Origin of the sequence: Burkholderia cepacia, from assembly GCF_001039005.1 — a bacterium.
Lineage (GTDB): Bacteria > Pseudomonadota > Gammaproteobacteria > Burkholderiales > Burkholderiaceae > Burkholderia > Burkholderia theae.
On the sequence record NZ_LDWR01000002.1, the window covers coordinates 1 to 100,417 of the forward strand.

The following is a 100,417-nucleotide window of genomic DNA, read 5'->3' on the forward strand; positions in this document are numbered from 1 at the left end:
CGTACTTGCTCATCTGCACGAGCGCAAGCGCGTCGGCCACGCGCTCCTTGATCTCGTTCTTCGGCGTGCCTTCCTGCTTCAGGCCGAACGCGACGTTCGATTCGACCGTCATGTGCGGGAACAGCGCGTACGACTGGAACATCATGTTCACGGGGCGGCGGTACGGCGGCAGCGATGCGAGGTCCTCGCCGTCGACGAAGATCTTGCCGGAGGTGGCCGTCTCCAGCCCGGCGAGCATGCGCAGCAGCGTGGACTTGCCGCAGCCCGAGCTGCCGAGCAGCGCGAACAGCTCGTTTTTCGCGATCGTCAGGTTCACGCAGTCGACGGCCGTGCTGTCGCCGAATTTCTTCACGACGTTCTCGATGCGCACGAAGGCGTCGTGGCGTGCGCCGGCCGCGGCCGGCGCGGCGGGGAGCGTATGGATCATCGTCGTCGCCCTCAACCGCCCGACTTCAGTTGCAGCCACAGACGGTTCTGCATCCGCGCGATATCGGCGCTTCTCGGCATCGCGAGCGACGTCTTCGCAATCGTGCTGTCGGACAGGTAGACGCTCGGGTCCTGCACGATCGCCGGCGTCACGAATGCGCGCGCGGCCTTGTTGGCGGTCGGATAGAAGATCTCGTTCGTGATCGCCGCGTTGGTCTTCGGCTCCTCGATGTAGTTGATCCACTTCAGCGCGGCTTCCGGATGCGGCGCATCCTTCGGAATCGCCATCACGTCGAACCACAGCAGGCCGCCTTCCTTCGGATTCACGTAGCGGATCTCGTACGACCGCTTCGCGTCCAGCGTGCGCCGCCGCGCGATGCTGACGTCGCCCGACCAGCCGAGCACGACGCAGACGTCGTTGTTCGCGAGATCGTCCGCATAACCGGCCGAGCTGAACTGCGTCACGTACGGGCGGATCTTCTTCAGCACGTCGTAGGCCGCCTGGTAGTCGGCCGGGTTCTTGCTCTCGGGATCCTTGCCCATGTACTGCAGCGCCGCCGCGAACGCGGCGTCCGGCGCATCGAGCAGCGAGATCCCGCAGCCCTTCAGCTTCGCCGCGTTCGCCGGGTCGAACAGCAATGCCCAGCTGTCGGTCGGCGCGTTGTCGCCGAGCCGCTTCCTGACCGCCTCGACGTTGTAGCCGATACCCGTCGTGCCCCACGCCCACGGCACGCCGTACTGGTTGCCCGGGTCGGCCTTCGCGATCATCTTCATCAGCACCGGGTCGAGGTTCGCGAGATTCGGCAGCTTCGACTTGTCGAGCTTCTGGTACACGCCGGCCTGGATCTGCTGCGCGAGATAGTTCGACGTCGGCACGACGATGTCGTAGCCCGAGCTGCCGGCGAGCAGCTTGGTCTGCAGCGTATCGTCGCTGTCGTAACTGTCGTAGCGGACCTTGATGCCCGACTGCTTCTCGAAGTTCGGCACCGTGTCCTTGGCGACGTACTCCGACCAGTTGTACACGTTCAGGTTGGTGTCGCCCGCCCGCGCGGACAAGCTGGCCGCGAGGGCGAGCCCGGCCGACGTGACGAGCGCGGCACGCAAGGCCGGATGACGACGGATACGGATACGCATGGGGAGTCTCCTTGTGATGGGGATCGGCCGTTGCGCCCGGTCCGGGTCCGGACTCGCGTCAACGCCGTCGAGCGGTGTTCAGCACAAGGGTCAATGTAGAGATCGCGGCGCGCACCGTCAGTCCCGAAAACCGGGACAAACGGCAACGCCGATCGGGGCCGGTTGGGTAGATTCCCGCGTAGGCAGTCGAAAATATTCGTGATACCTGTAGCGCCACCTGAAATCTTCGAAACACGACGCCATGAGCGCTGCGCTTCCCGCCCCCGATCTCCCGCTGAGCCACGTCGCATTCGTGACCGAAACGCTGGGCGACATCGCGCAAACCGTCGGGACGCCGCAGTTCATGCGCACCGTCTACGACACCCTCGTGCGCTACGTCGACTTCGACGCGGTGCATCTCGACTACGACCGCGGCCCGTCGTCGGGCCGGCGCAGCGTCGGCTGGATCGGCAGCTTCGGCCGCGAGCCCGAGCTGGTCGCGCAAGTGATGCGCCACTACTACCGCAGCTACGCGAGCGACGACGCGACGTACGCGGCGATCGAAACCGAAAGCGACGTGCAACTGCTGCAGGTATCCGCGCAGCGCGTCGCGAGCGAGCTCCGGCATCTGTTCTTCGACGCCGGCGACATTCACGACGAATGCGTGATCGCCGGCGTGACGGGCGGCACGCGCTACTCGATCTCGATCGCGCGCTCGCGGCGGCTGCCGCCGTTTTCGCTGAAGGAACTGAGCCTGCTGAAGCAGCTGTCGCAGGTCGTGCTGCCGATGGCGTCCGCGCACAAGCGCCTGCTCGGCGCGATCTGCGCGGACGACGTGCCGCGCGACGAGCTCGATCTCGATCTCGTCGCGCAATGGCTGCCGGAATGGCAGGAACGGCTGACCGCGCGCGAAATGCACGTATGCGCGTCGTTCATCCAGGGCATGACGTCGGCCGCGATCGCGCAAGCGATGGGGCTCAAGACGTCCACCATCGACACGTACGCGAAGCGCGCATTCGCGAAGCTCGGCGTCGATTCGCGCCGGCAACTGATGACGCTCGTGCTGAAAAATGCGTCGCGGCGGCACGACGCGTAGATTCCTCGCGCAGCGGGCTACCGACCGCCTGCTCGTTGCGTGCGCATCCATCTCCGCGCCGCCTCATAACGATCCGACAATTTATTGGTTCCCTCGACGATGCGCTGTCCGTATCGTTCACCGACTCGTCAGACCTATCGACCAACGGGGGAATCCAACAATGAAACGAATCCGGTCATTCGCACTGCTCGCGCTGCCGGCCGCGCTCTACGCCACCGGCGCGCACGCGCAAAGCAGCGTCACGCTGTATGGCATCGCCGACGCGGGCATCGCGTACGTGCACAACGCGCAGAACGCGAGCGGCGGCAACGCGTCGAGCCTCGTCAAGTTCAGCAGCGGCAACCTGTCGGGCAGCCGCTGGGGGCTGCGCGGCATCGAGGATCTCGGCAGCGGCCTGTCCGCGCTGTTCCAGCTCGAGAACGGCTTCAACATCGGCACCGGCGCGCTCGGCCAGGGCCAGCGCGAATTCGGCCGCAAGGCGGTCGTCGGCCTCGCGAGCAGCACATACGGCACCGTGACGCTCGGCCGCCAGTACGACCCGGTCGTCGATCTCGTGCAGGGTCTCACGCAGGACAACTACTTCGGCGGCGTGTTCGCGACGCCCGGCGATCTCGACAACTACGACAACAGCCTGCGCGTCAGCAACTCGGTGAAATACACGAGCCCGCTGATCTCGGGCTTCCAGTTCGCCGCACTGTACGGCTTCGGCGGCGTCGCGGGCGCCACCGGCAACGGCCGCACGTACAGCGTCGGCGCGAGCTATGCGAACGGCCCGCTGTCGCTCGGCGCCGGCTTCTTCTACGCGAACGGCGGCTCGACGGTCGCCAATGGCGTGCGCACGTGGTCGAGCAGCTCGGACACACTGTTCAACACCGTGATCAACCAGGGCTTCTCGAGCGCGAAGTCGATCCAGATCGTGCGCGTCGCCGGCCAGTACGTGGCCGGGCCGGCGACCTTCGGCCTCGCGTATTCGAACACGCAGTACGGCGCGGACACGCTGTCGGCGTTCAGCCAGAACGCGAAGTTCAACAACGGCTCGGCGTTCTTCAACTGGCAGTTCTCGCCGGCGCTGCGCGCGGGCGTCGGCTACAACTACACGTCGCTGACGGGCCCGGCTTCCGCGCACTACAACCAGGTCAACCTCGGCGCGGACTACGCGCTGTCGAAGCGCACCGACCTGTACGCGCTGTTCGGCTATCAGAAGGCGAGCGGCAACACGCTCAACGCAAGCGGCGCGACCGTCAAGGCCGCCGCGTCGGTCGGCTCGTACGGCGTGAACGCCGGCACCGATACGCAGGAACTCGCGATCGTCGGGATTCGCCACAAGTTCTGATCGCGTCGTTGTACAACTCAAGCCCGGCAGGCGCGCACCGCGGTGCGCGCCTGCGGCGTTTACACTGTCCGCATTCCCGTTCCACCCGACGCAAGGAGGCCGGCATGCTGACCGTATGGGGGCGCCGCAATTCGTTCAACGTCCAGAAGGTGATGTGGCTCGTCGACGAGCTCGCGCTCGAGCATCGTCACGTGCCGGCCGGCGGGCAGTTCGGCGAGCTCGACACGCCCGCCTTTCTCGCGATGAACCCGCACGGGCGGGTGCCCGTGATCGACGACAACGGCACGGTCGTCTGGGAATCGCACAGCATCCTGCGCTACCTCGCCGCGCGTTACGGACGTCCCGGCTTCTGGCGCGACGATCCCGCCGAACAGTCGCGCGCCGACCGCTGGATGGACTGGTCGCAAACCACGCTGCAGCCGGCGTTCCTGACCGGCGTGTTCTGGGGCTTCTACCGGACGCCGCCCGAGCGGCGCGACCCGGCGCGCGTCGAGCAGAGCATCGCGCAGTGCGCGCGGCATTTCCAGACGCTCGATGCGGTGCTGGCCGGGCAGCCGTTTCTCGCGGGAGACACGATCACGCTCGCCGACATCGCGGCCGGCACGCATCTGTATCGCTACTTCGAACTCGATATCGCGCGGCCGCACGTGCCGCATGTGGAAGCGTGGTACGAACGACTGAAGGCGCGGCCCGCGTTCCGCACGCACGTGATGATTCCGTTCGACGACCTGCGCGGCCGGCTCGATTACTAGGCGCGTGCCGGCGGCGAAACCGCTTGTTGGAAGGTTGTAAGAACAACGGCGTATTTTTCCGACCGGTACGCCCGCCGGATGCACACGCATCGCCGCGACGCTGCTCGTCGCGGTACGGGCCATCGCTGACCAACCACGCAGGCTATGTGATGAGCGCTCAAGACGTTCCGGCCGACCTCGCGTTCGAGCCGGACAACGCGGTTGCCGTGCATCGAAACGCCGGGCTGGACGCATTGCGGGCCTGCCTGACGCTGCTGGTGGTCTTTCACCACTGCGCGATCACGTACGGCGCGCTCGGCGGATGGTACTACCACGAGGTGCCGGCGAGCCCGGCCGTGGAATCCGCGCTGCTGACGCTCTTCTGTGCGATCAACCAGGCGTTCTTCATGGGCCTGTTCTTTTTCATGGCGGGCTACTACACGTCAGGTTCCATCGATCGCAAGGGCGCCGTCCGTTTCATGGCGGACCGGTTGCTCAGGCTCGGCCTGCCTTTGCTGGTGTACGGTTTTCTGATCGGCCCCGCGACGATCGCACTGTCCCGGTCGGGCACGGGCCACCCGTTTGCCGATACGTTGCTTCACCTGTGGCGGAACGGCAGGTTCGAGAACGGTCCGATGTGGTTCGCCGAAGCGTTGCTGATTTTCAGCGCGGCGGCCGCGCTCTGGCGCATCGCATTCGCGCGCATCGCAAAGCGCGACACGGACCGAACCGTCCGGCAACCCTTCCCGTCCGACAGAACGCTGGCTGTCGCGGCGTTGCTGACGGGGTGCGCGGCACTCGCGTTGCGGTCCCGATGGCCGATAGGTGTCAACGTATGGGGGCTGCAACTCGGGTACTTCGCCAGCTATGTCGTGCTGTACGCCGCCGGTATCCGGACAGCCCGCGTGCAATGGATCGAGCATCTGCCGGCACGACAGGTCGGCCGGTGGTGGCGCGTCGCGCTGCTGGCGCTACCTGTGTTGCCGGTTGCCTACCTGCTCGCGAATCACGTTCCCGAACTACGCGGCCGTCCGCAGGCGGTGGTCTACGCGTTTTGGGAACCGCTGGTCGCGTGGGGAACGATACTGTTTCTCGCACGATTTTTTCAGCGACGCTTCGATCGACTGACGGGCGTATGGCAGCCACTGTCACGACGCGCGTACACCATCTACATCATCCATCCGCCCGTGCTCGTGGCAACCGCCCTCGCGTGGAGAAACGTGCCCGCGGCCCCGTTCCTGAAGTTCGCGGGGACCGGCTGCGTCGCTTGCGTCGCGTGTTATCTGATCGCCGGCCTCCTGCTTCGATCGACAAGGCTCGCGTCGATCCTGTAAAGGCACGCATTCCCGACGCCTGCGCAGGAGGACGCGCGAACCCACCGGAAACGCCAGCCTCAATGCCGTCGCATTCCGCCGGCCCCGCTCATTCCACCGAACGGATGCGTTCCGCCGAACCCGTGACTCGCGCCAACCGGGAACGGACCATGATGAAAACCTGCGCCCACCGGCATGCCGAAGCGGCGATGCCCCATCGAATTGAAGTGATCGACGTGATCGAAGTGGTGGAAATGACGGAAACGATCGACGAACACGAAGCTCACGCCCGCGCCAATGAAAAGCGGCGGCCCCCAATACCACGGGTCGGCATACGGATAGGCAGCAGCCGGGTACCACAGCACGCTGCCGTCATCGCTTTGCACGATCTGCCACGTGCCATCGCTTTGCAGGCATGCACGCCCCACGATTTGCTGCTCCGTGCCGTCGATGTTCGCTTGCGCGACCACCGCACGGCAGGTGGTGCCGTAGTCCGGCTGATCGTCATACATTTGCGCAAGGACGGACGCGGAAAAACCGAGACAGACGATCCCTATCCCGGCTCGAAACACGTTGCACATGATCGGCTCCTGCATGGTTGCCCCCGACCACTTGCTCCATGGCGTCGCTCGCGGCGCCCGGCGCATCGAATTGCTTGCGCAAGATTCATCGCGCGGCGCGAACGGCTCGCCGCTTCGTATCGGGTCTCCTGATGCTTAGACGATGCAGCACCCCCGGATATTCCAGGGGTCGGGGTGAGAATGGCAACGGCTGGAACCCTCGGCAATCGCGGCCGAATCAGGCGTCCGATTCAGCGTCTGACAACGCGGTAGATGCCCGCCGCCGTGATCCCGAAAACCAGATGAGCCACCAGCGTGATCGCGCCGCGAACCGGCACGAACCAGGGGAAAATCGCGGTGAAGGCATACAGGTTGACGCCGTACAGGACGAGCCCGAACACACCGCCCGCGAGCAGCGCGGGCCCGAGCGACAGGCTGCGGATCACCTTCGCCAGCACGGCCGCACAGACCAGCGACAGCGCGGCATGCACGATTGACGCGACACCCATCACCAGCGGGTCGAAACCGGTGGACGCGCCGAGCATGCGCCGCCCCATTACGATGGCTGCCGTGAGGCGCGCGTCGCGAAACAGGTTCCGAATCGCGTCATCGCCGACGATCGACCAGAGCAGCAATTCGATGAGGGTCGATCCGACCGCCGCGCCAAACGCTGCCCACAGAATCGGGACCGGACTGTTTTGTTTCAATTGTCGTCCACCCTGGCGAGCAGCGGATGCATCGAAGCCGAGTACGTGCGCGACCGAGCGTTACGACGCCCGTTCGCAGTCCGTCCAATACGCGAAAGGATCGCGATGGTTGGGATAGTGCTCGTCGAGCCATTTCAGCAACGTCGCGCGCGCATTGTCCATGTCGGCTTTCAACGACGACGTCGTCAGTTCGTGCACTTCGATCGATTTTTCGCGATCGATCACGAAGCAGTTCCAGTCGGGGCCGTCCAGATCCGGATCGTCGGATGCCTTCGACGACTTGCCCCAGCCGAACCCCTTGCGTGCGTCGATGTAGTAGCGCGGATGCACTTTCAGGTACGACATCTCGCCGCCCTGCAGGCTGCTCTCCGCGCGCAGCACATCGTGTCCGTCGACGATCTGCGTGACTTCCGGAAGCCGGCGCGAGCGCCATCCGACAGGCAGCGTCGCCACGGCTCGAACGCTGTCGTACGTCCCCCACTCCAGACCCCACGCTTCGGCCATGCGTTTCATGAACGCGTCCGCACCCGGATAGCCGCGCAGCTGGATTCTCGTCGACAGCGTGCATTCAACGCGGCCGCGACCGCCGGGACCAACGGACCCCTCGTCTTCCGACACTTCGAACGGATTGCCCGGACGCGATGCGCTCTTCGCGTCCGCGGGCGCAATGCCCGAAAACAGTTGATCCAGCGCCGCACGCGCTTTCGACGACTTGTTGTCTGGTCTGTTCATCGTTGACCTACCTTGCATCCGAACGGCTGCAAAAATTCTCGATTCTCGTTCATCTCTCCAACCTCACCGATTTCGGCGGCCGCATTGTCAGCGACCTTATAAAGACGTACACAAACTCCAGACGGCCCTTCGTGACAGGTCGCCACGACCGCGCCATCTAGCCCTCTTCCCGTAATGCCGCTCGCATGCGCTCCATCAACGCGAGCACCTCCGGCCGATTCTCCCCCTTCGCATGCACGAAGTGATACCGGAGCAACGAATCGACCTCATGACGGCTCACCCGGACGAGCGCGCTGCGCTTCAAGTACGCATCCGCGAGCGGCGTCCGCGCCAGCGCCACGCCGAGCCCTGCTTCGGCTGCCGCCAGCACCAGGTTGTAATCCTCGAACCGGCGATCCTGCGCACGCGACTTGAACGGAATGCCCAGCGCCTCGAACCAGGTGCGCCATCCGGTCACGTCGGAATCGTGCAGGAGCGGTATATCGAGCAGCGCGGCATCGCCGTGCCGCCGCCGCTCCCTGGCCAGTTGCGCGGCGAGCCGCGGATGCGCGACCGGATAAAGCCGCTCCGGCATGAACGCGCTGGTTTCGAGCTGACGCCAGTTGCCGCGCCCGTACCGAACCGACAGATCCGCTTCGCCGCCGGCGATATCCACGTTGCGCAGATCGATATGGAGATCGATGCGCAACGCGGGCGCTTCGCTCTCGAGCGCGCCCTGCCGCTCGAACAGCCAGAGCTGCGCGAATGCCGGCACCACGCTCATCCGGACCAGTCGCGGCGTACGCGGCGAGCGCCACTGATCGGCCGCACTGTCGATGATCGCGAACGCCTGCTCGATCCGGCCGACGAAGCGCTGCCCGTCCGGCGTCAGGCGCACGCCGCGTGCATGACGTTCGAACAGCGCCATGCCCAGCCAGTTTTCAACGGCGGCCACCCGCCGGCTGATTGCGCCGTGCGTCACGCCGGAAACATCGGCGGCCGCCAGAAACGACCCCTGACGCGCCACCGTGCAGACCGTCTCCAGGCTCGCGAGCGGCGGCCGCGGGCCCGACGTCGGCAAACCGTCGGGCAGCGCCTCCGCCACCCGACGCTCAAGCACCGGACCGTCAGCCCGCTGCGGAAACGAGCTGTGAGCCATATTCATATCCGGGTGTTGATCTGTGCGCTAGCTTAGCATCTTGCCACGTCGCACCATTGCCGCATGAATACTCTTTCCTCGGCTTCGTCGCGCGGCGTGCGTCAACCGCTGGTCGCGGCAGGCGCGGTGGCTTTCACGATCGTCTCGTGGGCTTCCGCATTCCCGTTCATCCGGATCGGCCTGCATGGGCTGGCCCCGCTGCAACTCGCGGCGGCGCGCTTCGCGACCGCGGCCGTGCTCGTGATCGCATGGCTCGCGTGGCGGCGGCCTCCCCTGCCGGCGAAGCGCGACGCGTTGCGCTTCGTCGCGTGCGGCTTTCTCGGCATCGCACTCTACAACGCGCTGCTCAATACCGGTGAGCAAACCGTGTCGCCCGGCGCGGCGAGTTTCATCGTCAACACGTTGCCGATCTTCACGGCGCTGCTGGCCGCCGTGTTTCTGCGCGAGCGCTTCAACCGGTGGGGATGGTTCGGTTCGCTGGTCAGCCTTGCCGGCATCGCTGTGATCGCGCACGGGCAGCCGGGCGGCCTGGTGCTCGGCTCCGGGAGCACGCTGATACTCTGCGCGGCCCTGTGTTCGGCCAGCTATTTCGTGTTGCAGCGGCGGCTGATTCCCGTGTACGGCGCGCTGCCCTGCGCCGCCTACACGCTGCTGGCCGGCGCGCTGCTGCTCACGCCGTGGCTGCCCGGCGCACTCGTGTCGCTCGGCGGCGCGTCGCGCGACACGACGCTGGCGGTCCTGGTGCTCGGCGTGTTTCCCGCCGCGCTAGGTTACGCAACCTGGACCTTCGCACTCGGCTACTTCGGGGCGGCGCGCGCCGCCAACTTCCTCTATCTGACGCCGGCGGTCGCGACGCTCTTGTCGATGGTGCTGACGGGCGAGCGCCCGGGCATCGAGACGGCGTGCGGCGGCCTGCTGGCGATTGCAGGCGTGATATTCGTCGCATTGCGCGGGCGTTCTTAGGATCGCGGTTGTTTCGGGCGGCCATGCCGGCCCGATGATCCGGAAGCGGATTGGTCCATAAGCGCCCCGATCTCTGCGAAACCGAACGAATTATGCGGGCTTTCGATCCACGCCAATTCGCAGGCGCTGCCGGACTTGACCGTTAGTTGCATCTAAGGGAGATCGCGCTCGATGAAGCTTTTCGATGAATCCGAGTGCGCAACCGCGAACGTCCAAACTGTGCAGACAAATCGACCGAACAGTTCCCGATTGACCGCACGTCAGTGTGCATGGCTTCGCCCCGGCGACCGGCCGAATAATGGATGCGGACGTAAGGCCATCGACAGCGAACTGCAGCCTTCGACTCGCTGCGGCGCACGATTTCGGGCCTCGGGAATCGTCGAAATTCGGGCGCTGACCCGCACCGCGCCGGCCCCACTACGCAATTCGCCGCAGCGCGCAAAATCAGCTTCGGATATATTCATACGAATTGCGTGGCGTCAGGCGTGGGTCCACCCACCCGCTCGCGCGGGCGGCCTGTCACACCGCCGGATGCCATGCAAGCGAAGCCCATGATGGGTATGGAGACTCGTCCGATCGCCCCGACCTCGCCGTCGGCCGGTCGAGACGTCAATAGAAAGATCATTCAATTCGGAGATGGCAGATGGAACGAAGCACTGTCGGCATGCGCTGCAAACCCCTGATCACCGTCGCACTGGCTGCCGCCGCGTTTGCGGCCGCATCGACCGCGATGGCCGACCAGGTCGTGAAGATCGGCAGCGTCGAACCGACGACGGGCGGCATCTCGCACCTCGGCAAGGACAACGAGAACGGCGCGCGCCTCGCGGTCGAGGAAATCAATGCGAAGGGGCTCACGATCGGCGGCAAGAAGATCACGCTGCAACTCGACGCGCAGGATGACGCGGCCGACCCGCGCCAGGCCACGCAGGTCGCGCAGAAACTCGTCGACGACAAGGTCGTCGCCGTCATCGGCCACCTGAACTCGGGCACGTCGATCCCGGCGTCGAAGATCTACAGCGATGCGGGCATCGTGCAGATTTCGCCGTCGGCCACGAACCCGACCTACACGCAGCAAGGCTTCAAGACGACCTACCGCGTGGTGGCAACCGACGCGCAGCAAGGCCCGGCGCTCGCGAGTTATGCGCAGGCGAAGGGCGTGAAGAGCGTGGCGGTGGTCGACGATTCGACCGCCTACGGCCAGGGCCTCGCGAACGAGTTCGAGAAGAAGGCGAAAGCACTCGGCCTGAAGGTGCTGTCGCACGACGCGACCAACGACAAGGCGGTCGACTTCCGCGCGATTCTCACGAAGATCAAGGGCGAGAACCCCGACGCGATCATGTACGGCGGCATGGACGCCACCGGCGGCCCGCTCGCGAAGCAGGCGAAGCAGCTCGGCCTGCGCGCGAAGATCCTGTCCGGCGACGGCGTGTGCACCGACTCGCTGGCCGAACTGGCCGGCCCGGCGGCCGACAACGTGCTGTGCTCGCAAGCCGGCGCGGCGCTCGAGAAGATGCCGGGCGGCGCGGCGTTCGTCGCGAAGTACGAGAAGCGCTTCAACCAGGGCATCAAGTTCGACGCGCCGTTCGCGTACGACGCGGTCTACATCGCGGTCGATGCGATGAAACGCGCGAACTCGACCGATCCGGCCAAGATCCTCGCGGCGATGCCGGGCACGAAGTACGACGGCGTGATCGGCACGACGACCTTCGATTCGAAGGGCGACCTGACGCACGGGATCATCTCGATCTACGGCTACAAGAGCGGCAAGAAGACCTTCCTCGACCAGGTCAAGATGTAACCCGCCCTGGCGCCGGCACGACGGGAACGCCACCCGTCGGCGCCGGCGCCGCGCGGGCCGATTTCTGAATCACGGAGACGAAGCAACATGTGTGCAATGGCGTATACCGAATTTCAGCAGGAGTTGAGAAAGGCGCAGCTGACCGCACGAGAGTTCGCCCGACTGATCCGGATGAACGAAAGCTCCATCACGAACTATTCCAGCAAGGGCACCGTCCCTTCCCACCTCGCGGTCATCGCGAAACTGATCGGCACGCTGGCCGCGCACGAGATCGACTTCCGGCGCGTGATCAAGCAGATGCGGATCGAGCCGAAACGGCCGCGCGGCGTCGGCGTGTTTCCCGCGGCCGACAAGCCGCGTGCAAGGAAAACCGCGAAAGCCGACGCGTGAGCCGCGGCATGCGTCGAGTGCGGCACGGCTTGCCGCTCGACATTCGATGTCACCTCACGGGCAACGCGACGCGCGCCGCCCGATCGTCACCCCGCCGCCCGCACGTGGTCGAGCAGCGCCTGCAACGGATGGCGCAACTGCCGAGCGGACATGCGCTTCACCTGGCTGCGACATGAATACCCGGTCGCCAGCGCCTCGCCTTCCGCGTCCGGCGCAGCGACGTGCGCGGCCCACGACTGCGCATAGATCGTCTTCGACGTGTCCAGGTTGCGCGCCTCGTGCCCATAGGTGCCGGACATCCCGCAGCATCCGGTCGCCTGAACCTGCAAACGCAACCCACGACGCGCGAACACCTGCGCCCATTGCTTGCCGCTGTCCGGCGCATTGGTCTTCTCGGTACAGTGCGGCAGCAACCGGTATGCACCGGACGTGCCGTCCGCGACCGCTTCCGGCAGCGCCTGCAGCAACCATTCCTGCGGCAGCGCAACCGTCGGCACATCGCTGAGCCCCGTCACCTTCAGGTATTCCTGCCGGTACGTGAGCGTCATCGCCGGATCGAGGCCGACCAGCGCGACGCCCGACCGCGCCAGCGCGGCCAGTTGCGTCGCGTTGCGGATCGCCGCCTTCTCGAACGCCCGCAGAAAGCCTTGCACATGCAGCGCCTTGCCGTTCGGCGCGAGCGGCGCGAGCCACACCTGGAAGCCCATGCGCGCCGCCAGCTCGATCAGCGTCGCCAGTTGCTCGGTCTCGAAATAGCGCGTGAACGTGTCCTGCACGATGACGACGCTGCGCGCGCGCTGCGCATCGTTCAGCTCGGCGAGCGCGTGCGGGTCGGCCGGCTTCACGCGCCATTGGCGCATCACGGCCGCGAGATCGAAGCGGCTCAGCAGCGGGCTGTCGACCATGCCGACCTGCCGCTCCAGCAGCGTGCGCACCCATCCCGCGCGCATCAGCCCGTTGTACAGCGCGGGCACCCGCGCCATCCACGGCATCGTGAATTCGAGCGAGCCGATCAGGTAGTCGCGCAGCGGCCGCAGGTAGCGCTGGTGATACAGCTCGAGAAAACGCGACCGGAACTCGGGCACGTTGACCTTGACCGGGCACTGCCCGGCGCACGACTTGCACGCGAGGCACCCGGCCATTGCGTCGTACACCTCGTGCGAGAAATCGGCGTCACCGTTGCGCGCGGCGCGGCTGTTGCGCCAGCGGGCGGCAAGGCCGCTCAGGAATGGCTGCCGCGCGCGCGCCGCCGCAACGACGTCGACGCCGGCCTGCCCTTGCAGGCGCAACCATTCGCGCATCAGCGACGCACGCCCCTTCGGCGAGTGCACGCGTTCGCGCGTCGCCTTCCACGACGGGCACATCGCGTCGTCCGGATCGAAGTTGTAGCACGCGCCGTTGCCGTTGCAATGCATCGCGGTGCCGTAGCTCTGCCACACGCGCTCGTCGATCTGCCGGTCGTGATCGCCGCGCGTCGGCACTTCGTCGATCTTCAGCAGCCGCATCGTGTGATCCGGCGGCGTCGCGATCTTGCCCGGGTTGAACTGGTTGTGCGGATCGAACGCGGCCTTCAGTTGCTGCAGCGACGGATACAGCTCGCCGAAAAACGCCGGCGCATATTCGGAGCGCACGCCCTTGCCGTGCTCGCCCCACAGCAAGCCGCCGTGACGCTGCGTGAGTTCGGCCACCGCATCCGACACGGGCCGCACCAGCGCGGCCTGCCGCGGGTCCTTCATGTCGAGTGCCGGGCGCACATGCAGCACGCCCGCGTCGACGTGGCCGAACATCCCGTACTGCAGCCCGTGTCCGTCGAGCAGCGCGCGAAATTCCGCGATGTACGCGGCGAGATTCTCGGGCGGCACCGCGGTGTCCTCGACGAACGGCTGCGGACGCGCCTCGCCCTGCACGTTGCCGAGCAGGCCGACCGCGCGCTTGCGCATCGCATACACGCGCTTCACCGCGTCGTCGCCGGCCGCGAGCGTATGGCCCAGGCGCTCCACGCTGGTATCGGTGCGCAGGTGGTCGACGAACGCATGCACGCGCGCATCGACTTCTTCCGCATCGTCGCCGCTGAATTCGATCAGGTTGATGCCGAGCGTCGGCCGCCGGTCGTCCTGCGGAAAATACTCGGCCACGCTGCTCCACACGAAGTCCTTCATCGCCAGCATCAGCACCTTCGAGTCGACCGTCTCGATCGACAGCGGCTTGTGCTCGATCAGCGCGCGCGCATCGCGCAGCGCGTCCATGAAGCCGGCGTAGCGCACGTTGACCAGCACCGAAACCTTCGGGATCGGCAGCACGTTGAGCTTCGCCTCGACGACGAAGCCGAGCGAGCCTTCGGCGCCGCACAGCACGCTGTTCAGGTTGAAGCGGCCGTCGGGTTCGCGCAGGTGCGCGAGGTCATAACCGGTCAGGCAGCGGTTGAGCTTCGGAAACTTCGCTTCGATCAGCGCCGCCTTGTCGTCGCTGATGCGCCGCGCGGTACGGTAGACCTTGCCGATGCGGTTCTGCCGCGCACACCGGCGCTCCAGTTCGTCGTTCGCGAGCGCGTCGCTGTGCAGTTGCTCGCCGCCCATCAGCACGAAATCCAGCTCGAGCACGTGGTCGCGCGTCTTGCCGTACGTGCAGCTGCCCTGCCCGCTCGCGTCGGTATTGATCATCCCGCCGACGGTCGCGCGGTTCGACGTCGACAGCTCCGGCGCGAAAAACAGCCCGTACGGCTTCAGCGCGGCATTGAGCTGATCCTTGACGACGCCCGCCTGCACGCGCACCCAGCGCCGCTCGACGTCGATTTCAAGGATCCGGTTCATGTTGCGCGACAGGTCGACCACCACGCCGTCGGTCAGCGACTGCCCGTTGGTGCCCGTGCCGCCGCCGCGCGCGGCTACCTTGACGTCGCGATGCGCGGGCTCGGCGAGCAACGTGGCCAGCAGCCGGACGTCGTCCGCATGCGCGGGACAGATCACCGCTTGCGGCAAGCGCTGGTAGATCGAGTTGTCGGTGGACTGGACCGTCCGGTTCGCATGGTCCGCATGGATTTCCCCGGCGAATCCGGCGGCCTGCAGCGCGGCGAGAAAGTCACGGTACGCGTTCGCGGGCGGGCTGGCGGGACGGGGCAACGGGGCGATCGACATGGGGCAAAAGCGGGGCTAAGTCGCAACGTGGGTGGAACCGGTGTGCTTGCCTGCGCCAAAACATGAGTTTTGAGCAAGTTTCCACGCGACCGGGAATTCCAGTATCTTTGGAATCTCCACGAGAAACAAACGAATTCTCACCCGGCGAATATTGCATAAAACTCATGAATTACCGTCGCCTCACCCCGTCCATGTCGCTGCTGCTCGTGTTCGAGGCAGCCGCGCGGCACGAAAGCTACACACGCGCGGCCGAGGAGCTGTCGCTGAGCCAGAGCGCGATCAGCCGGCAGGTCCAGACGCTGGAGGATCAGCTCGGCGTGCCGCTGTTCCGGCGCGAAGGACGCTCCGTGAAGCTGACGGAAGTCGGGCGCCGCTATTTCGCCGAGCTGAGCGGCGCGCTCGGGCGCATCCGCGGCGCGACCTTGCAGGCGATGTCCCATCAGGCGGGCGCCGGCACGCTGCGGCTCGCGACGTTGCCGACGTTCGGCTCGAAATGGCTGCTGCCGCACCTGCACGACTTCTACGCCGCGCATCCGGGCGTGACCGTGCACCTTCATTCACGAATCGGCGGCATCGATTTCCTCAACGACGACCTCGACGCGGCCATTACCGTCGGCGCGGGCGACTGGCCCGGCCTGCATGCGCATCGGCTGTACAACGAGTTCCTGATCGCGATCGCGAGCCCCGATGCGGGCAGCCGCAAGGCCGGCGCACGCACGCCGGCCTGGGCCGCGAAGCAGACGCTGCTCGGCGTGACGAGCAACCAGCAGGCGTGGGCCGAATGGTTCTCGCACTATCGGCTCGACCATCGCCAGATGCGCATCGGCCCGAGCTTCGAGCTGACGTCGCACCTGATTCAGGCTGTGCGCGCCGGAATGGGCATCGGGCTGGTGCCGAAGGTACTGGTGGAGGACGAACTGAGCCGCCACGAGCTCGTGTCGATCGGCGACGCGATTACCAGCCAGCGCAGCTATTACCTCGTCTACCCGCCGGGGAACGAAACGCTGCCGTCGCTCGTCGCGTTCCGCGAATGGCTGCTGAAGTCGTGCTGAAGTACGGCCGGCAGCGTGCCGGTCAGGTCCGCCATTCGCCGAGAATCTGCTCGGCGAGGTAGTCGCACGGCGGCCGCGCGGACTGCGCGCTGCGCGCGAGCACGACCTCGAGTTCGCCCAGCGACGGCAGCCCGTGGCTCTCCGAAAGCTGGACGAGGTGTTCCGGAACGCAGCAGCGCGCCAGCGGCGCGACCGCGAGCCCGGCCTCGACCATGCTGAGCAGCCCGAGGTAGCTCGGGCTTTCGTACGACATCCGGAACGGAATGTTCTGCCGGTTCAGCGCCTTGATCGCGTGATCGCGCGCCATGCTGCCGCCGTGCGTGAAAAACGCCACCGGCAGCGGCCGCTCCTCCCACACGTTCCGTTTCGGCGACCCGGTCCAGACGATCGGCTCCATCCGGATCAGCTCGCCGGTCACGCCCTTGATCCGCGTGAGACACGCGAGGTCGACCGTGTTGTCCTTCAGCATCGGCACCAGCGCGCTGCTCGGCTGGCCGATCACGCGCACTTCCACGCGCGGATGCATCGCGGCGAATTTGCCGAGCACCTGCGGCAGCAGCGACGAAATGTAGTCGTCGGGCACGCCGATCGTCACGCGGCCGCGGATCTCCGGGCGCACGACCGATGCCCACGCCTCGTCGCGCATCGCCAGCATCCGGCGGCCGTATTCGGCGAGCATCCGGCCGTCGTCGGTCGCCGTCACGTTGCGCGTATCGCGGATGAAGAGCGGCTTGCCGAGCGCGTCTTCCAGCGCCTTGATCTGCATGCTCACCGCCGACGGCGACCGGTGCACGGCCTGCGCGCCCTGCGCGAACGATCCGGACTCCGCCACGGCCACCACCATCGCCAGCACATCGAGGTCGAGCTTTTTCATCGTATTCAGAAAATCTGATCAATCGATTCAGTTTATCCCGTTTTACTGTTCCCCTCCACGGTCGGACAATCAATCCCGTCAGCACTCGTTGCAGGAAGCGGAAACATGCATACGTCCGGATCGATCTACGGATTTCTCGTCATTGGCGGCATGCTCGCGGTCACGCCGGGGCCGAACATGGTCTACGTGATGTCGCGCTCGATCGCGCAAGGACGCACGGCCGGGCTGATCTCGCTGGCCGGCGTGATGCTCGGTTACCTGTTCTACATGTTCGGCGCGGCGTTCGGCATCACGACGCTGTTCATGAGCGTGCCCTATGCGGGCAGCGTGCTGGGCGCGGTAGGTGCGGTTTATCTGCTGTATCTGGCGTGGCAGGCGGTCAGGCCCGGCGGCCGCTCGCCGTTCGAGGTGCAGGCACTGCCGAACGAACAGCCGCTGCGCCTGCTCGCGATGGGTGCGACGACCAGCGTGCTGAACCCGAAGCTCGCGATGCTGTTCGTGTCGCTGCTGCCGCAGTTCATCGACTACCGGAGCGGCAGCGTGTTCGGCCAGTCGCTGTTTCTCGGTTCGCTGCTGATCGCCGCGTTCATGTCGGCAAACGGGCTGGTGGCGATCTGCTCGAGCAGCATCGCGAAGTTCCTGCACGGGCGCCCGACGCTGCTGCTCGCGCAGCGCTGGGCGATGGGCCTCATCCTCGGCAGTCTCGGCGTGCAGATGGTGGTCGATGCATCGAAACTGGCGGGCGTGGCGTAAGTATCGCGCGGGCGCGGCACGGGCCGACGCAATCGCGCGCCGCGCGTCGGCCCGCATCCATCACGCCGCCACCGCCTGCCGCTGCGCCTCGAGTTCGCGCACGAGCGGCAGCACGCGCTGGCCGAAGTACTCGACTTCCTCGATGAAATGCAGGAACCCCGCGAGCACGAGATCGACGCCGATCGCCTTCAGCGCGACGATCCGTTCGGCAATCTGCTGCGGCGTGCCGATCAGGTTCGTGCGGAAGCCGTCGTTGTATTGCACGAGATCCTCGAACGTCGATTTCGCCCAGTTGCCCTCGCGCTCCGGCGACGCGCTGCCGGCCTGCTTCACCGCATCGCCGAACGCATGCACGGCCTCGACGTGCGCGTGCCGGATGATGTCGTCGAGCACGGCGCGCGCCTCTTCCTCGGTGTCGCGTGCAATCACGAACGCGTTGACGCCGATCCGCACGCGGTGGTTGTTCGCGGCGGCCTTCGCGCGGATGTCGTCGATCTGCGCCTTCAGGTTCTCCGGCGTATTGCCGTTCGTGAAATACCAGTCCGACACGCTCGCCGCGTTGTCGCGCGCCGCGCGCGAGCTGCCGCCCTGGAAGATCTCCGGATGCGGTTTCTGCACCGGCTTCGGGCTCAGCGTGTAGTCGTTGAAGCGGTAGAAGTCGCCCTTGAACGTGAAGTTGTCCTGCGTCCAGATGCCCTTCAGCGCCTGGATGAATTCCTTCGAGCGCCGATAGCGTTCGTCGTGCTCGAGCCACGGCTCGCCGATCGCGGTGAACTCGCCCTTGAACCAGCCGCTCACGACGTTGATCGCGATGCGCCCGTTCGAAATATGGTCGATCGTCGCGAGCTGCTTCGCGACCACGGCCGGATGCCACGGCCCCGGCAGGATCGCGGCCAACACCTTGAGCTTCGTCGTCGCGTGCAGCAGCGCCTGGCTGAACGACACCGACTCGTGCTGGTATTCGGCGCCGTAGCCGGCCGTGAAGCGGATCTGGCTCAACGCGTAGTCGAAGCCGGCCGCCTCGGCCGTGCGCGCGAGCTGCTGGTTGTATTCGAGGCTCCAGTCGGTGCGCTGCTCGATCGTGCTGACGACGAGGCCGCCGCTGACGTTCGGTACCCAGTAGGCGAATTTGACGCCGTCGGCGGAAGAGTCGGTAAGGCTCATGAAGATGTCCTGATCGGGTGGGGAAACGGAAGCGACCTACGCGGCCGCGGCGGAAAGCGCATGCGGGCGCAGTTGCGGCACCGCGCGCTCGACGGCAAGCGCGATGCGCGCGCGCAGCGCCGGGTTCGTGATGTCATATCGATCGAAATCGCTTTCGGACGCATACACGCCGATCGGCAGCGTGCGTGCCTGGAAGAAGCTGAACAGCGGTCGCAGCTGATGGTCGATCACGAGCGCATGACGCTCGCTGCCGCCGGTGGCGGCGAGCAGCACGGGCACGTCGACGAGCGCGTCGTGACGCACGAGATCGAACAGGTGCTTGAACAGGCCCGTGTACGACGCGCGATACACGGGGCTCGCAACGACGAGCGCATCGGCCGTCTCGATCGCGTGGATCAGCGCTTCGAGATCGGCCGGGACCTGCGCGCGCGTCAGCGCGCCGGCCAGCCGGCCGCCGATCTCGCCGAGTTCGATCAGCCGTGTATCGATCGGCAACGCGGCGCCGAGCGCCGCGACGATCGCGCCGATCAGCGCCAGCGTGCGTGACGGCCGTTGCAGGCCGCCCGATATCGCGACCACGTTGAGGGTGTGGCTCATCCGATGCGTTTCCGTTGTCGAGCCGCGTATCGATGCGGCGATACCGCTTCGGGTGAGCAAGGAGCGTGCCATTCACATGCGAGTGTGTCGGGACGATCATCTGCATCACGAAATTTCACGCGATCGCCCAACCGACAACGCATTCGCTCACATGCGCGATCGTGGTTAGCATTCCGACGCAGGTGTCACATCGATATTTCATGGCGTGATGAACCAGGAGAAGCAGTCTCGCTTGCGCGCTGCTGCTCAGGCAGCAGGGTGTCGTGCGCCATCGCGTCGAATACGCTGCATTGACAGCATGCCCCCCTCGCTCTCCCGCACCGTTTCACGCTGCGCGCCAATCGCGCTTTGGTTATCAGAAATCGATACTTTCAGCGCGCAGCGAAACGGTGAACACTCTGCTGACCACGCAGCAGCCGGACCACGGCACCCATCGACACGGGATCGCTTCCCTCGGCCATCCAACGGTTCACCGCCATGACATCCCATTCCGCATCGCCGCGCCCGCTCAACCTTCGCGTCGTCACCGCGCCCCGTGGCGCACCCGTGTTGACGTTGCCCGCGCGTCAGGCACCGATCCGCGCCCGTGCGCAGGTATTCGTCGATCCGCGTTCGGTCGCGCTGCTCGAACGGATTCGCCTCGTCGCGCCGAGCGACGCGAACGTGCTGATCGTCGGCGAGACGGGCACCGGCAAGGAACTGATCGCGCGCCACGCGCACAGCCTCAGCCACCGCAACAGCGGGCCGTTCGTCGCCGTGAACTGCGGCGCGTTCTCCGAAACGCTGGTCGAGAGCGAGCTGTTCGGCCACGAGAAAGGCGCGTTTACGGGCGCGTTCAGCGCGAAGCCGGGCTGGTTCGAAGCCGCCAACGGCGGCACGCTGTTTCTCGACGAGATCGGCGACCTGCCGCTGTCGATGCAGGTCAAGTTGCTGCGCGTGCTGCAGGAGCGCGAGGTCGTACGGCTCGGTTCGCGCACGGGCATACCGATCGACGTGCGCGTGGTCGCCGCAACCAACGTCGACCTGCAGCAGGCGGTCGCGACCGGGCATTTTCGCGGCGACCTGTTCTACCGGCTCAACGTCGTGCAGCTCGCGGTGCCGACGCTGCGCGAGCGGCCGGGCGACATCCTGCCGCTCGCGCGCCACTTCTTCGACGACTACCGCAGCCGCCTCGGCTACGGGCCGCGCAACATCGATCCGCGCGCCGAGCGACGGCTCGAGGCGCACAGCTGGCCCGGCAATATCCGCGAGCTGGAGAACGTGATTCATCATGCGCTGCTCGTGAGCCGCCACGAGTCGCTGCAAGACACCGACCTGCACATTTCATCGCCGTGCGTGCCGGCCGCCGGCCCACGTGCGCCGGATTCGTCCGCCGGTGCGCAGGACGCGCTCGAACGCGCGCTGCACGACCTGTTCGACGACGGGCACGGCAACCTGTTCGAACGCATCGAGGACACCGTGATGCGCGTCGCGTTCGAGTTCAGCCACCGCAACCAGATCCAGGCGGCACGGCTGCTCGGCATCAGCCGCAATGTGCTGCGCGCGCGGCTGATCCGCGCGAAGGAGATCGCGGCGGCGAAGTAGCCGCATCCGGCGCGGGCCGCCGCGCCGGCACCGCACGATCGCGCCCGCGATCCGTGCAACGACGACCCGACCTGATGTATCGTGGCGCGAAGTGCAGGCCCGACCGCGCCCCGTTCACCCGTCAGGAACCGTCGCCATGAAAAAGCTTGTGAACCGTCCGTCCGATGTCGTGCGAGAAATGCTGGAAGGCATCGCGCGGCAATCGCCGCATCTTGCGATCCTCGGCGACGAGCACGTGCTCGTCCGCCAGCCGCTGCCCGAGCCCGCGCAGCGGCCCGTCGCGATCCTCTCCGGCGGCGGCAGCGGCCACGAGCCCGCGCACGGCGGTTACGTCGGCGAAGGGATGCTGAGCGCGGCCGTCTGCGGCGAAGTATTCACGTCGCCGTCCACCGACGCCGTGCTCGCCGCGATCCGCGCGAGCGCCGGCCCGAACGGCGCGCTGCTGATCGTGAAGAACTACACGGGCGACCGGCTCAATTTCGGGCTCGCCGCCGAACTCGCGCGGGCCGAAGGCATTCCGGTCGAGACCGTGATCGTCGCCGACGACGTATCGCTGCGCGGCCGCGTCGAGCGCGGCCAGCGACGCGGGATCGCCGGTACCGTGCTGATCCACAAGCTCGCCGGCGCGGCCGCCGCGCGCGGGTTGCCGCTCTCCCGCGTCGCGGGAATCGCACGCGACGCGGCGGCCGAGCTCGGCACGATGGGCGTCGCGCTCGATGGCTGCACGATCCCGGGCGCCGACAAATCAGGCTTCACCCTCGCCGACGACGAGATCGAGCTCGGCCTCGGCATCCACGGCGAAAAAGGCGTCGAACGCCGCGCGCCGATGCCGGCCGACGCGCTGGTCGACACGCTGCTGTCGAGCATCGCCGCCGATCTCGTGCTCGACAGCGGCGAACGCGTCGCGCTGTTCGTCAACGGTCTCGGCGCGACGCCGGACATGGAGCTCGCGATCGTGCTGCGTACCGCGTACGACAACCTGAGCCGGCGCGGCATCGTCGTCGCGCGCGCGTGGGCCGGCACGTTCCTGTCGGCGCTGAACATGCCCGGCTGCTCGATTTCGGTGCTGCGGCTGAACGACGAACGTGCAGCGCTGCTCGACGCGCCGACGCAGGCGCGCGCATGGCCGGGCGGCGGCGCCGTGAATACGCGGATCCGCGTGGCCGCGGCCGATTCGCACGACGCGCCGCTGCCGCCGCTCGATGCAGCCGGCCGCGCCTGGGCCGCGCGACTGCAGCCTGCGCTGCACGCGGTCGCGCAGACCTTGATCGACCACGAACAGACGCTGACCGACCTCGATGCGGCGGCCGGCGACGGCGACCTCGGCGCGAGCATGCTGCGCGCCGCGCAGGCGATCCTCGAATTGCCAGAAACCGCGTACGGCACGCCGGCCGGTGCGCTCGCGGCACTCGGCGCCGCGTTGCGCCGTGCGATTGCAGGCAGTTCGGGGCCGTTCTATGCGACCGCGCTGCTGCGCGCGTCGCGCCGGCTGGCCGATATCGCGGAGCCGTCGGCGCGCGACTGGGCCGCGGCGTTCCGCGGCGCGGTGGATTCGATCAGCGAACTGGGTGGTGCGCATGCCGGCGACCGGACGATGCTCGATGCGCTGGTGCCGGCCGCCGATGCGTTCGACCGTGCGCTCGACCACGATCGCGATCCCGCAAGCGCATGGGCGGCGGCCGTGGAAGCCGCCGAACTGGGCGCACAGGAAACCGCGCACATGACGCCGCGCGCGGGGCGTGCGAGTTATCTCGGCGAGCGCGCGATCGGCACGCCGGATGGTGGTGCCGTGGCGGTGTCGTACTGGTTGCGCGCGTTGCAGCCGCACGTGCGGTAAACCGCGGCGCGTGCGATGCGGGCCGGCCACGCCGCCCGCATCACTCAGCCTGCCGTGCGCGTCGTCGTCCGCCCCGGCAACAGCGCGGCGGCAACCGCGGCCGCACCGAAACTCGCAAGCCAGCACCAGTAGCCGATCGCATCGAGATGCACGGGTTCGACGTCCCCGGCTTCGTTGACGAGGATCTGATGCTGCGTCAGGAAGCTCATCCCGAACAGCAGCGCCAGCACGGCGAGCACGACCGCCTGCGTGCGATACCGCTTCACCGTCAGCAACCAGGCCGCAAGCACGAGCGGATTCGCGAGCCACGCGTAGATACCGGCGAGCACGCCCATCCAGCCCGTCAGCAGCACCTGCCAGCCGTCGGCCCACGGATGCGGTTGCGGCGCGCCCGTGCGGAACGGCGCCGTGAACATCGCGACGAGATAGAGCAGCAGGCTGATCGCCAGCAACGTCGTGGCGGCGCGGCCCATCGGCGGGCGGACCGATTCAGGAGACGACGTCGTCGCGTTCATGACGCGTCACGCGTTGCGTTCAAACGCCCTCGACCAGCACCGCGCGATAGCGTGAGCCCTTGAAGCGGTGCTGGACGACGGCCTGGTATTCGGGGCCGTGGTACCACGCGTGCGCGGCTTCCTTCGACGGAAACTCGACGATCACGACACCCTCCGGCCCTTCGCCTTCCAGCGTTTCCTGCGGGCCATAAGCGGCGAGCACCTTGATCGGATGACCGGCCAGTGTCGCGCCGACCTTGCTCTGGTAGAGATCGAGTTCGTGCTGGTCCTGCGTGCTTTCCCGCGTAAAGACGATGTAGGTTGCCAAGATACGTACCCCTTCCTTGTGCGATGGGTGGGAGATCGGATGCACGCTGCCGTTCCGCCGGCTGCATGTGCCGTCCCGGGCATGGCGGTGTGCCGCGCGCCGGTCGTGAGAATTATAGGTGCCCGCCGGCGATTGCGCCGGCCGCCTATCCGCGCAGGATGCGCTGCGCCTTCAGGATCACCGGCGCGTCGACCATCTTCCCGTCGAGCGCGACCGCCGCGCCGCCGCTTGCGTCGACGGCTTCGAGCACGCGCCGCGCCCACGCCCGCTCCGCATCGGTCCATGCATACGCGCGATGCACCGCGTCGAGCTGCTTCGGATGAATGCACAGCTTGCCGCCGAAGCCGAAGCGCCGCGCGTAGCGCGCATGCCGTTCGATCGCATCGGCATCGTCGATGATCGTCGACACGCCGTCGACCGGCGGTGCGATGCCGGCGAGCCGCGAAGCCAGCACGATCCGCGAGCGAAACGCGTTCAACTCCTCCCCGTCGCCGTCGATCCCGAGGTCGACCTGAAAATCGAGCGTGCCGAAGGCCACACGCACGACGCGCGGCGACGTACAGACTTCATCGAGCCCGGCCATGCCGGTCGCCGTCTCGACGATCGGCAGCAGTTCGAGCGCGCGATGCGCGTGCGCGAGCACCGCATCGATCTGCGCGCGCGCGTCGCATTTCGGCAGCATCACGCCGGCCGTGCCCGGATGCGCGGCGATCGCCGCGATGTCGTCGGCAAACCATGCGGTGTCTGCCGCATTCACGCGCACCCACACGGGCCGCGCGGCATCGAGATGCGCGACGACCGCATCGCGCGCCGCCGCCTTGCCGTCCGGCGGCACCGCATCCTCGAGATCGACGATCACCGCGTCGGCGCCGGCCGCACGCGCCTTCTCGAAGCGCTCCGCGCGATTGCCGGGAACGAACAGCCACGAACGGGCGGATGCGGCCGTCATGCCGAACCCTCCGGAAACAGCGTGCCGAGCGCGTCGCGCGACGCGACCTGCCACGCGTCGGCCACGAGCCGCTCGACCTCGCCGGCCGATGCGGCGCCCGAGAACGCGGCGAGCGTGCGCACCTTCTGCGCGATCTCGTCGCGCGACAGCGTATTGCCGGGATCGCCCTTCGGCTCGTCGACACGGCCCGCGAACGTGCGGCCGTCGCGCGTCGTCACCGTCACCTTGCCGATCCAGCGCACCGGATACGCGCGATCGACCTCATCGTCGAACGCCATCGACACGCGGTCGCGGAACGCGGCGATATGCGCGGCAGCGTACTCGCGCTCGAATTCGTCGACACCGGCGTGCCCATGCCACGCGGCCAGCGCGAGCACGGTGCCCATGTTGAACTTCGCCTGATGCACGGTGCTCGGCACCGTGACCGCGCCGAGCACGTCGATCGCCCCCTGGTGCACGTGCGTGACGACCGCTTCGATGTCCGTCGCGGCAAGCCGCTCGCGCGCCATCACCGCGAGCAGCGCATCGGCGGCCGGATGCGTGTGGCGGCACGACGCGTGATACTTGAACGACGTTTCCGCCGTCGCCCAGCGTTCGCCGAGCCGGTCGGTCAGCCGCGCGGGTTCTGCATCGGTCGACATCCCGGCCGCCATCCCCTGTGCGCCTTCGAGAATCCGCGTCGCGCCGCGAAAGCCGTCGTGCGCGAGTTCGGCCGCCATCAGCCCGTTCGCGGCGGCCATCGCCGTATGCAGCTGCTTCGAATCGGCCGCGTCGCGCAGGAATTCCCACAGCCCGCTCGCCTGCGTGCCGGCCGATCCGAACGCATCAAGCATCCGTTCCGGCGACAACCCGAGCAGCCGCCCGGCCGTCGCGGCTGCCGCCACCGTGCCCGCGGTGCCGGTCGTATGGAACACCTTGTAGTGCGAACGCCCGAGAAACTCGCCGACGCGGATGCCGACTTCATACCCCACGACCACCGCCTCGATGAATGCGCGCCCGCTCGCGCCGCGTGCCTGCGCAAGCGCGAGCGCCACCGGAAACACGACGGTCGCCGGATGGAACACCGAACCGTTGTGCACGTCGTCCTGCTCGGCGAAATGCGACGCCGCGCCGTTCATCATCGCCGCGAAATACGGTGTCGCACGCGTGCGGTCGATCAGCACGTCGGCCGTGCCGGGCCCGCCGGGCGAGCCGCCCGCGCGGCGCGCGAACGCGGCGATCGTCTCGACCGGGCGCGCGCCCTTGCCGGCCAGCGCGGAGCCGAGCCAGTCGACATAAAGATTGACGGTGCGCGCGACGACGTCGGCAGGAATCGCGTCGAAGCGCAGTTGCGACGCGAAGGTCGCGAGCGTGAGGCCGGGAGCGGGAAGCATGCTCATCATCGTGGGTCGTGGAAGCAGAATCAGATCGTGCCGTTCGCGCGCAGCGCATCGATATGCGCGCGGTCGTAGCCGAGTTCGGCGAGGATCGCGTCGGTGTGCTGGCCGAGCGCCGGCACCGCGTCCATCCGCGGCTCGATGCCGTCGGGCAGCCCGGGCGGCAGCAGCGCGGGCATCGGGCCGGCCGCCGTGTCGACGCTGCGCCAGCGTTCGCGCGCCTTCAGTTGCGGGTGCCGCCACACGTCGTCGAGCGTGTTCATCTGCGCGTTCGCGATACCGGCCGCGTCGAGCCGCTGCATCACGTCCGCGGCCGTCAGCGTCGAGAATGCGTCGACGATCAGCGCATGCACCGCATCGCGCGCCGCATGGCGTTTCGAATTCGCGTTGAAGCGCGGATCGTCGGCGAGCGCGGGCTGGCGCAGCACCTGTGCGCAGAACAGCTTCCATTCGCGTTCGTTCTGCAGCCCGAGCATCACGGTCTTGCCGTCGCCGGCCGGGAACGGGCCGTACGGGCAGATCGTCGCGTGCGACGCGCCCGACGGCGCGGGCGGGCTCTGTCCGTCGATCGCGTAGTAGAGCGGGTAGCCCATCCACTCGACCATGCTCTCCAGCATCGACACGTCGATCCGGCATCCTTCACCGGTGCGGCCGCGCATCAGCAGCGCGCTCAGGATGTTCGTGTACGCATACATGCCGGCCGCGATGTCCGCGATCGAGCAGCCGGCCTTCGCCGGTTGCCCGGGCGCGCCGGTGATCGACAGGAACCCGGCTTCGCTCTGGATCAGCAGGTCGTAGGCCTTGCGGTCGCGATACGGACCGTCGTCGCCGTAGCCCGAGATGTCGCACACGATCAGGCGCGGATGCGCGTCCTTCAGCACGTCGTAGCCGAGGCCGAGGCGCTCGGCCGCGCCGGGCGCGAGATTCTGCACGAGCACGTCGGCATCCGCGAGCAGCGCGTTCAGCACGGCGGCCGCGTCGGGCTGCTTGACGTCGAGCGTCAGGCTCTCCTTCGAGCGGTTCACCCAGACGAAGTGCGACGACAATCCGTGCGCGCGTTCGTCGTAGCCGCGCGCGAAGTCGCCGCTGCCGGGCCGTTCGATCTTGATCACGCGCGCGCCGAGATCGGCGAGCTGGCGCGTGCAGAACGGTGCCGCGATCGCATGTTCGAGCGTGATCACCTTGATGCCGTCGAGGGGTCTCATCGTCGGCCTCCGTCAGAACGAGCGCGGCAGGTCGAGGATATGCTCCGCGACGTAAGCCAGGATCAGGTTGGTCGAGATCGGCGCGACCTGGTACAGCCGCGTCTCGCGGAACTTGCGCTCGACGTCGTATTCGCACGCGAAGCCGAAGCCGCCGTGAAACTGCAGGCACGCATTCGCGGCTTCCCACGACGCATCGGCCGCGAGCAGCTTCGCCATGTTCGCCTGCGCGCCGCACGGTTCGTGCGCATCGAATCGGCGCGCGGCGTCGAAGCGCATCAGGCTCGCGGCCTCGACGTTCACGAACGCGCGCGCGATCGGAAACTGCACGCCCTGGTTCTGCCCGATCGGGCGCCCGAACACGACACGCTCCTTCACGTACTGCGACACCTTGTCGATGAACCAGTAACCGTCGCCGACGCATTCGGCCGCGATCAGCGTGCGCTCCGCGTTCAGCCCGTCGAGGATGTACCGGAAGCCCTGCCCTTCCTCGCCGATCAGGTTCTCGGCGGGAATCTCGAGGTTGTCGAAGAACAGCTCGTTGGTCTCGTGGTTGACCATGTTCGGAATCGGCTGCACCGTCAGCCCGCGGCCGATGGCCTCGCGCAAATCGACGACGAAGATCGACATCCCTTCCGATTTCTTCTTCACGTCGGCGAGCGGCGTCGTGCGCGCGAGCAGGATCATCAGGTCCGAATGCTGCACGCGCGAGATCCACACCTTCTGCCCGTTGATCACGTAACGGTCGCCGCGTTTCTCGGCGGTCGTCTTGATCTTCGTCGTGTCGGTGCCGGTGGTCGGCTCGGTCACGCCCATCGACTGCAGGCGCAGTTCGCCGCTCGCGATCTTCGGCAGGTACGCGCGCTTCTGTTCAGCCGAGCCGTGGCGCAGCAGCGTGCCCATGTTGTACATCTGTCCGTGGCACGCGCCGGAGTTGCCGCCCGAGCGGTTGATCTCCTCCATGATGATCGATGCCTCGGTGAGCCCAAGGCCCGAGCCGCCGTATTCCTGCGGAATCAGCGCGGCGAGCCAGCCGGCCTTCGTCAATGCATCGACGAACGCGTCCGGATAATCGCGCGCTTCGTCGATCTTGCGGAAATACTCGCCGGGAAACTGGCTGCACAGGTCGCGCACCGCTTCGCGGATGTCCTGGTACTGATCTTGTTGCGTCGTCTGCATGGTCCGTTGTCGAAGAATGGAAGGGAACGCGGGGTGTGCGTTATGCGAGAGTCGCGGTGGCCTGCATCGTCAGCCAGTCGTCGCGATCCTTCGCCCACAGCTCGATCGTGCCGCCGTCGTCCGACGGCTTGCCGCACAGCGTGAACGGCTGCCCGTCGAAGGTCGGGCGCACCGCGCGGAACGCGAAGCTCGCGAGCGTCGCGTCGGGCCGTTCGCGATGCACGAGATCGACCAGCAGCGTCGCGATCAGCGGGCCGTGCACGACGAGCCCCGGATAACCCTCCTCCTGCGTCACGTAGCTGCGGTCGTAGTGGATACGGTGACCGTTGAAGGTCAGCGCCGAATAGCGGAACAGCATCACCGCGTCGGCGGTGACGGTGCGCGTCCACGTCTCGCCCGTGGGCGCCGCGACCGGCTTCGGCATCGGTGCTCCCGGCTGCGGGGCATCGCGATAGACGATGTCGTGCTCTTCCTCGACGCACAGCGCACCGTCGCACTCGATCCGGTGCTGCACCGTCACGAACACGAGCCGGCCGCTGCGGCCCGTCTTGTCCTCGATATTCGCGATCGTCGATTCGCGCGTCGCGCGCCGCCCCGCGCGCAGCGGCACATGGAACGTCAGCCGGCCGCCGGCCCACATGCGGCGCGGCAGCGGCACGGGCGGCAGGAAGCCGCCGCGCTTCGGGTGGCCGTCGGGGCCGACTTCGGCCAGCGGCGCGACGGGCAGGAAATAGAGCCAGTGCCACATCGGCGGCACGACATCGCCGGGCGACGCGCGGTCGAGCGTGGCGGCCAGCGCGTTCAGCGGGAACGCGGTGATGTCGTCGCCGAGCGTTTCGGTCTTGCCGAGCCACGCGTCGAGCGACGCGGCGGCGGTGGGTTGCGAGGATGAGGTCGACACGTGCGGAGTCTCCGGTGCGCTTGCAATGTCCCCAATATGCACGCCGCGCGCCGTTTCGCGAAGTCGGCTTTCCCGAACCGGGGCTTCGAATTTGCTTAACTGGCACGCGCTGCCCGGCCGGACGGATCTCGTCTGACCATTCAATATAGTCGCCGCGCCGGCCGCGCGCGGTTCGCGCACGCCAACCTTACAGTTTGACCATCCCCGGCACGCCGCCTAAATTGCTTCAGACGGGCCGGCCGCGCCGCGTGCGACGTGTCATCCGGGTGACAAAAACCGATAGTTTGCTATCGAATTGTTTTGCCCCTATCATCTCGCCCATGACCAATCTGCACGACCTCCGCCTCGCCGTCAGCAGCCTGCTCGTGCTGTCCGCGCGCAAGTGGCGCCGCACCAGTGACGGCGTGCTGAACGCGTACAACGTGTCCGAAGCCTGCGCGACGCCGCTCCTGATCGCCGGCCGCCTCGGCGAAGGCGTGCGGCAGGGCGCGCTCGCCGAACACGTCGGCATCGAAGGACCGTCGCTCGTGCGCCTGCTCGACCAGCTGTGCGCGGCCGGCCTGGCGCGCCGCGACGAGGATCCGCACGACCGCCGCGCGAAAACGATCTCGCTGACGGCCGCCGGCCGCGCGGTCACCGCGAAGATGGAGGAAGACCTGCGCACGCTGCGCGCGCAGGTGCTCAAGGGTGTCACGCGCGCCGATCTCGAAGCGACGCTGCGCGTGCTCGACGCGTTCAACGCATCCGAATCGCATGCGCCCGCGGCGGGCACGCCCCACTCCGGTCACACCGCGCCATGACCTATCCGAGCCTTCGCGACTGGCTGTTTTCGGGCAAGACGTTCGCCGCGTCGATGCTGGCGCTGTACCTCGGCCTGTATTTCCAGCTGCCGCGCCCGTACTGGGCGATGGCGAGCGTCTACATCGTGTCGAACCCGTTCGTCGGCGCGACGCGCTCGAAGGCGCTGTATCGCGCGCTCGGCACCGCGCTCGGCGCGGCCGCCGCGATCTTGTTCGTGCCGCCGTTCGTCGAGACGCCGCTGCTGTTCGCGATCATCGTCGCGACCTGGTGCGGCACGCTGCTCTACCTCGCGATCTCCGACCGCACCGCACGCAGCTACGTGTTCATGCTCGCCGGCTATACGATGCCGCTGGTCGCGCTGCCGACCGTGACCGATCCGTCCACGATCTTCGACGTCGCGATCGCGCGCACCGAGGAAATCGTGCTCGGCATCGTGTGCGCGAGCGTGGTCGGCAGCGCCATCTTCCCGAACCGGCTCGCGCCGATGCTGATCGAACGCACCGACGCGTGGTTCAAGGACGCCGCGTTCTACGGTCGCGAAACGCTGTCCGGGCAGATCGCCGGCAAGGCGCTGTCCGCGTGCCGGCAGCGCCTCGCGGCGACCATCACCGGCCTCGAATTCCTGCTGAGCCAGCTGGGTTACGACCATGCGCATCCGCGCATCCTCGCGCGTGCGCAGGCGCTCGCGGGCCGCATGCAGCTGTTCCTGCCGCTGATGTCGTCGCTCGCCGATCCGCTTATCGCGCTGATGCGCGACCTGCACGTGCGCCCGCCCGCGCTCGACGCGCTGCTGGCCGACGCCGCGAAGTGGTTCGACGCGCCGCTGCCGGCCGTGAAATCCGGCACCGAAGGCGACATGGCTCACGATCCGGTCGCGGACAACCTGCGCGAACGCATTGCCGCGCTGCAGCCGCCCGACAGCGCGCTGGCGAGCTGGGACGGCGCGCTGCTGTCGAATGCGCTGTGGCGGCTGCGCCAGGTGATCGACATCTGGCAGGACTGCCGCTCGCTGCGCGCGCTGATCGCGAACGAGGCCGGCGTCTGGCAGCCGCGCTACCGGCACTGGCGGCTCGGCGGCACCGAGCGCTTCTTCGATCGCGGGATGATGCTGTTCTCGACGCTGACCGTCATGCTCGCGATCGTGTTCGCGTGCTGGCTGTGGATCTCGTCCGGCTGGCACGACGGTGCGGCCGCCGTCACGCTCGTGGCCGTATCGTGCAGCTTCTTCGCCGCGCTCGACGAACCGGCGCCGCTGGTGTTCAAGTTCTTCCTCGCGACGACCGCGAGCGTCGTGTTCGCGGGCCTGTACCTGTTCGTCGTGCTGCCGCACGTGCACGATTTCGCGATGCTCGTGCTGATGTTCGCGGGCCCGTTCATCCTGATCGGCACGCTGCTGCCGCGCCCGCAGTTCAACATGGTGACGATGCTCGTCGCGGTAAACACGGCCACCTTCATCAGCATCCAGAGCGCGTACGAGGCCGACTTCTTCGTGTTCCTGAACAGCAACCTCGCGGGCGTCGCCGGGCTGCTGTTCGCCTATGTGTGGACGCGCGCGACGCGGCCGTTCGGCGCGGAACTCGCAGTGCGGCGCCTGTTGCGCTCGGGCTGGGAGGATGTCGCGCGCTCCGCGTCGACGCAGCCGCTCGACGATCAGCGCAACCATGCATCGCGGATGCTCGATCGCGTCACGCAGCTGCTGCCGCGCCTCGGTGCGTCCGACGACCACCGCCACCCGTCGATCGAAAGCTTCCGCGACCTGCGTATCGCGCTGAACGCGCTCGACCTGCGCCGCTCGCGCCGCCGGTTGTCGGGCGACGTGCCCGACGCGATCGACCGCGTGCTGGCCGGCGTGACCGACCACTACGCGCGCTGCGCGGCCGCGAACGCGCGCCAGCCCGCGCCGCCGGCGCTGCTCGCGACGATCGACGACGCGCTGCGCCGCGTGGCCGGCCGCACCCTGCCGCGCGCGGCGCCGGCCGACGACGGCACGACGCCCGCGGCACCAGCCACGCCCGCGACCCACCGCCGGCTGCGCGACACGCTGCACGCGCTCGTCGGCCTGCGCCTGTCGCTGTATCCGGCCTCGGCCGGGCAAGCGCCGCAGGCGCCGGACGGAGCACGCGCATGACCCGGCTTCCCAACCTGTCTTTCCGACCGCGACCATGATCGGCGAAATCGACATCTTCGGCGTGTTCGTGCCGGCTCCGCTCGTGCTGATGCTGATCGCGTACCTGATCAACATCGTCGTGCGCGCGGTGCTCGAACGCGTCGGCTTCTACCGCCTCGTCTGGCACCGTTCGATCTTCGACCTCGGCATCTATGTGTTCGTGCTTGCCGCCGTCGTGATCGTTTCCCACCATCTCGTGGCTACCTAACGTGAAAAAAACCTGGCTCTCGGCAGGGCAAATCCTGCTCACCCTGATCGTCGTCGTCGTGGCCGGCCTCGTGCTGTGGCGGATCATCAACTACTACATGTTCTCGCCGTGGACGCGCGACGGGCACGTGCGCGCCGACGTGATCCAGGTCGCGCCGGACGTGTCGGGCCTCATCACGTCGGTACAGGTCGACGACAACCAGGAGGTCAAGCGCGGCCAGGTGCTGTTCGTGATCGACCAGGCCCGCTACACGCTCGCGGAACGGCTCGCCGAAGCGACACTCGCGCAGCGCCGTGCGACGCTCGCACAGGCGAAGCGCGAATACGCGCGCAACCTGCAGCTCGGCAACCTGGTCGCGAGCGAACAGGTCGAGGAAAGCCGCACGCGCGTCGAACAGGGCGAGGCCGCCGTCGCCGATGCGCAGGTGTCGCTCGACACCGCGAAGCTGAACCTGCAGCGCACGACGATCGTGAGTCCCGTAGACGGCTACCTGAACGACCGCGCGCCGCGCGTCGGCGAATACGTGCCGGCCGGCCGCGCGGTGCTGTCGGTCGTCGACCGCAACTCGTTCCGCGTCGACGGCTACTTCGAGGAAACCAAGCTGCGCGGCATCCATATCGGCCAGCCCGTCGACATCATCGTGATGGGCGAGCCGCATACGCTGCGCGGCCATGTGCAGAGCATCGTCGCCGCGATCGAGGATCGCGACCGCACGCAGGGCGCGAACCTGCTGCCGAACGTGAACCCGGCGTTCAGCTGGGTGCGGCTCGCGCAGCGCGTGCCGGTGCGCGTCGTGCTCGACGAAGTACCCGACGATTTCCGGATGATCGCGGGCCGCACCGCGACCGTCTCGATGCGCGCATCCGACACGCGCCGCAACGACAACGCGAAGCCGGCTGCCGGCGCCAGCGCACCGTCGGCGGCCACGCCGGTCGCGACGGCTTCCGGGATGGCCGCCAGCGCGGCGGGAGCGTCGCAATGAAACAGCACGGTCTGCGCCTCGCGGCGGCGCTCGCGCCGCTTGCGCTCGCACTCGGCGCGTGCAAGTCCGTCGGCCCCGATTACGCGCTGCCGCAGCAGGCGTACGTCAATGCGCCGCTCGCGAACCATGCGCTCGACGACGCGAACGGCACGCTCGTCTCGCGCGACGCCGTGCCCGGCAACTGGTGGCAACTGTACGACGATCCCGTGCTCGACGAACTCGTGCGCGCCGCGCTGAAGTCGAACACCGACCTGCGCGTCGCTGCGGCCAACCTCGCGCGCTCGCGCGCGGCGCTGGAAGTCGCGAACCAGCAGGGCGGGTTCTCGGGCGGCGCGGATGCGGCCGTGCAGCGCGCGCAGGAATCGGCCGAGCAATACCTGCTCGAAAACAAGCTGCCGGTCGTCAACGAAGGCGCGGTCGGCATCAACGTGTCGTACGAGATCGACCTGTTCGGCAAGCTGCGGCGCGGCGTCGAAGCCGCGCGCGCGGACAGCGAGGCCGTCCAGGCGGCCGGCGACCTGGCGCGTATCACGGTCGTCGCCGACGTCGTGCGCGCGTACGTCGAATCGTGCTCGGCCGGCGACGAGCTGGCGGTCGCGAAACAGTCGCTCGCGCTGCAGAAGCAGCGCGTCGCGCTGTCGCAGCGGCTGCGCGATGCCGGGCGCGGCAACCAGACCGACGTGACGCGCGGCGTGACGCAGGTGCGCACGCTCGCCGCCGACATCCCGCGCTTCGAAGGTCGCCGCAAGGTCGCGCAATACCAGCTCGCCGCGCTGCTCGCGCGCTCGCCGGCCGACCTGCCGAAGGCCGTCGCCGAATGCGAACGCCTGCCGAAGCTGCGCCAGCCGATTCCGATCGGCGACGGCGCCGCGCTGCTGCGCCGCCGCCCCGACGTGCGCGAAGCCGAGCGGCAGCTCGCCGCCGCGACCGCACGGATCGGCGTCGCCACCGCCGCGCTGTACCCGTCGATCAGCATCGGTGCGTCGGCCGGCTCGGTCGGCGTCGCCGCCGACCTGTTCTCGTCGACCACGAATCGTTGGTCGTTCGGACCGCTGATCAGCTGGTCGTTCCCCGTCAACGGCCAGCGCGCACGCGTGCGCGAAGCCGAAGCGGCGACGGGCGGCGCGCTCGCGCACTTCGACGGCGTCGTGCTGAACGCGCTGCGCGAAACGCAGTCGAGCCTCGCGACCTATGCCGCCGACGTGCAGCGCACCGACGCGCTGCGCACGGCCTACGACTCGGCGCGCAATTCCGCCGACGAAACGCACCGCCTCTATGCGGCCGGCCGCGAATCGTTCATCTCCGATCTCGACGCGACACGCACGCTGACGAGCGTGCAGGCGCAGGTCGCCGCGGCCGAAGGGCAAGTCGCGGCCGACCAGGTGCGGCTGTTCCTCGCGCTTGGCGGCGGATGGGACAGCGACCACGCGGCGACCGCGCAGGACGGGCCCGACACCGCGCACGCCGCGCACACCGCTTCGGCACCCGCGGCGAACGAGTAATACCCCGGGCGTCATAGACTTCGGTATATAGCGCCAGCGTCGCAAAACGCCTTGTACAAAGGGGTTTTCGTGATTCGCACCATAGCATCCGGAGGGCGACGGACGCCCGCATTGGCGGTAAACTCGCCGATGCATTCCATTCATCTTTCGCTGCCGGTCCGGCAGCGACATCCACTCCGGAGATCCATCATGCGAACCAGCGCCCGCAACCATTTCGCCGGCCAGGTCGATGCCGTCAAGCCCGGTGCCGTCAACGACGAAATCACGCTTCGCACGCAGGACGGCCTCGACATCGTCGCCGTGATCACCCACGGCAGCGCGGCTTCGCTGGGCCTCGCGGCCGGCACGAAGGCGTTCGCGCTCGTCAAGGCGTCGTCGGTCATCGTGATGGTCGACGTCGACAGCAGCAAGGTGTCGGCCCGCAACTGCGTCGCGGGCACCGTATCGTCGGTCGTGAAGGGCGCGGTCAATTCGGAAATCGTGGTCAAGGCCGCGGGCGGCGCCGAGATCGTCGCGATCGTCACCAACGACAGCGTCGATCGTCTCGGCCTCGCGAGCGGCACGGCCGCGTCCGCGATCTTCAAGGCATCGAGCGTGATCGTCGGCGTCGAGTGATCGCGTGACGATCGCGATGGCGATCCGTTTTGCGCCGCGTATTCGCGCGGATCGTGCGGCCCGGCTGTCCTGCGGGTGCGCACGATGACGACCGAACCCGATCGCGCGAAACCGTCCTCGCATGACCGGGCGTTGCCGTCGCTGCTGCACGTGGCGGCCAACGCCGACACGCCCGACGCACGCCTGTTCGGCGCCCTCGTTGCGGCACGCGCGTGCCGCAACGAACTCGCGCTGCTCGGCCTGTCTCACGCGCAACTGGCCGGCCTGCTTGCCCGCCAGTTTCCGCGCCTGCCTTCCGCCGATGCCGTCGCACTCGTGTCGACGGTCGCGATCGCACTGCGGCCCTCCACCCACGCGGCATTCGTTGCGACGCTGCACGCGCGGCTGATGGACGACGCGAATCCCGCCGCCCCCCGCGACGACGCCGACTGTCTCGCGTCGATCATCGCGCATGCGTGCCTGCGCCCCGACCATCTGTGGCGCGACCTCGGACTCGACGGGCGCGACGCGGTATCGGCGATGCTCGATCGCTTTTTCCCCGTGCTCGCCGCGCGCAACGTCGCTCACCTGCGCTGGAAGAAATTCCTTGCACAGGAAGTGGCCGCATCGCTCGGCATGCCACCAGGGCCCGCACCCGGATGCCCCGGCTGCGAGGATTTCGGCTTCTGCTTCCCGCAAGCGCGATAACCGTCGCGGTAGCCTGCGCGGCCCATTCGTTTCAACTGGAATTCTTTCCGCACCCCGAACTCGATCCGGCGACGAGCCGGTTCAGTTGCTGCTTCCGGCTGGCGGATGTCGGCGCGTTCTTCGACGACGTGCTCGCGGCCGGCATTCCGGAGCAAGCAAGCGGCAGGCCGCGCGCGCACCGGCCGACACGCGAAGCCTGGGTCGGCACGATCGGCGCACTGATCGACCCGGACGGTGCGCTGATCCGGTTGATCCAGACGGAAGACCAGGGTCGCACCCGCTGTCGTTGTCGCGATCGAGCGGCGATGGAAACGGGCGGGCGCGCGATTCGACGCACGCCCCATAAACGGTCACCTTGCGACGCGCATCGCATGCGATGTGGCCGCCCGCCGTTCATCACGCAATCAATGTCGATGCCGGTGATGAATGTCCGGAAAATGCGCATGGCTGTGCGTGATCGGCAGATGCACGTGCGGATGCGTGTGCGGTTCGTCACCGTCGTACGCGAAGTCGTGCGTATGCTGGTGATGTTCGTCGTGCCGATGCCGGTGCGTGTGCTCGAGCCGCTCGTGCGCATGCGTGTGTTCGTGCCGTTCGCGCACGTGCAGCCAGATGCCGACCGCCATCAGCGCGGCGGCGATCCAGAACGTCGCCGGCGGCAGCGCGGGCCAGATCAGCAGCGACAGCACGACGCCGAACAGCGGCGCGATCGAGAAATACGCGCCGGTACGCGCGCTGCCGAGATGACGCAGCGCGACGACGAACAGCACGAGGCTGATCCCGTAGCCGCCGAGCCCCGTCAGCATCGCGGCAGCCGTGACCGGTACGGCGGGCAGCGTCGCTCCGGTCGCCAGCGCGATGCCGATGTTCACGGGTCCGGCGATCAGCCCTTTCACGCAGGCGATGACCATCGCGTCGTTCGCGGCAACCTTGCGGGTCAGGTTGTTGTCGATCGACCAGCACAGGCACGCGCCGACGATCAGCAGCGCGCCGACCGGCACGCCGGCCTGGCCCGGCGTCCACGACAGCAGCGTGCCGCCGGCGACGATCGCGACCATCCCGAGGAACACTTGCGAGTCCACGTTCTCGCGAAACACGACCCACGCGATGACGGCCGTCAGCACGCCTTCGAGATTGAGCAGCAACGCGCTCGTCGCCGCCGGCGTGCTCGACAGCCCGAGCATCAGCAAGGCCGGGCCGGCCACGCCGCCCGCCGCGATCGCGCCGGCCAGCCACGGCAGGTCGGCGCGCTGCAGCGGCGCGGCGGCCGCGGCCGGTGCGCGACGGTTGTGCAGCCCGCGCAGCAGGATCCCGATGCCGAGCCCGACACCGCTGCCGAGATAGAACAGGCCGGCGACCATGAACGGCGACATCGCACCGATCAGCGCCTTGGCGAGCGGTGTCGCGGCACCGAACAGCGCGGCAGCGGCGAGTGCGACGAAAATCGCGGAATGTCTCGGGTTCATGATCCGGTTTGAATTGATGTTGAAAAATGATGAACGTGGCTTCGGGTCGTATAGGGTCGGCGCGAGCGCCCTGCATCTTTCCAAATGAAAGCTGCATCGCAGTGGCCGACTTGCTCTCGGCCTGACGATCCCGGCGAGATTATCGCGCGTCATCGTGTCACGATGGCCGGACGACATCGTTCACATGCCAATCGGCGATCCCGATATCAATATTTTAGGAAACCGAATTATTTGATTGGAGCATTACTGCATTCAGGCATGCTTGTTATTCATACGCACACAGGAACGTCGAAGCATCGTGCAGACAGCACTCGTTGACGGGCCTGTTTCGTCCGGTCGCGTTGTCGGTCTGATGCTGGATGGATGCGTGCCGGCAGTCGAGCGCCGGGGAGGCAGTCCTGACCTGCCTCGAGCGAGGCAGGTCAGTCTGTCGTGTCATGCGCCGCATGCGGCATGCATGCGAATGAGCGCCATGCAGTCGCACGGCGGCGCGGCATGTGTTACTCGTTTCCGGCCGTTTGCTGCTCGACCTGCGGCGCGGCGTGGGTCTGCGCTTCCGCGTTCGCCGGTTGCGGCGCGACGGCGGCGGTGTCGGTTTGCGCTTCCGGGTTCGCCGATTGCGACGCGACGGCGGCGGTCTGCGCTTCCGGGTTCGCCGGTTGCGACGCGACGGCGGCGGCGGCCGCGGAGTCTGTCTGCGCTTCCGCTTCCGCCGGTTGCGGCGCGGCAGCGGCCTCGGCCTGCTGCTCGGCCTTAGGCGGCTGCTGCGCGCCCTTGGCCGATTGCGCCGCACCCTTGCCGGGGCGGCGTGCCTTCAGCCGGCGCGCACGCGCTGCGTCGTCATGCGTCACGCGCCCTGCTTCGTTGCCTTGCAGATCGACCCGCACCGCGTCTTCGACGAGGCAGGACCAGTAGCGGTTGCCACGGCACCACGTCGACATCGCTTCGCGCAGTTCAGCTTCGTTGAGGCCCACCGACTGTGCCTCGCGTGCGAGGTCGTCCCAAATGCCGACCTTGAGCGGCACTTTGGGGGCCGGATTCTTCGGGAACGCGCGCGGAAACTTCCGCTGCAGTTTGCCGATCGCGACGATGACCGGATCGACCGGCGCCGACGGCTTCGCCGCAGCGGGTTTCGCGCGATGCGATGCTTTCGCGCCGGCACCCGGTTTGGCGCCGCGGGGCGGCTGGTCGCCACCGGACTTCGGCTTCGCGCCGGCGTCCGTCGGCGCTGCCGGCCGCTTCGCGTTGCGATCCTGCTTGGCCTTCGCTGCGAGCTGCGCCCGCAATTCGGCAAGTTGTTCAAAACCCATAAATTCAATCCACCAGGAATATAAGGTGTGGTTCGTGCGGCCATTCCGCGCGGCGCAACCGCTTCGCCGCCATGCATGCGCCCCGTCCGCCTCCGATGCGGAACACTGCGGGGCCGCATCGTGCACGCCACTCTGTTTTCAGGCACCCGGCCACGATGCCGGACAAGGCAGGAGTGGAAGTATACCGGTACGCGCGGCAGCCGGCTGACTCGCCGGTCTGCAATTGCCCGATCCGGGGGCCCGGAAATGCGTCCGCGCGGTCGTGTTGCGCATTATATGGATACGCTCCCGGATGTCACGTGGCTCACCGCCGTCACCGAAAATCGGGCCAGTCTCGTGCGACACGATCTGCCCGGCTTCGGCGCTTGCCGACACCCGCCGTGCGGCATTCCGCCCGACAAAGGCGGGGACGATCGCGTCGCCCGAGTGCGGTGACGAACATGCCAACGATCCCGGTTCGCGAGCGACGCACCGCATGCGGCGATGGATCGGCGCAACGTCTTTGCGACACGCCCGTACGCCCATCGATTACACCGGCACCCGGCCCCGATTCGTTGCGCTCGCATCGATCGCGTGGCGGACGAGGATGCCGGAAAATGCGTAGTATGGCCGGATCAACGTCGTCGGCAGCATACCTCGGCCCGTCTCGCTGCGCACCCGGTCAGCTGGCGGCGTCCCTCTTGCCTGCGAAAAGAACCGGTTATACGAAACGGAGCGGATTCATGGTTCCCCAACACGAGATTCTCCACGACGGCATCACGCGCGAGGAGATTCACCATCGACAGATCGACATGCGCGGCTACCGACGCAGCGACGGCCTGTTCGAAGTGACGGCCTGTCTCGCGGATCGCAAGACAAGCGATTTCACGCCGCCGGGCGGCACGCGGACGGCCGCGGCACTGTCGCCGATCCACGACCTCGGCGTGACGCTGGTCTTCGACGTCGACATGGTCGTCCGCGCCGTATCCACCTTCATCAAGTCGCACCCGTATGCGCAGTGCCCGGGCGGCGGCGACTCGCTGCAGGCGCTCGTCGGGCTGACCATCGGTGCCGGCTGGAACAGCGAGATCCGCAAGCGCCTGCCGTCCTGCGATACGTGCACACACCTGAAGGAATTGCTCGGCCCGGTCGCCACCACGGCCTATCAGACGATGGTCGGCATCCGGCCGTCGTCGCTCGACTACCGCGACAGCGAAGGAAAGCCGCTCAAGATCGACAGTTGCCATGCATATGGTGCATCGCGCGATCTCGTGAAGCGTCTTTGGCCCGAATACCATCAGCCTTCGGCGCCGGCACAAGGCAGCTAAGGACTCGGCATTCGGCCGGTCCGGTGTCTGCAGGAACGTGTGAGTTGTGTGCACAAACGGCCGCAGCCCTCGTCTCGCGTCGACCGGTTGCCGCTGACGCCACACCGGACGTCAGAACACGCCCAGCGCGAGTCCTGCGGCCAGGCCCGCACCGAGTTCGGCGCAACGCGCGAGGTCATCGGTATCGATCGTCTTCGGTGCGAGGATGCGCTCCGGCGTCTGCGCGTGAGTACAGACGATCAGGCCGGGCGCCACGTTCTTCAGTCGCCATCCGGTCGCGATCCGGTCGATCTGCCGCAACGCGTTCTGTCCGTCGCTACCCGCGCAGATCATGGCCGCATACGGGCGGCCGTTCACACGATCGAGCGCCGCGTAATAACAGCGATCGAAAAAGTCCTTCATCAGCCCGGACATCGCCGCGAGATTCTCGGGCGTCGCAAACAGGTAGGCATCGGCGACCAGCACGTCGGCGGCGCTCGTCGCGTCCGCGCGCTGTAGCCTGACGTCGACACCGGGTTGCTCACGCGCCGCGCCGGCAGCCGCTTCGGCCATCTGCTGCGTGCCTCCGGTCATCGTGTGATAGACGATCAACAGCGTCTTCATTCGTAGTCGCTCGCGTTCGGCGTCAGGTACGGCGGCGGCGGCCGGTATCTGCTGGATGGCTATTCGTCACGTGTCGAGGCGGTTCTGCGTTCACTTGTGCGGATCGGCGGGTTGGCACGCACGTCGGCTCGTCGGCTCGTCGGCTCGTCGGCTCGTCGGCTCGTCGGCTCGTCGGCTCGTCGGCGCGAAGCGCGCATCGATCGTACGCATGGCTCCGGCTTCGATTCGCGCATGATCTTCCGCGGTAAACGGTCAGCCTGGCGTGGCGCGTGATGCGTCGCCGTCGTCCGACCGCGCGTAGTACGCGAGAAACATGTCGGCAGCGGAGTGCGCAACTTTCTGCTGCTCCGGCGCCGTGAGCGGCGGCTGGCCCATCGTTATCTGCGGCCAGAATGCGAATGCCTTCACGACGCCATGCAACTGATGCGCGGCAAACACCGGATCGGTGACCGACAGGCGGCCGGCGGCCGCGGCCGCCCGCAACCAGACCGTCACGTCTTCCTCGCGCTCGCCGAGACGCTCGACCATGTCGCGCGCGCGTTCCGGCGAATGAATGGCCGCCCCGATCGCGACGCGCGCGAGTGCGAGAAATGACTCGTCGCTCATCAGGCGCAATTTGCGGTCCAGCAACGCGAGCAGTTGCTCGCGCAGCGGCACGTCGGCGCGATAGGTCGGCGAACTGCCGGTCCGGGTCGCATCCCACAGCTTGTGCAGGATCGCGGCGAACAACGTTTCCTTGCCCGGAAAGTGGTTGTAGACCGTGCGCTTCGACACGTCCGCACGCGCGGCGATGCGATCCATGCTGGTCGCGTCATAGCCGGCCGCGAGAAATTCCTCGATGGCCGCATCGACGATGGCCGCGCGCTTTCGATCGGTCAGCCGCTGAGGGGGAGTGCTGGTATCCATACGGAAATTTTACACCGGGCAGTTTACTTATCCTAAAAATAAACTACACTGTTTAGTGTACTTTATTCTCCGGACGAACCGACATGGCATCGCCTCTCGTTTTGATTCACCGCATTCTGGGTTTTGCGGCCGCCAGGCGCGGCCGCACGCTGTCCAGCGATTCGCCGCAGCACAATGGCGAGCGCTTCAGCAATGTCGCGCCGCGTCCGGTCGAAGGGTTCGGCAAGACGCTCGGGATCGCCTGGAACATGCTGGTCAACAAGCCGCGCAATACCGCGCCGGCAGGCGCGCTGCCCGTCGATTCGCTGACCCGCGCGGAACTCGACGCGGCCCCTGATCGCAGCCTGTACCGACTTGGCCATTCGACGCTGCTGCTCAAGCTGCGCGGCGAATTCTGGCTGACCGATCCCGTGTTCGCCGAACGCGCATCGCCGTTTCGACGCGTCGGCCCCAAGCGCTTCCATGCGCCGCCGATCGCACTTGAAGATCTTCCGCCGTTGCGCGGCGTGATCCTGTCGCACGATCACTACGATCACCTCGACCGCGATACGGTGCTCGCACTCGCGGCAACCACCGGCGTGTTCGTGACAACGTTGGGCGTCGGCGATCGCCTGATCGAATGGGGTATCGACGCGACGAAGGTCCGTCAGCTCGACTGGTGGCAGAGTGTCGACGTGGCCGGCCTGACGTTGACCGCGACACCCGCGCAGCACTTCTCCGGGCGCAGCCTGTTCGACGGCAACAGCACGCTGTGGGCGTCGTGGGTCATCGTCGACGACGACCTGCGCGTGTTCTTCAGCGGCGACACCGGCTACTTCGACGGGTTCCGGACGATCGGCGAGCGCCTCGGGCCGTTCGACGTGACGCTGATCGAAACGGGCGCATACGATGCGCAATGGCCGTACGTGCACATGCAGCCGGAAGAAACCGTGCAGGCACACATCGATTTGCGCGGACGCTGGCTGATCCCGATCCACAACGGCACATTCGATCTCGCGATGCATCGCTGGCAGGAGCCGTTCGAGCGCGTCACGGCGCTGTCGATCGTGCGCGGCGTCGAGCTGTCGACGCCCAGGATGGGCGAGCGGCTCAATCTCGACGCACCGCATCGCGGCGAGCGTTGGTGGCGCACGGTAGACGAACGCGCGACGACGCCGGCAACGAAATCACGCCGCTGGCAGCTCTGCGCGACGCAGGCGACGAAGTAACAGGTTCACCGTTCGTGGCGCACTCCTTCCGGGAGCGCGGCAATGCCGCGATTCCGGAAGAGACGTTACCGGGGCACCTGCACGTCGGCGGCGTGCCTGAAGACACGATCCCCTGAATAGAGAAGCCATGCATCCGGCACCCGTCCGATACACACCCAGCCAACGAGACGACGGCGTCGCCATCGACGCACGCAACCAAGCAGACTCCAGGTCGACCAGCCGCGAGAACGACCTGCGGCACACGCTCGCAGAGCGCGTCGCGAAATGGACCGAAGGCGTCGACCACCTCACCACTGCCATTCCGAACCTGAGTTTCCATCGAAGGGAAGCACCGACGCAGCCGATGGACTGCATGGTCGAGCCGAGCTTCGGTCTCGTCGTTCAGGGCGCGAAGCGGATGATTCAGAGCGGCGATGCCTATATCTACGACGCCAATCGCTTCCTGATCACGTCACTGGATTTGCCGGGTTCGACGCAGGTCATCGAGGCCAGCCGCGAAAAACCGTTTCTCGGGCTCGGGCTCAAGCTGGATTTTCGCGTGATGGCCGAACTGATGGCGCAGGTCGCACCGGATCACGACGAGCCCGCCGCAGGCCGCGGCCTCGTCGTCGGCGACATGACCGAACCGCTGTACGACGCGCTGAACCGGTTGCTGGCATTGCTGGATGACCCGAACGCCATTGCCGTGCTCGCACCGTACGTCGAGCGGGAAATCTACTACCGCCTGCTGACGAGCGACCAGGGCGCCCGCCTGCGTCAGATCGCGTCCGCCGGCAGCCAGGGCAATCGTGTGTCGCGCGCGATCCGGTGGTTGCGGACCCACTATGACGAGTCGCTGCGAGTCGACGATCTTGCGGCGCAAGTTCAGATGAGCAGTTCGACCTTCCATCACCACTTCCGCCAGCTCACCGGCATGAGCCCGCTGCAGTATCAGAAATGGATACGGCTCAATGAGGCGCGTCGGCTGATGCTGTCCGAGCGGCTCGACGCCGCGTCAGCGTCGTTCAGGGTCGGGTATGCGAGCCCGACCCAGTTCAATCGCGAATACAGCCGGTTGTTCGGCAATTCACCGCGAAGAGATATCGATAGCCTGCGCGGCAGGACGGACGTCGTTCTGTCGATCGCGGCAACGTATTGATCGCGGGACTGGAGCAGGGCGTTGTCACGTGACAACTCGCGTTGAAAATCGGCGCTCCACATCGGAGTGGCGACTCGACCAGGTGTCGTGATGCACTGAGCCAGCGGCAAATCGATTGCCCTCCGATGCCGGGTTGACAACGATACGTATCAAAAACCATAAATTACGTGTCAAAAAATACAATTCATGTCACTTTCGATTCGCGCGGCGGCCGCAGCACATGAGAAAGCCATGCGCCCCCATTTCCGGGGGTGATCTCATTCATTTTGCGTGAAACAACATGAAGAATATGGCGCAAGTCATTGCCAGACAAGGATTTCCGAGAATACCCCATTTCTCGAAAATGTTTCACGATCCGACCTGTTTGTGTTGGCACGCCTCCGTCAGCGCATGCACTTGCGCCCCAATCGGGGCCCGCACGCGTGTGACGTCACGGATAGGTACCAAACTGCGCTGATTCAGTACTGGATCAGCATGACAAAACCACGCCCCTCCCCTGCCGACAAGGTAGGCGACGAAACCGGGTGGCGGCATTCCTATAAATGGGGCCATATCAATCACTCCTACGGTGAGTTCGCCTGGATGCAGTTCGGCAAGCGGCAGGGGCATTCATCTGGCACGGGAATGCGAGTAGACCGCGATAGAGTATTCAGACCGACAGATCGATTGATGCCTCGCGACCTCTTCGCCATGGACGAATTCACGACGACAACTCGAGTACCTCATACCGATTCGCCACTCGAGTTGCCGGGTATAGCGGCCCTGTTGTCACGTGACAACTCGCCAACCGATTCGCCTGCCAACCGCAGCTTGGCGGCAACCTATTGCCGGAAAATCCCTCCCAGATTTAGCGCCCCCCTTTCGGCATCCTTTGTTTCTGTAGATCGCAACGTGCTCTGAGACGTATAACGAAGACGCCATTGATCAGCACTCTGGGGCATTTGTCACGTGACAACTCACCCTGGCGCAAAGCGATTGGAGAGGGTCAAGGGCTGTACATCGGACGTTGATGCAATGTCGCGGCAATCGGAACCGCGATCGGTTCAATGACTCTCTGGCAACGGACAACACCACCAGGGATCAATTTCTGGCGACTTGTCACGTGACAACCGCGTATCTCGGCGCTATCGACGAAACCGAACGATCGTAGTCGCAATCACTTTTATCAGCGAAAAGACATAGTCAGGCGACCAGTCTCTCCGATTCAACTTCGTCATCCACGTAAAAAACACCGAGTTCTCTTCCTGTCTTTGCGCAATCGTCACGAACGCAATCCACATTTTTATTTTTACTCGGTTGCTAATCGCGAACGATTCGTTAGCCATTTGGCCCACTTGTCACGTGACAACCACATCAGCTACCAAGACATACATCGTGTCGAACGCTTTTCTGGACATTTCGATAATAACTGCATATATTACGCAAAACTCCTTGGAGGAATTAAATGGCTTTCAAGATCGCCGTCAGTAATCAAAAAGGTGGGACTGGAAAGACAACCATCTCCGTCAACATCGCGGCTGCGTTCGAGGCCGGCGGCAACAAGGTCGCCTTGATCGATGCCGACCCTCAAGGCACTTCCGTCCGATGGGTCACGAGCGGCGAGAACACGCTGCCGATGACGGTCCTTTCTCTGGCCCCCGCCGGCCGCGGTATCGGTGGCGAGATCAAGAAGCAGGACGCGAACTTCGACGTGATCGTCGTCGACTGTCCCGGCAACCTCGAAGATCCCCGCATCGCATCTGTTCTGGAAGTTGCGGACTTCTGCCTCGTGCCGCTGTCGCCGTCGCCGGCCGACCTGTACAGCACGGTCGCGATGATTCGCATGATCGAGTCGATGCGCGCCGTTCGTAACCCAAGTCTTTCTTCCGCATTGATGCTGAATAGTGTCAATGGAAAAACTAAAATGCGTGAAGAAATTTTAAAAATTCTAATGGCTGAAGAAATAGGGGAGCATCTGCTCGACAGCCAGATCGCGCAACGCGAGGTCTACCGTCAGACGTTCGCACTCGGCACCACGATCCATCATCACAATCGATACCTGAAGGGCCTGAAAGAAGCCCGCGCGGAAATCGAAAGGCTGGTCACGGAAATGGCCCAATACATCGCGTCGAAGCGCGCTACCGGAGCCGCCGCCCATGGCTAAGGACACATCGAAAGAGAAGAAACCGACCGGCAACCTGCATCTCGCGGCCGGCCTGTTGCGTGGCCTCGCGCAGGAAAACGCGGCACTCGAAACGCGGCTGCCCGAACCGGCGGCCGCGCCGAATCTCGCCGGCGAAGCGGCACCTGTCGTCGCCACCGCCACGGCCGCCCCCACCGGCACGCCGGATCTCGGCGCGCCGCAGAAGGTGCTGGTCAAGGACTGCATCCCGAACCCGTTCAACCCGCGCGTGTTCTACTCGGAGTCGAGCCTGCACGAGCTCGCACTGACGTTGAAGCGGGAAGGGCAGATCGAGCCGATCAAGGTCACGCGGCTCCCGGAGTTTCCCGGCAAGCTCGTCGTGATCGACGGGCAACGCCGGCTGCGCGCGACGAGCATCAACGGCGACGAAACCATCAACGCCACGTTCCGCACGGACCACACGCCCGAGCAGCTCTATACGATCGCGTATCGGGCGAACCACGACCACGAACGCCAGACGATCTTCGACGATGCGGTCGCGTGGAAGCGCCTGCTCGACGAGAAGGTCTTTTCCGACCAGAACACGCTGGCGGAGAAGATCGGCAAGGACAAGGCGTCGATCAGCAAGACGCTGTCGCTCAACGCACTGCCCAACACGCTCCTGGAACGGATGGCCAGCGCGAACGACGTGGTCGGCCTGCAAGCGGCGTACTTCCTGAAGCTGATCTTCGAGCGGCTGGGCGAACCGACGGCCGACCGGCTGCTTACCGCCGTGATCGACCGGAAGAAATCGGTCCGCGATCTCGAGAATTTCCTGCGTGCGCAAAGCGACGGCAACAAGAAAGCAGGACGCACGCGCTACAGCGTTCGTCACGACTTCGCGCTCGAATCACGCGCGGTCGGCCAGTTGAAGACCTACCCGGACGGGCGTCTGGATCTGCAGTTGAAGGGGGTCGACGCGTCCCACCAGGAAGCGCTCGCCGACAAGCTCAAGACCGTCATCGACGCGTACGTCGCCGAGCTGGCAGCGGCCACGCCAAAGTAACGCGCCAAAAGCAGAAGGCCTCGCATCCGCGTTGCGCCGCAAAGCCGGACGTTCGAGTCCGGCGCACGACGCACACTCCGCTGCGAGGCCTTGTTCAGTTGCCGGCGAGACTGCTTTTGAGCAGGAATTCCAGCAGGTCGTCCGAGGTCGGTTCGCCCCAGGTATCCAGCGCCAGCCAGCGGAAGAAGCTGGTCTGCGCAAGCTTGCTCGCCTTCTTCTTCGGCGACAGCGTCAGGTCCTTCGAGCCCGCCACCGTCTCGTTGTAACGCTCGATCAGCTTGGTCTGGTCGTCGATCTCCAGCTCGCGGAAATACGCACCGGCTTCCTCGACCTTCGCCGCCAGATACTTGTCGCGAATCTGCTCCTGCTTGCTCTGCGCGGATTCCTTCGCCGGCGCGGCCGCCTCGGTGCCCTGCCCGTCGGCCAGCGTATAGCCGTGTGTCAGCGCCTTGCGGAAATACGCGGCCACGTTGTCGACCGGCGCCGCATTCTTCTTCGTAGTCCGATTGAGCGTATAGGCGATCGCCGCCTTGATGCGCTGCACGCCGTATTGCGTGATCAGCCGGCGCGCTTCCGAACGCGGAATGCCGAACTTGGCGACCTCCTCGACCAGCGCTTCGTTCTTGACGTCGCCGTCCTCGACCGTATCCGCACTCTGCTTGCGCGTCACCTTGAACTGAACGGCTTCCACGCTACGGCCGGACTTGTGTTCGATCAGCTCGAGCGTGTGATCCGATACTTCGTTCACCTCCTGAATGCACGGCACCAGGACCTTGCTCTTGAACAGCTTGTATTCCTTGTACGACTGCGACGCCTTGTCCTGACCGAGAATCAGGTCGCGGAATTTCGGCAGAGGGATCTTCGCGGTGATGCCGATCCCTTCGTAACGCACCGTGTTCTCCCACAGCGCGAGCGAGTGCGACCGCCGGAACTCGCGGGCGATTCGCATATCGATCAGCGCGTAGATTTCGGGGTTGAGCAGTTCGCTGCGAATCTGGTCGGAGAAGCTGTACTTCAGCACCGATTGCTCGAGCTCCGCGCCCGCAAGCAGGCCCGACGCTTTCCAGACAGTCGAACGGTCCGCGGCCAGGTAGTCCCAGTTGACGACGGTACTGATCAGCGAGTTGACGGTGTCCTTCACGTACTTCGTGTTGTTGCTGTTCAACCCGCTCTCGTGCGAAAGCGACGCGATCGAGATCGAAAAGCTCGTCCGGCCCGGCTCGAACGCCTCCTGACGAAGCGCGTTCTTGATCAGCGAGCTGAACATCTTGCGCTGCTGCAGACCGATCTTTCCCGACTTGGGCGCGATATGAATCGCCTGGACCGCCTTGCGCAGCAAGTCGGGAGGCTCTGGTGTCTGAAACAGCGAAACCTGTTTGTCTGAGCCTTTGCTTGCGGGCTTGCGCGGCATCGTGATGTCCGGATAAGGTGACCGTGTTGGAAGCGGACTTTATACCTTTTCGCGCCGGGGGGCAACGTCCTTGCTCCTGCATCACTTGCACTTTCGCGGCTAAGCTCCAGATGCAAAAGGGAAATTTCCGATTAACCGATCTGCACGAAGCCCCATATCCATCTACCTTTTGGCCAAAACACGTCCCACAAGCCGCTACCTTTCATGTTCGGGCACAGAAACCCGGCACGAGATTTGCCCTCGGGAAGGTACCCATCCATGGGGAGCACCCGAGCGGAATTGCGATCGTCGGCCGAATTCGTGGTGCCCTGCAGCACAGTCGCGTTTTGCTCCCATAAATAGCTACCTTCATCGATTCCCATAGGAGGGTACCTGTCGGCAGACGTCGGCTTCGCGGGCTGCGTTATTTTCGATCTCGAAGGTAGAAATCGCTCCCATAAACGGCAACCAATCATGTTCCCCATAAAGGGTTACCTGTTTGCTGCAGCGATCCTGTCTATGGGAACCGCACACAGAGCACCATGGCGAAATGCAATCGATCGATCCCGGATGCCACCCATAAACGGATACCTTCGAGATGCCCCACAAATGGCTACCCAAAGAAATTCGCTGTGCATCCAGACACTTACCGATCGATAAAAGAGCCCCATAAAAGGCTACCTTCATGTGTTCCCATAGACGACTACCCCACGTGTTTTACGGTCGATTTCCCATAACCGGGTACGCTTGCCCCATATCCACAACCCCGATTCCCCACAATCCGGTACCCCAAACCCCAAATCCACAGACCTAAAGCCCCAGACCCTTCCACCTGTGCTCCCATAAATGGGTACCGAACAAGGCTCAAACCCTTATGGAATAAGGCTGTGAGCCGTCTAAAAGTAGTTAAAGAAGTAAACGTTGTTAACCAAAGATGTAAACACACGTGTGCAGACACAGAAAGACAAGCCCCATAAACCGCTACCAATGGGAGCCGTCTGTGGTGCTCCAAGCGTCCCAATGCCGCGATTCAGGCGTACCGAGCAATGCCCTGGCGCCTTGTTCCACCAAGGCTTCAAGCCCGACAGGGCTTCCAGAAGAGGTGAGTACCCACTCACATGAGGCGAAACGTAGAAACCTATGGGGGAAATCGGGATGAAAAAGCCCGTTTTCACTGACAGGTTCCCTTTTATGGGACCAAAAAATCAACGGCGCGGCTACCCACGTGCCGGCGATTGACCAGCAAAACCCATCCGCGACCGAAAACGCGGACACCTTCGGTTTCACCCACAGCAGTTCGAAATCATCCTGGTCTGAACGTGCGTGGTTTTTTGCACTCGTGCTTCCCCGTCCGCGGACAAGTTTTTTCCGATCGTCTGTCGACACGCCTCGTCACATTTAGCCTGTGGACTGTGCACAGAGGAAACGGACCGAGGTTCATTTCGCCGCCCGGAGGTCTTCCAACTTTTCTACCTTTGGGAATCAACCGACGAGCAATGCTGTGCCGCCAAGTCGCGAGGAGGGGTCAGGACGGCTTCCCGCGAGCAAACATCGTGTCCTGCGCCGTCCGCACACAGCGATGGCTCCTGGGTCGATCTCAAGCTCGTTGCGAGCCAAAGTGAAGATGCCGTCGACGACGAAGCTCACCGCAATCGAATCCGGGCGACGATCCCGAATAGACTCACCTTCCAAAACGTCCGGATCCCGTAAAGGCTCACCGATACGGCTGCTACACAGGTATATGCAAGCTGTGCAGACCGGGTCGGCGACGGATGTCGGCCCACTGACACGATCAAATAAAAGACCTGTGGCACCTATGTGCGGTGCCCGATGTGTCCGCACCCACGGTCACTAGGATCAATGAGTCTTGTTGCGACTTCAGCGCCAAAGGAACATCGCTCGTCCGTGCGGTTTCCTCGGCGCACCCGTGAGGCGATGCCGATCAACTGCTTCACCTTGCGTCTCGCGTCTACCGTTTTCGTCATACATGCCACACGGCAACGCGTTTCAGCCGAGGTAACCATCTGCATCACAGTGCTGCGATAGGTCGCAGGATTAATCGCCTCGCCCTGTAGTGACGCGCCACGATCGTCTCGATCACCGCGGGAACCGAATCGTGGCCGTTTATGGGAGAAACCGACGCTTGAACCCCGTCGACCGGCAACGTGGCACACAGGTCGACTGCTGTAGCGGTGACTGCGGCCGTGCGATGACGATCACGTAGAGCATGAGCGTATCGGCAACGCCACCTGTGAAATCGTCGTGCGTGTCTCGTATCGCACTGCGTTACCTGTCCTCATCTATTCACCGAAGCGTGAGGTTCATCGGACGTTTCCGCTTCCCGCAACTGCACGATCCGCACGCGCGCCGAAACGCGACACACCGTCCCTGTCCCGCTCAAGCGACGGTCGCGCGACCCCCGCGTTTTCTCCCATACGTGTATCCCCAATTCCGTTTGCACGTTGGCGCCACATTTTTCTCGACACGGTTATGATGCACAGGTCCCGATCGCGACACGACGACCGATCGGGACAGGGGCGGTATCTCGATGGTCTTTCAATCCGTGATAAACCAGAAAAGAGAGTTCAGCGATGCGAATCCAGATCAGAAAACTCACGTTGGCTGCGACCGCAGCCGCGTTCCTGTTCGGCTCGGCAGTTCCCGCGTTTGCCCAGACCGACGCCAGCGCGCCCGCTGCACAGGACGCCAAGGCAGCGAAGAGCCAGGCACGCAAGGCGGCCAGGGCCCAACGCAAGGCAGAGCACAAGGCTGCGCGCGCAAAGAACACCGCCGAGCTGAAGAAGCTCGAGGACGCCGGTTACAAGCCGGCGGCTAACGATCCGAACTATCCGCAGAACCTGCAGAACGCGGAGAAGAAGGCGAACCCTCAGTAAGCGTTGCCCACGCAGCAAGCCACGGTTCGATCCGCGGCTTGCGTCGTGCATCCCGGTCACGCGATGCACGACGAAAGCGAATGCCCGGCATGAACGACGATCAACACGTTCGGCGAATCCGCATTATTTGATTCGTAATCCTGCATTTCAATTTCATCGTGCGCATGACCCACATGTCGATGCGATCAGTGTCGCCCGCCCGACACCCCCGCGTTTCCCGTCATCTTCAGCCAGTCCTTGAACGCTCGCACGGCGTCGTCGTCCGCTCGCGCGGATGCCACATACGTGAAGTAGCGCCACGGCGGCAACGCCGGTTCGCTGAACGGCTGCACGAGCCGGCCTTCGGCGATGTCGTCCGCGACAAGTGCGATCGGTCCCATCGCGACGCCGAGCCCGTCGAGCGCGCCTTGCAGCGTCAGGTAGAAATGCTCGAGCGTGAGCGAGTGTCGCGGCACGAGATTCGCGTGCCCGGCCGCCGCGAGCCATTCGGGCCACATGCCCGGATAGGTTGCCGCGTGCAGCAGCGTGAAGCCGGCGAGATCGGCAGGCGTATGCAACGGCCGGCCCTCCAGCAGCTTCGGCGCACACACCGGCAGCCGCACTTCGGACAGGAATTCCTCGGCGACGTAACCGTCGATGGCCTGCGGGCCGCCGCGAACGATCAGGTCGACCTTGTCGCGGAGCTTCTCGATCGGCTCGTTCGACGTCGACAGCCGCACCTCGATGGTCGGGTGCGCGACCTGGAACGACGACAACTTCGGCACGAGCCACCTCAACGAAAACGTCGCGGGCGCACTGACGCGCAGCACCCGCTGCTGCGCGTGGCCGAAGTGTTGTGCGGTGGCGAGCGCGATCCGGTCGAACGATGCGCCGACCTCGGCGAGATACGCGCGACCGGCGTCGGTCAGTTCGACGCGCCGGTTGTGGCGTTCGAACAGCGACCGCCCGAGCCACGCCTCCAGTTGCTGCACGTGCCGGCTGATCGCGCCGTGCGTCACGCACAGCTCGTCGGCAGCCAGCGTGAAGCTGCCGAGCCGCGCGGCGGCTTCGAACGCGCGCAGCGAATTCAACGGAGGAAGGCGTCGGGCCATTGTGTCGTTTCGCGTGATATTTCCTCACGCGACGTCTCAGGTTTAATCGTTTGATCGGGCGATCCAGCTCCGCCAATATGGCACACAAATGGCCGGCTCGGCCGAATCAGTGTCTGAATTTCTCACATGGAGTGTGGAGCATGTCGAACGTGGTGGTCGTGGGCGCCCAATGGGGCGACGAAGGCAAGGGGCGCGTCGTGGACTGGCTGGCCGCACAGGCCGATCTCGTCGCACGCTACAACGGTGGCCATAACGCGGGCCATACGCTGGTCGTCGACGGCAAGACGTACAAGCTCGCGCTGCTGCCGAGCGGCGTCGTGCGCGGCAAGCGCGGCGTGATCGGCAACGGCGTGGCGCTCGATCCGGAAGCGCTGCTCGCGGAAATCGGGCGAATGGCCGAACTCGGGCTGTCGGTGACGCCGGACAATCTGTCGATCGCCGAGAACGCGACGCTGGTGCTGCCGATTCACCGCGCGATCGACCAGGCGCAGGAGCGTCTGCGTCGCGAACCCATCGGCACCACGCTGCGCGGGATCGGGCCGGCGTACGAGGACAAGGTCGGGCGCCGCGGGCTGCGCGTCGACGATCTCGCGGAACCCGGCCAGCTTGCCGGCAAGCTCGACGTGCTCGTCGAGCATCACAACGCGTGGTTCCGTGGCCTGGGGCTCGACGAGTATTCCCGTGACGCGATGCTGGCGACGCTGGTCGACCTTGCGCCGAAGATCCTGCCGTTCGTGCGCCCGGTCTGGGCCGACCTCAACGACGCGACCGACCGCGGCGAGCGCATCCTGTTCGAAGGCTCGCAGGCCGTGATGCTGGACATCGACTGGGGCACGTACCCGTTCGTGACGTCGTCGGGCACTGTCGCATCGGCGGCGGCGTCCGGCACGGGCCTCGGCGCGTCGAAGCTCGGCCACGTGCTGGGCGTGACCAAGGCGTATGCGACGCGTGTCGGCGGCGGACCGTTCCTCACCGAGCTGACCAATGCAACCGGCGAAACGCTGCGCGCGCGCGGGCAGGAATTCGGCGTCAACACCGGCCGGCCGCGACGCTGCGGATGGCTCGATGCCGCGCAACTGCGCCAGGCCGTCAGGATCTCGGGCATCGATTCGCTGGCGCTCACCAAGCTCGACGTGCTCGACGGCTTCGCGTCGATCGAGCTGTGCGTCGGCTACGAACTCGATGGCGCGCGGGTCGACCATCTGCCCGCGAGCCTCGATGCACAGTCGCGTGCGAAGCCGGTCTACGAACGGTTCGACGGCTGGCACGGCACCGTGAAGGGCGTGCGTGAGCGCGCGGCGCTGCCGCAGGCCGCGCAGGATTTCATTGCGCGTGTCGAAGCGGTCGCGGGTGTGCCGGTATCGATGATCACGACCGGTGCGGAGCGCGACGACACGATCGTGCTGAGCAATCCGTTCGATGCGGCGGCTGCGTAACGCGTCAAACGTGACGTAAATCGCGGGTCGGCATCGTGGTCGCCGGGTAGTTTTTGCCGACCCGATGCCGTTGGCGGGTCAGCGCGTTCGATCGCATACACACCGCTTCCGGACGTCGCGCGCATGGCTGCTCCGCGACACGATTCGGCGTCCGGATCACGCAGCGTACGGCGAACTGGACACGCCTGCAGCGCTGCTGTACTGTTCCGCACAATTCGCGCCAGACCGGCTTCGGCCGGCGCCGCCGGCACCATGGCCGCACGGCGGCGCGACGTGATCTCAATGCCGGGGACAGGTCGATGGACACGTTACAGATGATGCGCATTTTCGTGCGGGTCGCGGAGGAGGGCAGCTTCACGAGCGCGGCCCAGCGCCTCGACATCACGACGGCCTACGCATCGCGTTCGGTCGCGCAGCTCGAAACGCATCTGCGCACGCGCCTGCTCAACCGCAGCACGCGCCGCATCGCGCTGACCGACGCCGGGCAGCGTTATCTCGACCGCTGCCAGCGCATCCTCGGCTATATCGACGAAGCGGAAGCCGAGGCGGCGGACGCACAGGTGAAGCCGTCGGGACGGCTGCACGTTCACGCGACGACGAGTTTCGGCCAGGCCTATGTCGTACCCGCGGTCGTGCGCTATCGGCAGCGCTATCCGTCGGTCGCGGTCGAGCTGACGCTGTCGCAGCATGTGCCCGACATCATCGACGAAGGCTACGACGTGTCGCTGCAGTTGAGCACGGCGGAGTTGCCCGATTCGGGGCTCGTGTCGCAGCGGCTCGGCGAGGTGCACAGCGTGTTGTGCGCGTCGCCCGCCTATCTGAAGGAGCGCGGCACGCCGCGCACGGTGCGCGAGCTTGAAGGGCATGCGTGCCTGCAGATCGTCACGCCGGTGTTCCCGCGCGATCGCTGGCATCTCGACGGCCCGGACGGCCACGAGACGTTCGACCTGCCGTTGCCGGACTTCCAGGTGAACATCGCCGATGCGCTGGGTGGCGCGCTGCGCGCCGGCCTCGGGATCGGTTCGCTGCCGATGTCGTCCGCGCTGCCCGCGCTCGCGAGCGGTGCGCTGGTGCGTGTGCTGCCTGATTACCGGTTGCAGAAGCTGACGGTCTACACGCTGTACGCGTCGCGTCAGTATCTCGATGCGAAGATTCGCACGTTCGTCGATTTCCTGCGGGAATGCGTACCCGAAATGCTGGCCGCCGACGAGGCTGCGCTGAACGCTTCCTGTAATTCCCGGGATTCCTGAGTTCGGCACTACCGGTGCGTAGTGCACCGTGCTTCGTTCAGGCGAAGCAATTAATTTGCAATCCTGCCTTTATAGAAGGCGTCCAGCAGGCGTCCGCGATGGACCCGGGCAATGATGCCCGGGCAATCGGCGCCCTTATGAGAACGCTTGCTTTCGATATCGAACATCGTTGGTTCGATGCGCGGCGCCAACCTCCTAGAATCGGTTCGACCTGCTTCATCGCATGCGTGTGCCAATCCGCACTCACTCCATCGAATCCGAAACGACATGGCAGACCGACTATCCAGAACCCGCCGCCGGCTTCTTCATGCCGGCCTGGCGATCGCGACGGGCGCCGCTCACCCGGGCTTCGCGCTGGCGAGCACGGCCGGTGCGCGGACGTTGCGCATCGGTTATCAGAAAGGGCCGCTCAGCCTGCTGAAGGCGCGCGGCACGTTGCAGGGCAAGCTCGCGACACTCGGCGTGAACGTTACATGGACCGAGTTTCCGTCGGGACCGCCGCAGCTTGAGGCGCTGAACGCGGGATCGATCGACTTCGGCGACGTCGGCGAGGCACCGCCGATCTTCGCGCTCGCGGCCGGCGCGCCGCTCGTCTATTACGCGCAGACGCCGGCCGGCCCCGCGGCCGAAGCGGTGGTCGTCGCGAAGGATTCGCCGGTCAGGACCTTTGCGGACCTGCGCGGCAAGCGCATCGCGCTGGTGAAGGGATCGAATACGCACTTCCTGCTGGTCCGGCTGTTGCAGGCCGCGAAGCTCAACTACACGGACGTCACGCCGGTCTGGCTGTCGCCGTCCGATGCGCGGGCCGCGTTCGAGAATCGTTCGGTCGACGCGTGGATCATCTGGGATCCGTTCCTCGCGGTGGTCCAGCAGGCATTTGGCGCGCGCATCGTCGCGGACGGCACGGGGCTCGTCGAGAATCGCGGCTACTACTTCGCGTCGCGCAGCTATGCGCAGCGCAATGCCGACGTGCTGGACGTCGCCGTGTCGGAACTGACGGCGGTTCAGCGATGGCTCGATGCGAACCGCGCGCAGGGCGCGGCCGAGTTCTCGAAGCTCTGGGGGATTCCGGAGCCTGCCGTGGCGCTTGCGTTTCGCCGCGCGCGCTTCGGCGTCGAACCCGTCACGCGCGACACGCTCGCGTATCAGCAGCGCATCGCAGACGTGTTCTACCAGGCCGGCATCCTGCCGAAACGCGTCGACGTCAGCCAGGCTGCGCCGCCCGCGCTCGCGTGACGGCATCGCCGGCGCGGGATTTGCTCAACGCGTGACGCAAGCGGCCTACGGCGCGACGCGGGACAGCGGCACCGCTTCGCCGCGCAGCTTCGCGACGTCGCGGCCCGGCGCCTCGCCGAAGAGCCGCGCGTATTCGCGGCTGAATTGCGACGCGCTCACATAACCGACGCTGCGGCACGCCTGCCGCGCATCCATCGCCGACAGGCACATCAAGCGGCGTGCCTCCTGCAACCGCAGTACCTTCTGGCATTGCAACGGGCTCATCGACGTGACCGCACGGAAGTGGTGATGGAAGGTCGACGGGCTCATGTCCAGCTGTCGCGCGAGCGAGTCGACCGACATCGGATCGACGTAGTGGTCGCGAATCCACGCGACGGCGCGCGAGATGCGCTGCGTCGTCGAATCGGCCTGGCCGACCTGCGCGACGCGCGCGCCCGACGGGCCACGCAACAGGCGAATGAGGATTTCGTCGACGATCAGCGGTGCAAGCAGGTCAAGCTCGTCGGGTTGCGCGATCAGCTGCATCAGCCGCGCAACGGCGTCGACGATTTCCGGTAGGGCATCGTGCGTGTCGACCGCGCTGCAGTCGACGGCCTTCGGCAGCCCGCGCGGAAACACGCGTGGCGTGAGCGCCGCGATGCGGGCCGGGTCGAGTTCGATCTGGACGGAAAGAAACGGCTCGGCAGGGTCCGCGTGCGTCACGCGGCCGGTGACGGGCAGGTCGGCTGTCGCGACCAGCATCCGCGATTCGTCGATCACGTAGGTGTTGTCGCCGATGCGCATCGACTTCGCGCCTTGCCCGACGACGCTCATGCACGCGTGGTGCACGCCGTGGTGCCAGTGCGTCGGCGACGCGGATACGCGGGCGATGCGCATGCCGCGCACCGGTAGTTCGAACGTGCCGTCGTGTGGCGCGTAGGCGGCGATCAATGCCGCGAGCCGGGCTGCGGGCGACCGGGCAGGCGACCGGGGGGCGTGACCTGGCGTGGTGCGCGGTAGCGGCGGCGTTCGGGCGTCGATTTCCATGTTGTGCGGGCGAATGGCGGAGTGGTCAGTACAAGGCGCGCAACTGCGATTCCCTGTTGGCTTCCAGGCAGGGAATCGCACGGCGGTCACATCGTACGGCGAGTCGCGTACGCGGGATTGCCTAAACCTGTCGGAAATTAGCCCGATCATCCGGACCTGCAGGGCCGGCGCTCGCATTGCCCGTCGTCGCGCGGTGTGCAGCGCACAAATTCGGAAATTAAGGCAAAACAATCGCAGGATCGGGCAAGCCATTTCCCGGCGGTTTTCATACTATTGCACCTGCTGAAAGAAATGTGTTCCGGCGCGCTCGGGTGATGCGGGCAAGTGTCGCATGACGCGTGGACGCCGCCGGCCTGGCCGCGCGTGTCGCCGCCGCGATCCGCCGGAAAAGACTCAGGACTGCTATTCGAATGTTCGTGCATCGGGCCAACCGAGGCCGGCTTGCGCCCGTAGTATACCGGCGCGCGACGCGGCGGCGGATGCAGAGGCAAATAGATGCAAAGGCAGCCTTCCGCGCAGGGGAACCGGACAAATGGACCAACTTCAATCGATTCGGGCATTCGTGACGGTAGCCAGGGAAGGCGGGTTTCGCCGGGCGGCGACGCGGCTGCGCGTGTCGACGGCGATGGCGAGCCGGCTGGTCGATGCGCTCGAGACGCGCCTCGGTGCGCGCCTGCTTCAACGCAGCACCTGCCACCAGTCGCTGACGGAAATCGGCGAGCTGTATCTCGCGCGCGTCGAGCGGATTCTCGGCGCGATCGACGAGATCGACGGCCGTTTCGTCGCGATGGGCAGCAAGCCGGAAGGCATGTTGCGCATCGCCGCGCCCGTCGCGTTCGGGCTCAGCCAGTTGAGCGCGTTGCTCGATCGCTTCGTGCACCGGTTTCCGGACGTGCGGCCGATCGTGACGCTGACCGATGCCCACGTCGACCTGACATCCGAAGCCATCGATGTCGCGTTCCTGACCGACGGCATGCCGGTTTCCGGTGCGCACGCGCTGCATACGTTGGCCGCGTACGAATCCGTGCGTGTCGCGGCACCCGGTTACGTCGCCGCGCACGGTGGCGCGGCCGCATCGGGCGACTGGCCGGACATCGCGGCCGTGCGGCTCGATCTGCCGGTGGCCGACGACGAGTACGCGGCCGGACTGCGACCCGACGCGGCGTCCGGCCATACGGGTGTCGGCCATCTCGAGATGGCGCGGCGCCTGGCCGTGGCCGGCATGGGCGCCGCGGTGCTGCCCGCGTATCTCGTCGACGCCGATCTGGCGGCCGGCACGCTGGTTCGCGTCGCGCCGGTCCGCCCGCTCGCGCCCGTCACGTTGAAGCTCGCGCACGCGCGTGCCGCACGTCTGCCGGCCGCCGCGCGAGTGTTCATCGAATTCGCCGGCGCCGCGTTCCGGCCTGCACGCTAGCGGCCCGGTTCGCCGCCGCGGCAACGCGCGCCCGCCGGGGCCGCGCGCTCGCCATTCTTTTTTCACGGAAGCAGTTCGGCAAACGAACGCTCCGCAGGGCGCAGTGCACGCCCGCCACACGCGCCCGCCTCCGCGACGGAAAGGAAGCGACAGCATTCCGACTTCGCGTGCGGGCCATGAGGAGACCTGGTGATTCCCATTGAAGGTCGTTTATTTGTGAGAGGTCGCTCCATGCGCGTCGAACGGGTTCCATACCGCTTAATCACTGCCGCAACGGCTGCCGTTTTCCTGGCCGCGTGCGGGAAAAAAGAATCGGCGCCGCCGCCGCAAACGCCGGAAGTCGGCGTCGTCACCGTGCAGCCGCAAGCCGTCCCGGCGGTGACCGAGTTGCCGGGACGCACCAGTGCGTTTCTCGTCGCACAGGTGCGCGCACGGGTCGACGGCATCGTGCTGCGCCGTGAATTCACCGAAGGCACGGACGTCAAGGCCGGCCAGCGCCTCTACAAGATCGATCCGGCGCCGTACATCGCCGCGCTGAACAGCGCGAAGGCGACGCTGGCGAGGGCACAGGCGAACCTCGTGACGCAGAACGCGCTGGTCGCGCGCTACAAGGTGCTGGTGGCGGCGAACGCGGTCAGCAAGCAGGACTACGACAACGCGGTGGCCACGCAAGGTCAGGCCGCGGCGGACGTCGCGGCCGGCAAGGCAGCGGTCGACACCGCGCAGATCAACCTCGGCTACACCGATGTCGTGTCGCCGGTCTCGGGCCGTGTCGGCATCTCGCAGGTGACGCCGGGCGCCTACGTGCAGGCGAGCCAGGCGACGCTGATGTCGACGGTGCAGCAGCTCGACCCGGTGTATGTGGATCTCACGCAATCGAGCCTCCAAGGGCTGAAGCTGCGCCAGGACGTGCAGAGCGGGCGTCTGAAGACGACCGGCCCGGGCGCCGCGAAGGTGTCGCTGGTGCTGGAAGACGGCAAGACCTATGCGGAGCCGGGCAAGCTGCAGTTCTCGGACGTGACGGTCGACCAGACCACCGGCTCGGTGACGATCCGTGCGCTCTTCCCGAACCCGGGCAAGGTGCTGCTGCCGGGGATGTTCGTGCGTGCACGGATCGAGGAAGGCGTGAACGAGAACGCGTTCCTGGTGCCGCAGATCGGCGTCACACATGACCAGAAGGGCCAGGCGATCGCGCTGGTGGTGAACGCCGGCAACAAGGTCGAGACGCGACCGTTGACGACGACCGGCACGTACGGCCAGAACTGGATCGTCGAAGGCGGTCTGGAGGCGGGTGATCACGTGATCGTGCAGGGCGTCGACAAGGTGCGTCCGGGCGCGACCGTGAAGACCGTCGCGGCACAGCTTGCACCGGCACCGGACACCGCATCCGCCACACCGGCAAGCGCCGCGCCGGCGAGTACCGCCGCCCATGCTGCAGCAAGTTCGGCCGTCGCATCGGCCGCGCAATAACAGGGAGTCCGTTTCATGGCCAAGTTCTTTATCGATCGCCCGATCTTCGCGTGGGTGATCGCGATCGTGCTGATGCTGGCCGGCATCGCGTCGATCTTCAAGATGCCGATCGCGCAGTATCCGACGATCGCGCCGCCGACGATCCAGATCCAGGCGAATTACCCGGGCGCTTCCGCGAAGACGGTGGAAGACACGGTGACGCAGGTGATCGAGCAGCAGATGAGCGGTCTCGACAACTTCCTGTACATGTCGTCGACGAGCGACGATTCGGGCAACGCGACGATCACGCTGACCTTCTCGCCGGGCACGAATCCTGACGTCGCGCAGGTGCAGGTGCAGAACAAGCTGTCGCTCGCGACGCCGAACCTGCCGCAGGTCGTGCAGCAGCTCGGCATGCAGGTCACGAAGTCGAGCAGCAACTGGCTGATGTGGTTCGCGTTCAACTCCGAGGACGGCAACATGTCGAAGGAGGACCTGACGAACTATGTCGCGTCGCACGTGCTCGATCCGCTCAGCCGCGTCAACGGCGTCGGCCAGACGCTGCTGCTCGGTTCGCAGTTCTCGATGCGCATCTGGCTCGATCCGGTCAAGCTGACCAACTACGGCCTGACGCCGGTCGACGTGACGGCCGCTATCACGCAGCAGAACGTGCAGATCGCGGGCGGCCAGATCGGCGGCACGCCGGCGAAGCCGGGCACCGTGCTGCAGGCGACGATCACCGAATCGACGCTGCTGCGCACGCCCGAACAGTTCGGCAACATCCTGCTGAAGGTCAACCAGGACGGTTCGCAGGTTCGGCTGAAGGACGTCGGCCGTGCGGCGCTGGGTTCGGAGAACTACACGTTCGACACGAAGTACATGGGGCAGCCGACGGCCGGCCTCGGTATCCAGCTCGCGACCGGCGCAAACGCGCTCGCGACTGCAACCGCGCTGCGGGCCAAGATCCAGGAGCTGTCGAAGTACTTCCCGCACGGCCTCGTCGTCCACTACCCGTACGACACGACGCCGTTCGTGCGCCTGTCGATCGAGGAAGTGGTCAAGACGCTGATCGAGGGCATCGTGCTCGTGTTCCTCGTGATGTATCTGTTCCTGCAGAACCTGCGGGCGACGATCATCCCGACGATCGCGGTGCCGGTCGTGCTGCTCGGCACGTTCGCGATCATGGGCGTGGCCGGCTTCTCGATCAACACGCTGTCGATGTTCGGCCTCGTGCTCGCGATCGGCCTGCTGGTCGACGATGCGATCGTCGTGGTCGAGAACGTCGAGCGCGTGATGGCGGAAGAGGGCCTGTCGCCGAAGGAGGCGACCAAGAAGGCGATGAGCCAGATCACCGGCGCGCTCGTCGGCGTGGCGCTGGTGCTGTCGGCGGTGTTCGTGCCGGTCGCGTTCTCGGGTGGTTCGGTCGGCGCGATCTATCGCCAGTTCTCGCTGACGATCGTGTCGGCGATGGTGCTGTCGGTGCTCGTCGCGTTGATTCTGACGCCGGCGCTGTGCGCGACGATCCTGAAGCCGATCTCGCAAGGGCATCACGAAGAGAAGAAGGGTTTCTTCGGCTGGTTCAACCGGACCTTCGATCGCAGCCGCGATCGCTACACGAGCGGCGTGAACCACGTGATCCGGCGCTCGGGCCGCTGGCTCGTGATCTACCTGGCCGTCTTCGTCGCGGTCGGCGTGATGTTCGCGCGTTTGCCGAAGTCGTTCCTGCCCGACGAGGACCAGGGCTACATGTTCATGATCGTGCAGACACCGTCCGGCTCCACGCAGGAAACGACCGGCAAGACGCTCGACAACATCAACACGTACCTGACCACCGCGGAGAAGGATGTGGTCGACTCGGTGTTCACGGTCAACGGCTTCAGCTTCGCGGGCCGCGGCCAGAACGCGGGTCTCGTGTTCGTGAAGCTGAAACCGTACGAGCACCGCCAGCGTTCGGACCAGAAGGTCCAGGCGCTGATCGGCCGGACCTTCGCGCACTACTCGCAGTACAAGGATGCGATGGTGATCCCGTTCAACCCGCCGTCGATTCCCGAACTCGGTACGGCTGCCGGTTTCGACTTCGAGCTGACGGACAACGCCGGTCTCGGCCACGAAGCATTGATGGCCGCGCGCGGGCAGTTGCTCGGGATGGCCGCGAAGGACCCCGCGCTCGCGCTGGTGCGCCCGAACGGCCTGAACGACACGCCGCAGTACAAGGTCGACATCGACCGCGAGAAGGCGAACGCGCTTGGCGTCACGGCGGCCGCGATCGACCAGACGTTCTCGATCGCGTGGGCGTCGCAGTACGTGAACAACTTCCTCGATACCGACGGCCGGATCAAGAAGGTCTACGTGCAGTCGGATGCGCCGTTCCGGATGACGCCGGAAGACATGAACATCTGGTACGTGCGCAACAGCGCGGGCGGGATGGTGCCGTTCAGCGCGTTCTCGACCGGCCACTGGAGCTACGGATCGCCGAAGCTCGAACGCTACAACGGCGTGTCGTCGATCGAGATCCAGGGGCAGGCCGCGGAGGGTAAATCGACCGGCCAGGCGATGACCGCGATGGAAGCGCTCGCGAGCAAGCTGCCGGAAGGCATCGGCTATTCGTGGACGGGCCTGTCGTTCCAGGAAATCCAGTCCGGTTCGCAAGCGCCGGTGCTGTATGCGATCTCGATTCTCGTCGTGTTCCTGTGTCTCGCGGCGCTGTATGAAAGCTGGTCGATCCCGTTCTCGGTGATCATGGTCGTGCCGCTCGGCGTGGTCGGCGCACTGCTCGCGACGATGCTGCGCGGTCTCGAGAACGACGTGTTCTTCCAGGTCGGCCTGCTGACCACCGTGGGCTTGTCTGCGAAGAACGCGATCCTGATCGTCGAGTTCGCGCGCGAACTGCAGGCGAAGGAGAACATGGGGCCGGTGCGCGCGGCGATCGAAGCGGCGCGCCTGCGGCTGCGCCCGATCCTGATGACGTCGCTCGCGTTCATGCTCGGCGTGCTGCCGCTCGCGATCAGCAACGGCGCGGGCTCGGCGAGCCAGCACGCGATCGGCACGGGCGTGATCGGCGGGATGATCACGGCAACGTTCCTCGCGATTTTCATGATCCCGATGTTCTTCGTGAGGGTTCGCGCGATCTTCAGCGGCGAGACGGAAAACGTCGACGATGCCTGGCGTCTCGTGCAGGGCGACCTGCAGCACGGTCACGGCGATGCACACGATTCGAAGGGGCAGTAACGATGCAAAAACACGCTTTGACTGCAACTACGGCCGCACTGGCTGCCGCGCTGTTTGCCACGGGCTGCACGATGGCGCCGCATTACACGCGGCCCGACGCGCCGGTCGCACAGGCGTTCCCGGCCGGCGGCGTCTATGCGACGCAGCCGGGTGCTGCCGGCGCGCGCAGCGCGAACGGCCAGGCGGCGACCGCCATCGGCTGGCGCGAATTCTTCGTCGATCCGCGCCTGCAGCGGCTGATCGAGATCGCGCTGAAGAACAACCGCGACCTGCGCGTGTCGGTGCTGAACATCGAGGCGGCGCGTGCGCAGTACCAGATCACGCGCGCGGGCCTGTTCCCGACGCTCGATGCGACGGGCACCGGTAGTCGTCAGCGCTTGCCGAATGCGCTGACGTCGGTGCCGGGTCAGAACATCACGACGACCTACAACGTCGGGCTTTCGGCATCGTGGGAGCTCGACCTGTTCGGCCGCGTGCAGAGCCTGAAGGACCAGGCGCTCGCGCAGTACCTGTCGACCGCGTATGCGCGGCAGGCGTCGGAAATCTCGCTGGTGTCGCAGGTGGCTGACCAGTACCTGACGGTGCTGTCGACCGACGATCTGCTGAAGGTCACGGAGAACACGCTGAAATCCGCGCAGGCGTCGTACGACCTGACGAAGCTGCAGTTCGACAACGGCACGGGCTCCGAGCTCGACCTGCGTCAGGCTCAGACGGTCGTCGAGACGGCGCTCGCGAACCAGCAGGCTCAGGCACGCGCTCGCGCGCAGGCCGTGAACGCGCTGGTGCTGCTGATCGGCGAGCCGCTGCCGGACGACCTGCCGCCGGGCATGCCGCTCGACTCGCAGAACCTGCTGACGGACGTGCCGGCCGGGTTGCCGTCGGACCTGCTGACGCGTCGCCCTGACGTGATGCAGGCCGAGCAGACGCTGCTTGCCGCGAACGCGAATATTGGCGCGGCACGCGCGGCGTTCTTCCCGCGCATCTCGCTGACGGCGGCGTTCGGCACCGCGAGCCCGACGCTCGGCGGCCTGTTCAAGGCCGGCACGGCGGCGTGGTCGTTTGCGCCGAACATTGCGCTGCCGATCTTCGAGGGCGGGCAGAACATCGCGAACCTCGATCTCGCGCACGTGCAGAAGCGTATCGAGATCGCGAACTACGAGAAGGCGATTCAGTCGGCGTTCCGCGACGTGTCGGATGGGCTGGCTGCGCGCGGCACGTACGACCAGCAGATCGCTGCGCTCGAGCGCAACGAGCACGCACAGCAGCGCCGCTTCGACTTGTCGGACCTGCGTTACAGGAACGGCGTCGACAGCTACCTGTCGGTGCTGACCGCGCAGACGGACCTGTATTCGGCGCAGCAGTCGCTGATCAGCGCGCGGCTGGCGCGCTGGACGAACCTGGTCGACCTGTACCGTGCATTGGGCGGCGGGTGGATCCAGCGGGCCGGCGAAACGCCGCGCGCGCCGGACACGCCGGTCGACTACGACAAAGTGGCCGCGAACGGGTAAGCGCGATGAACGACAGAAGCGGGCGACCGCTCCTGTTTGCCGAACCGGTTATACGCGCAGAAACGAAAACGCCACGGACACAAATCCGTGGCGTTTCTTTTTGCATTACCGTCCGTCGCAGGCGCAGCGGCAGCGGCGTTACGTTACCCCTGCTTCGCCCAAAGCGTGCGGCCGAAGAACGTGAGCGTGCGATCCCATGCGATTTGCGACCACACCGGATCGAACTGCGTGCCGGCGATGCGGCCGGTGCCGACGGCCTCTTCGTTGGCGAACGCATGATGCGCGAGATAACGATGGAACTCGAACCCGACCTTCGCATCGGTCAGCTTCTTCTCGAGCGCATCGACCTGGTCGAGCGCAAAGAACGCGTCCTGCGTGGCCCAGTGGCCCATCAGCGGCACCTTGAGCTTTGCCGGATCGATGTAGTCGAGCGGCGGGAGGCCGTACCACGTGACGCCCGCATCGGCATCGGCGTACTGCAGCGACAGCAGCGTGAGTGCGCCGCCCATGCAGTAGCCCGTCACCGCGACGCGCGGAGCAAGCGTCTTCAGATAGGCCACTGCGCCGGGAATGTCCTGCGATGCGGCGTCGCCGAAATCGAGCCCGGTCATCAGGTGGTGCGCTTCCTCCTCCTCGACCGTCGACTTGCCGCGATACAGGTCGGGCACGAGCGCGAAGTAGCCGCAGCGCGCGAGGCGATCCGCGACGCCGCGGATCTGGTCGTTCAGCCCCCACCATTCCTGGATGACGACGACTGCGGGCGCGCCTTCGGTTTGTGCCGGCGTGGCGAGATACCCCTGCAGTTCCTGGCCGTCCGGGCGGCGAAACGTGATCATGGAACCGGATGTTTGAGACATGAAACCGCTCCTTGTCGAAAAATGCGATGAGTGCGGCATCGGGCCGGCCAGCGGGCGCGGCGACGATCGGGCATGCCGGGCGTCGTGGTGCCGCTCGCGTTCGTTTCGGCCGACGCCGACCACGCGGCCATTCTATGCGCAAACACCGGCTGCCTGCGTGAACGACGCTGCGCGGTGCGATCCACGGGTTCGTTCACGTCGGTCGAAGATGGCGATCCCGTTGCGGAGCGGATGACCGAAAAGCCAACACCCCGCCCCTGAACGGGAGCGGGGTGCTTGCTTGCCGTGCGCGGACCGGTATCCGCGCACATGGATCCGGCTTACTGACCGAAATAGACGGAGTCGCGGCCTTCCTGCTTGACCGCGATCGCGCGGCCGGCACGCACGCCGGCAGCAGCTTGCGCGCCGTAGCCGGTTTCATCGGCGTTCGTCACACGGGCCTGTGCGGTTTGCAGCGCGCGCGGGTAATACTGGTCGGAGACTTCGGGCTTGTAGCCGGCTTGTTCGAGCTGGACGAGTTCGGCGCGCACCTGGGCACGCGTCAGCTGGCCCGACGGGTTCGATTGTGCGAAGGCGCCGTACGAGGCGGACAGGGCGGTTGCGGCGACGACTGCGTAGATGAACGACTTCATGATGACCTCCGGTTTCGTTGATTTCGCGCTTCGCTCGTTGCGTTCAGCGGTTGATTGCATCGTAGCGATCACGTTACCGGTCGGAAATACGCGTTCCAGTGATTCATTATTGCAACTGGGTAAACGATCCGCGTGGATGGGTGATTTTGTCTGATGATTGATGGGTGCGTCGGGCCTGGCCCTTTCGAACTCGATATTGTCGGCCGGCACGCGTCGAAGGGACGACCGGTTGAATCGTATTCCGAAGTATTTTTGACAGGTCGCCGGCATTGCCCATGCCAGGTTACTCGGCCAGAACCGCCTGGCGCTTCCGGTATTCGGCCGGCGTGATCCCGACGTGCCGCGCGAACGACCGCCTGAGCGTATCGACATTCGCGAAGCCGCATTTCGCCGCGACCTGTTTCGGCGTGTCGTGGCCGTTCTCGAGCAAGTGGCGGGCCGCCGCGATGCGGGTCGCCTCGACCCATGCGGCCGGCGTCATGCCGACTTCCGTGCGGAACAGCCGCGCGAAGTGGCGCGGGCTCATGCCCGCATGTTTCGCCATCTCCGCCACCGAATGCTCGAGTTCCGGATTCGCCGCGATCCAGCGCTGAACCTCCTGCAGCACCGAGCGCCCGGCGGGGCGCGCCTCGCCCTTGCGGCTGAACTGGAGTTGCCCGCCCGGGCGCTTGAAGAACATGACCAGTTGCGCGGCGACGCGCCGCGCGATTTCGCGGCCGAGATCCTCCTCGACCAGCGCGAGCGCGAGATCGAGCCCGGCCGTGACGCCGGCGCCGGTGTGCAGCTTGCCGTCGCGCACGTACAGCGCGTCCGCATCGACGGAGAGCGACGGATAGGCTTCGGCAAGCGCGTCGGCGGCGGCCCAGTGCGTGGTCAGGTGGCGCCCTTTCAGCAGGCCGGTGGCCGCGAGGATGAACGCGCCGGTGCAGATCGAGCCATACCGCTTGCTTTGCACGGCCGCCGATCGCAGCCACGCGAGGACGTCGGTGCGCAACGTGATCTGGCTGGCGCTCGGTGCGCCGGCGACCAGCAGCGTATCGATGCGCTCCGGGATGGCGGGAACGATCCAGTCGGGCAGCAACTGTGCACCGGAAGAACTGCGGATCGGACCGGATTCGCCCGCGATGATCCGCAACGTATAGAACGGCTTCCCGCATTCGGCGTTCGCTTGCGCGAAGACGTCGAGCGGCGCGGAGACATCGAGCAGTTGAACGCCCGGTACGGCGAAAATTCCCACGACCTTCGGCATGATCGGTTGCGTGTTGTGTCGAACGTGATGCGTAGCAGTATAGGGGCGCCCCTTTGGCCCCGCGGGCACCGTGTCCGTTCGTCACGCGAAATGGCAGGATTTGACGTAGTACGTCTATTGATGACAGCTATCGGGCTCCGGAGAATCGGGGGTGTCTTCAATGGAGGTCGATCATGACTGAGAACGTTGCCGGCATCACCCTTCCCGATAGCCAACTGGCTCGCGAGATCACCGAGCTTGTGCGCGATACCGAATCCGAATTGCTGTTTCACCACTCCAGCCGCGTCTTCTATTTCGCGGCGCTGGCGGGCCAGCGTCGCGGGCTCGAATACGATCCCGAGCTGCTCTACTGCGGCTGCATGTTCCATGACATGGGGCTCACGCACCAGCACAGCAGCGCGTGCGAGCGCTTCGAAGTGGATGGCGCCAACGCCGCCCGCGATTTCCTGAAAAGCAAGGGCATCTCGCAGCAGGATATCGATGTCGTGTGGACCTCGATCGCGCTGCATACCACGCCGGGCATTCCGCAGCACATGCATCCGGTGATCGCGCTCGTCACGGCGGGCGTCGAGATGGACGTGCTGGGCCTGACGTATCCGGAATACAGCGACGCCGAGCGCGAAGCGGTCGTGAGCGCGCATCCGCGCACGCCGCATTTCAAGGAGGACATCATCCAGACGTTCTACGACGGGATCAGGCACAAGCCGGATACGACGTTCGGCAACGTGAAGGCCGACGTCATCGCCGACAAGGAACCGCATTTCCACGCCGGCAATTTCTGCAGCGTGATCCGCAACTCCGCATGGGCTGGCTGACCGCGGTCGTCCGCCGGAGCGTTCGTCGATGCCGGTCGCCGGACCCGCGCGACCGGCGCCGCCTCAGCCGATATTGATCGACTGCCCGACGTGCAGCACGTTCGGCGTCGAGGCCATGCCCGGATTCAGCTGCAGGATCTCGTTGAGTGCACGTGCATCCTGTTGGTCGCGCGTCATCGTCTTCTGATCGTTCGGCGACACATGCGCCGCATCGAGCAGCGATTGGCGATGCGCGTCGGCGATCACCCAGAGCGAATCCCCCGCGACGACGATGTACGGTTGCGCGGCCGGCGACGGCGGCGCGGAGGGTTGCGCGGGCGCCGTGCTGCCCGTCGTGCCGGTGCCGGGCGGCTGCGTCGCGGTGGCGCCGGGCGCGAGCCGGGTCGTCGGCGTGCCGCCGGTCTGCGGCGGCTGATGCGATGACGACGATGACGTCGGCTGCGGCTTGTGCGTCGACGACCCCGATCCGCTCGAAGGCGATCCGAAGAACAGGCTCTGCAACTGCGTGAAGCCCCAGATTCCGATCGGCACGAGGATCAGCGCGGTCGGGTATTTCTTGACCCAGCGCGTCGCGTTCGGGAAATGGGTGTTCAGGCGCGCGCCGAGCAGGATCGCCGTCGATGTCGCGGCTGTCGCCGCGAGTCCGTAATGGCCCTTGTCGTATTGCGCGATCGTGCCGGCGACGCCGCTCGCCACACCGACGAAATCCGACGTCGAATCGATCAGGCGCACGACGCGGCTGCGCTTGTCCGCGTTCACGCGATGCGCGCTCACTGCGTAGACCAGGCCCGAATACGTCGCGGCGAGTGCCGCGCTCGCGGTCGTCAGCGCGCCCGCGACCGTCGGCGTGGTCATCAGCCCGTGCACGCCGACGGCGATCGTCCCTGAATAACCGACGATCGCGCTGCCGCGCCCGACGAGGCCGAGCAGCCGACGGGAATTGCCGCGGTGCAGCTGCGTGAGCGACGTGCCGCCGACCATGCCCTGCATGTTCGCCAGCAGGTCGGCCGACAGTTCCTTGATCTGCGCGGCCGCATCGTCGAAACCGATCAAACCTTGACGGTGCATTTCGACGAAGTGGCTCGCCTTCACGCGGGTCTCGTTCGTCAGCAGGTCGAGCTGTTCGAGCCGCGCCGGATTGTAGCCGTGCACCGAAGCGCTCAGCTGCTGCGCGAGCGAGCGCTGCAAGCGGTCGAGTACGTCGTGCACCGCGCGCGGGTCGCCGCTCTGCAGGCTCTGCACCGCACCCTGGTGCATCGCGCCGAACACGCGGCCGGCACGCGCGCCGACGAAGAGCGCGGTGTTCGCGTGACTCAGCGCGTCCGAGCTCATCATGTTCATGCCGTTGAACACGTTCAGCGCGACCAGCGAGCTTGCACCGGCCACCGTGCCGCCGAAACCCAGTGACCACATCCAGTCGCGTTTGCCGAACGACGGCCGGTGGACGCGCAGCGCGTTGAGTTGCGCGAGCGCGGCTTTCTGCGGGTCGCCGCGCTGGTGGCTCGGCTGCGCGGCGATGTCCCGGTTCACGATGACGGGTTTGGTGTCGTCGATGGCGAGCTTCGGGTCGGCCGCCACCGCGCGCCAGAAAGCGGTGCTCGACGCGTTCGCGTGCGCGGCGATTTTGAGCTGCATGGGTTCGGTGTCCGGCTTGCCGTATTGGCTCAACCAGCGGTTGCCGGCGTCGCGTGCGCGGAATTCGGCCCGGTTGGCGGCCGCGGCGGTATTCCAGTAGTTCTCCTTCGCATAGGTAATCGTCGCCTGCCGCGCGCGATCCATCAGCGCGGTGGTATTGCCTTCGTAAAGTTTGGTGCGCAGCTGTGCGAGCGTCTCGGGCGTCATCCCGTTCGCGAGGCCGACGCGTTCGACTTCGGCGAACAGCACCTGGTGCTGGTTCGCGAGCGTTTGCGTGCCGACACGCTCGAACACGCGCGTGAGCGCGTCGGCACCGTGCAGGCGCGCAAGCTTGCCGGGCGCGCGCAGTTCGTACTCGACGAGCTTGCGGGCGAGTGCGGCGGTCAGGTCCTGGTTCGCGATGAAGTCCGAGCCGTGCGTTGCATACGACAGCCCGAGGTGAACCCAGTCGAGTTCCTTGCGGTCGAGCACGGCCTCGACGAGCTTGAGGTGGCCGTCGCCCGGCACGGGTTCGAGCACGGCATCCCAGCCGTGGAACGTCACCATCACGTGCGGCGCGTCTTTGTCGGTGTTCCGGCGGGCCCACGTTTCGAGCGCGTCGAACGTGCGCACGTAGTCGTGGTACGCGTCGTTGGTGCCGGCAAGCGTGCGCTGGTCTTCGGCCGACACGAGCGCGCGCGACGGCGCGGTTTCGAGGCGCAGCACGAAGCCACCTTCGGATGCCGCGTCGAGCCATTTGTACAGATGGTCGAGGTCGTCGAGCTCGAGCTGGCGACCCGTGCCGTCGATGTCGATCCGCGCGTTCGCTTCGTCAAACTGAGCGTTATCGAGGTTGCCGAGCTCGCGCACGCGGCGGATGAACGCCGGGTCGTGCTTCCTGCCGAGCGCCGCGGCCAGCGAATGCGGATCGACCGCGACCGACACGACCGGCATCGCGCCGCCGTAGCGTTTGACGAGCGCGAGCATCTCGTCGGGGTTGTCGCGCAGCGTGAAGCCGCGCGCCATCAGCGCAATGCGATCCTGAATCTCGGCCTTCGCGCGTGCATAGGCCTGCAGCGCATGCCGGTCCGCGGCGCGCGCGATCGACAGATAGGTCATCGCGCCCTTCGCATGGCGGGACAGCACGTTTGCCGCGTGATCGGGCCGCGACAGCGGGCCATGCCACGGCATGCTCGACACATCGCGCGCGAGCCGCAACGGGAGGCCGAGTGCTTTCATCATCACGCTGTCGGCCATCATGACCTGCCGGTTTGCGCCGAGATCGAGCGGTTTGCCGCTCCGGCCCGCAAACGCCTTGACGCGTTCGTGCTCGGGGAACCAGTTGTCGACTTTCGCCTTGCCGAAGCGAAGGATCCATTCGGCGATCGTCGCGCTCGACAGGCCGGGCTGATAGGTCTTGATGCTGAACGGTTCGCCGGTGGGGAGCGCCGGCGACGCGGCGGGTGCCGGTACGGCCTGCGTGTTCGGGTTGCGGTTCTTGCCCTTGCCGCGCGTGCGTTTCTTCGGCTTCGCCGGCGGGCTGGCAGCGGGCGCGCCTGACGCGGGGTCGTTGGCGAGTCTGGCTTGCCGGGTCGTCGCTGCCGTCAGTTCGGTCGCGATGCGCTTCTCCAGCTCGCCGAACGGCGCGGACGATTCCGTGGCGGCTTTCTTCAGTTGCTTGTCGAGTTCCGCCTGTTTCAACGCATAGGCTTCGAGCTGCGTCGGTTTTGCGCGCGCGTCGAACGCGGCCGGATCGAGCTTCGTCACCAGGAAATGGCGGTTCGCGCCATCCGGGCCGCCGCCGATCGTCGTCTTGTCGAGATCGATGCCGGGCTTGCCCGCATCGTTGAAATGCGTTGCGTCGTCGAACCATTGCAGCTTGCCGTCGCGTGTCGCGAGGATGCCGTCCGGCTTGTGCAGCGTGTCGATCAGCGCGCCTTCCGTGCCGTAGACGTAGATGAAGTACGCCGGGCCGACCTGGCCGAAATCGATCACGCGCCGCAGATGCAATGTGTTCGCGCCGCTGAAGTCGTGCACGTCGTCGGCCGATTTCGGCAACAGGTTCGGCGCGACCCATCGATGGGCGAGCGGCGTCGCCCCTGCGGGCGGCTTGCCCGCCGACTGAATCCTGCCGATCCGGCGTTGCACGCGGTCGCTCAGTTTCAGCGGCGGCGGTTTCTGCTCGGCGACCGGCAACGCCCGCTCGGCAGGCTCGAAGCCGCCATAGCGGGACACCGCCGATTCCGGCAGCGAGGACGGGACGAACACGACGCCGCGCCGTCCGTCGGGCAGCCCGCGCGCGCGGCGGCGGAACGCGGTGCCGAGAGCCTGCGCCCCGATCGACGCGTCGCCGACCGAGGTCTTCTCGTGATAGGTCCAGCCGCCCTGTTCGGGCTCCGCGTAGCCGAGCACCTTGCCGGTCTTCTTGTCGACCGCGAAGATCGTCGCGCCAGCGGGCAGGGCCTCCGCGGCCTTGGCGGCCGCTTTGGGCCGCTTGTACTGCGGCGCGCGGGCGAGGGCGTCGATCTGCTTGACGACCTCATCCGCGGGCACGTCGCCGGAAGGCTCGGCATCCCACACGCGCTTCGTGTCGATATCTTCGACCTTCGCCGCGCCGCCGAATTGCCGCAATTCGTCGAGCGACACGGGCGACAGGTAGAAGTCGAAATCCGCGCGCGCCTCGTGCGGCGGCTTGCTGTCGTTGCGCTTGCGCGGACGCGTGCCCGGATACACCGCGTCGCGTACTTCGTGCGATGGTGTGTCGCCGGGATCGGCCGCCTCGGGCTGGCCGGGCTGGCTGTATGCGTCGGTCTTCAGGCTCGCGACGAAATCGGGTTGCGGATGCGTGCCGTCGTCCGCCGGCCGGTCGAGGTGCTTCGCGATCAGCACGTGCGCGTTGGGCCCCGTGTATTGCGCGAGATCGCGGATGTCGGCCAGCTGCGTCCCGTCGATCCGCTTCAGGTCGCGCTTGCCGTGCGCATCGAGCCAGTCGGCCGCACGCGACTCGGGCGTGAGCACGGGCGCGGCCGGCATGAAGGTCGACGGATCGGGCACCGGCCACATCATCATCGACGGCATCGTCCGCGGCGCCGCACCGGCGCGCCCGGCCTCGCCGTCACGCATGGCCTGCTCGGCCTGCGCGCGATACAGCGCGCGGTAGACGGGGTTGCCGGGCAGCGACGTGGGCGCATTGCCGAACGCGTCGGCGAGTCGGGCGAGGCCGGCTTCGTCGCCGGGCATCACGTGGTCGGCTTCGCGCGCGATCGCATCGGGGAGTACCGCATGCTCGGCGATGTCGATACCGGTCGCTTCGAGGATCTGCTTGCGCACCGCGAACGCGTTGGCCTGTGCGCGCGCTTCGGCGAGCAGCGTGCTTTGCACGTACGCGTCGGGGTTGCGGGTGTCGAGGTCGAGCCGGTTCGTTGCCACGTCGACCGCATGACCGATCTCGTGCGCGAGCACGTAGACGATCGTGCCGGCGTGGCGCAGGCCGCCGTCGATCACGATCCGGCGCTGTTCGGCGTCGACCTTGCTGCCGGCGCCCGCGCGGCCCTGCACGATCTCCCAGTGGCCCGGATTCAGCAACCGCATCTGATCGGCGAGCAGGCTCGACTGACCGGCGAGCGCATAAGCGGCGTCGGGCAGCGGCGCACCGCCGAACCACATCCGGATGCGCGTGATGAGAGACGGCTTCTGGACGAACGCGCCGTCCGGCAGCGTTTCGCTGATCGCCGGATGCGCGAGTTCGACGTGGCCGCTGGCGATGCCACGTTTCAGCGGGTCGATGACGGCATCGATCATCCGCGGCGTCCGGTTGGCGGCCGGGTCCGGATGCCGGATCAGGACGGAGGGATCGCTGAAATAGAAGTTGCCCTGTGCATCGAACAGGCCTTCGAAGTCGAACGACAGGCCGTGACGTTCGGCCAGCGCGCGCATGGCGGCGAGCTGCCGCATCGATTCGCGCGTCACGCGCTTCGGCAGGATGCCGTTCATCACGTCGATGCTGCCGAGCTCGGCGAGCGGGCTGTACAGCACCGCGATGCGGCCGCGGTACGTGAACGGACCGTCGACCGTGACCGTGCGCATGCCGAGCGCTTTCAACTGGTCGAGCCCGCGTGTTTCATGCTCGAGCATCGTGCGCGCCTTGTCGCCGCCGGCTTCGAACAGGCCGATCGCGTTGCGCTTGCCGAGTTCGAACACCGCCTTCGCGGTGCCCGCGCCGAGGAACGGGCCGAGCAGTTCGGCGGGATCCACGCGCCGCGACGGATCGCCGGCGACATGCAGGCCGCTCGCGTCGGCGGCGAGCGCGCCCGGGTCGATCCGTTCGCGCGGCGACGGCGTGTAGCGGGTCCACGTACCCGGGCCGCCGAACTGCATCCGGTGCGTGCGGTCGGTGTGCGACTCGCCGATCGCGCGAACCGTGCCGTTGTCGGGCACGTAGATCGTGCGCTGCCAGATGTTCGCGAGCCACGCGCCGTGCGCCGCGCGTGCGTCGCCGCCATCGAGCACGAGGCGGTTGCCCGTTTGTGCGGGCCCGAACGCGTGGCGATGGTCGATCGAGTAGTCGACCGGCGTGGCGGGACGGCCGTGGGCGTCGAGCAGGCCGCCGGCGGCATCGGTTCGCGCATGGACGAGCGTCAGCGGTTCGCCGCTTGCATAGGACACCGGACCGTTGCGGGAGAAGGTCAGCTTCGGCGCACTGCCGCCGAACCAGCGCCGCGGGAACGGCGACACGCGATCCGCATGCTCGTTGCTCCACTGCACCTGTTCGTCGAGCGTGCGCGGCAGGTGCGTGCCGCCGTCGCCGGCCGATTCCGTCGTGCGCGGCGCGGGCATGCGCCGCGGCGCGCCGCCGTGACGCTTCTGCTTGTCCCAGATGCCGTCGTAGAAAGCCTGATAGGTCTCGCCGCGGCGGCCCGACACCGGCGTGTCGGCGAATGCGTCGGCGAGCCGTTCGACCGTGCCCGCATAGTCGCTCGACGGTCCCCAGCGGTCGGCCTCGTGCTGGAGCGCGTCGGGCAGCGTCGTCTTCGCCGCGATGTCGCCGCCGCCCGCGAGGTCGATCTCGTAACGCGCTTCGAACGCGTTGAGCTGCGCGCGCGCTTCGGCTTCGAGCGCCTTGCGCGTGAAACGGCTGCGGCCGCTGTAGTCGAGCGAATCCAGCGTGCCGTCGATCGCCTCGACCGCGTGCTTTGCCTCGTGCGCGAGCGTGTACGTGATGCTGCCCGAATCGCGCAGGCCGCCGTCGATCGTCACGCGGCGCCGCTTCGGATCGATCCGGCTGCCGCCGCCGCGCTTGCCGAGGCTCACGCGCCAGCCGGCGTCGCTCATCATCCGCAACTGCTGCGTGAGCGTGTCCGATTGCTGCGCGAGCGCGTGGACCGCGTCCGGCAGCGGTGCGCCGCCGAAGCGCATCTGCAGCCGCGTGAAGAGGCCGGGGCCGGCCAGCGACGGGTCCGGCGGCGCTTCGGTGGTTTCCGGATGCGCGGCGGGCGGAAGCGCGTGGTCCTCGGCATGCGCGTCGCCGGTCGGGGTCGGTCGGGACGCGTCGCTCGCATCGTTTGCCGCCTGCGAGGCAGACTGCTCGGCCGGCTTGATGAGCACCAGGATGCGGTTCGGCGCGCTGAATGCGCCGTCCAGCGCGCGTGCCGCGCGAGCGGGCGGTTGCGGCGGCAGGGCGGCGCTGTTTTCCGGGTCGGTGGCGCCGCGCTTGGTCGACGCGAGCACGATGACGGTGTCGTCGTTCGCGGGCGGCGGCGCGCGGCGTATTGCGGGCGCTTCGGGAGCCGGCGTGGGCGTGTCGGCTTCGGCGATGCCTGCCGTCGCGTCGGCGTGCTGCGCCTGCGCGTTCGTGCCGACGACGCGGCCGCCCGTGACCGGCGCATCGGGCGCAGGCATGTAGCGAGTCAACGACGCATCCGCGCGCAGCGTGCCGTCCGCGTGCAGCGCTTCCGGCGTGGCGGCGAACACCGGGCGCTGCCAGCGGTTCGCGAGTTCGGGCGCAACGTGCGCGTCCGCGGCATCGGCGATGACGACGATCGGTTCCGCGACGTCCGCGGGCAGCGATCCCGCCGCGCGAGGTTGCGCGGCATCGGGCGGCGCCGCAGCATGGTCGTCGCCGTTACGCACGATGAAGAGCGTGTGCTCGCCGTAGTCGAGTGCCTCGACCGACGGGCCGCGCGGCACGGAGACGCCGGCCGGATCGAGCGTCGCGGGCCGGGATGCCGGTTCGGCGTCGGTCAGGTCGATCACGCGGACCGGCGTGCGCGGTGCGACGCTGGCCGGTTCTTCGAGGGCGCTCGCACCGGGTGCGCCGGGCGCCCGCGCGACGGCCGGATCTTCCGCCGCGCGCAGGTCGCTGCTGCGCCGATTCTGCGCGGCGACATGCGAATCCGACGAGCGCGTTTCCTGCTGGTTCTCGTCGCGCGCGGCCTGTGCTTCGCTCGTGTGCTGCGCATTGCGTGCGCTTGCCGCCGTGGTTGCGGTGGCCGTGTTGCTCGCTTCGGACGCGCGCGTCGCGGCTTCGTCGGCGGCGGGCGCGTTCTGCGCAGGGTCCGCGGGCGGAGCGTTGTCGTTCGCCTGTTGCTGCAGATCGTCTTGCCACTGGGTGGGTGTTTTCGCGACGAGCTTCGACGGCGCGTCGATTTCGCCGTCGCTGCCGAACGACAGCCGGTCGCCCGTCTCCGTGATCGAATCGATCTTCGTGCCTTCGGTCCAGGTCTTGCCGGTCAGCTTGACGATACTCAGTTCGCCGTTCTCGCCGAGCATCACCGAGGCACCCCGCGGCAGATTGTTCAGGTCCTTGTTGTTGAGACCGTCGAGCACGCGCACGGGCATGTTGTCGTAGGTGAGCACCTTGTCGCCCGCCATCAACGTGCCGTCCTTCGCGACCTTGATGTCGACGCCGTCGAGCGACGCGCGCGTCGCGCCAAGCGCGAGTTGCGGCGGCTCCTTCCCGCTCAGGATTTTCTGCAGCTGCTGGCCGTCGATCGAGATGCTGTCGCCAGCCGCCGAGCGGGCGATCACCGGCCTGCCGGTGACGCGAACCGCCGCATTGACCACGCGATCCCTCACGCCGCCCGCACCCATCAGCGCGACGTTCGTGAAGCCGGACTTGAGATCCTCCCAGCCCTGCTTGCTGTTCCCGTCGGCGAAAGCGAAACCGGCCTCGACGAAGCTCTCGCCCGCGGCGCCGACGCCGGTGGCGAGCGACGTGCCGCGCACGATCGCCGTGGTCACGCGCGCGGCTTTCGCCGAGCCGGTGAGTGCCGTGATCGTCTTGCCGAACACTTCCGAACCCGCGAACTTCGCGGCGCCGGCCGCGCCCATCGGCACGAGGTTGAGCCAGTCGCCTCGCGCGCCGGCGTCGGTGAACGGATTGATGCTCTGGTTGTGGTCCCATCGCGAGCCGATATCGATCGCGGATTTCGCCATGCTCGAACCGATCGCGGTGTCCATCATGGCCGCGCCCGTGAAGTTCAGCGCGGCGCCGGCAAACGCACCCGCGCCCGTTGCGTCGAGCAGCACGCCGGCGCCCTCCATCAGCAGCCCGAGACCCATCATCCCGAGGTTCACCTTGCCGCCGGTCAGCGTGTTCAGCGCGCTGTCGAACCAGTCGTCGTGATGCGCGGCCTTCTGCTGGAACTGCGCGTGACCGTTGCCGTCGTAGCCCGTCACGAGGTCGAGCGTGCCGCTCGACGCAAGCTGGTTGTTGTCGAGGTAGTCGCCGACGTTGTCGTATTGCGCCGACGTGTCGTCGACGTACTGGACGTTGCCCTTGCCGTCGGTGACCTTGAAGAGCGCGCTCGTCACCATGCCGGCCGTCTTGTCCGAATAGATCAGCGGCAGGATGTTGACCTGCGTGCCGGCGCCGCCGCCGAGCTTCAGGATTTCGCCGCGCACCTTATTGATCGTGTCCAGCTTGTCCTTGTCGGTGTAGCGCACCGTGTCGTCGTTGACGGGCGCGGTGGGCGAGCCGGCGTCCGACGACGGCTGGACGTCCGGCGCGAGCCCGATCGCGGTGCCGATCAGGTTGCGCTGCTCGTTGTCGGTCAGCTTGCCGAAATCGATCGTCGCGGCCTTGTTCGTGCTTGCGCCCGCCTGGTCGAGCAGCGATTGCGACAGTTCGCCCTGGTGTGCGCGGAAGAAGCCGTCCAGCGCCTTCGAATACGCGTCCTTGTCGTCCTGGCTCTGCGGGTTGCGCAGGTTCTCGGCGAGGCTCGCGTCGAACTGATCGAGCAGCACCTGCTGATGCGACATCTCCGTCAGCAACTGCAGCTTGTTGATGTTCGCGTCGGCCTGCTGCAGATCGCTGCGCGCCTTGTCGAGGTCGCCCTGGTACGGATTCGCGCGTAGCGGCGTCGGCATCGGGATCTCGTCGCCGTCCACCGTGCGCAGCCGCACCGGCGTCGGGTTGTGCGCGTACCAGTCGTCGTAGGTTTTCTGCGTGTCCGCGAGCTTGCCCTTCAGCACGCCTTCCTGCGTCTGCGCGTTCGCGAGCTGGAATTTCGCGGCTGCGTCGTTGTACGTGTTGGACAGCCGGCCGTCGGCCGCGCGCAGCGCGCCCGCGACGACGTGGAGCTTTTTCGCGTCGAGCGCGGTCTGGCCGGTCGCGGTGGTCGGCACGGACGTGTTCGAGCCGGGCGGTCGCAGCACGAACGACGGATTCGTGAATAGCGTCGTGGGGGGAAACGATGTCGACAGACTGCTGGCCGGTGCCGACGTGCTCAATGACGATGACGGTGTCTGCGTCGTCGATGGAGCCGGTGTACTCGATGTATTCGGCGTACCCGATGCGCTCGGCAGCGACGTGCTCAACGACGGCGACGGTCCTGGCGACGGGGCCGGTGTCGTCGTGGGTGGCGGATTCGTCGATAGCGTCGGCGTCGGGTTCTGCAGCACGAACGGCACCTTAGGCGCGAGCTGCGCGTCGATCTGCGAGCCGGCGTCGTCGTACTGCTGCGCGAGCGTCTGGCCGTAGGCGACGACGAATCCGTCGTGCGCGAGGCTTGCCGTCTGTTTCGCCTGTGCCAGCGCATCGGATGCATGGCCGAGATCGACGTCGACCTTCGGATGCGGATCCAGCGATTTCGGATTCGCGGTATGCCAGTCGTCGGACGCGCTTTTCGCCGTGTCGTATTGGGTCTGCAAGTCGTCGACAGTGAGCTGCGCGCCGAGCATCTGCATGTAGCTGCCGCTCGTGTTCGCTTGCGTGGTCGCGCGATCGAGCGCGGCCTTGTCGTCCTTCGCCGCGCCGGGCGTCGACCCGATCAGGCAGGCGCTGTCGACGTCGTATTTCTGCTGCAGCGTCGTGACCTGCTGTGCGTCGAGCGACGCAGCATAGGCCGCGTTCGAATAGTTCGCGATCTTCGCTGCCTGCGCGACGTTCGCTTGCACGGCGTTCATGTCGACGTTGCCGTTCTGATCGGCCGCGGGCGGGTCGGGCAGATCGACCTGCAGTTGCAGCTGTGCGAGCGCATCGTTCAGATTGCCGACGCCGGTATCGATCGCGTCCTTGTACGCGGGATCGCCCATGTACGACTGGAACTGCGTATAGGCAAGATTCGCGTTGCTGACGTCCGCCCAGTACTTGGCCTGGCCGACCGTCGCGCTCGACGTTGCCGACTGCCAGTCGTCGTACGCCTGGACCTGGTCGGGCGTCTTGCAATCGCCCTGTTGCGGAACGAAGTTCGGATTCGCCTTCGTCTGATCGGGGAACAGCTTCTGCAGCGCGGCGAGTTTCGCGTCGGCCTGCTGCTGCGCGGGGCCTTCGATGTTCTGGTTCGTCGGGTCGGAGCTGTACTGGTCGGCCTTCGCCTGTTCGCCATACAGGATGCGGTAGCCGGCGTCGGTCGTCACGTCGAGCTCGCGTTGCGCGGTGTCGGCCGCATTGCGCGCTTTCGTGTAGTTGTCGACGGCGGCCTTGTGCTCGTCGGGCGTCGAGTCGGGGTCGCGGCTCGTCATCCGCAGCACGCCTTGCGCGCCTTGCAGTGCCTGCTGCGCGTTGTCGTATTTTGTTTGCGCGTCCTGGATCACGCCCTGGACCGCACGCGTCGTGTCGTTGTCGACGGTGATCTCGGGCGGCGCCACGCGATATTGATCGGCCAGACTCTGCAGCAACGCGGTGGCCGAGCCGATTTCGGCGTTGGTCGGCTTGGACGGATCGGTGCCGAGGTCCGCCTGCACAGGGATCGGCGGCGCGGCGGCCGGGTTGACCGGGTTGGCGGGACCGTTGTTCGGGCCGTCGTTGGACGTGCCGTCCACATTTTGCGGCGGCTTCGGCGCGAGGTCCGGATTCAGCGTTTGCGACAGGAAACGCTGCCAGTTCAAACCCAGACCCATTCCGTCGATGGACAGCATGCAAGGCTCCCGTCAGGCGCGGCCGTACGCGGGATGCACGCCGCCTGCGCCGCATGGCGCGAATTCGAGTGTACGGAAGCGGGGGGAGCGGGCACGGGCACGATTCGTAGCGGGTGACGGCAGGGAGCCGGCTCGTCCGGGCAACGCTACGGGAAACGGCCATGCCGGAATACGACGCGGTGCACGTGACAGCGCGGCGAGGGGGTGGGAGCCGCGATTCGCCTGGCTTCGCGTGTTACGGCATCCTTTCTGGTGTGTGGCGAATTCTTACTTTCTGCTTTCGTTTGGGTGGCCGGGGTCGCGAAATAGGCCGTGACGCCTCGGCGATCTATCGCGTGACGCGGGTCCGGCGCTTGAGCAGTGCGGTTGCTTTAGCGTTCCACTGTCAGAACGTTGTTACGTGACAACTGCAAGTTACAGCGGATGATTTTATATACTGAATTTCTGTTCGACCCCACGAGGCGAATCTTCGATTCGCGCGCGGCCTCTCTAACCGGCTTTCCAGCCCGTTGGGATACCCGTACTCCCGCAATCCACAAGTTTCCGGCAAAACGCCTATAATGGTTGGGCAAATTGCCGGAGAAAGGTCATGAGCACCATCGCTTTTCATCCTTCGGGCGTCGCGCATCCGCGTCAGGCCGAATTCACGATTCTCGAGCAGCTGTTGGCGATCCGCGTCCGATCGGGGGCCGATCTCGCCGAGCTGGCGAGCGCGCGCGTCGACGTGTCGGTGATCGACCGGCTGTCGGAGCGCGGCCTGAAATCGGACGAGCTGGCCTTCATCATTCCGCGCCGCACGCTGAGTCATCGTCGCCAGGCGCACGAACGCCTGTCGCCGGAGGAATCCGACAAGGCGATCCGCCTCGCGCGCATCGTCGCGCAGGCGACGGCCACGTTCGGCGACCAGGACAAGGCGATGGCGTGGCTGCGCAACGGGCTCCAGCGCTTCGGCGGCCGCACGTCGCTCGACATGGCGAGCACCGAGCATGGCGCGCGGCTCGTCGAAGAGGCCCTCACGCAGATCGACGAGGGGTACTTCGCTTGACGACGCTGTGGCGGATCAGCAATTACGCCGACCTGAAGGGTATCGGCGGGTTGCGTGCCGGCGGGCGCTGGCATTTCGCCGGGCAGCCCGTCGTGTATCTCGCCGAGCATCCGGCGCTCGCGCTGCTCGAGACGCTGGTTCATTTCGAAATCACCACCGTCGCGCAATTGCCGAGCGGATATCAGCTGCTTCGCATCGAGGTGCCCGAATCGGTGGACATCGCCGAGATCGCGGAAGGCGACGCGCCGGATGACTGGCGAACCAATGTCGACTGGACCCGCAGCGCCGGCACCGAGTGGCTGCATACGCAGCCGAGCGCGCTGCTGCGCGTGCCGAGTGTCGTCGTGCCGCACGCGCACAACTTCCTGTTGAACCCGCTGCATCCGGCCGCGTCCGAGGCCCGCGTCGCGGAAGTCATGCAATCGCCGTACGACACGCGGATTCTGCGGTTGATCCAGTCGAAGCCGGGCGAATAGGAAACCACGAGGAACCGGGCCCGTGCCGGGCGCCGACTCAGCGCTCGTGCGCGGCGCGATCTGCAGCCGCGTCCTGCGGCAGCGTTTGCCGGATGCGCGTGACCGTTCGCGTGCTGACGAGGCCGAGCATGGCGCTGACATCGGTATGCGCGTGGCCGGCGAGCAGCTGGCGGCGCGCATAGGTGTTGCGCAACACGCGCGGGCTCATGTCCGCCGCGTGGAAGCCGATTGCGGTCAGCGCGTCGCGCACCACGAGCAGCAAGAACATGTCGTTCATCGCACCACCGCCGCGCGGCGCGGGAAACAGCAGCGCCGATGCGGGTGCGTCTGCCGAGCGCGCGCGCCATGCGGCGAGCGGCGCCAGCGCAAACGCCGCGAGTTCGATCCGGCGGGCCGGCCGCGCGCGATCGCGCGGCACGGACAGCGTCGGCGCACGCGCGTCGAGATCGGGCGCGTCGTGCGTCGTCGCGCGAATCTCGGCCGACGTGATGCCGCTCGCGAGCAGCAGCGCGACGATCGCGCGATTCCGGCAATCGGCCGGCGTGTCGTCCGGTTGCGGTTGTACATAGCGCTGCAGCGCCGCGTCGGCATCGGGCGGCAGGTAGCACGGCTCGGGCTCGCCGACCGGCCAGACGAGATGGCGCGTCGTCCGGCCGGCCGGATGAATCGTCCGCACGCCGGTGTCGACCAGATGCCGGCCCAGCCGGTCGATCAGCTTCGCGTAGCGCACGCGGGTCGAGGTGCCGGGCGCGCAACTGCGTTCGAGTTCGGTCAGGAAGGCTGCGACGTGGTCGGGCCCGAACGTGGCCAGCGACACGCTGTGTGCGATCAGGTGGCGCAGGAACCGTTCGAACATCGCGACGTGCTGCACGACCGAACGCGGCGCGAACGGCCGGCGGCCCGCGCCGGTCGCGGCGGTTTCCTGCCATGCGCGAAAGGCGCCGACGGGGTCGTGAATCCAGCGATTCGTGTCCATCCACGATTTATAGCCGGAACGCGGTGGCGCCGGCAATCGTTCCGGGATTCGGCTGGCCGGCACGTCAGCGCGTGCCGCGCGCATCGCTGCGCGCCGTCGCCATCACGCGTCGCGCGAAGGCGCCGGCGTCGCGGCCGCTCCCGTACGTGCCTGTCCGCTCAGCCGCGCGAACGCGGTGAATGCCAGTTGCGTCGCGATGGCCGCGAGCGTGCCGGCCGCCATGCCGTTGCCGAGCACGATCTGCACGGGCGCGCCGAACTGGCGATACAGGTTCGGCACGAGGATCGGCGCCAGGCCGACGACGAGCGCGGCCGCGAGCGTGTACTGGTTGGCGCGCGCATGCAGGTCGACGCCGGCGAGCAGCCGGATGCCCATCACGCCGATCATCGCGAACACGACCAGCGCGGTGCCGCCGACCACGGCGGCCGGAATCGCATACGCGAGCCGTGCGAGCGGCGCGAACAGCGCGATGACGATCAGGATCGCGCCGGCTGCGGCGGTCACGTAGCGCGAGCGCACACCGGTCGTCTGCACGACGCCGATATTCTCGGCGCTGGTCACGATCAGCGGCGTGCCGAACAGCGCGCCGGCCAGCGATGCCAGCGCATCGCCGCGTATCGTCTTCGGCACGTCGCGCGGCAGCGAGATCGTCTTGCCGCACGTTTCGCCGACGGCGACCGTCTGCGCGGTGGCCTCGGCCATCGAGATCGCGGTGAAGATCAGCAGCGGCAGCGCGGCCAGCACGTCGAAGCGCGGCATCCCGAACGGCAGCCACACCGGATGCGTGAACAGCGGGCCGCGCCACACATCGGCGAGCGCGGGCATTGCGTCGAGCGCCCAGCCGAGCGTCGCGCCGGCGATTAGCCCGATCAGCACCGCGAGGCGTCCGAGCGTGCCGCGGAACGCACCCGCGACGACGATGGTGGACACGATCGTCGCGAGCGCGAGACCGAGCGCGCGCGGCTGCGCGAAATCGGCCGCCCCGGGCTGGCCGACGACGATCGTCGCGTAGATCCGGATCAGGTTGACCGACACGAGCAACAGCATCGCGCCGACGACGATGCGTGGAAAGAGCCGCAGGCAGCGCGTGAAGACGGGCAGCAGCACCCAGTAGAACGCGCTCGCGAGCAGCGCCGCGCCGGTCGCGGTCGGCAGGCCCGATTGCGCGGCGATGCCCGCGAACAGCATCGTCGGTGCGCCGCCGGGCACCATCACGAACGGCATGCGCGCGCCGATCGGGCCGGCGCCGAGTGATTGCAGCAGCGTGCCGATGCCGCAGGCGAAGAACGTCGCGCCGATCAGCTGGACCGTCAGGTCGGCCGGCAACGCGAGGACTTTCGCGATCAGGAACACGGCCGTGATCGGGGACGCGGCCATCGACAGCACGTGCTGCAACCCGAACAGCGCGAGCTGCCACGCGGGCAGCCGTGCATCGACGGGCGGAGAGATCGGTTCGTGCGACACGGCAGGCCCCTCGGAAGCGAACGGCGACGATGGCCGGAAACCGGCGGTGAACGGACCGTCAGGTCCGCAGCCAGGGCAACTGTGCGGCGCTGTAGCGGAACGTCTGGAACACGCTGTTCAACTGGCCCGGGCCGGTCTTGCGCGCGGCTTCGTCGGGGTATTCGGCGAACCACGGGATCACGTATTCCCACACGACCTCGCCGGCGGGCGTCACTTCGAACAGCCGGCCCGTCGACGATTCGGTGACGTGCGTGTTGCCGTTCGGCAAGCGCTGCGCGTTGCCCATGAACGGCGTGTAGAACAGGTTCACGACGTCGTCCGCATACGACCACACGACACGCTGCGTCGACGGGTCGATCTCCACGACGCGCGAGAACACGACGTGCGCGCCGTGGCGGAAATTGCCGTTGTCGAACGCGAGGATGTTGCCGTTCGCGAGCGGCACCGGCGCATGCTGGTGCGACACGACGTCGGGCCCGATCCGCAGGTCCACGCGGCCGGTTTCCCGGTTCACGCGGATGATGCCCGACGTCGTGCGCAGGCTCATCAGCACGCGGCCGTTCGCATCGACGCCGAGACCGTTGACGAGCGGCCAGTGATAACGGCCGAAGCCGGCCGCGATCGGGAAATCCTCGGGCCGCAGATGGTCGCGCGCATGCCATTCCCAGACGATCTGCCCGGCCCGGTTCACTTCGCGGATCACGTCCGCGTACATGACCTTGTCGTCGCCGTGCGGCGTCCCGCCCGGCACGCGCCGCGCGAACGCCGCGTCGACCGGTTCGCACGCGGCGTAGAGCAGGTTGCCGTTCGGCAGCCACTGCGCGTCGTGGTGATGCGCGGGATCCTCGTAGCGCCACACGGTTTCGCCCCGCGGCGTGACCTCGTAGAAATCGCCGCCATGCCACATCGACCACGGTGCATAGCGCGATTCGGATTGCGGATGATTGCCGTTGTAGCCGAGGTTGCCGTTCGCGAGGATGACCGCATGGCGGCCGGGGCGCACGGGCATTTTCCAACGGTGCACGACTTCGCCGTCGATGTCGACGAGATAGACGTTGCCGTCGGCCGTCTGCGGCGCGATGAGCGTATAGCCGCCCGCGGACAGCGCGGGATCGTGGGCGATGAGGCCGACGCCGCGGCGGCGCTGGGTGATCTGGTCGACGGTCGTCACTGCGGTCTCCATTCGAATCGGACACGGGGATGCAGCGAAATCTAGACGATCCGGGCGGTCAGTAAAATCGGATTATTCTTGACGGCCTGTTCGGAAAAATCTAACGGTACCCTCATGCGTTCGATATCGCAGACATTCCGCTGTTTCGACGAAGTCGCGCGACGCGGCTCGATTCGCAAGGCGGCCGACGCGCTGCACCTGACCGCTGCCGCGGTGCACCAGCAGATCCGCAATCTCGAGGAGCAGGTCGGCGTGCCGCTGTTCGACCGGCTGCCGCGTGGCATGCAGCTGACGCTCGCCGGCGAGATCGTCATCGCGGCCGTACGGCGCGGCCAGCGCGACTTCGACAACGCACTGACGCAGGTTGAAGACCTGCGCGCGTTGCGGCGCGGGCACGTGAACCTGGCGGTGCCCGCATCGACGGCCGAACAGCTCGTGCCCGACGCGATCCTCGCCGCGATGCAGCGTTATCCGGGCGTCACGTACAGCGTGCGCTCGGGAAACGGCGAGAGCATCGTGCGCTGGGTCGAGACGGGCGAGGCCGATATCGGTTATGCGCTGCGCCGGCGCACGGCGCCGGGCGTCGTCGAGGTGCGCGCGTTCGCGCAGCCGCTGGGTGTCGTCACGGCGCCCGGCCATCCGCTGGCATCGACCGTCGGCAAGGTGCGGCTGCGCGACTGCTTCGCGCATCCGCTGATCCTGATGACGCCCGACACGGAACTGCGCGCGATGTTCGACCAGATCGACGCGCGGCAGCCGCGCACCGTGCGGCCGCTGGTCGAGACCGGATCGGTGCCGATGGTGCGGCGCCTCGCGGCCGAAGGCGCGGGTGTCGGCTTCCTGATCGCGGAGAACGTCGCTGACGACGTGGCCGCTGGCCGGCTGGCCTGGACGCCGCTCGCGGATGCGGGCGCGCGCTCGTTCAGCTGCATCTACCAGCGGGCGGACATGAGTGCGACCGTCGCGATGACGATGTTTCTCGAATTTTTCTCCGCGGCGATCGACGCGATGGAGAGCGGTTTCGCGCGTGACTGCGGGGCGGCCGGCAAGCGGCGCCGGGCGCCAAAGTAACGGAAACGGCATCGGCCATGCGCCCGCATGGCGATGCCGTGCAACAAGCGAATCGCATGCCGGTTCAGCGAAGTTGCACACACAACGGCCGGTCGCATCACGTCTTTTCCTTATTGCGGAAAAAATTTTGTTCATGGGACTATCGAACGCGTTGCCCGCGCACCGAGGGGGTCGCAGGCAGCGAGACGCCCATCGCAACGAACGACAAGAACATCGACACAATGAAAAAACCGGCGATTTTCCCGTATGCATCCGCGTTGCTCGCAGCCGCCATGATGACGGCCTGCGGCGGCAACGACATCGAAACCGATGCGGGCTCCACGACGACACCCACGGCCGACACGAGTTGTCTCGCGATCGACAACAGCGGCTCGACGGTTGTCGTGGGCTCGAACCAGCCGGGCGATCCGTCGCTGCCGGAAGCGTCGTCGGGTTATCGCACGGGGATGAAGCCCGTCTATGCGAAAACGTACCTGGTGGCCACGTCGAACGCGTACGCGAGCGCGGCCGGTTGCGCGGTGCTGAAGAAAGGCGGCACGGCCGCCGACGCGGCGGTCGCCGTGCAGGCCGTGCTCGGCCTGACGGTGCCCGAGGCGACGGGCCTCGGGTCGGGCGGCGTGCTGCTCTACTATGATGCGCGCGGCAAGACGCTGCAGGCGTACGACGGCCGCGAAACCGCACCGGCCGCCGCGACGGAGAACTACCTGCGATACGTCGACGACGCGACCGACCAGTCGGCACCGCAACCGAACGCGCGCGCAAGCGGCCGCTCGATCGGCACGATCGGTGTGCCGCGGCTCATCGAGGCGCTGCAGCAGGATCACGGCCGCTTGCCGTGGCAGGGCCTGTTCGGCGACGCGATCACGCTTGCGACCAACGGCTTTCCGATCGGCGGCCGGCTCGCCGACGCGATCGCGGCGAACGCCGCGAACCTGAAGCGCGACGCCGAGGCCGCCGCGTATTTCCTGAACGCCGACGGTTCGCCGAAGACGCTCGGCACCGTGCTGAAGAATCCCGCTTACGCCCATACGCTGACGCTGATGGCGCAGTCGGGCGCGAACGCGCTGTACACGGGGCAGATTGCGCAGGACATCGTTGCGAAGATCGCGACGACGAAGGGCGCGGACGGCTCGACGCTCACGCCGGGCAAGACGACCGTCGCGGATCTGGCTGCGTATCAGGCGAAGCGTCGCGAACCGGTGTGCACGACTTATCGCAACTACTGGGTATGCGGGATGCCGCCGCCGTCGTCGGGCGGCATCGCGGTTGCGTCGGCGCTCGGCATACTCGAAAACTTCGACCTGAAGTCGCTGAAGCCGACCGCGATCGATCTCGAAGGCGGCAAGCCGACCGTCGCGGGCGTACATCTCGTCACCGAGGCCGAACGGCTCGCGTATGCCGATCGCGACAAGTACGTGGCCGATACGGACTTCGTGCCGCTGCCGGGCGGCACGTGGGACACGATGCTGAACAAGCCGTACCTGAAATCGCGCGCGGCGCTGATCGACACGAGCAAGAGCATGGGCACCGCGCAGCCCGGCAATCTCGGCGCGGTGCCGCTCGGCGTCGACACGACGCTGATCGAGCACGGCACGAACCAGTTCACGATCGTCGACGGCGACGGCAACGTGTTGAGCGCGACGACGACGGTCGAATCGAGCATGGGCTCGTTCCACATGACCAACGGCTTCCTGCTGAACAACCAGCTGACCGACTTTTCCGCGAACCCGGTCGACAGCGCCGGCAATCCGGTGGCCAACCGCCTGCAGCCGGGCAAGCGGCCGCGCAGCTCGATGGCGCCGACGATCGTGTTCGGGCAGGCCGCGGACGGCTCGCGCGGCGATTTCGTGATGGCGACCGGTTCGCCGGGCGGCGGCACCATTCCGCAATACGTGGTCAAGACGCTCGTCGGCGCGCTCGACTGGGGCCTCGATGCGCAGCAGTCCGCGGGGCTCGTCGATTTCGGCGCGAGCAACAGCCCGACGACCACGATCGGTGCCGAGCATCCGAACGTCAACACCGCGAACAACGGGGCGAACGATCCGCTGATCACGGGGCTGCTCGCGCTCGGGCACAAGGTGTCGACGTCCGCGCAGGCGAGCGGCGTCAACACGGTGATGCGCGTGACGGTCGGCCAGTCGCCCGCGTTGCAGGGCGGCACCGATCCGCGTCGCGAAGGCGTCGTGCTCGGCGATACGTTCCGGCCGTAATTCGACGGAACACGCGCGGCTCCGATCTGCCTGTTTCTGCCGACAGGCGCTCGGGGCCGCGCGTCGTGAAGGAGTCGCAATGACGAACGCGCATCTGCTTGAAATGGACGCAATCCTGTCGGCGCCGGGCTTTTTCGATTTCCTCGGCGACGTCGATTGCGACCGCGCGCTGGACAGTCGCGACGCCGACCCGTTCGATGCGCAGTGGATGGCGGCATTCGATGCGATCGACGGCGATCCGGGTGCCGCGATCGATACGCCGGCCGTGAATGCGTTGCGCGAAAAGGCGTACAAGTTCGCCTTCAGCGCATCGGGCAACGCCGATGTGGCGGCGTGCGTGTCCGACGACATCGAACTGATTGCGAGGAGCCGGTTGTCGGGCCGTACCGACGGCTGGCCAATACACATCCTTTGGGATGCTTATAAAAATGGCCGGTTTCCCTGCTAGCCGTTTCACCTGCCTGGTTGCCCGATGCGTGATGGTCGGGTAGATCTCCATCGCGACGCGACCCGCGCCGCACGTCACCGCGTCTGCATCCGCCCGCCTGCAAATACCTCCGTCGTTTCGTCGCAAGCCCCCGATTGTCAAACTATGTGAGTCAATCGTCAGCATTTGCAACGGAAGTAACAGTCCCCGCAATTCAATCGTTTTGCACGCCGGCGCCGCTACATTAGCTCCACCTGCCGCACGTCGCGGCGAGGCATGCGACAAGCCGCCCGGAGGCGGCTCGCAGCAACAACGTCTTTGGGGAGAATGACCATGAACAAGATTCGTACGATTCTGCTGGGTGCCGCACTGACCGCGATGGCGACTTCGGCTGCGTTTGCACAGACGGCCCAGACCGGCGCCGAGGGTTCCGCAGGCGTTGGCGCACAGGTTCAGACGCCGCTGCTCGGCGGCGGCGTGGGCGTGCAGGCTGGCGCCGGCGCGAACGCGGCAGGCTCGGGTTCGGGCGCGGGCCACCTCGTCGGCGGTGCACTGAACGGCGTCGGCAAGACGGTCGGCGGCGTCGGCTCGGCAGCCGGCAATGCGGTTGGCGGCGCGACGCATGCGGTGGGTTCGGCAGCGGGTGCGGCGAAAGATGCCGCGGCATCGACCGTGCACGCGACGAAGTCGCACGTGAAGCACGTCGCAGGCACGGCGAAGAGCCACGCGCAAGGCGCGGTGTCGACGGCAGGCGATGTCGCGGGCGGCGCGAAGGCGAAGGCCGGCGAAGCGCTCGACGGCGCGGCGAATTCGGCGCAGGGCGGCGCATCGATCGGCCTGAAGGGTTCGGCGTCGGCACAAGGCGGCGCGCTGTAAGCGACACGTTTCCCGTCACGGCCCGGCCCGCTTCGTTGCGGGCCGGGCCGTTTTTTTATGGGCGCGCGGCCCCTGCCCATTGCCCGCCCGTCATGCTTAAATAGCGGGGCTCCCGGTTGCCGGGCCGCCGCGACGGCAGCGGCCGATCCGGGCAAGCATGTCCGATCGACATCGTGACGACAGACGAAACCAAAAACGCCGTTCCGGCTCGCCCGGCGCGGTCCGATAACATTCCGAGGCATCACGTCATGACCATCCTGTTCCGTCTTCTCGCGCTCGCCTGCGCGCTCTGGCTGGCCGCCTGTGCGGCACCGCCGTCGCCATCCGCCAGTACCGGCGCGTCCGCCGCCGCGCCGCAGGCGCCGGACGCCAGCGAACGCCGCGGGCTCGGCACCGCGTGGGGTGAGTCGGTGCGATCCGAAACCCGCAATGTCGAATTCGAACGCGCGGATCCGGCGAAGCCGACGGATCTCGCATCGGTCTACTACAACGATGCGTTGCCCGGACATCCTCCCGCCGCCCAGGTTCGCCGGTTGCCGACCCGCGTCGCACTCGCGAACGGCGACATCGCGCTGTCGTTTACCGACGAAAAGGGCGCGCCGCTGCGTCTTGCGCGCAGCAACGGCCGCTGGCACATGGCGGGCGTCGAGGGTTCGCGCTACATGATGGTGCTGCGTAACCAGGGACGTCGCACGTTCGAAGTCGTGTCGACGGTCGACGGGCTCGACGTGCTGTCGGGGCGGCCGGGCAGCTATACGAACGGCGGTTACGTGCTGTACCCGGGCCGCACGCTGACGATCGAGGGCTTCCGCAAGAGCCGCGACGAAGTCGCTGCGTTCCGTTTCGCGGCGGTGCCCGACAGTTATGTCGCGAACGCGAAGTACGGCGATACCGCGAACGTCGGCGTGATCGGCGTCGCGCTGTTCGCGCAGAAGGGGAGCGACGAGGAAGCGTTGCGCCGCAACGCGAATCCGTTCCCCGGCAACGACAACGGCTTTGCGCCGCCGCCCGTACCGCGCGGCGAGTGACGGCACGTGGCGAAGCGCATCGCGTTCGTCGCAACGAACGACGCATGCGGTGCGCGCCTGAAACGACACTGCCCGGTCTGCATGCCGGCGCATACGACGACCTCCAGGACACTTCTGCGCGATCCATGCGGACACGAAATAGCCCGACGATATCGGTTGCGTTGAAGGCCGCGGCGCTGGCGCTGCTGGCCGCGAATGCCGCCGTTGCATGCGCCGAAACACCGGCGCCCGAATCGGTGCTGCTCGCGAATGGTCATGCGATCGAATGGGCGCGCCCGAGGTTGCTCGAGGTCGACGCGGCCCGCCACCGGACCTCCGTGCTGAGCGTGCCGACCGCGCTTCGGCGCGCCCTTGCCGATGCATCGAGCGTCGCGTTCCCGTCGGATCGTTCGAAGCGGATCGACGGCAACGACTATGTGCTGGTCGTCGTCAACCGCTCGTCAAGCAGCCGTCCGACCGGGTATTGCGGCGCGGGCGAAGAAGGGGCGCTGTACGTGCTGGAACTGCGCGGCACCCGCGCGGTGCCGCGCTTTTCGTTGCCCGTGCAAAGCTGTCTCGACTCCGTTTCGCTCGAAACCGATGGCGGCACGCAATCGCCGTATCGGGCGATCGCGTGGCGCGACGCACCGGCCGGCCTCGACATCCGGTGGGAATATCTCGCGCACGGCGGCGCAACGCATCGCGTCTATCGTTTCGTGAACGGCACGTTTGCCGAAGTCGAGGTTCCGGAGTAACGCGGTCGTGCTGCGGCACAATGGCCGTTCGAATTCGCATCGCGTGCTTCCCCACCATCCGGATCGACGGAGAACCGCATGTCGTTACCCGCTTTCAGGTACCATCCCGACCCGCTGGCAACGGGCAGCGTGATCCGCTCGGACGCGCGCTGCGTGTGCTGCGGCGATGCGCGCGGTTACGTCTACACCGGCCCCGTGTACGCGGTCGACGAGTACGAGCAGTGCATCTGTCCGTGGTGCATTGCCGACGGCTCGGCGCAAACGCAGCTCGATGCAAGCTTTACCGATACGTATGGCATTGGTGGCGGCGAATGGGACGAGGTGCCCGAAGCGGTCGTCGACGAGATTGCCTGCCGCACGCCGGGTTTTCAGGGCTGGCAGCAGGAACGGTGGTGGACGCATTGCGGCGATGGCGCGCAATTCATCGGCCGCGCGGGCGCTGACGAACTGACGGCGCTCGGCCCGCAGGCCGTCGCGTCGATCCGGGCGTCGACCGGGCTCGACGACGGTGCCGAGTGGCAGCGTTTTTTCGCCGCGCTCGACAAGGACGGCTCGCCGACCGCGTATGTGTTTCGTTGCGTCCATTGCGGCGAACTCGGCGGCTATCAGGATTGCGATTGACGGCCGGTCCGCGTCATCGTCATGAAACAGAGGAATCTTCGTGAAGTTCATCCACGCGGCAGACATTCACCTTGACAGCCCGTTGCACGGCCTGAGCGCGTATCCCGACGCGCCGGCCGCGCAGTTGCGCAACGCGTCGCGCGAGGCGCTGCGGCAGCTCGTGGATCGTGCGATCGAAGAGGAAGTCGCATTCCTCGTGATCGCCGGCGACCTGTACGACGGCGACTGGAAGGATCACAACACGGGCATCTTCTTCGGCCAGCAGATGGGGCGTCTGCGCAAGGCCGGCATTCGCGCATTCGTTCTCGGTGGCAATCACGATGCCGAAAGCGAGATGACGAAGAAGCTGACGTTGCCCGACAACGTCACCGTGTTCGGCCACCGCAAGCCGGAAACCGTCAAGCTGCCGGAATTCGACGTCGCGCTGCACGGGCAGAGCTTCAAGGACAAGGCCGTCGTCGACAATCTCGCGATCGCCTATCCGGACCCGGTGCCCGGCTACTACAACATCGGCGTGCTGCACACCGCGCTCGAAGGCTACGCGGCGCACGCGAACTATGCGCCGTGCACGTTGGCCGAACTGCATGCAAAGGGTTACGACTACTGGGCGCTTGGCCACGTGCACGAATTCCAGCAATGGTCGGGGCCGTCCACCGTCGTGTTTCCCGGCAACCTGCAGGGGCGCCATATCCGCGAGACGGGCCGCCGCGGTGCGGTGCTCGTGACGGTCGAGCAAGGCCGCACGCAGGTCGAGCGCCTGTATCTCGACGTGCTGCGCTGGGAAGCGGTGTCGGTCGACGCGTCCGACTGCTTCACGGTCGCCGACCTGTCGAGAAAGATCGGCCAGTCGCTGGAGGCGCTGCTGACCGTCGACGGCCACGTGCCGCGCGCGGTGCGCGTGACGGTCACGGGGCGCACGCCCGCGCACGGCCTCTTTTTCGGCCGCGCGCCGCAGTTGCGCGCGGAGGTGCTGAACCAGGTCGGCATCATCGGCAATGAACGGCTGTGGCTCGAGAAGGTCCGGCTCGCGACATCCGCTGCCGATCATCAGCAGGGCGAGAGCGAGCAGCTCGAAGCGCTGGAGGACCTGAAGCAGATTCTGGCCGACGCCGCGCACGATCCTGATTTCCTCGCGCTGCTCGAACGCGACCTGAAGCCGTTCGTCGGCAAGATGCGCAGCGACGTGAAGGAGGAAGTGCCGTTGCTGACGATGGCGCGCGCGGGCGAGCTCACCGCGCTGGTCGAGCAGGTCGGTCCCGCGTTGCTCGCGCGGCTGGCACGGGGGGAGTAAGCGATGCGCATCAATCAACTCGATCTGATCAAGTACGGCAAGTTCACCGACGAGACGCTGCGTTTCCCGTCGGCCGGCGAGGATTTTCATGTGATCGTGGGGCCGAACGAGGCCGGCAAGTCGACGATCCGCACGGCCGTGTCGGAGCTGCTGTTCGGGATGAAACTGCAGACGCCGCTCGACTTCCTGCACAGCACCCCCGAGTTGCGAATCGGCGGCGTGTTGGAGAACGGTACGGGTGAATATGCGTTCCACCGTGCGCGCGGGCGCAGTCCGCTGCGCACACCTGCCGACGACAAGCTGCCCGACGACTATCTGGCCGCCCTCCTCGACGGCGCGACGCGCGAATTCTTCGAGCAGATGTTCGGGCTCGATCACGGGCGGCTGGTTGACGGCGGCCGCAGCATTCTCGATGCATCCGACAAGCTCGGCCAGGTGCTGTTCGAATCGGCCGCCGGGGTCGGCAGTCTTGGGCCGGTGCGGGAGGAGCTCGACGCGCGTTCGGTCGAGCTGTGGGCGCCGCGTCGTAGCGGCAGCGCGTTTGCGCTGGCCGAAACCTTGTTCACCGAAGCCGTGACCGAGCTGAAGACGGTCCAGGTGCGCACGCGCGACTGGGTCGATCGCAAGGACGCGCGCGAAGCGGTCGAACAGCAGATCGAGCAGGCGCGCGCGGAGCAGCGTCGGCTTGAAGCGCTGCGTTCGAAGCTCGAACGCGTGCGGCGGCTCGCGCCGTACCTGAAGGAGCTGACGGTCAAGGATGCGGCGCTGGCCGAACTGGGCGCGGTCGTCGAGTTGCCGCCGACCGCGTATGCGGACCTGCTGAAAGCGCAGGGCGATCTCGCGGCGGAGCAAAAGGTCCTCGAGGAACGGCGTGCCGACCTGCTCGCCAAACGGCAGGCGCGCGATGCGATCGACGCCGATGCAGACACGCTCGCGCTCGAAGCCGATATCGAAGCGCTCGATCGGCTGCGCGGCGCCTGCATGAATCACGCGCAGGATCTGCTGCTGCTCGGCGCGGATGTCGAGCGGCACCTGTCCGCCGCGTTTTCGTCGGCCGCCCAGCTCGACTGGCCGACCGACGAAGCGTCGCTGCGTGCGTCGCTGCCGACGGCGCTGTCGCTGAAGACCGTCGCGAACCTGTTGCGCGAACACGGCGCGCTGCACCAGGCGCTCGCCGGCGCGCGCGAATCGCTCGACGAACGCACGCGCGAGCTTGCGCAGGTGCGCGAGCAACAGGCGCGCGTGTCGACCGTCGACGTGCCGGAAGCGCTGCGCGCGGCGCTCGCCGATGCACAAGGTTTTCGCAGCAGTGGCCAGCGCGAGCAGGTGCTCGACAGTGAAATCGCTGCCGCCGAGCGGACGCTGTCCGGCGCGCTCGATGCGCTCGGCCAGTGGCGTATGCCGGTCGACACGCTGCGCGCGCTCGACGTGCCGTCGGCGGCGCGGCTTGGCGTGCTGCTCAAGGAAGAAAGCGAGCATGCAAGCGCGGCTGCCGCCGCGCGCGATGCGCGAGATGGCGCGCTCGAAGAGCTCGAGCGGCTCGAACTGCAGGAGAAGCATTTCGCGGAGAACCACAAGGTCGTCACGACCGCGGACGTGCTGGCAGCGCGTGCGCGACGCGACGGTGCATGGGGCGATATCCGCAGCGGTGCTGTCGACCTCGCAGCAGGCGCACCGGCGGTCGACGACGCGATTCGCCTAGCCGACGAACTCGTCGATGCGCAGCTTGGCGCGACGCAGGCGGCGGCGACGCTGCAATCGCTGCGTCAGCAGGTTGAAGCCGCGCGGGCTGGCGTGACGCGCAGGCAGGCTGCGTCGAACGAGCGCGAGCGCGAGTTGGCCGCGCATCGCGACGCATGGGCCGCGCTCGCGACGCAGGCCGCGGTGCCCGGCATGCCGCTGGCGGCGATGGGCGACTGGCTCGCGAAGCGCGACACGGTGTTCGCCGCGCAGGTCGATTTCGACCGTCAGCGCCGCGAGTTCGACACGATTCGTGCGGCACGGGCCGGTGCCGAAGCCGCGCTGCGTGCGGCACTGCATACCGTGTCGCGCGGCGGCGAGTCGGACGGACTCGCCGCGCTCGTCGCGATCGCCGAGACCTTCGTGCAGTCGGCCGAGAAAGCGATCGCGCAGAAGGACAGCCTCGAGGATCGCGCGCGGGAAGCCGAACGCGGATCCGCGACGGCACAGTCGCGGGCCGACCACGCGCAGACGGCTTACGATGCGTGGCACGCGCAATGGCGCGACGCGCTGGCCGACGCGAAACTGTCCGCGAGCGCGGTGACGCTGGCCGCGGCGGAAGGCGCGCTCGGGCTCGCGAACGCGGTGACCGCCGAACTGGCCGATGCGGACGCGCCGCGCAACCGGATCGCCGCGATCCGCGCGGAGCTGGCCGCGCTCGAGGCCGGCGCGCGGCGGCTTGCCGAAGCGCTTGCGCCGGAATGGCTGACGAGCGGCGACTGGCCGGACGTTGCGCGCCGATTGACGATGCGCCTCGCGGCCGCCAGGGAAATCGCGCGCGCGATCGGGCGTGCCGACGAGGCCGCGCGGCAGGCCGACGGCAAGGTCGCGGATGCGGCCGCCGCGGTGGCCGGTGCCGATGCGCGCATCCAGCCGCTGCTTCAACTGGCTGGCGTCACGTCGATCGACGCGGCGTTGCCGCTGGCCGAGCGCTCGGATCGCCAGCGCCAGCTGCGGCAAGCGGTCGATGCCGCGTACGAGGCGCTGGTGCGCGACGGCGACGGCCTGTCCCGGTCCGCCGTCGAGGCCGAGGTCGCGGAACAGGACATTGTCGACGTGCCGGCGCACCTCGAAGCGGTGAAGCAGTCGCTGGGCGATGTCGGCAAGCGGCTGAACGAGCTCGCGCAGCAGCAGGTCGTGGCCGACCAGGCGTTCGGCGCGATCGACGGCCAGGCGAATGCGGCCGTCGCCGAGTCGAAGCGGCAGGAAGCGCTGGCGGCGATGGGCGATGCGGCCGAGCAGTATCTGGAGGCGGCCACCGCGAGCCGGTTGCTGAAGTGGGCGACGGATCGCTATCGCGACCAGAAGCAGGGGCCGATGCTCCGGCGGGCGGGCGAAATCTTCGCCGGGCTCACGCTCGGCGAATTCGCGAAGCTGACCGTCGATACCGAACGGACGCCGCCCGCGCTGTATGCGCGGCGCACGAAGGGAACGTCGGTCGAGGTCGCCGGGTTGAGCGAAGGGACGCGCGACCAGTTATTCCTCGCGCTGCGGATCGCGGCGCTGGAGCTGCAGCTCGGCAGCAGGACCGCGCTGCCGTTCGTTGCCGACGATCTGTTCATCAACTTCGACGATGCGCGCGCGAAGGCCGGGCTCGACGCGCTGCGCGATCTGTCGACGCGAACCCAGGTGCTGTTCCTGACGCACCACGATCACCTGCTGCCGCTCGTGAAGGACGTATTCGGCGCGCGGGTCAACGTGGTCGAGCTGCAGCGCGCGCCGGCCGGCGCGTGATGCGGGGCGCGCACGGATGCCGGCGCACGGGAAGGGTCATCGCGTACAGGTAGTATGTGCGGTTCCGAAATGCCCGCGGCCGGTTCTGCCGGTCGCGGGACTGGCCACACGAGGGGGGAATATGAAAAAGCTGGTAGCCGCCATCGCGTTCGCGGCGGACAAGCATCGCAATCAACGGCGCAAGGACGAAGAGGCGTCGCCGTACATCAATCATCCGATCGCGCTCGCCGACGTGCTGGCCAACGAGGCCGGTGTCGAGGACGAACGCGTGATCGTCGCGGCCGTGCTGCACGACACGGTCGAGGATACCGAGACGACCGAGCAGGAACTGCTGCGGTTGTTCGGCAAGGATGTGGCGGACATCGTGATGGAAGTCACCGACGACAAGTCGTTGCCGAAGGACGAGCGCAAGCGCCTGCAGGTCGAGCATGCGGCGACCATTAGCCGGCGCGCGAAGCTCGTGAAGCTGGCCGACAAGATCTGCAACCTGCGCGACATTGCGCGGCACCCGCCTGCGGACTGGCCGCTCGAGCGCAAGCAGGCGTACTTCGACTGGGCGAAGTCGGTCGTCGACCCGATGCGCGGCGTGCATCCCGGTCTCGAGGCGATCTTCGACACCGCGTACGGCGCACGGCCGGCGGACTGAGGCGCCCGCATGCGATCGGCCCGATCCGTCGGATCCGCCATGCGGCAATCGCCCGTCGTGGCGGGCGTGGATGTGGGCGGCGACAGGAAGCAATGCGATCTCGTGATCCTGCGCGGCTCGACGGTCGTCTGCCGCGAAGCGCGGATCGCGCCCGAGGCGGTGCCGGCGCTGTGTCTCGCACATGACGTCGTGGCCGTCGGCGTCGACGCACCGAGTCTGTGGTGGGCGGGAAGCGGGCGCCGGGCGGCCGAACAGGCGCTCGCGCGCGAACGGATCTCATGCTTTCCGACGCCGTCGCGGGAGCAGGCGATCGCGAGCACGTCCGGCTTCTTCGACTGGATGTTCATGGGAGAGCGCGTCTACCAGGCGCTGGCGGATGCCTATCCGCTGCTGACCGACGCGCGATATGCGGGCGGGCGCGCGAGCTTCGAAACCTATCCTTACGCGATTACCTGCGCGATGCTGGGCAAGGCGGTTGCGTCGGCGAAGCAGAAGCGCAACCAGCGCCGGCAATTGCTGGAGCGACTGGGCATCGACGTGTCGACGCTGCGTTCCGTCGATGCGCGAGACGCGACGCTTTGCGCGCTGACGGCGCAATACGTGATCGATGGGAGCGCGCGTGCGTATGGCGATGCGGAGGGTGGATATATCCGCGTGCCGATCGTGAGCGAGACGATCGTCCTTGACTCACCGTAGTTGCAATGCACGGCCCCGGGGCGGGCGGAGATCGCAGGCTTGTCGTTGCGACAAGGTGAGCTTTTGCGGGAGGTGTGCGGCCGGCCTGGCGACGCAGGTGTCAGGCCGCGATTGTCGGCCGGCACGCATCGGGAATGCCGGCGCACCTGGCATGAAGCCGGCGCGCCGCGCGCTTCCGGGTGGTGCTGCTCAATCCTCGAGGATCGATTTCGGCACGCTGGCCAGATCGCAGGCTTGTGCCTGTTCGAAATAGTCTTCTGCGTCGTCGATCATCACGACCGCGACGTCGATCAACTCATCGAGCCGCTGCAGCAGCGATTCACGCCACTCGATGTCTTCGTCGCGCTCGGGCGTCTTGTCCATCTGCTCGATGATCGAATCGGCCGTCTGCAGGAAAGGAATGGCCTGCTGATAGTTTTCGATCGAGACCATCGCCGCGTTGCGCGCGCCGACGAGCCGTTCGCGATGCTCATCCGCCAGTTCGGATTCACCGCTGATCCGCGGCAATACATCCGAGATGCGTTGCAGAAGCGGCGGGGCCTGTTCTTCGAGCATGATGGCGCGCTCGCGCAGGGCCGAATATTCGTCGCGAAGATCGGCGTCGCCGGATTGAGTGGTGCTGTCCATCGTCGATGTGAGTACGTAGTTCAGTCGCGGCATGATACTCGACCGCGCAAGATCCCTTGTTTGTTCGGCAGATTGGGGTTGCGAGGTCGGTGGAGGGGCGAACGCACGCCGTCGAAGCCGGGAGGCTCGACATCACGTTCGGTGGTCTGACGATTGGTGGGGATGCGAGCCCGGAACGCGGTTGCGCATGCAATGCGGCCGGTCTCTATATATAGGACGAAAGAGCGGTTTGCGTCGCTTCCATGGAGGGCGGCTCGCGCTGCGATGCGCGGCCCATCGAGCCCCAAGCCACCGTGCGCGTCAGCGCACGGTGGCTTTTCAAGATATTTTCACAAAGGGGCTTGC

At 66.7% G+C, this 100,417-nt stretch carries 78 protein-coding genes and 1 pseudogene; 47 read left to right on the forward strand and 32 right to left on the reverse strand.

Translation table 11 applies throughout. The features are described 5' to 3' along the window. On the reverse strand, nucleotides 1-427 hold a 427-nt coding region (locus VL15_RS00480; RefSeq protein WP_048242508.1), incomplete at its 3' end, for an ABC transporter ATP-binding protein. Nucleotides 428-438: 11 nt separating this feature from the next. Then, complete coding sequence (locus VL15_RS00485) at nucleotides 439-1,560, reverse strand: polyamine ABC transporter substrate-binding protein (protein ID WP_048242509.1); 1,122 nt, start codon at nucleotides 1,558-1,560, stop codon at nucleotides 439-441. A gap of 241 nt (nucleotides 1,561-1,801) precedes the next feature. On the opposite strand from VL15_RS00485, the gene VL15_RS00490 reads away from it, so the two are divergent. The 4 genes from VL15_RS00490 (at nucleotide 1,802) to VL15_RS00505 (ending at nucleotide 6,033) form a co-directional block, all read left to right on the forward strand. After that, nucleotides 1,802-2,635, forward strand: a complete 834-nt coding sequence (locus VL15_RS00490) for a helix-turn-helix transcriptional regulator (protein ID WP_048242511.1) — start codon at nucleotides 1,802-1,804, stop codon at nucleotides 2,633-2,635. A 160-nt stretch (nucleotides 2,636-2,795) separates the two neighbouring features. After that, nucleotides 2,796-3,968, forward strand: a complete 1,173-nt coding sequence (locus VL15_RS00495; RefSeq protein ID WP_048242513.1) for a porin — start codon at nucleotides 2,796-2,798, stop codon at nucleotides 3,966-3,968. Between the two features lie 104 nt (nucleotides 3,969-4,072). Next, the gene (locus VL15_RS00500) at nucleotides 4,073-4,720 is read left to right on the forward strand and encodes a glutathione S-transferase family protein (RefSeq protein ID WP_048242515.1); all 648 of its coding nucleotides are present in this window, start codon (nucleotides 4,073-4,075) and stop codon (nucleotides 4,718-4,720) included. 206 nt (nucleotides 4,721-4,926) lie between these two features. Next, complete coding sequence (locus VL15_RS00505; protein ID WP_230684285.1) at nucleotides 4,927-6,033, forward strand: acyltransferase family protein; 1,107 nt, start codon at nucleotides 4,927-4,929, stop codon at nucleotides 6,031-6,033. Nucleotides 6,034-6,092: 59 nt separating this feature from the next. On the opposite strand, the gene VL15_RS00510 is transcribed toward VL15_RS00505, so the two are convergent. The 4 genes from VL15_RS00510 to VL15_RS00525 all read right to left on the reverse strand — a co-directional run bounded on the left by VL15_RS00510 (nucleotide 6,093) and on the right by VL15_RS00525 (nucleotide 9,155). After that, nucleotides 6,093-6,593 carry a hypothetical protein gene (locus VL15_RS00510; RefSeq protein WP_048242586.1) on the reverse strand — a complete coding sequence of 167 codons (501 nt, stop codon included), beginning with the start codon at nucleotides 6,591-6,593 and terminating at the stop codon, nucleotides 6,093-6,095. Nucleotides 6,594-6,823: 230 nt separating this feature from the next. Then, nucleotides 6,824-7,279 (reverse strand): hypothetical protein, encoded by a 456-nt coding sequence (locus tag VL15_RS00515; protein ID WP_048242517.1) that lies wholly within the window; start codon nucleotides 7,277-7,279, stop codon nucleotides 6,824-6,826. A gap of 60 nt (nucleotides 7,280-7,339) precedes the next feature. Beyond that, a complete protein-coding gene (locus VL15_RS00520; protein ID WP_048242518.1) occupies nucleotides 7,340-8,011 on the reverse strand; it encodes a hypothetical protein in 672 nt (223 codons plus the stop codon). 157 nt (nucleotides 8,012-8,168) lie between these two features. Continuing rightward, nucleotides 8,169-9,155, reverse strand: a complete 987-nt coding sequence (locus VL15_RS00525; RefSeq protein ID WP_048242519.1) for a LysR substrate-binding domain-containing protein — start codon at nucleotides 9,153-9,155, stop codon at nucleotides 8,169-8,171. 57 nt (nucleotides 9,156-9,212) lie between these two features. Here VL15_RS00525 and VL15_RS00530 point away from each other — a divergent pair, with 57 nt between their 5' ends. The 3 genes from VL15_RS00530 (at nucleotide 9,213) to VL15_RS00540 (ending at nucleotide 12,300) form a co-directional block, all read left to right on the forward strand. Beyond that, the gene (locus VL15_RS00530) at nucleotides 9,213-10,112 is read left to right on the forward strand and encodes a DMT family transporter (RefSeq protein ID WP_048242520.1); all 900 of its coding nucleotides are present in this window, start codon (nucleotides 9,213-9,215) and stop codon (nucleotides 10,110-10,112) included. A 643-nt stretch (nucleotides 10,113-10,755) separates the two neighbouring features. Next, a complete protein-coding gene (locus VL15_RS00535) occupies nucleotides 10,756-11,910 on the forward strand; it encodes a branched-chain amino acid ABC transporter substrate-binding protein (RefSeq protein ID WP_048242521.1) in 1,155 nt (384 codons plus the stop codon). 87 nt (nucleotides 11,911-11,997) lie between these two features. Next, on the forward strand, nucleotides 11,998-12,300 hold the full coding sequence (locus VL15_RS00540) for a hypothetical protein (protein ID WP_048242522.1): 303 nt from the start codon (nucleotides 11,998-12,000) through the stop codon (nucleotides 12,298-12,300). A gap of 86 nt (nucleotides 12,301-12,386) precedes the next feature. On the opposite strand, the gene VL15_RS00545 is transcribed toward VL15_RS00540, so the two are convergent. Next, nucleotides 12,387-15,434 (reverse strand): FAD-binding and (Fe-S)-binding domain-containing protein, encoded by a 3,048-nt coding sequence (locus VL15_RS00545; protein ID WP_048242523.1) that lies wholly within the window; start codon nucleotides 15,432-15,434, stop codon nucleotides 12,387-12,389. A 164-nt stretch (nucleotides 15,435-15,598) separates the two neighbouring features. On the opposite strand from VL15_RS00545, the gene VL15_RS00550 reads away from it, so the two are divergent. Continuing rightward, on the forward strand, nucleotides 15,599-16,486 hold the full coding sequence (locus VL15_RS00550; protein WP_048242524.1) for a LysR substrate-binding domain-containing protein: 888 nt from the start codon (nucleotides 15,599-15,601) through the stop codon (nucleotides 16,484-16,486). Nucleotides 16,487-16,508: 22 nt separating this feature from the next. Here the strand turns inward: VL15_RS00550 and VL15_RS00555 are convergent, their stop codons facing one another. Continuing rightward, nucleotides 16,509-17,360 (reverse strand): LysR substrate-binding domain-containing protein, encoded by an 852-nt coding sequence (locus VL15_RS00555; RefSeq protein WP_048242525.1) that lies wholly within the window; start codon nucleotides 17,358-17,360, stop codon nucleotides 16,509-16,511. 105 nt (nucleotides 17,361-17,465) lie between these two features. Here VL15_RS00555 and VL15_RS00560 point away from each other — a divergent pair, with 105 nt between their 5' ends. Next, nucleotides 17,466-18,113, forward strand: coding sequence for a LysE family translocator (locus VL15_RS00560; protein ID WP_048242526.1), 648 nt, complete (start codon nucleotides 17,466-17,468; stop codon nucleotides 18,111-18,113). A 60-nt stretch (nucleotides 18,114-18,173) separates the two neighbouring features. Here VL15_RS00560 and sfnG read toward each other — a convergent pair whose 3' ends face one another. Next, nucleotides 18,174-19,277 (reverse strand): dimethylsulfone monooxygenase SfnG, encoded by a 1,104-nt coding sequence (gene sfnG / locus VL15_RS00565; RefSeq protein WP_048242527.1) that lies wholly within the window; start codon nucleotides 19,275-19,277, stop codon nucleotides 18,174-18,176. A gap of 36 nt (nucleotides 19,278-19,313) precedes the next feature. Further along, on the reverse strand, nucleotides 19,314-19,874 hold the full coding sequence (gene msuE / locus VL15_RS00570; RefSeq protein ID WP_048242528.1) for an FMN reductase: 561 nt from the start codon (nucleotides 19,872-19,874) through the stop codon (nucleotides 19,314-19,316). 477 nt (nucleotides 19,875-20,351) lie between these two features. Here msuE and VL15_RS00575 point away from each other — a divergent pair, with 477 nt between their 5' ends. Together VL15_RS00575 and VL15_RS00580 are read left to right on the forward strand one after the other, a co-directional pair. Beyond that, entirely contained in the window at nucleotides 20,352-21,458 is a 1,107-nt protein-coding gene (locus tag VL15_RS00575; RefSeq protein WP_048242529.1) for a sigma-54 interaction domain-containing protein, read from the forward strand. Between the two features lie 136 nt (nucleotides 21,459-21,594). After that, a complete protein-coding gene (locus tag VL15_RS00580; RefSeq protein WP_048242530.1) occupies nucleotides 21,595-23,295 on the forward strand; it encodes a dihydroxyacetone kinase family protein in 1,701 nt (566 codons plus the stop codon). Nucleotides 23,296-23,339: 44 nt separating this feature from the next. Here VL15_RS00580 and VL15_RS39015 read toward each other — a convergent pair whose 3' ends face one another. The 7 genes from VL15_RS39015 to VL15_RS00615 all read right to left on the reverse strand — a co-directional run bounded on the left by VL15_RS39015 (nucleotide 23,340) and on the right by VL15_RS00615 (nucleotide 29,724). Beyond that, a complete protein-coding gene (locus tag VL15_RS39015) occupies nucleotides 23,340-23,810 on the reverse strand; it encodes a hypothetical protein (RefSeq protein ID WP_053077559.1) in 471 nt (156 codons plus the stop codon). A gap of 19 nt (nucleotides 23,811-23,829) precedes the next feature. Next, on the reverse strand, nucleotides 23,830-24,117 hold the full coding sequence (locus VL15_RS00590) for a DUF1330 domain-containing protein (protein ID WP_048242531.1): 288 nt from the start codon (nucleotides 24,115-24,117) through the stop codon (nucleotides 23,830-23,832). A 145-nt stretch (nucleotides 24,118-24,262) separates the two neighbouring features. Continuing rightward, the gene (locus VL15_RS00595) at nucleotides 24,263-25,066 is read right to left on the reverse strand and encodes an HpcH/HpaI aldolase/citrate lyase family protein (RefSeq protein WP_048242532.1); all 804 of its coding nucleotides are present in this window, start codon (nucleotides 25,064-25,066) and stop codon (nucleotides 24,263-24,265) included. Then, complete coding sequence (locus VL15_RS00600) at nucleotides 25,063-26,439, reverse strand: MmgE/PrpD family protein (protein ID WP_048242589.1); 1,377 nt, start codon at nucleotides 26,437-26,439, stop codon at nucleotides 25,063-25,065. The genes VL15_RS00595 and VL15_RS00600 overlap by 4 nt, the downstream gene beginning before the upstream one ends. A gap of 29 nt (nucleotides 26,440-26,468) precedes the next feature. Next, the gene (locus tag VL15_RS00605; RefSeq protein ID WP_048242533.1) at nucleotides 26,469-27,647 is read right to left on the reverse strand and encodes a CaiB/BaiF CoA transferase family protein; all 1,179 of its coding nucleotides are present in this window, start codon (nucleotides 27,645-27,647) and stop codon (nucleotides 26,469-26,471) included. A gap of 12 nt (nucleotides 27,648-27,659) precedes the next feature. Then, a complete protein-coding gene (locus VL15_RS00610) occupies nucleotides 27,660-28,823 on the reverse strand; it encodes an acyl-CoA dehydrogenase family protein (protein ID WP_048242534.1) in 1,164 nt (387 codons plus the stop codon). A 40-nt stretch (nucleotides 28,824-28,863) separates the two neighbouring features. Next, nucleotides 28,864-29,724, reverse strand: coding sequence for an FAS1-like dehydratase domain-containing protein (locus tag VL15_RS00615; RefSeq protein WP_048242535.1), 861 nt, complete (start codon nucleotides 29,722-29,724; stop codon nucleotides 28,864-28,866). Between the two features lie 320 nt (nucleotides 29,725-30,044). Here VL15_RS00615 and VL15_RS00620 point away from each other — a divergent pair, with 320 nt between their 5' ends. The 8 genes and pseudogenes from VL15_RS00620 to VL15_RS43025 form a co-directional block, all read left to right on the forward strand. Further along, the gene (locus tag VL15_RS00620) at nucleotides 30,045-30,524 is read left to right on the forward strand and encodes a MarR family winged helix-turn-helix transcriptional regulator (protein ID WP_048242536.1); all 480 of its coding nucleotides are present in this window, start codon (nucleotides 30,045-30,047) and stop codon (nucleotides 30,522-30,524) included. Then, nucleotides 30,521-32,653, forward strand: a complete 2,133-nt coding sequence (locus VL15_RS00625; RefSeq protein WP_048242537.1) for an FUSC family protein — start codon at nucleotides 30,521-30,523, stop codon at nucleotides 32,651-32,653. Before VL15_RS00620 ends, VL15_RS00625 begins: the two co-directional genes overlap by 4 nt. Before the next feature lie 34 nt (nucleotides 32,654-32,687). Further along, nucleotides 32,688-32,900: a DUF1656 domain-containing protein gene (locus tag VL15_RS00630; RefSeq protein ID WP_039369242.1), complete on the forward strand. Its 213-nt coding sequence runs from the start codon at nucleotides 32,688-32,690 to the stop codon at nucleotides 32,898-32,900. Between the two features lies 1 nt (nucleotide 32,901). Continuing rightward, nucleotides 32,902-33,882, forward strand: coding sequence for an HlyD family secretion protein (locus VL15_RS00635; protein WP_048242538.1), 981 nt, complete (start codon nucleotides 32,902-32,904; stop codon nucleotides 33,880-33,882). Further along, complete coding sequence (locus VL15_RS00640) at nucleotides 33,879-35,384, forward strand: efflux transporter outer membrane subunit (protein ID WP_048242539.1); 1,506 nt, start codon at nucleotides 33,879-33,881, stop codon at nucleotides 35,382-35,384. Before VL15_RS00635 ends, VL15_RS00640 begins: the two co-directional genes overlap by 4 nt. A gap of 189 nt (nucleotides 35,385-35,573) precedes the next feature. Next, nucleotides 35,574-35,999 (forward strand): TOBE domain-containing protein, encoded by a 426-nt coding sequence (locus VL15_RS00645; protein ID WP_048242540.1) that lies wholly within the window; start codon nucleotides 35,574-35,576, stop codon nucleotides 35,997-35,999. Between the two features lie 84 nt (nucleotides 36,000-36,083). Continuing rightward, on the forward strand, nucleotides 36,084-36,686 hold the full coding sequence (locus VL15_RS00650; RefSeq protein WP_048242590.1) for a nitrogen fixation protein NifQ: 603 nt from the start codon (nucleotides 36,084-36,086) through the stop codon (nucleotides 36,684-36,686). A 35-nt stretch (nucleotides 36,687-36,721) separates the two neighbouring features. Next, nucleotides 36,722-36,943, forward strand: a pseudogene (locus tag VL15_RS43025) (bleomycin resistance protein); the annotation flags it as partial. Between the two features lie 147 nt (nucleotides 36,944-37,090). On the opposite strand, the gene VL15_RS00655 reads toward VL15_RS43025, so the two are convergent. Next, on the reverse strand, nucleotides 37,091-38,152 hold the full coding sequence (locus VL15_RS00655; protein WP_048242541.1) for a DMT family transporter: 1,062 nt from the start codon (nucleotides 38,150-38,152) through the stop codon (nucleotides 37,091-37,093). A 500-nt stretch (nucleotides 38,153-38,652) separates the two neighbouring features. Beyond that, nucleotides 38,653-39,462, reverse strand: a complete 810-nt coding sequence (locus VL15_RS00660; protein WP_048242542.1) for a ProQ/FinO family protein — start codon at nucleotides 39,460-39,462, stop codon at nucleotides 38,653-38,655. A gap of 722 nt (nucleotides 39,463-40,184) precedes the next feature. On the opposite strand from VL15_RS00660, the gene VL15_RS00665 reads away from it, so the two are divergent. After that, nucleotides 40,185-40,769 carry a DUF2889 domain-containing protein gene (locus VL15_RS00665; protein ID WP_048242543.1) on the forward strand — a complete coding sequence of 195 codons (585 nt, stop codon included), beginning with the start codon at nucleotides 40,185-40,187 and terminating at the stop codon, nucleotides 40,767-40,769. Nucleotides 40,770-40,880: 111 nt separating this feature from the next. Here VL15_RS00665 and VL15_RS00670 read toward each other — a convergent pair whose 3' ends face one another. Next, complete coding sequence (locus VL15_RS00670) at nucleotides 40,881-41,372, reverse strand: flavodoxin family protein (RefSeq protein WP_048242544.1); 492 nt, start codon at nucleotides 41,370-41,372, stop codon at nucleotides 40,881-40,883. Nucleotides 41,373-41,624: 252 nt separating this feature from the next. Next, nucleotides 41,625-42,278: a TetR/AcrR family transcriptional regulator gene (locus tag VL15_RS00675; RefSeq protein ID WP_048242545.1), complete on the reverse strand. Its 654-nt coding sequence runs from the start codon at nucleotides 42,276-42,278 to the stop codon at nucleotides 41,625-41,627. Nucleotides 42,279-42,361: 83 nt separating this feature from the next. On the opposite strand from VL15_RS00675, the gene VL15_RS00680 reads away from it, so the two are divergent. From VL15_RS00680 to VL15_RS00695, 4 genes are all read left to right on the forward strand, one after another. After that, a complete protein-coding gene (locus VL15_RS00680) occupies nucleotides 42,362-43,486 on the forward strand; it encodes an MBL fold metallo-hydrolase (protein WP_048242546.1) in 1,125 nt (374 codons plus the stop codon). Nucleotides 43,487-43,613: 127 nt separating this feature from the next. After that, nucleotides 43,614-44,624: an AraC family transcriptional regulator gene (locus VL15_RS00685; protein WP_048242547.1), complete on the forward strand. Its 1,011-nt coding sequence runs from the start codon at nucleotides 43,614-43,616 to the stop codon at nucleotides 44,622-44,624. 1,444 nt (nucleotides 44,625-46,068) lie between these two features. Further along, on the forward strand, nucleotides 46,069-46,767 hold the full coding sequence (locus tag VL15_RS00690; protein WP_048242548.1) for a ParA family protein: 699 nt from the start codon (nucleotides 46,069-46,071) through the stop codon (nucleotides 46,765-46,767). Continuing rightward, nucleotides 46,760-47,791 (forward strand): ParB/RepB/Spo0J family partition protein, encoded by a 1,032-nt coding sequence (locus VL15_RS00695; protein ID WP_048242549.1) that lies wholly within the window; start codon nucleotides 46,760-46,762, stop codon nucleotides 47,789-47,791. The genes VL15_RS00690 and VL15_RS00695 overlap by 8 nt, the downstream gene beginning before the upstream one ends. A gap of 94 nt (nucleotides 47,792-47,885) precedes the next feature. On the opposite strand, the gene VL15_RS00700 is transcribed toward VL15_RS00695, so the two are convergent. Further along, nucleotides 47,886-49,202, reverse strand: a complete 1,317-nt coding sequence (locus tag VL15_RS00700; RefSeq protein ID WP_021163671.1) for a replication initiation protein — start codon at nucleotides 49,200-49,202, stop codon at nucleotides 47,886-47,888. 2,570 nt (nucleotides 49,203-51,772) lie between these two features. On the opposite strand from VL15_RS00700, the gene VL15_RS00705 reads away from it, so the two are divergent. Further along, nucleotides 51,773-52,075 carry a hypothetical protein gene (locus VL15_RS00705; RefSeq protein ID WP_048242551.1) on the forward strand — a complete coding sequence of 101 codons (303 nt, stop codon included), beginning with the start codon at nucleotides 51,773-51,775 and terminating at the stop codon, nucleotides 52,073-52,075. 185 nt (nucleotides 52,076-52,260) lie between these two features. Here the strand turns inward: VL15_RS00705 and gcvA are convergent, their stop codons facing one another. Then, the gene (gene gcvA, locus VL15_RS00710; RefSeq protein ID WP_048242552.1) at nucleotides 52,261-53,166 is read right to left on the reverse strand and encodes a transcriptional regulator GcvA; all 906 of its coding nucleotides are present in this window, start codon (nucleotides 53,164-53,166) and stop codon (nucleotides 52,261-52,263) included. A 140-nt stretch (nucleotides 53,167-53,306) separates the two neighbouring features. Here gcvA and VL15_RS00715 point away from each other — a divergent pair, with 140 nt between their 5' ends. The 3 genes from VL15_RS00715 to VL15_RS00725 all read left to right on the forward strand — a co-directional run bounded on the left by VL15_RS00715 (nucleotide 53,307) and on the right by VL15_RS00725 (nucleotide 57,088). Then, on the forward strand, nucleotides 53,307-54,602 hold the full coding sequence (locus VL15_RS00715) for an adenylosuccinate synthase (protein ID WP_048242553.1): 1,296 nt from the start codon (nucleotides 53,307-53,309) through the stop codon (nucleotides 54,600-54,602). A gap of 299 nt (nucleotides 54,603-54,901) precedes the next feature. After that, nucleotides 54,902-55,852, forward strand: coding sequence for a LysR family transcriptional regulator (locus tag VL15_RS00720; protein WP_048242554.1), 951 nt, complete (start codon nucleotides 54,902-54,904; stop codon nucleotides 55,850-55,852). Nucleotides 55,853-56,119: 267 nt separating this feature from the next. Continuing rightward, nucleotides 56,120-57,088 (forward strand): aliphatic sulfonate ABC transporter substrate-binding protein, encoded by a 969-nt coding sequence (locus tag VL15_RS00725; RefSeq protein WP_048242557.1) that lies wholly within the window; start codon nucleotides 56,120-56,122, stop codon nucleotides 57,086-57,088. A 45-nt stretch (nucleotides 57,089-57,133) separates the two neighbouring features. Here VL15_RS00725 and VL15_RS00730 read toward each other — a convergent pair whose 3' ends face one another. After that, nucleotides 57,134-58,114, reverse strand: a complete 981-nt coding sequence (locus tag VL15_RS00730) for an AraC family transcriptional regulator N-terminal domain-containing protein (RefSeq protein ID WP_419188646.1) — start codon at nucleotides 58,112-58,114, stop codon at nucleotides 57,134-57,136. A gap of 532 nt (nucleotides 58,115-58,646) precedes the next feature. On the opposite strand from VL15_RS00730, the gene VL15_RS00735 reads away from it, so the two are divergent. The 4 genes from VL15_RS00735 (at nucleotide 58,647) to VL15_RS00750 (ending at nucleotide 65,713) form a co-directional block, all read left to right on the forward strand. Continuing rightward, the gene (locus VL15_RS00735; protein WP_048242560.1) at nucleotides 58,647-59,528 is read left to right on the forward strand and encodes a LysR family transcriptional regulator; all 882 of its coding nucleotides are present in this window, start codon (nucleotides 58,647-58,649) and stop codon (nucleotides 59,526-59,528) included. Between the two features lie 231 nt (nucleotides 59,529-59,759). Next, nucleotides 59,760-60,998 carry an efflux RND transporter periplasmic adaptor subunit gene (locus tag VL15_RS00740; protein ID WP_048242561.1) on the forward strand — a complete coding sequence of 413 codons (1,239 nt, stop codon included), beginning with the start codon at nucleotides 59,760-59,762 and terminating at the stop codon, nucleotides 60,996-60,998. A gap of 15 nt (nucleotides 60,999-61,013) precedes the next feature. Then, nucleotides 61,014-64,205, forward strand: a complete 3,192-nt coding sequence (locus VL15_RS00745; RefSeq protein ID WP_048242563.1) for an efflux RND transporter permease subunit — start codon at nucleotides 61,014-61,016, stop codon at nucleotides 64,203-64,205. A gap of 2 nt (nucleotides 64,206-64,207) precedes the next feature. After that, nucleotides 64,208-65,713, forward strand: a complete 1,506-nt coding sequence (locus VL15_RS00750; protein ID WP_048242565.1) for an efflux transporter outer membrane subunit — start codon at nucleotides 64,208-64,210, stop codon at nucleotides 65,711-65,713. A gap of 143 nt (nucleotides 65,714-65,856) precedes the next feature. Here VL15_RS00750 and VL15_RS00755 read toward each other — a convergent pair whose 3' ends face one another. Continuing rightward, nucleotides 65,857-66,570 carry a dienelactone hydrolase family protein gene (locus VL15_RS00755; protein ID WP_048242566.1) on the reverse strand — a complete coding sequence of 238 codons (714 nt, stop codon included), beginning with the start codon at nucleotides 66,568-66,570 and terminating at the stop codon, nucleotides 65,857-65,859. A gap of 72 nt (nucleotides 66,571-66,642) precedes the next feature. On the opposite strand from VL15_RS00755, the gene VL15_RS00760 reads away from it, so the two are divergent. Next, nucleotides 66,643-66,831 (forward strand): hypothetical protein, encoded by a 189-nt coding sequence (locus VL15_RS00760; RefSeq protein ID WP_048242567.1) that lies wholly within the window; start codon nucleotides 66,643-66,645, stop codon nucleotides 66,829-66,831. Between the two features lie 59 nt (nucleotides 66,832-66,890). Here VL15_RS00760 and VL15_RS00765 read toward each other — a convergent pair whose 3' ends face one another. Further along, nucleotides 66,891-67,202, reverse strand: coding sequence for a DUF4148 domain-containing protein (locus tag VL15_RS00765; RefSeq protein ID WP_043185856.1), 312 nt, complete (start codon nucleotides 67,200-67,202; stop codon nucleotides 66,891-66,893). Between the two features lie 283 nt (nucleotides 67,203-67,485). Next, complete coding sequence (locus tag VL15_RS00770) at nucleotides 67,486-68,451, reverse strand: GlxA family transcriptional regulator (RefSeq protein ID WP_048242568.1); 966 nt, start codon at nucleotides 68,449-68,451, stop codon at nucleotides 67,486-67,488. Nucleotides 68,452-68,624: 173 nt separating this feature from the next. Here VL15_RS00770 and VL15_RS00775 point away from each other — a divergent pair, with 173 nt between their 5' ends. Continuing rightward, nucleotides 68,625-69,266 (forward strand): HD domain-containing protein, encoded by a 642-nt coding sequence (locus VL15_RS00775; protein WP_048242569.1) that lies wholly within the window; start codon nucleotides 68,625-68,627, stop codon nucleotides 69,264-69,266. Nucleotides 69,267-69,329: 63 nt separating this feature from the next. Here the strand turns inward: VL15_RS00775 and VL15_RS00780 are convergent, their stop codons facing one another. Continuing rightward, entirely contained in the window at nucleotides 69,330-81,239 is an 11,910-nt protein-coding gene (locus tag VL15_RS00780; protein WP_048242570.1) for an LWXIA domain-containing protein, read from the reverse strand. A gap of 589 nt (nucleotides 81,240-81,828) precedes the next feature. On the opposite strand from VL15_RS00780, the gene VL15_RS00785 reads away from it, so the two are divergent. Together VL15_RS00785 and VL15_RS00790 are read left to right on the forward strand one after the other, a co-directional pair. Next, complete coding sequence (locus VL15_RS00785) at nucleotides 81,829-82,284, forward strand: antitoxin Xre/MbcA/ParS toxin-binding domain-containing protein (protein ID WP_006480981.1); 456 nt, start codon at nucleotides 81,829-81,831, stop codon at nucleotides 82,282-82,284. Further along, on the forward strand, nucleotides 82,281-82,760 hold the full coding sequence (locus VL15_RS00790; protein WP_048242571.1) for an RES family NAD+ phosphorylase: 480 nt from the start codon (nucleotides 82,281-82,283) through the stop codon (nucleotides 82,758-82,760). Before VL15_RS00785 ends, VL15_RS00790 begins: the two co-directional genes overlap by 4 nt. Before the next feature lie 37 nt (nucleotides 82,761-82,797). Here the strand turns inward: VL15_RS00790 and VL15_RS00795 are convergent, their stop codons facing one another. The 3 genes from VL15_RS00795 to VL15_RS00805 form a co-directional block, all read right to left on the reverse strand. Next, nucleotides 82,798-83,736, reverse strand: a complete 939-nt coding sequence (locus VL15_RS00795; RefSeq protein ID WP_048242572.1) for an integrase — start codon at nucleotides 83,734-83,736, stop codon at nucleotides 82,798-82,800. Nucleotides 83,737-83,838: 102 nt separating this feature from the next. Continuing rightward, nucleotides 83,839-85,200 carry a uracil-xanthine permease family protein gene (locus VL15_RS00800; protein WP_048242573.1) on the reverse strand — a complete coding sequence of 454 codons (1,362 nt, stop codon included), beginning with the start codon at nucleotides 85,198-85,200 and terminating at the stop codon, nucleotides 83,839-83,841. Nucleotides 85,201-85,258: 58 nt separating this feature from the next. Then, nucleotides 85,259-86,383, reverse strand: a complete 1,125-nt coding sequence (locus tag VL15_RS00805) for an aryl-sulfate sulfotransferase (RefSeq protein WP_048242574.1) — start codon at nucleotides 86,381-86,383, stop codon at nucleotides 85,259-85,261. A 102-nt stretch (nucleotides 86,384-86,485) separates the two neighbouring features. On the opposite strand from VL15_RS00805, the gene VL15_RS00810 reads away from it, so the two are divergent. From VL15_RS00810 to VL15_RS00860, 11 genes are all read left to right on the forward strand, one after another. Next, nucleotides 86,486-87,442, forward strand: coding sequence for a LysR family transcriptional regulator (locus VL15_RS00810; protein ID WP_048242575.1), 957 nt, complete (start codon nucleotides 86,486-86,488; stop codon nucleotides 87,440-87,442). A 221-nt stretch (nucleotides 87,443-87,663) separates the two neighbouring features. Then, the gene (locus VL15_RS00815) at nucleotides 87,664-89,652 is read left to right on the forward strand and encodes a gamma-glutamyltransferase family protein (RefSeq protein WP_048242576.1); all 1,989 of its coding nucleotides are present in this window, start codon (nucleotides 87,664-87,666) and stop codon (nucleotides 89,650-89,652) included. 79 nt (nucleotides 89,653-89,731) lie between these two features. Further along, nucleotides 89,732-90,100: a hypothetical protein gene (locus VL15_RS00820; protein ID WP_048242577.1), complete on the forward strand. Its 369-nt coding sequence runs from the start codon at nucleotides 89,732-89,734 to the stop codon at nucleotides 90,098-90,100. Between the two features lie 312 nt (nucleotides 90,101-90,412). Further along, nucleotides 90,413-90,955, forward strand: coding sequence for a hypothetical protein (locus VL15_RS00825; RefSeq protein WP_048242591.1), 543 nt, complete (start codon nucleotides 90,413-90,415; stop codon nucleotides 90,953-90,955). Between the two features lie 248 nt (nucleotides 90,956-91,203). Further along, the gene (locus VL15_RS00830; protein WP_048242578.1) at nucleotides 91,204-91,983 is read left to right on the forward strand and encodes a hypothetical protein; all 780 of its coding nucleotides are present in this window, start codon (nucleotides 91,204-91,206) and stop codon (nucleotides 91,981-91,983) included. 125 nt (nucleotides 91,984-92,108) lie between these two features. Then, complete coding sequence (locus VL15_RS00835; RefSeq protein WP_155420092.1) at nucleotides 92,109-92,717, forward strand: hypothetical protein; 609 nt, start codon at nucleotides 92,109-92,111, stop codon at nucleotides 92,715-92,717. 78 nt (nucleotides 92,718-92,795) lie between these two features. Beyond that, nucleotides 92,796-93,338 carry a CbrC family protein gene (locus VL15_RS00840; RefSeq protein WP_048242580.1) on the forward strand — a complete coding sequence of 181 codons (543 nt, stop codon included), beginning with the start codon at nucleotides 92,796-92,798 and terminating at the stop codon, nucleotides 93,336-93,338. A gap of 40 nt (nucleotides 93,339-93,378) precedes the next feature. After that, nucleotides 93,379-94,629, forward strand: a complete 1,251-nt coding sequence (locus tag VL15_RS00845; protein WP_048242581.1) for a metallophosphoesterase family protein — start codon at nucleotides 93,379-93,381, stop codon at nucleotides 94,627-94,629. 3 nt (nucleotides 94,630-94,632) lie between these two features. Further along, nucleotides 94,633-98,103 carry a YhaN family protein gene (locus VL15_RS00850; protein ID WP_048242582.1) on the forward strand — a complete coding sequence of 1,157 codons (3,471 nt, stop codon included), beginning with the start codon at nucleotides 94,633-94,635 and terminating at the stop codon, nucleotides 98,101-98,103. Nucleotides 98,104-98,224: 121 nt separating this feature from the next. Further along, the gene (locus tag VL15_RS00855) at nucleotides 98,225-98,749 is read left to right on the forward strand and encodes an HD domain-containing protein (protein ID WP_048242583.1); all 525 of its coding nucleotides are present in this window, start codon (nucleotides 98,225-98,227) and stop codon (nucleotides 98,747-98,749) included. 9 nt (nucleotides 98,750-98,758) lie between these two features. Then, nucleotides 98,759-99,445, forward strand: coding sequence for a DUF429 domain-containing protein (locus VL15_RS00860; protein ID WP_048242584.1), 687 nt, complete (start codon nucleotides 98,759-98,761; stop codon nucleotides 99,443-99,445). A 189-nt stretch (nucleotides 99,446-99,634) separates the two neighbouring features. Here VL15_RS00860 and VL15_RS00865 read toward each other — a convergent pair whose 3' ends face one another. Continuing rightward, nucleotides 99,635-100,105, reverse strand: a complete 471-nt coding sequence (locus VL15_RS00865) for an ATPase (RefSeq protein ID WP_048242585.1) — start codon at nucleotides 100,103-100,105, stop codon at nucleotides 99,635-99,637. Nucleotides 100,106-100,417 lie beyond the last annotated feature (312 nt).

Bases quoted from the DNA above. Each gene is read 5' to 3' on its own strand.
- VL15_RS00485 (WP_048242509.1), bottom strand. From the start codon at position 1,560: ATGCGTATCCGTATCCGTCGTCATCCGGCCTTGCGTGCCGCGCTCGTC.
- VL15_RS00490 (WP_048242511.1), top strand. From the start codon at position 1,802: ATGAGCGCTGCGCTTCCCGCCCCCGATCTCCCGCTGAGCCACGTCGCA.
- VL15_RS00495 (WP_048242513.1), top strand. From the start codon at position 2,796: ATGAAACGAATCCGGTCATTCGCACTGCTCGCGCTGCCGGCCGCGCTC.
- VL15_RS00500 (WP_048242515.1), top strand. From the start codon at position 4,073: ATGCTGACCGTATGGGGGCGCCGCAATTCGTTCAACGTCCAGAAGGTG.
- VL15_RS00510 (WP_048242586.1), bottom strand. From the start codon at position 6,593: ATGTGCAACGTGTTTCGAGCCGGGATAGGGATCGTCTGTCTCGGTTTT.
- VL15_RS00520 (WP_048242518.1), bottom strand. From the start codon at position 8,011: ATGAACAGACCAGACAACAAGTCGTCGAAAGCGCGTGCGGCGCTGGAT.
- VL15_RS00525 (WP_048242519.1), bottom strand. From the start codon at position 9,155: ATGAATATGGCTCACAGCTCGTTTCCGCAGCGGGCTGACGGTCCGGTG.
- VL15_RS00530 (WP_048242520.1), top strand. From the start codon at position 9,213: ATGAATACTCTTTCCTCGGCTTCGTCGCGCGGCGTGCGTCAACCGCTG.
- VL15_RS00535 (WP_048242521.1), top strand. From the start codon at position 10,756: ATGGAACGAAGCACTGTCGGCATGCGCTGCAAACCCCTGATCACCGTC.
- VL15_RS00540 (WP_048242522.1), top strand. From the start codon at position 11,998: ATGTGTGCAATGGCGTATACCGAATTTCAGCAGGAGTTGAGAAAGGCG.
- VL15_RS00545 (WP_048242523.1), bottom strand. From the start codon at position 15,434: ATGTCGATCGCCCCGTTGCCCCGTCCCGCCAGCCCGCCCGCGAACGCG.
- VL15_RS00550 (WP_048242524.1), top strand. From the start codon at position 15,599: ATGAATTACCGTCGCCTCACCCCGTCCATGTCGCTGCTGCTCGTGTTC.
- VL15_RS00555 (WP_048242525.1), bottom strand. From the start codon at position 17,360: ATGAAAAAGCTCGACCTCGATGTGCTGGCGATGGTGGTGGCCGTGGCG.
- VL15_RS00560 (WP_048242526.1), top strand. From the start codon at position 17,466: ATGCATACGTCCGGATCGATCTACGGATTTCTCGTCATTGGCGGCATG.
- sfnG (WP_048242527.1), bottom strand. From the start codon at position 19,277: ATGAGCCTTACCGACTCTTCCGCCGACGGCGTCAAATTCGCCTACTGG.
- msuE (WP_048242528.1), bottom strand. From the start codon at position 19,874: ATGAGCCACACCCTCAACGTGGTCGCGATATCGGGCGGCCTGCAACGG.
- VL15_RS00575 (WP_048242529.1), top strand. From the start codon at position 20,352: ATGACATCCCATTCCGCATCGCCGCGCCCGCTCAACCTTCGCGTCGTC.
- VL15_RS00580 (WP_048242530.1), top strand. From the start codon at position 21,595: ATGAAAAAGCTTGTGAACCGTCCGTCCGATGTCGTGCGAGAAATGCTG.
- VL15_RS39015 (WP_053077559.1), bottom strand. From the start codon at position 23,810: ATGAACGCGACGACGTCGTCTCCTGAATCGGTCCGCCCGCCGATGGGC.
- VL15_RS00595 (WP_048242532.1), bottom strand. From the start codon at position 25,066: ATGACGGCCGCATCCGCCCGTTCGTGGCTGTTCGTTCCCGGCAATCGC.
- VL15_RS00600 (WP_048242589.1), bottom strand. From the start codon at position 26,439: ATGCTTCCCGCTCCCGGCCTCACGCTCGCGACCTTCGCGTCGCAACTG.
- VL15_RS00605 (WP_048242533.1), bottom strand. From the start codon at position 27,647: ATGAGACCCCTCGACGGCATCAAGGTGATCACGCTCGAACATGCGATC.
- VL15_RS00610 (WP_048242534.1), bottom strand. From the start codon at position 28,823: ATGCAGACGACGCAACAAGATCAGTACCAGGACATCCGCGAAGCGGTG.
- VL15_RS00620 (WP_048242536.1), top strand. From the start codon at position 30,045: ATGACCAATCTGCACGACCTCCGCCTCGCCGTCAGCAGCCTGCTCGTG.
- VL15_RS00625 (WP_048242537.1), top strand. From the start codon at position 30,521: ATGACCTATCCGAGCCTTCGCGACTGGCTGTTTTCGGGCAAGACGTTC.
- VL15_RS00630 (WP_039369242.1), top strand. From the start codon at position 32,688: ATGATCGGCGAAATCGACATCTTCGGCGTGTTCGTGCCGGCTCCGCTC.
- VL15_RS00640 (WP_048242539.1), top strand. From the start codon at position 33,879: ATGAAACAGCACGGTCTGCGCCTCGCGGCGGCGCTCGCGCCGCTTGCG.
- VL15_RS00645 (WP_048242540.1), top strand. From the start codon at position 35,574: ATGCGAACCAGCGCCCGCAACCATTTCGCCGGCCAGGTCGATGCCGTC.
- VL15_RS00650 (WP_048242590.1), top strand. From the start codon at position 36,084: ATGACGACCGAACCCGATCGCGCGAAACCGTCCTCGCATGACCGGGCG.
- VL15_RS00655 (WP_048242541.1), bottom strand. From the start codon at position 38,152: ATGAACCCGAGACATTCCGCGATTTTCGTCGCACTCGCCGCTGCCGCG.
- VL15_RS00660 (WP_048242542.1), bottom strand. From the start codon at position 39,462: ATGGGTTTTGAACAACTTGCCGAATTGCGGGCGCAGCTCGCAGCGAAG.
- VL15_RS00665 (WP_048242543.1), top strand. From the start codon at position 40,185: ATGGTTCCCCAACACGAGATTCTCCACGACGGCATCACGCGCGAGGAG.
- VL15_RS00670 (WP_048242544.1), bottom strand. From the start codon at position 41,372: ATGAAGACGCTGTTGATCGTCTATCACACGATGACCGGAGGCACGCAG.
- VL15_RS00675 (WP_048242545.1), bottom strand. From the start codon at position 42,278: ATGGATACCAGCACTCCCCCTCAGCGGCTGACCGATCGAAAGCGCGCG.
- VL15_RS00680 (WP_048242546.1), top strand. From the start codon at position 42,362: ATGGCATCGCCTCTCGTTTTGATTCACCGCATTCTGGGTTTTGCGGCC.
- VL15_RS00685 (WP_048242547.1), top strand. From the start codon at position 43,614: ATGCATCCGGCACCCGTCCGATACACACCCAGCCAACGAGACGACGGC.
- VL15_RS00690 (WP_048242548.1), top strand. From the start codon at position 46,069: ATGGCTTTCAAGATCGCCGTCAGTAATCAAAAAGGTGGGACTGGAAAG.
- VL15_RS00695 (WP_048242549.1), top strand. From the start codon at position 46,760: ATGGCTAAGGACACATCGAAAGAGAAGAAACCGACCGGCAACCTGCAT.
- VL15_RS00700 (WP_021163671.1), bottom strand. From the start codon at position 49,202: ATGCCGCGCAAGCCCGCAAGCAAAGGCTCAGACAAACAGGTTTCGCTG.
- VL15_RS00705 (WP_048242551.1), top strand. From the start codon at position 51,773: ATGCGAATCCAGATCAGAAAACTCACGTTGGCTGCGACCGCAGCCGCG.
- gcvA (WP_048242552.1), bottom strand. From the start codon at position 53,166: ATGGCCCGACGCCTTCCTCCGTTGAATTCGCTGCGCGCGTTCGAAGCC.
- VL15_RS00715 (WP_048242553.1), top strand. From the start codon at position 53,307: ATGTCGAACGTGGTGGTCGTGGGCGCCCAATGGGGCGACGAAGGCAAG.
- VL15_RS00720 (WP_048242554.1), top strand. From the start codon at position 54,902: ATGGACACGTTACAGATGATGCGCATTTTCGTGCGGGTCGCGGAGGAG.
- VL15_RS00725 (WP_048242557.1), top strand. From the start codon at position 56,120: ATGGCAGACCGACTATCCAGAACCCGCCGCCGGCTTCTTCATGCCGGC.
- VL15_RS00730 (WP_419188646.1), bottom strand. From the start codon at position 58,114: ATGGAAATCGACGCCCGAACGCCGCCGCTACCGCGCACCACGCCAGGT.
- VL15_RS00735 (WP_048242560.1), top strand. From the start codon at position 58,647: ATGGACCAACTTCAATCGATTCGGGCATTCGTGACGGTAGCCAGGGAA.
- VL15_RS00740 (WP_048242561.1), top strand. From the start codon at position 59,760: ATGCGCGTCGAACGGGTTCCATACCGCTTAATCACTGCCGCAACGGCT.
- VL15_RS00745 (WP_048242563.1), top strand. From the start codon at position 61,014: ATGGCCAAGTTCTTTATCGATCGCCCGATCTTCGCGTGGGTGATCGCG.
- VL15_RS00750 (WP_048242565.1), top strand. From the start codon at position 64,208: ATGCAAAAACACGCTTTGACTGCAACTACGGCCGCACTGGCTGCCGCG.
- VL15_RS00755 (WP_048242566.1), bottom strand. From the start codon at position 66,570: ATGTCTCAAACATCCGGTTCCATGATCACGTTTCGCCGCCCGGACGGC.
- VL15_RS00760 (WP_048242567.1), top strand. From the start codon at position 66,643: ATGCCGGGCGTCGTGGTGCCGCTCGCGTTCGTTTCGGCCGACGCCGAC.
- VL15_RS00765 (WP_043185856.1), bottom strand. From the start codon at position 67,202: ATGAAGTCGTTCATCTACGCAGTCGTCGCCGCAACCGCCCTGTCCGCC.
- VL15_RS00770 (WP_048242568.1), bottom strand. From the start codon at position 68,451: ATGCCGAAGGTCGTGGGAATTTTCGCCGTACCGGGCGTTCAACTGCTC.
- VL15_RS00775 (WP_048242569.1), top strand. From the start codon at position 68,625: ATGACTGAGAACGTTGCCGGCATCACCCTTCCCGATAGCCAACTGGCT.
- VL15_RS00780 (WP_048242570.1), bottom strand. From the start codon at position 81,239: ATGCTGTCCATCGACGGAATGGGTCTGGGTTTGAACTGGCAGCGTTTC.
- VL15_RS00785 (WP_006480981.1), top strand. From the start codon at position 81,829: ATGAGCACCATCGCTTTTCATCCTTCGGGCGTCGCGCATCCGCGTCAG.
- VL15_RS00795 (WP_048242572.1), bottom strand. From the start codon at position 83,736: ATGGACACGAATCGCTGGATTCACGACCCCGTCGGCGCCTTTCGCGCA.
- VL15_RS00805 (WP_048242574.1), bottom strand. From the start codon at position 86,383: ATGGAGACCGCAGTGACGACCGTCGACCAGATCACCCAGCGCCGCCGC.
- VL15_RS00810 (WP_048242575.1), top strand. From the start codon at position 86,486: ATGCGTTCGATATCGCAGACATTCCGCTGTTTCGACGAAGTCGCGCGA.
- VL15_RS00815 (WP_048242576.1), top strand. From the start codon at position 87,664: ATGAAAAAACCGGCGATTTTCCCGTATGCATCCGCGTTGCTCGCAGCC.
- VL15_RS00820 (WP_048242577.1), top strand. From the start codon at position 89,732: ATGACGAACGCGCATCTGCTTGAAATGGACGCAATCCTGTCGGCGCCG.
- VL15_RS00825 (WP_048242591.1), top strand. From the start codon at position 90,413: ATGAACAAGATTCGTACGATTCTGCTGGGTGCCGCACTGACCGCGATG.
- VL15_RS00830 (WP_048242578.1), top strand. From the start codon at position 91,204: ATGACCATCCTGTTCCGTCTTCTCGCGCTCGCCTGCGCGCTCTGGCTG.
- VL15_RS00835 (WP_155420092.1), top strand. From the start codon at position 92,109: ATGCGGACACGAAATAGCCCGACGATATCGGTTGCGTTGAAGGCCGCG.
- VL15_RS00840 (WP_048242580.1), top strand. From the start codon at position 92,796: ATGTCGTTACCCGCTTTCAGGTACCATCCCGACCCGCTGGCAACGGGC.
- VL15_RS00850 (WP_048242582.1), top strand. From the start codon at position 94,633: ATGCGCATCAATCAACTCGATCTGATCAAGTACGGCAAGTTCACCGAC.
- VL15_RS00855 (WP_048242583.1), top strand. From the start codon at position 98,225: ATGAAAAAGCTGGTAGCCGCCATCGCGTTCGCGGCGGACAAGCATCGC.
- VL15_RS00860 (WP_048242584.1), top strand. From the start codon at position 98,759: ATGCGATCGGCCCGATCCGTCGGATCCGCCATGCGGCAATCGCCCGTC.
- VL15_RS00865 (WP_048242585.1), bottom strand. From the start codon at position 100,105: ATGCCGCGACTGAACTACGTACTCACATCGACGATGGACAGCACCACT.